The organism is Myroides sp. C15-4 (assembly GCF_050522745.1).
GTDB lineage: Bacteria > Bacteroidota > Bacteroidia > Flavobacteriales > Flavobacteriaceae > Flavobacterium.
Window position 1 is genome coordinate 57672 of record NZ_JBMVQX010000003.1, and the last position, 115343, is coordinate 173014.

A 115343-nucleotide genomic window follows, 5' to 3' on the forward strand; every position below is an offset into this window, starting at 1 on the left:
CCTGTAATGCAGCTCGAGCGATGATGATTGCCGTGGGATGTATTCAAGCGCTTTTGTGTAATACCAACCGATGCCCTACTGGAATTGCTACCCAAGACCCTAAGCTGACTATAGGCTTGGATGTTGCAGACAAGAAAATACGAATGGCAAATTATCACAAAGGAACAATCGAGAGCTTTGTAGAATTATTAGGCGCTTCAGGACTTGATGATATGAAAAACATTACACGAAACCATATTTATAGACGAGTGGCATTAAACGATATGTTGACCTATGAAGAGATTTTTCCTTCTGTAGAAGTTGGAGCTTTACTTTTAGGTAAAATTCCCGACAGATACAAACAAGATTTTGATCAGGCCAATATGAATCAATGGGGGATTTCACCTAAGGGATAAGTCCCTCAGTCCCCTATTTTTTTCGTTCTACTTGAACGCCAATCTTAAACAATTCTATCGTAACGTGAACCTAGATCAAGAAAATTGGTTGAAATATTTTTTTATATTTTTGACAATTAAATCTCTCATTTCACTCCTTTTTATTTATATTTGACGTATCAGATTTAAGAAAAAGCAACTTATTTCCGATTTTATTTACTACATCCTGTATTTTAGTGGTAACCCTTGTTTTTTGCCCTTAGACATAAAGCACAAAACAAGGCTATTTGCCCTAATTCGACTCCCAATACACGATTATGACCGTCTCCCTTTTGCAATTTTTCTACGCAAGAGAAGTGAATCCCCTTGGCTTTAAAAGCAGTTGTAATGGGTTCTTCTCCTACTAGAATTAGTGCGAAAAATACCCCTATACCTTTACCTCTTTTCTATTTCTGATTTCCTATTGGTATCAGATGGGCCTTGTTGTGCCTACAAAAACGAAGTATTGGTCGCTCGTATCTTTTTTTTAGTCTCCCCATTCTAAATTTAAAATACATTCACATGAAAAACAAAATTCAATTTTTCGCCTTTATCTTCTGGGGGTTTACGTCTTTTTTTGTTTGTAGTCCCCTTGCATATAGTCAAGAAAACTTAGTACTCAACCCCGGTTTTGAGGACGTGGTTCAAGACAGTTTGTCTTGTACATATTACGCCTCAAGCAGTCGTTTTAATGCAGCTATAGAACATTGGATAAATCCCACCAATGCAACCGCAGACCTTTATCACATGAGTTTGAGTGGACTCTGTACCATGAATCCTTTTGACGATTTCAATCAAGCGAATCTTCCACCGAGAACAGGGGATGCCATGGTAGGACTTGTTTTATATACCGAAGACGATGAAACGCCTAATGGTGAGGAACCTGTCGAATACAAAGAATATGTACAAGGCAAATTAAAGACCCCCTTAGTTCAAGGGTCAACTTATTTAATTCGTTTTTATACCATAATAGGAAATAGGAGCATATACGCCTTAAATAATATAGGATTTAAGTTTTTAGAAGCCCCCTACCATCAAGCCAATGAAAATACTATTCGGCTAACTCCTGATTTCAACTATACAGCTGTTCTAGATTACAATGAGCAGGAGGAATGGACGCTTATGGAATTTGAATATACGGCTCCAACTTCTGGTATCCAATACTTTCTCCTTGGCAATTTTTTTAGTACAGCAGAAACGATTATTCAGAGGCGAAATTTTCGTTCCCGTGATAGTGAAGCTTACTACCTCTTTGACGATTTTTCTATTACGGGTCTAACTTCTACTTTTGACCCCATAGGTCCTTATTGTGAGAATTCCCTATTCATACTACCTCAAACCTCTAGAGAAGGATATTCTGGTACTTGGTCACCTGCAATTAACAACCAAGAAACAACAACCTATACATTTACACCCGACGAACCACATATCCAACCAACCACCCTGACCATTGAAATTACACCACCCAACCTAGATCTTCTCTTTGACCTACCTACTGCCCTTTGCCAAGGGGCTGAGTTTACCCTACCTACACAATCCGAAAATGGAATACCTGGTAACTGGTCACCTGAGCTGAATACACAAAGAACAACAACCTATACATTTTATCCTACAAAAGAAAATTCCTGTTTTCTACCCTATCTTACAAAAATAGAAGTTCTCCCCCTACCAAACTTTACCTTGGAACACTACTGCAAGGACGGTGACTTACTAATCCAAGCTATTCTTCCCTTTAAAGAAAAAAGGACAAGTCTATCGTGGAGGATTAACGATCATCTTATTGAAGATACTTCAGCGACAATCAAGTTGTCCGACTATGCACCACTACTACATGCAGAAATCACAACGATTGAAGCTACCCTTGTGGATGAAAATAGTTGCACAAGTACAACTAGTCTTGAACTCGAAGACACTCAACAGTATTGCTTTATTCCCAAGGGGATTTCACCCAATGGGGATGGTCTGAATGATATTTTTGATCTTCATACGTTTGGAGGGGTTGCTATCCAAATTTTTAACCGCTATGGGGTAAAAGTATATGAGCAAACCCACTATACGAATCAATGGGAAGGCCAGTCAAACAAGGGGAATCCCCTACCCTCAGGTACGTATTTTTACCAATTTGTTACACCACAAGGGGAGTCTATCAGTGGATGGGTTGAAGTGATACGCTAGTTTCATCGACCCGCTGAAGAACAGGATTCACAAGCTAAAAGAACTATTTTTGGTTATTCCTCTATGCATAACAAGCTTTTATTTGTAGCATTTAACTACGGTAGCTTGTCTATCCCAATGGAGGAATAACCTTTACTAATTCCTATAATCAATTCAAAACAAATGAAGAGACTTTGCAAGGTCTACCCTTGTTTTAGTACTACTTTTGGTATTCTTTGTGCTACATCAACCTGTGATTCGAATAGCCTAGAAGCATAAACAGGAAAGGGTACAATGACCATTTAGCACTTAGTTTCTTTTTTTTTAAAGCACTACTCCTGTTCTATTTTAGCATACAACAGTAAAATAAAACTAAGTACTAAACTGATACCCAATGCTCCAAAAACCCAAGGAAATTCACTTCCCGTTCGCTCATTAAATGGCTCTGCATGAGCTTTTTAGGGAAGCCTACAATCTTCTCTGAGTTTTAACGAAGATAAGAACATCAGATGTACAAGTGAATACAAAAACAGAAAAACCAAGGCTATTCCTAATAAAGGAAGGAAAATCAACCGTATTTTAAGGAGTGTATCTTTCATGTAGTACATCGATAAGTAAAAGGAAAACGTTACTTTTAGTAAAGCTAAACGGTTTTAACAGAACAAAAAAGTAATTTCCCTGTGTTTCTTTCCTTTCTTTAAAATACCTAATATTAGCGATTGTATGATCTACTCCCTAGGGCTTATCTTTATTTCTAGAAGGAGACGATTAATAAGGTGGGAGTAACAGAGCGTTACTCGCCTTTCATGAATTAAAATCCTCTAGTACTATTTGTATGCAACTACCAAACCACTGGCACCAATTTATTGCGCTTTTTCATAAAAAATTTGATTCAGCACTCGTTTTTGATTCTATTCGCATTTTTGAAGATAGCCTAGCAGTTAACGAACGATATAACACCCATGAATTTGACATTTACCTCCCTCACTATCTTCCAATAGCCGATGATTCTGGAGGTCAGGTTGCTGTTATTTCCAAAGATGAAGCAGATACTAAAGTATATCTTACGTCTTATGGCACATTAGAGAAGGGTGACTTTCAAGTGCTCGATCGCGATTTGATCCATTGGATGCAACGAAAATTTCCCTTTGAGCAAGCGCACAAAATAAAACAGCTACAACAAACAGAAGAACAGCAGATTCACTATGATTTTGTTGCACAACAACTACATCAAAAAAGTAGTTTATATCCCTCGATCTTTCACTTTTGGGATGATACGTATTCCATTCCAACTATAGGATTACCAGAAAATTATCCCACTTTAGCTACCTTGCTTGCTTTTCAGGAAGGTTATGCCTTTAGTCGAAATCTAACGGAATCACTTTGTGGCACACAAGAAGGTGACTTTAACTCGAATTGGCTCGTTATTGCTACAAACTATTTTGCAGATCCTTTTTTTATTGATTGGAGGGAAGCTGAAGAAAATTTCCCTGTTTATTTTGCCTTTCACGGCGCAGGTACTTGGAGACCGATACGCATTGCGGCGAGTATCTCAGCTTTTAAACAGACTCTTCGCACCTTGTTTGATGCTCGTTTTGATCAACAAGAACTAGCACTTTTAGTGGAACAAAGGGAGCCGTCCACGAATGAGTTTTGGATGGAAGTGTACCAAAATGTAGTAAGCAATATTGAAAATGAAAAGAACCTAGAGTCTGAAATTTCTACTGATGATACGCATTGGCGTAAGGCTGCGCTATACATTACAGCTTTAGGCCCCAATAAAATGAAAGTCATTGCTCTGTTAAAAGAACACTATAACCTCTCTGGAGCAGCGGCCCTCCAACTGAGTAAAAGTGATCGCATACTGTATAAGGAGGGTTGGTTCAAATGGATTCAACAGGAGTATGATCATGTGGTGCAATTGGGTGCTACGGCGGAAATTGTACTGCGCTAAAGCAACACCTTTGCTCGATTTTTCCGAACGCTTTTTTTGTTTATTTTTCCCCCTCTCATCCCTCACCTTTATTTCCGTTTACAACAACAAAAAAAACTTTCCCATTCTTTTAAATTAACCGAAAAAAAAAGACTATTTTTTTATCTTAGTATAAAGAATTATTTTTCATTTTTATAACGACACAACAAACAGCCATGAGAAGCTTTACTATACTGCTACTACTCCTAACGAGTACTCCTTTTTTATACAGTCAAAAAAATACCTTTATCAGTTATGAAATTGGACTTAGCCATACCAAGTATTCTTTTCATGGAAATACAGATTTAACTTTATCAACACGAGTTGAGACTGCTATTCCCATGGGGCTTATTACCCAAGAGATCACCAAGAATTTTTACGTTGAAACAGGTTATACAACTGATTACACCGTTTTTAGTTTTGTTGATAAGACAGCAGACAAGGAGTATTGGTATTCGTTATTTTATCGAAATGGAAAGCAAATTCCACTCCGAGTTCAATTTAGATTGCCCTTATTTAATCATAAATTTAGTTTATATACCCTCTCGGGTGTTTCCTATTCATTTGGATTAAAAGAAAATAATTTAGGAATGAACAACAATGACTATTTTACCGTTACTGATTTCTATATGCAGCGCGATTTTTTCTTAGGTCAACTTGGTGTTGGTTTGGATTTCAATTGTGGCAAGAACATTTATATAGGGGTAAAGTTCCAACGTGATTTTGCCTTCCAAGACACCGTAGATATCAAAGGATATATTGAAAATCAAACCCCTTTTTCCATAAGACATCGAGCACATGCTAGTATGTTTAGCTTTCGCGTGGGGTATCGTATTAGTAGCCTCTGGAATACTAACTAGTTGTTGATCTCCTCTAGCTTATAATTTGTTTTGATCTTCGATAAATCTATGCTGCGATTTGCGATTTGATGTAAACCATAACCTAACATCGTTAACATATTGATAATATTAGAGTAACCTTTACGTTAAAGTAAACGATGTTTTTTGTGGTAATGAAACAGCTATACATTCATACACGAAAAAGTCTGCTTATCTTATCGGCTTTTCTCCTCCTATCCTGTGGAGATAAGAACCATTCCATCAAAATGAAGGGATCCGATACGGAGGTAAATCTTGCGGTAAACCTGGCAGAAAAATACACCAAAGTAGATGCTACCTTTAGTATTGCGATATCGGGTGGAGGATCTGGAATTGGGATTACTTCTTTACTAAATGGACAGGCGGACATTGCCAATTCTTCTCGTCCTCTCTCAGAAAAGGAGATTGAGCAATTCGAAACCAAGAATATCAAGGTTCGAACGGTGATCTTTGCTGAAGATGCTACGGCATTTGTTGTACATAAAGATCTTCCTATAGAGACGATTGATTTGGAAACGCTTGCTAAAATCATGAATGGAGAGATTACCAATTGGAATCAACTTACTGCTGTAGACCTCCCTATTAATATCTATGGGCGTCAGAGTAGTTCGGGGACTCATTCCTTCATCAAAAAGAAGCTCAAGATTGAGTTTTCAAATGCGGCAAAAGAAATGACGGGCAATGCCCAAATCTTAGAAGGGATTAAAACCGACAAATCTGGTATTGGTTATGTTGGTGCGGGATACATCTCGCATGAAACGGCAACTAATCCAACAGTAAAAATTCTAAGCATCAAAGAAACCCCTACCTCTCAAGCGTATTCTCCTATAGATGCATACGCCATCAACAACAGCTTATACTTCTTTCAACGACCGCTTTATCAGTTTATCCTAGAAGACTCTTGGGAGAAGGTCAAACCATTTATTGATTTTGAAAATAGCGAGGCGGGAAAACAGCTGATTAAAGAACATGGGTATTACATCATAGAACGACCATAAAATGAAATATAAAGTTAGAATTAGTTTAGATATTGCCTTCAAATATATCTTCAAAGCGACGGGACTTTTAGTGCTGTGCTTATTGGGTGGAATTTTAGCCTTGTTAATTTACAATTCATTTTCCTTTTTTATGGATGTGAAGCCCCTTGATTTCATCACAGGTATGGAGTGGAATCCAACGGCTAAGACTCCTTTATACGGGATGCTTCCTTTAATTTTAAGTACAACACTCGTTACCTTTGGCGCTATGTTACTTGCCATTCCCTTAGGGATTGGAACAGCCGCCTTTATTTCTGAATATGCTGGTACGCGATTAAAAAACATACTCAAACCTGCCATTGAAATGTTGGCTGCCGTTCCTTCGGTAGTGATTGGTTTCTTAGGTATTGTGGTTGTAAGTCCAGGATTAGCGGATATGGCTGGGTTACCCAATGGGTTAAATGCACTAAACGGCGCCATTCTACTCGCGGTAATGGCCTTACCAACCATTATTACCATTGCAGAAGATGCCATTCATGCCGTACCTAAAACTTACAAAGAAGCAAGTTATGGCGTAGGAGCTACCAAATGGCAAACCTTGCGTAAAGTGATCATTCCCGCTGCAGCACCGGGTATTATCTCTGCTATCATGTTGGGTGTAGGTCGAGCGATTGGAGAAACCATGACCGTATTAATGGCGACTGGAAATGCCGCCTTAATCCCCAAAGGGTTCTTCGATTCGGTCAAAACCATGACCGCAACCATTGCCATTGAAATGGGAGAAGTTCCCTACCAAACCACGCACTACTACGGATTATACGCACTAGCGACTGTTTTATTCTTTATGACGCTAATTGCCAACCTAGTAGGTGAATATTTTATCAACCGATTAAGAAAATACCATGCAGCTTAATAAATTGAAATTATCCTCTATTATTGAATGGGGTACTTTAGTAGGAACAACGCTTATCGTGTGCTTTTTCCTTGTTGTTATTATCCTAGAGATCATAACTAAAGGAGCAGGAAGTATTTCGTGGGAATTTATCTCGAGTGTTCCTAAAGAAGGGATGACCCAAGGCGGTATTCTCACTCCAATTATTGGAACGGTATTGATCACGCTGATTACAGCCCTATTCAGTATTCCTTTTGGTGTTTGTTGTGCGATTTACCTCAACGAATACGCAGAGAACAACTGGTTAACCCGAATAATCCGCGCGGCTATTCGAAATTTATCGGGAGTACCTTCTATTATCTATGGATTATTTGGTTTGGCTTTATTTGTTCAAACCCTTCAATTGGGCACGTCTTTATTGGCGGCTGGATTAACCCTTGGATTATTGTCTCTCCCTTATATTATTACAACCACAGAAGAAGCCTTAATGCAAATTCCCAATAGTACAAGAGAAGCAGCTTTAGCTGTTGGAGCAACAAAATTTGAAACCATCAAAGACGTTGTGATTCCTTCAGCTGTTCCAGGAATTCTTACTGGTGTGGTTCTAACCCTATCAAGAGCGGCTGGAGAAACCGCTCCTATCCTATTTACAGGGGCTGCCTTTTACATCAGTGATACCAATGGATACATTAACCAAGAGTTTATGGCACTTCCCTATCACTTGTACATGTTATCCACTCAACATCAATCCATTGATGAAGTAAGACCAATCGCCTATGGAACGGCATTAGTACTCATCTTGGTGGTGTTTTTATTAAACCTAAGCGCATTTTATATCCGTTATAAATTCAGAAAAAATGAAAACTAAATTAGCTGCTGACAACCTAAACATTAGCTTTGGAAGCAAACATGTTTTAAAGAATGTAAGTGTACAATTTGAAGAAAATAAAATTACGGCCTTGATTGGTCCTTCGGGTTGTGGAAAAAGTACATTGTTGCGAAGCTTTAACCGCATGCACGACTTAGTTCCTTATGCCAAAATTCAAGGTTCAATACGATTAGAAGATCAAGATATCTATGCCAAAAATATTCCCGTAACAGAAATTCGCAAGCGCATTGGAATGGTTTTTCAAAAGGCAAATCCCTTTCCTAAAAGCATTTATGACAATATCGCCTACGGACTAAAAATAAACAACTTACCCCATGATAAAAGCGTCATTGAAAAAGCATTGACAGAAGCTTTCTTGTGGGATGAAGTAAAGGATGATTTGAAAATGCCTGCTCACCGTTTATCAGGTGGACAACAACAACGCCTTTGTATTGCTAGAGCCGTTGCTTTACGTCCAGAAGTAATCCTAATGGATGAACCTTGCTCTGCTTTGGACCCTGTGAGTACGATCAAAATTGAAGAATTAATCCTACATCTAAAAGAAAAATACACCATTGCCATTGTGACACACAATATGCAACAAGCCCAACGTATTGCTGATCACACCTACTTTATGTACTTGGGAGAAGTAAAAGAAAGTGGCTTGACACAAGATATCTTTGAAAATCCCAAACACGAAATGACTAAAAATTACATCAACGGCGTGTTTGGATAACCAACATTGAAATAAAAACCAAAAAAGCAGGTGATTTAAAAATCACCTGCTTTTATATTTTATGGTTTATTTTAGATAAAAACATCCGCTATCTTTTTTAATGACATAAACCCCATCAATCCACTGATGCAACTCCTCTAATTTACAAACTTTTTAAAGTCTTCATTATATTTAACATACGAATTAAACAATGTTCTTCTTTTTACGGTTGAGATATTTGAAACAAATTCCTGTTCAAATTCTTGTATTGTTGAAACAATATCAATAATCCTGAAGAATTAAAAATTAACATAGGCGTACTAATTATATGATATCGTACAATTTAAAAAATATCCTGAGCGCTTTTTTCACAGCGCCCTCAAAATCATTTATTTCTTACTGCATTTCCTACTCAATATGTCAATAATTAAATCATTTTTACCACTCTTGTGCTTCTTTCTTCTGTTTTTTTCGTTTATTCCAATACAAACCTCCACCTAGGAACAAAAACAGTAGAACAAAACTAGCGATTGTAATCCTACTCCCTGTTTGAATCACTTGGGGTTCAAACTTAAATTCGACCCTGTGTTTCCCAGTTGGAATTGGCAATCCACGCAATAAATAATTTACTTCATAATGGGGAACGAGTTGATTATCAATATAAGCGTTCCACCCTTTCTCATAAAATACCTCTGAAAACACGGCAAATCCCGCTTGATTATTTTGTGTGGTATACTGTACGTGGTTGGGTTGATATTGATCTAGTACAATCGTTGCTGTAGAATCTACGGAAAAAGAAGATTTTACTGCTAATTCCGGAAATTTAACCGTGTTGACTACAGCTTCTTTTTTCGTTTGCAAAGAAGCCAACGCTTTCATCTCTTCATCTGGCGATTGCACCATTTGCAAGGACTGCACAAACCAAGCTGGTCCATTCGCACTAGCATTTAAAAGGGGAATATCCTGATTATCTTGGGTTTGAAGTAAAAGGTATTTGACGTTCAACATATCCAATACGGGCAGACTTTTTTCTAAGGTCATTGCTGTTTGGTTGATGTGATCGATTAATGTATTGAGCTGAGGTTCTACCTGATAAATAAAAACTTCATCTGCTTTTTGTGGTCGAACCGCACTGTATCCTCCCACTGACTTGTGAAAATAATTGGTTTTTCCCTGTAAACGCCCTTGTGGATTATACACGCGATAATGGGTCTTATCTTGTAGGATATACTCATCTGCAGGGATTTTTTGAAAGGGTACCTCCATGACGTAAGCGGGAACAAAACTATCGTTGTTGACGTACTTCTTGTCGATCAGTACTAAATCTGTAACCATAAGTCCACCAACGAATACCGTTGCCATAATCGTTGATACATATTTTTTGTGCGCTAAGAACAACGCGCCAATTACAAGTCCTACAAATAGAGATGAGCGTAGTAAATCTGCGGTATATACCTCTTGTCTTTGTTTAATCAACACGCTGAGAAAGACTCGTCCTTGGTCTGTTTGGGCGTAAAACTGATCGCGATAAGAAGTAAAACTAAAGGCGTCTTTTCCTAACCAAAGTAAACCAACCATACCAAAAAAGAAGAGGCTTGTTTGCAACAGGTATTTCTTTTGTTCTTTTTCTTCTAATTTAAAAAACGTTTGCAGTCCCATGATTGCCAAAATTGGCATACACAGCTCTACTATTACCTGTATAGAGGATACCGCTCTAAATTTATCGTATAAAGGGATGTAGTGAATAAAGAACGTCGTTAATCCCGCCAAATTTTTACCCCAAGACAAGAGTAGCGTCAAAACAATACCTGCTAAAAAGGCATATTTTATCTTACGGCGATCTGCAAAGAGGCAGAAAACGGCCAAGAAAAACACAATAGCCCCAAGGTAAGCTGGAGCTTCAACAATGGGTTGATCTCCCCAATACAACGGTACATTTGAGGCAAACTTTTCGGCTTCTGTCATAGAGGCCCCTTGGTTAATTACATATTGGTATACAGGAGAATCTATTCCTACATCCTCAGCCATTCCCCCACCAAACAAACGCGGAAAAATGAGGTTTAAACTTTCGGCAATTCCGTAGCTATATTCGGTAATATAATCGTAATCCATGGCCGAAGTTGTTTGCTTTGTTGCCCCATCTGGTTGCAAGGTCAACTCGCTTTTATGGCGAATACTAAAGGTTGAAAATTCTGCCGTTGCTAGTAGATTCGTTGCATTGACTCCCAGTGCTATTATGGCAGATCCCAAGAGAATTCCCCAAGACAAGAACAAGTGGTTGTACGTTTTTGCCCGTATTGCTTTTACCGTATAATAGATCCCTAAAAAAGCAAGCAAAAACAAGAGATAATACGTCATTTGAAAGTGATTGGCTTGTATTTCCAAAGCCACCGCTAATGTGGTTACTAGCGCCCCAATAACATAGCGCTTTCGAAACACTAAAAGCACACCAGCTACAACCAAAGGCATATAAGCAATCGCATGGGCTTTTGCATTGTGTCCTGCGCCAAAAATAATAATCAAATACGTGGAGAATCCAAAGGCCAAAGCGCCAAAAAAGGCTTTTAATGGAGGGATTCTCATCGTGATCAACAACACATAAAAAGAGAGAAAATACAAAAACAAATAATCCGCTGGTCGCGGTAAAAATCGAATCGCATGATCCAACTTTTTGATGTAATTATACGGATAATGCGCCCCTAACTGATAGGTTGGCATTCCCAAAAAAGCATGATCCGTCCAGTATAACTCCTCACCTGTTTCTGCTTTAAAATCCGTTTGAGCTTTTGCCATTCCCATATATTGAACAATGTCCGATTGATATAATTTCTTTCCTTGCAGAACAGGAGAAAAATACAGCAAGGCAATCAGGATAAAACCGAGAAACGCCAAAATATGAGGATAATACAGGGATGCTTTTTTCATCATTTTATATAAAATAAGCTTCAAATATAAAATAATCAAACCTATTCCCTTCCAATTCCATGGATTTATTATTATTTAATTCTCACTCCCATCAAACATTTCCCTATATTTATCCTGCTGCTTTTTTTGATCCAAACAAGAAAGCACATGGCCGAAACGAATAGTTGAATCGACAATGAATACAATCGCAGCACTTAATCGAAAGGAAAAAAGAATAAAAGCGGAACTAGCGAAACTACCTCAAAGAAAATGGGAAGTGTTATTCCTTATTCCCTTTTTTGCCCTTTGTTGTTTTTTAATACCCGGTATTCCTGGGAGAAGAAAAGGACCGTCTATGGCAGAGACCATGGGATATTGGGAGGCTTTTACTGCTATAGCTATTCTATTTAGTATCGTGCTTCCGTATATGATCTATTCTCATATTCAGAAAGTCAATGACGAAATATTCGACCTCGAACGACAACTTAGGCGAATCAAATACAAGCGGAAAGAAGCGGAAGAAATGCAAACTTCCTCTACTAAAAATACAGATCCAACTGGAGAAAGGGACGAAAACTAGCCTTAATTGAAAGATAAAAAATGAAAACAAAAAAGAACCTGCTCGTTTTTGATATTGACGGGACGTTGACTGATACGGTAGCCATCCATCAAAAGGCATTTATCCAAGCGCTACAAGCCTTAGGTATTCAATCTTTTAATGCTGCTTTTGGGACATATCAACATCATACCGATTCACATATAGCCAAAGTAATCTATGAGTCGGCCATGGGACAACCCTTTACCCCATCGCTCCTTGAAAGGTTTGAAGCCACCTTATATGAAGAAATCGAACAAGCAACGATAAAGGAAATTAAAGGTGGGAAGAAACTAGTAGAAAAACTAGAACAACACCCTGACTTTGGTATTTGCTTCGCTACGGGCTCGCTTTATAAACCGGCCTTACTCAAACTGGAACGCGTAGGAATTGCTTTTGATCCACTTCAACTTGTCGCATCCAATCAAATTGAAGAAAGAGAAAACATAGTAACCCAAGCGATCAACAACGCAAAAACGCATTATCAAACCTCGCACTTTGACCGCATTATTTCCATTGGTGATGGACTTTGGGATTTGATTACAGCCCAAAATTTAAACCTTGATTTCATCGGAATTGGCACAACCAACCAAGATGTGCTAATAGCCCATGGTATGCAACGTCATTTTATTGATTTAGCGCATTTTGAAATATAAAACTACTACACAAGTTAGTAAGTACAAAAAAAAACGATGTACCTCCTGTTGAATCAAGTACAAGAGAGGTAAATCGTTGGTATGTATCGAATTCCTTTAGTTCTAACCTAAATTAGGTCTTTCACGCAACTACCTAATATTTTATCTTTTCTTTCCCATCTGTTTCTCAACTATTTTATCAAAGCGACTATCCATACAGACGCTGATATCAGTTGTGATAAATTTTCCTTTATAATACAAGCTAAAGATCGTCGCAGGACAAGGTGCTTGTTGTGCTTGTTCACTACTTTCCAATTTAATTATTTCTAAAGGAATATTTCGCTTTCGAGCGGTTTCTATTAATGAATTTTGAACGTGAAATTCAGAAAAAGGGCATCGGTTGGAATAATACACCCTTAGTCCTGTTTCCTCCTTTTGGGAGGTTGCGTAAACACTAGCATGAAATGTTGGTAAAACCGCCTGATCTCCCCAGGTCAAGGCCAACAAACTAAATCCATCATGAGTCTGTGCTACGGTTGTAAATCCCTGTTTGAGCAACCAGTTGGTATCGCTCATAAAGTGAAGTTTCTGTGTGCCAACCACAGTAACCAATCCCTGTCGATGGTCCTTTTTTGCATCGTCAATTGCCATTTGAAGCAATTGTTTGCCATAGCCCTTTCCCTTGTATTGTCCAGCAACCCAAAAACAATTAATCAATAGATAATTGGGGGCAATAATCGGAGCCCAGCCATATTCAGCAGGTCCATATTCGATGAATACTTTTGCCCTAGCATCGATTCTGCGAAAAACATAGCCATGTTTCATTTCGCGCCTCAACCAATCCTTTTTTAACTGATAACCTTCCCTACATTTTTTATCAGAGATTGCACAACAAATATGTTCTTGATCCAAATTGGTTTGATCTAATACGATGAAATTTCCCATAATTATGAATTTGAATGAGGCACTATCTAACTACTTACTAGTCACTTAAAAGTACATCAATTTAGGCGTTATACCCAAGTTTTTAATCGCTGATTCAAAAAAAAAGCGCAGTGAATTTCACTGCGCTTTTAGCCTGATTTATATACTTAAATGCTCTTTACAATCTTTTTTGCAAAATCTTTTCCTGTTTTTGCAAATCCTTCAGCAATGCGAGATTCATTGTTAAAGTTTGATCCAAACTGATTACCTGGCATATTCTCAAACGAATGTTGTGCTAGTACCTCAGTTGGATTTTCTCTGCTTACTAATCGCAAAGTTGAAGTTACTTTAGCTGCTTGCTTTATAACTCCAGCATCCCATCCTGGGTAAATCCATAGTACTTCAACAAATAAAATGTATTTTGAGTTTGGTGCTTTCTCTGTAAACTTCACCTTTCTATCTGTGTACTTATTAGTCAGTTGTAAAAACTTAGGATTCCACAGCTCTTCTTTGCTGCGATTCCACGATTTCACCCACACCGTTGAAGACCCTTGATCTTTCTTCTCTAGATCTCTGATGTGATTGTTTATATACTGCTCTTCGGTCAGGTTTTCCTTCATCATGCGAAGATTCTCATAATTAAACACAACCTCTACTTCTGTTTCACCCTTTAGCAATTTAAAGTCATGGATTGTTTGTGCGAATGATTGTATACTCCCTACTAAGACAAGTAATACAAGATATACTCCTTTTTTCATTTTATTAAAATTTTATGCAAATTTAATATTCTATATTATCTAAGCAAATCTTTTTCACACCAACTTCTTACTAAAAAATTAAGTATTAACTAAACAGCTAATACCTAATCCATAACGTAAAAAAAATGAAGCTTTACTTTATTGGATAAAGTACTAAACAATAATCGCTTCAACAAAAAATTATTTTACTTCTAAAACAAATTTTATTCTTCCGCTAAGGTACATAACGCTTGTGTTGGAATCCTTGTACATTTGGCCAGTTTTCCCTCACATATCACAGTAAAAAAAGAGAGCACCTAGACAGATGCTCTCTATGTATTTTTGGATTGTCTCATCAACTATCAACCGATTAACTGTCTGGTTCACTTTGTTGATTAGGTTGTTTTATTTATTCTTTACAATATTATCATATTCTCAGTTAGCAAATCTAAAGGTTAACTATAATCCTATTTCGCTAAAAGCTGCTTTGGAATAAATGTCGTCTAATCCGTAGAAAAGATGCCCTTTCCAATTGAGCGTAGGCTGAATATAAATGGAATCCATCCCGTAGTTAATGCATTTTGCAACTAATTCAGAGCAATACAATTTATCGTCATCTGCTGCATTGAAATTTAAATCAAAAACAACCTTTACTTCAAAAAAAGCTTTTGCTTTGACAAGCATGGCCTGCTTCGCTACTGTATCCATTGCATTAGCGTAAAAAGCATGGTCCGTTGATTGCTGTAAAAAATGATTGACCTCTTCTCTTAACACAACCCCTTCTCCAGTAAACTCATCAGCTTCAATATGATAGACAAAAATAGAATCCCGTTCTTTACTGATAATTCCAATATGGGAAAACCTTTTGTCACGAGAAGCCATGCGTTTGAAGATATCTGAAAAATATCCTGTTCCCTTTCGAAGGATTAGATCTCCACTTTGTAATGCAACAGGTATTGACTGCTCTTGTGTTGATTGCTTCGGTATTTTCGTACAGGAAAGTAAAACAAAAAAACTCGTAACTAAACTTAGAGTTACTTTTTTGGTTCCATGTTTACCAACCATTTTCCATCTACTTTCACCAACGTTATTTCTTGTTCCTCCCCTTTCGGATTTTTGATGGTCACCCAAGCTTTTGTATCAACGATAGAATCTTTTACAAACTCTACCTTAGCCTCTGGATCTACTGGCATTCCACCAAAAGACATAGCCATATCCAACAATTTTCCTGTTGGTTCAGTAGCGTATTTTTTCGCTTCTTCAATTTTTCCTTTTGCTACATTTTCTGTAAACTTTACAGCTGCGTCTTTAGGCCCTTGTGAACAAGAAACCATCAACAATCCTAATGTAACTAACATTGCCATTTTCTTCATCATGATCTTTTTTTTTATATTCATCAAATTTAACATAATTTCAATTAAAAAAGATATTTATTTCACAAATGTTAATTCATTGACAATTTGCTAACTGTAAACAGTTTACTAATGTTGTTTGTGTTTCTTACGGTATTGAATAGGAGTCACTCCCACTTGCTTTTTGAAAAAACGTCCCAAGTAGGATTCTTCCGTAAAGTTTAGATCTCCTGCAATAATAGCAACGGTATTGTTGGTTTGAATTAAACGCGCTTTAATTTCGTCAATTAATTGTTTTTGAATAAAATAACTGGCGGGAAATCCTGTGATTTCTTTGACTACATCATTCAAATAATGGGGATGCACATGGAGTTCATTCGCATATTCATTTACCTGTTTCATTTGAATAATTTGCTGATTGACCAGCAATTGAAAACGCGCAACCAATTGTTCTTTTCGCGATAATACGAAAGGGGTTGCTGCCTTTTTATTGTTGTAGATGCGTTCTGCTTCCAATAGAATAATATTCAAGAACATACGCACGAGTAAATCATCATTAAAGGTTTCTTTTTGGCATCTTTCGCTATTTAACTTCCAAAATAAATGCTCCATCATAACAATTTCGCGTTCTTCTAATTGAATAAAAGGCGATTGTCCGATTTGAAAAAAGGGAAAACTGCTTAGCTTAATTTGATGTTTTAAACACAATAAGAAATAATCGGCATCAAACAAGCACATAAAACCTTTGACGTCTTCACTCCATTGTTGAATATGGTGCATTTGATTTTCAGCGATAAAAAACATATCACCTGCCTTAAAGGTGTAGGCTGTAGATCCAATCATTTCTTCCACTTGTCCTGCAGTGATCAAAACTAGGGTATAAAATTTTTTACGCGTTTGCTGGCCTTCAAGAGAGTTGGGAAGCTGAGCCAAATGCTCTAGGGTAAAAATCTCTAGAAAACCAATACCTGTATTATACGCAATGGTACAACATTCTTCGCATACAATTTTACCGTGTACATCAGTAAAATAGAGCGTTTTAAATTCCTCTACCGTACTAATTTCACGGATATTCCCTTCCTTTTTCATCCTTTGACTTATTTAGATTAAAGATAAAACAACTTTTGATATTCGATTACACCTTTCCTTACTTTCCGCATTAAAGGGCAAGTAAAACATGTAAAAGCCATCCTCCAATATACAAGCCGATGCCGTAAATTGTATGCGTCAATAAGCTTCTAGAACGCGCTGTGTTAGGTTGAGGTGTTTTAGCTGCTGCGATTCCAAATCCAAAAGCAGGTTGCATCATAAAAAAGGGAGCTACTGTAGTACCAATCCCTACGGCTAAAGCGGGTAGTAAAGTAGGCTGTTCTAGCCATTCTACGCCAGTAATCAGCAATAAAACAAAAGCAAAGGTAATCCCAATCAAATAGTGTGCACACCAACCTATTGTTTTTTCTCCTGCCATGGGCTGCGCTTGGATAATGGTCTTATGCGTAAAAACACCGTTTTTAAAATGTGCTATCCATCGTCCTAAAAAGGCGTAATTCAACGAAGGTATTTTAAATGCTTTTCGGACAAAAATAGCATATATATCCATAAAGATAGTTGCAGCTACCCCAATGAAAAGGGCATAACCTAGTAAAGTGAACAAATCATTCATAACAAACTCTTTTAAATTTGAAACAAAACTAGTACATCCCACAGCTTATCTTCTGATGCGAATTGGAGTAAAAACAGGACAAATCACATTAAAAAAGAGGACGGTCCAAGGTCCTCTTTTTGTCAACAAACTAGTGAATCTATACAAAAAAGCTGTATAGCAATTGGTAATTACGTACTAATATGATCAAGGTATTTGCGTTCAAACCTTTGATTTTTCCTATAAATCGAAGGAGAAATACCTACTATTTTTTTAAATTGTTTACTCATATGACTAACCTCTTTGTACTGTAATTGTGCTGCAATTTGTTCGAGGGATAATTCGCCATACGAAATCAGTTCTTTTACTCGTTCAATGCGATACAAGATGTAATACCTTTCAATGGTAAGTTGGGTATGCAGGGTAAACAATTTTGCCATACGCGCATAACTCAACGTAGAATCCGTAGCAAGGTAATCTGAAAGATTCATTGCCCTTGCACAATCAGCTTCTACACATTCAATAATTTTTCGCTTGATTTGCTCTACAACAATGGCAGGTGTATCGTCAAGTAGCTCAAATCCCAACTGTAAGAATCGCATCTTTATTTCTACCTTTTTTGCTTCTAGTAAAGGAGAAAACAGCCTGACTTTCCCCAGCTGAATTTCTTTAATTTCCACACCAAGCTCATGCAATTCTTTTTGAATCAAATGAATACAACGAGGGCAAACCATATTTTTTATATGCAATATATAGGATTGATCCATACCAAAGAATTAAAGGGAAGCAGCATACTACTTCCCTACTACTATTATTAATTTACTGGTGCTTCTGCTACAAATTGTCTATAATTTTCCTCATTTTTAAAATAAGCGACTTCTCCGTTATTTCCGATAATCACGATATACGCCTCTGCTTTATCTACAGTTTCTAACGTAAGCGGATCTAAAGCCACTCGAACGCTTTCATCTTCTGGTATACGCGATTGACACATGGCACAGCAACCATAATACATCTTTCCCTCATGCATCACTTCTAGTTGTTTTTTCCCCATATAGGCATCATTGACCATACAAACTAATTCCTTGGGTACAGCGTCGCCTTTTTTATGCTGGTCTGATGAAGCAGCAACAGGCATTTGCTGCATTTCATGTGCTGCGTTTGCTGTCGTTTCTTGCGTCTCTTGCGCTTGTGTAACTGCTGCTGTCTTTTTGTCTCCACAAGCTATTGCAACAACGCTTAAAGCAAGTACACCTACTGTTTTAATCCAATTTGTTTTCATTTTATTATTTGATTTTTTGTTCATGCATTATTTCTTCTGTAGCCATTTTCAAAAGGGTTGTTCCAGCAGTTAAATCACCAAAAACCTCAACCATCATAGGCATGACTCTACCTTTTGCCACCTTGATATGATAGGCGATCCCCCCTTTTATCTCGATGACATATACCCCTAAATTACTCTCTACTACAGCAGTTTTCGGAACAAAGAAACGAGGTTCTTCACTTTGTAAACTCAATGTCACATCGGCAATCATATGGGGTTTCAATCGCTGATTTTTATTGTCAATATCCGCCTGAATCTGTTCTGTACGCAGTTTTAGATCCAAACTACCTGATTGACGAGTAATCACACCTGAAAACACTTCTTGCGGTATGGTTTTCACCTTAAAGGTTACCGTATCCCCTAGGCGTACATAAGGGGTATTTGCTTCTGCAACAGCGATAGTTAACCTCAACTTTTGAACATCTTCCACCACCAATAAAGGGGCTTGATTCATCGGGCCAACATAGGCTCCTTTGTCTACTTGTCTATCCGTTACGACACCATCAAAAGGAGCTTTAATAACCAAGTATTGATCTATATTCTTCATTTCTTGATAAGCAGATAAGGCAGCGTTTACCTGCGCTTGGTCTGCCAGCATCTTCGCTGTTACTTGCTCTAGGTAATCTGGCGCTATTGCACCTGCTGTTTCATTTGCTTTTAACGTACGCTCATAGGTTGCCTTTGTGGCAACGTATATTGCCTCCTGCGCCTTCCACTTCGCTTGTGCATGGGCAACTTGTGCTTGAATTTCAGGTGCATCCAAGACCAATAACACTTGTCCCTTCTTGACAAAGTCGCCGATGTCTACACGCAAATCGGTGACATAGCTATTGACTTTCGCTACTAATTCCGTGCGCTGATCTGCTTTTAGTTCAGCAGGTAATTGAAGGGAAACGACGGGATTGGTCTTTTCCAGTACAAACGTTTCCATTGTATTCATCATCCCCGTCATGCCTTGTTTCTCTCCACCTGCTTTTTCAAGGGGTGATTCGGCTGTTTTTTTATCTGTACATGCGGTTAATACTACTAAACTAACCAGGGTTATAACTATTCTTTTCATCGTTCTTATTTATTTTCAGTCGGTATATAGTGAATGCTTGCTGTGTCTTCTGGATCTAAGGATGGGGATTGTCGGCTAACTTTATGCATAACCCAAGCAAAAACCATCGGTAAAATAACCAGTACGGCAACTGTTGAGGCTAATAAACCTCCAATAACAGCTCTTCCTAGTGGGGCTACTTGTTCACTGCCTTCTCCATGCCCAATGGCCATAGGAAGCATTCCCGCAATCATAGCTAAAGTTGTCATGGCAATAGGTCGAATGCGCAGCTTTGTTGCTTCAATCGCCGCAGCAGTAGCCGTCCATCCCATTTTACGCAGAGTTTCTGCGTTGTTGATTAAGAGTACGGCATTGGCTATCGACACCCCTACGGACATAATAATTCCCATATAGGATTGTAAATTAACCGTTGATCCTGTGATCTTTAGCAACAACAAGGCACCTAACATCACAAAGGGCACTGTCGTTAGAATAACAAAGGACACCTTAAACGACTGGAAGTTCGCCGTTAACATCAAGAAGATCACAACAATTGCCACTACTAATCCTCCAGCTAAGCTCTTCATGGTTTCCTCGAGTACGGGCGCCATTCCCTTTACTTCGATATTGACCCCTTTAGGCAATTCTCCTAAAGAAGCAATTGCTTTTTCTACATCGATTTTCGCTCGATTTAAATCCGTCTGATGCACATTGGCAACGACCGTAACATAGCCCATAGTTCCTTCGTTATAACTTTCTGCCAGCGCTTTTGATTCCATTACCGTAGCCACATCACTCAATACAGGGCGATCAGCCTCTCTGCTCAGCGGAATATTCTCTAACTCTTCTTTACTCGTCAATTGATTTTGAGGCATTTGTACCTGAACATCATAGGCGATTCCCATCATACCTCCAACCCACATATTGCGATTGGTATAACGCGAAGAGGCTGTTGTAGCTACGAGGGATTTTGCAATATCCATCGCATCTAATCCCAATTGAGCTGCACGCACACGGTCAATGTTAATTTCATACGCAGGATAGTTCATCGAAATTGGCATCTTTTGATCGCGCATATAGTCGATGTCTTTCAACTGAGCCAATAGCTTCGTAGCCGTCATCATATTCATTTTGCGCATCATCCCCGACACGCGAATTTCAATTGGCGTATTCGTTCCTTGACTCAATATTTTTTCCGTTAATTCAATCGGTTCAAACGTCAACTTTAATTCGGGTAATTTTTCTTGAATACGCTGGCGTATTTGGTCCTTTACTTCATCTGTATTGCCACTAAAATCGCGGAATGCTACCTGCATAGACGCTTCGTGAGGTCCTGCATTATACAAGTAAATTGGACTCACAGCAAAGGACGAAGGGTGTTGTCCTACAAAAGCAGAAGAAATGGCGATCTTATCTTTTCCAAAAAGGTCTTCTAACTCAACAAGAACTTGTTTTACCTTTCTTTCCGTGTGCTCAATACGCGTTCCTTCGGGCGCTGTAATACGCATTTGTACTTGACTAGAGTTTACTGTAGGCAATACGTCTTTTCCTATATTTTCATACATAAATGCCACCGCCAATATCGCCAAGGTGATAGAACCTACAACCAAAATTCGCTTGCGGGGCATGATCTTCTCAATTCCTACAACTAGGCGATTCTTGAACTTATCAAATCCTTTGGCTTTTTCAGGAACAAGGTGTTTTTCTGGATTGTATTTCATTAACCAGTTCGCCATAATCGGCACAAACGTCTGAGACAACAAAAACGAAACTGTCATCGCAAATCCAATAGCCATGGCCAAAGGCATAAATAAGGCGCCTGGAATTCCATTCATCATAAAAGCAGGTGCAAAAACTGCTAGGATGCTAAATAGGATTAATAATTTCGGAAACGCAATCTCTTTACAGGCATCCCAAATTGCTTGTACTTTACTCTTCCCAAGAGCAAAATGCTGGTGTATATTTTCGATGGTCACCGTACTCTCATCGACTAAAATTCCAATAGCCAAAGCCAATCCCGACAACGTCATAATATTAATCGTTTGACCGAATAGTTTAAGGAATAAAACGGCCGAAATAATAGCAATGGGAATGGTTGTGATAACAATTAAAGCCCCTCTTGGATCGCGCAAGAACAACAACACCATCAATCCAGTCAACAAAGCCCCTAGTACTCCCTCTAGCAATAAGCTCTTTACTGCATTAATCACATTGACCGATTGGTCAAATTCGTAGGATATTGTTACGTCATCTGGAAGGTTATTCTGAATGTGTGGGATTGATTTTTTCAGCTGTTGAACTACGTCGTAGGTCGAGGCTTTTCCCGACTTCGCAATATTGATATACACCGAGCGCTTTCCATCGACTAAGGCATAACCCGTTGTAATATCAGCACCGTCTTTTACTGTGGCTACATCGCGTAAATACACATTGTCAACCTGTCCTTTAAACAAGGGGATATCGCCAAATTCCTCTACGGTTTTCAGCGTATTATTGGTTGGTGTTAGATAGTTCTTATCTCCAACATAGACATTTCCTGAAGGCATTGTCACGTTTTGTCTGCTAATCACTTCCACAATTTGCTCGGGGCTCATGTGGTGGGTACGAAGCTTATCGGGATCAATATTGATTTCTATGGTACGAGGAGAACCTCCAAAAGGCGGTGCTGTTGTCATACCCGGTATTTTGATCAAAAATGGACGCGCGACAAAATTGGCAATATCTTGTAATTCGTTGTTTGTCTTTGTCTCCGAGCGGAACACCAATTGTCCAACGGGTTGAGAAGAAGCATCAAATCGAATAATAAATGGCGGCGGTGCACCAGGAGGTAAGAATATCACCGAACGATTCGACAAGGCGGAAATAGAAGCAATCGCCTCCCCCATATCTGTTCCTTCGTAAAATTCTACCTTCATCAAGGTTAATCCTTGGGTATTTTTGGTATCAATACTCTTAATGCCATTGGCAAAAAGCATCATATTGACATACATTTTCGTAAAATACCCTTCCATCTGTTGGGGTGTATAACCATTGAATGAATGGGCAATATACACAACGGGTAAATTCATCTCAGGTAAAATATCAACCTGAATTTCTTTGGATGCCTTCACACCAAAGAACAGCAATCCTATCACCAATACCATAATCGATATCGGCTTGCGCAAGGCAAAGCGAATTAAATTCATACTCTTTTATTTTTGGGGAATGGCGTTGATTAAAATTTGAATATCTCCTTGTGCAGCAGCTTGCATGAGCAGGGCTTGCCAAATGTTATTTTGAGCCACTTCAAATGAAATTTCTGCCCGTTGCAAGGTGTACAAGGCTTGAGTAAAAGCAACTAAATCGCTCAATCCATTTTCATACAAGGCTTTTTGTTGATCAAAAGCTACTGCTGCTGCCTGTACTTCAATGGCACTTTGATCCCAAATAGCTGTTGCATTGAGATACTGTGCTTGGGTCAATTCCACTTGGTTTGCCAATTCGCGATCCATGGTAGCATACTCTGCTTGTAAACTAAGCGAAAGTTGTTCTTGTTCTTTTACTTTGGATGCCGTTCGGAAAAAATGGGAAATATTCCACGTTAGTTGTAAACCAACTAAATAGTTCGTTCGATCGATTCCCACTCCATGACTGTAATTTCGACTAAAAGCGGAATTATCTTGTACGTAATTCCAATCAAAGCCTGATCCACGTCCTTGAATAATACCAAAGGCATTTAGTTGAGGCAAACGACCGCGTTGAACCACTTTTTCCATGGTTTCACTTTGTTCGATTTTATGGGCTTGTACTTGTAAAAAAGGATGTGTATCTCTTGAATATTCACGCTCAAAAAGCACAGGCTTTGCCGTTACAAACACGGGATCTAGCACATAAGCTTTCGAAGGCTGATCCAAGACATCGGAGAGCTGTTTTTCCCATTCCAAGACTTTATCTTGCGCTTTGATGTGGGTTGTTTGCGCAAAAGCGACCTCAGCCTGTGCTAAGCGTTCATCGACCTGAGCGATTAATCCGCTTTTTGCCTTTGCTGCTGTAAGGGTATAAAAGACCTGAGCGCGGTCAACATTGCGCTGTTGTACCTCAAGGATGCGCTGAGCAGCTAAAGCATTTAGGTAGATTGCACTTGCTTTCACTTGTTGTTTAAAAACCTCTTGTGCCACCTCCTGTTGCTTAACAGCTTGTTGTGCTTTTGCCATGGCAACACCTTGACGGGTTTTACCAAAGGAAAACACATTCCAATTGACATTGGCAAAATAGAGCGAACCAAAAGCTGCATTCCAGTTTTGTTCCGCTAAAGGCATAGAAGTAGAAGCCGATCCCAAGCCACCATAGGCATATAAGGGCCCGTTTTGTGCATTGATCGTCCCATAGCTCTGTTGAGCACCAAACGTTAAGTCTGGGAAATAATTTCCCTTTTGATTTTGGGTGTTATAAATAGAAGCTTGTAGTCTTGCTTCTTTGCTTTTAATAAGGGGATAGCGTTGAGTAACCTGTTCTACGGCCTGTGCTAAAGTAAGCGTTTGAGCAGATACAGCTGTGGCTGTACTCCATAGAACAACGAACGCTATTGCATTGAATTTCATTTCAAATCACGCGTTTAATTAGACAATAACTTTGCGGTATCCATCCCTAGGGAGGATACGTTCAACGTTGTGTACTAATCAAATTCGATATACGCAATGTTTGATGTACAAAGGGACTTCCTTTGTTTGATCAAGATAATATCGGTAGGGAATTAGAATCTCTTTTGGTGCAGCGACAAACTCGTATACTGCACCAAAATAACGGTGTAGAATCGCATCGACAAAAAACGATACCTTCAAAACCTTAAAACTCGTCTGCTGTACTTCGGACTTTACTTTTACAACTTCAACTTTGTCTTGACAGCAATTCTTTTTAGGTTCATCAACTGTTTTTCCTGCCTTACTGCAAAAAGCACAGCTTTCTTCCGTTGTTTGAGCAAAAGCCACACTCGTTTGCTGCACCATTCCTTTACAGAGGTGCTGGTATGTACTAAAGCCTGAGGCTAAAAAGAAGTACAAAAAGCTAAATAGTATGACTAATATTCTCTTCATATATAGGGCGAAGATATCAACTCTCCTACAAAAGAACCTTATATAATTTTTGGAATATGTTGTATAATTTTACCTTGGAGCACAATAAGGAGATTCTATTTAACTTCTGTGAATACCTCTCCTTCTTTTATCTCAGCTAAATCGCCAACTAAAACGCGAGTCCACGGTGTATTTCCTTTGTGTACATACACTTGTCCTGCTTCATTTTTCACGATAACAACTGGTGTAGCTACAACAATATTGGCTTCGTTTAACGTCCAAATATAAGCGGTAGTTCCACGCATAAAAATTGCTTTTTCATCGAATACTTTTACAGGAATATTCGGAATACTCAACCTTAGTTTACGGATGGCTTGTCTATTGGGAATCGAAGACGCATCTAAGGTCATCATAATCTTGCCTTCTTCGCTAATAGCCTTTTGATTCAAAGTAGCAAGAACTGCTGAAGGCAACTGATAAATAGACTCATCTTGAAAAACAAGGGCTCCCTTACTATGTTGCAGGTGATCGCGAACGAGTAAATAATCTTCACTCGTTACTTCTATTTGAATGGAGTGTGCTTGTCCGCTTTGGATGTTTAACAAGGGTTGATTATTTTCAATTTTTCTTCCTGCACCAACTAGGACTTGTCTGACAACCCCAGCTTCCTGTGCTTTGATTCCTATTTCAACATAAGTAATGTGAGCAGAAGATGTAAGTTTAGCAACCTGTTCTTCATCGTTGGCTAAGGTATGCTTTGCCTCATTGTACAAGGCATATTGTTTTTCGTAATTTTCTTTTGCTTCCATACCGTCTTCTCCTCGATCAATAGCCAATAAAAGGTCCAATTGCTCCTTGACGTGAATTTTAGCGTCTTTTACTTTGCGTATTGCTTTTCCTAAACCAAGGGTATCACCTTGTGCAACGCGTAAAACAGCAATTTCTTGTCCTACTTCAATGCGGGAGTTGACATCCACTTTCAATTGAACCAATTCGCCACTTTGACCTGATCGGATCACGCGTACGGGCGAAGCTGCACTTGTTGTAGCATAGGTTTGATTTACCTCGATGATTTTTTCTGAACTCTCCTGTATTTGGACTCCTTCAGCAGCAAAAGGCAACTGCTTCGTTGTTGTGTCTTTTTCTTTGGTATTTCCTTGACGCTCATGCATTCCTCGAAATCCAACCCATACCAAAAAACCAATACACCCAACCGTCATTATAATTTGTTGCGCTCTAACTTTTTTACTCTTCATAACCTAGTACTATTACGTACAAATATAAAGAACAATCAGGCGATTTTAAAGTTCTTTTGTCTAGGATTCAAATTTTATTTCAATTCTAGCTCTTAGGGTGTAAAAACAAAAAGCTGACGCCCTTAAACTAAGAGCATCAGCTTTTTTTATTTAGTACAACACATTTTTAATGTCCGCCTAAAGCGCGATACAAGTCAATTTTTGATGCCAAGTAATCTCGTTTTAACGTAGCATAATTCAGGTTACTTTGCAAGGCGAGTGATTGTGCATGAACCACTTCCAAATACGAGGCTTTATCCAAACCAAACATGACCTGGATACTTTCTAAAGAAGTATTTAAAACACTTACGCGTTGTTGCACCACTTTTTCTCGTTCTTGTGTTTTGTCAATCTTCACCAAGGCATCATGTACATCTGCATAGCCAACAATAACGGCATTTTTAAAGTTTATCGCTGCTTTTTCTCTTTCGATTACAGCGATATCATAAGCAGCTCTCAATCGTTTCTTTTGGAAGATTGGTTGCACCAATCCACCTACAACAGTGCCAAATAGCGAGGCAGGTGTGTGAAACCATTGTGAGGTTTCCATGGCATTCAATCCCCCTTGAGCTGAAATGGTCAAACTAGGGTAGAATTCGCCTTGGGCAGCCCCTACTTTGGCATTGGCTTTTCTCAGTTCCAATTCGGCAATTTGAATATCAGGGCGTTGACTTAAAAAATTTGCGGGAACCCCTACGTGTAAAGCCGTTGAAAATTGCAACGCATTAATTGTTGTTGTGCGTTGTATTTGTTGCGGAAAGTGATTCAACAACACCCCCATCGCGCTTTCTTGCAAGGCAATTTCCTGTTCAATTTGAGGTAGCAATTCTTGCGCTTCCAACCACTGTGCTTCCGCCTGTTGAACCGCTACAATGGATTCATTGCCTATTTCGTACATTTTTTGTGTCAAGGCAAATGTTTTCTCGCGTAAGAGTAATCCCTCCTCTGCAATGCGCAATTGCTCATCTAACATCAATAGATTGACATAAGCCGTAGCAACTTCCGCTACCAAGCGATTTTGAACCGCTCGTTTTACTTCTTGCGTTTGTAAATATGCCGCTAGTGTTGCTTCTTTTTCTCGTCTAATTTTACCCCAAACATCTAGCTCCCACGATAAATCCAAACGCGCTGTATAATCTTTACTTGTACGCGAAGCTCCACTACTTACTGCTTCACTGTTTTTAGATAATTCCGTGTGGGATCCTGCTACTTGTAATGTTAAGCTAGGTAACAGATCCATTTTCGATTGCTTGTACAACACATTGGCTTGATCGATATTCTTAATAGCCAGTTTCAAATCTGTATTCTGTTCCAATGCCAATTGAATATACTGTGCCAATTCACCCTGAGCAAAAAAATCTTGCCACGACACTTCAGCTAATGTATTCACGGTTGAGTCTACCTGCATACCCGAATAAAATTGGCTCGGGTTCTCTAATGCTGGACGCTCGTAATCTTTTCCAACTTTACAAGCGGTAAAAACGAGAGCAACCGGTAGTATATATAAATATCTTTTCATTTCTAATTTGTTTAAACTTCTGCAGTTGGTTCTTGCGCTTGAGGTGTTCCTGATACTTTTTCCTGTATGTATTGAAAAAACACATACAGCACTGGAATAACAAATACCCCTAAAACAACCCCAAAGAACATCCCTCCTGCGGTACCAATACTGATCGAATGGTTTCCTTGAGCGGAAGATCCTTGTACAAACATCAATGGAATTAATCCCGCAACGAAAGCAAAGGAAGTCATTAAGATTGGACGCAAACGCAAACGCGAGGCTTCTAAGGCTGCCTCAACAATTGACAATCCTGCATTTCTTCGCTGTACTGCAAATTCTACAATCAAAATGGCATTCTTTGCCAAGAGTCCGACGAGCATGATCAGCCCTACCTGTACGTAAATATTATTGGCAATTCCAACGGCACCAATGGCAATAAACACTCCTATAATTCCCACTGGTAAAGAGAACAACACCACTAAAGGCAAGATGTAACTTTCATATTGTGCAGCTAAAATGAAGTAAACAAACAAGATAGATAATCCAAAAATAAAAATCATTTGATTACCCGATTGTTTTTCTTCTTTGCTCAATCCCAACCATTCAATTCCATATCCTGTTGGCAATTTTTCTGTGGCAATTTGCTCTACTTTAGCCATTGCATCTCCGGTACTTACACCTGGACTAATAATTCCATTAACCGTAATAGCATTAAATAAATTATGTCTGCTGATCGCTTGTGGTCCGTATACTTTTTCCAGTTTTGCAAGAGAGCTAATTGGAATCATCTCTCCTTTTTGTGTGTGCACATATAGTGTTTTGAACGAATCTTCATTGGCTCTAAATGGCGCATCACCTTGAACAAAAACCTTAAATTGTTTTCCAAATCGATTGAAGTCATTTACCTGTGCACTTCCGTAGAATAGTTGAACAGCGGCCATCATCTCGCTCACTTCTACCCCATGCATTTTTGCTTTTACAGGGTCAACGACAATCTTATACATCGGAAAATCGGCTTTGAACATGGTAAACGCTTGTACTACCTCATCCGAGGCACTTAAATCTGCGTTGAATTGCGTAACTACATCTGCAAATTCATTAATTGTACCTCCTTTACGGTCTTGAACAACCAATTCCAATCCATCAAAATCACCAAATCCAGGTACGGTTGGATTGGCAAACACGAAGAAATCTCCTTCTTTAATTGTCGATAATTGGCCGTTGATATCGGCTAATATCGCGTTGATATCGGTTACTTCTCCACGATCATTTCGATCTTTAAAAGCGATGAATCCCATTCCATAAGCTGGACTGGCTGCATTTCCTAAAATATTAAATCCAGAAATCGTCGTTACCGATTTAATTGCTGGGTGGTTACGCATAATTTCATCCCCTTCTTTCAATACCTTCGTTGTTCGGTCAATAGACGAACCCGGAGGCAACGATAAGGCGAACATAGCAAAACCTTGATCTTCATTTGGAATGAATCCTTTAGGTGTTACATTCATCAAAAGCACCATGGCAACGATAGATGCCAAGATTAACGATGCACCGAGTACTTTGCGTTTCAGCAAGAAGCGAATTCCACCGACATAGCGATTGGTTAAGGCATTGAATCCACTGTTAAAGCTAGAGAAAAAGCGCCCTAAAAATCCTTTTTTACTTGTTTCTCCTTGTTCATCCGTATAGTGATTTTTCAGCAACAATGCGCACAATGCCGGACTTAAAGTCAGTGCATTTACAGCGGAAATCAAAATAGCAATGGCAAGCGTAAAGGCGAACTGTTGATAGAACACCCCTACAGGTCCCGTCATAAAGCCTACAGGTAAAAATACCGCAGACATCACCAAGGTAATGGAGATAATTGCACCAGTAATTTCGCTCATCGCTTTAGCGGTAGCATCTTTGGCGTTTAATCCGTCAATCATCATGGTAGCATGGACGGCTTCCACCACTACAATGGCATCGTCCACCACAATTCCAATGGCGAGTACCAAGGCAAAGAGTGTCAACATATTAATGGAGAACCCTAGCATATTGAGGAAAAAGAAAGTTCCAATAAGCGAAACGGGAACCGCAATTGCGGGAATCAAGGTTGATCTAAAATCCTGTAAGAACAAATACACGATCAAAAACACCAACAAGAACGCTTCGATTAAGGTTGTTTTTACCTGATTAATCGACTCATCCAATTGAGTTTTACTCGCAAAAGTCACGTTGTAATTCAATCCTTTAGGCAACTGAGGTTTCAACTCCTCTAATACGCCGTAAATTTGGGTTTGAATTTCGTTGGCATTGGATCCATTCGTTTGAAAAACAGCCATAGAAACGGCCTCTTTTCCATTTACTTTATTTTCTTCATCATAGGCAACTGCTCCAAATTCAATACGCGCGATGTCCTTTAAATAAAGAACATTTCCATTACTATCTGCCTGAACGACAATTTGTTCAAATTGCTCTGGTGTATTGTATTTTCCGGGATAAGTCAGTGTATATTGTACGGCACCTCCAGCATTTTGCCCTAAATTACCCGCAGCTACTTCCAAACTTTGATTTTGGATCACGCGTTCAACATCCGAAGGGGTTAACCCGCGATTGGCTAATTTGTGTGGATCTAACCACACGCGCATCGCGTAATCTTTTTCTCCAAAAAGCTGAACATTTCCAACACCTTTGATTCGCTTTAAGGCACGTACTACATTGATTCTCGCGTAGTTCTGAACAAAGGTTTCATCGTATAAGGTCGCATCGTCACTGATTACATCAATAACCATAATCATTCCGCGTTGTTCTTTTTGGGTTGTAATCCCAGCGCGAATTACTTCTTCTGGCAAAATACCTTGTACTTGAGCCACCCTATTTTGTACGTTTACCGCAGCTTGATCAGGATCAGTCCCCAATTCAAAAAAGATGGTAATAGTAGCAGTACCGTCATTACTTGCGGTAGATTCGATATGCGTCATGCGCTCTACCCCATTGATCACTTCCTCTAAAGGCGTCACTACTGATTTTAATACCGTTTCGGCATTTCCTCCTGGGTAAGAAGCATGCACTGCAACACTAGGCGGTGCAATATCGGGAAACTGCTGAATGGGTAATTCTTTGAGTCCTACAAACCCGAGAATTACCAATATAACAGAAATCACGGTAGCCAAAACTGGCCTGTGAATTATTTTTTGTAGCATGAATTTAGCTTATTAAATTGAATCGTTTGTTGTCGAATTTATTTTATAGAACAGCTGCTTCTCGCTTGGTTTCCTGTTCTTTTTCAGCGGCAGTAAGTTGGGTGTTTTTCGCCATTTGAATTGGCTCAACCACATCGCCATCTGCAATTTTATCCAAGCCTGTAGTAACAATTGTCTCTCCGTTTTCAATTCCACTTTGAACGAAATACGTCTGTAAGTTTTTCCCTACAATTTTCAATTGTCTTTGTTCGACTTGATTGTCTTTTCCTACTACATAGGCAAACACTTTATCCTGTAAATCCAGAGTTGCGGCAATAGGCACTTGTAGTACATCTTCTTTCTTGCCGATTAAGCTCACAATCCCCGTTCCTCCATTTCGCAACAATTTCTCCGGATTATCAAACACTGCACGTACACTCAAGGCATTTGTAGCTTTGTCAAACTCCCCATTAATCATATCCACTTTTCCTTTGAGTGGATACACATCCCCATTGCTCAACTGTAGTTCAATGTCCATGGGCAATACATCTGTTTGTCCATTATTTCCTTTAACAAGATCAAAATAATCGGCTTCAGTCACTGAGAAATAGGCATAGATTTGAGTAATATCCGACATAGTTGTTAGTGGTTCCACTTCACCTGCAGTTACCAAATTTCCTACTAGTTTGGGGATCCTTCCTAAAAATCCATCCACTGGTGCTGTAACTGTACAGTAGTTTAAGTTTAACTGAGCTTCTGCCACTGCTGCTTTCGCTTGAGCTACCATTCCTTTAGCACTATCTAGTGCTGCGTTTGCTGTTTGCAATTGGATAGGCGATACAAACTTATTCTCAACCAGTGATTTTACCTTGTCGAGCTCTACTTGTGCATCTACTAAGGCTGCTGATGCAGCTTTTAACGTAGCTTCTGCATGTTGCAATTTAATCTGATAGGGTTGACGATCGATCAGGAAAAGTGCCTGTCCTTTTTTGACATAACTTCCTTCTTTTACCAGTATTTTTTCGATATATCCTGTAGCTTGTGCTCTAACTTCAACGTTAACCTTACCTTGTAAGGACGCAGTATACTGACGGGTAATCTCAGCATCCCCACGCGCTACACGTTCTGTTTTCACTTCTACATGTCCTCCCATTTGTGCGGTATCATTGGTGTTTTGTTTGCATCCTACTGCAAGTAATAGGATCAAAACTGCTCCTCCAACATAAGCTAATACGCTTAGGTTTCTATAAACTCTACTCATAAAATTTTATATTACGCAACAAAAATGAAAAAAAGGAATTCTCCTAGTATTTTTATTGTTTTGAAGCGTAAAAAAAGAAGCCTGAAGCGTAAAATACGCGGACTAATCTGTAGGTAATAAACAGAAAAAGCTACCGAAGTAGCTAGAGCGAACTTTAGGAGTTCAGCCAATTTTTAAACAAAGGAGCCTTATCTCTACTGATGATAATTTCGCGTTGGGGATCGCGAATCAAAGTTACTTTGAGTTTGCCGTTATAGTAGTTCTGAATGTTATGAATACTGTCTATCTCAAGAATATGTTGCCTATTTGCTCTGAAAAAAGAGGACGGATTCAACTCCTCTTCTACCTCTTCCATCGTTTGGTTGATAATCATTTCACTTTTGTCTTTCAATACCAAGTGCGTGATTTTTAATTCGGAATAGAGATAGTCTATTTCCTCAACTTTGACCGTTCGATATCCATCCTTGTAAGGAATGAGAAAACGCGAACGATAGACGATTTCCCTTTTACTTAAACTACCTAAAATATGTTGTATAGAATCCGTTAATTCCGCAGGAGTAGTTAATCCCTTGTACTTGGTTAAGGCTTGTATTAAATCCTCTTCCTGTACAGGTTTCATCAAGTAATCAATACTATTTACTTTAAATGCTTTTAGCGCATATTCATCATAAGACGTCGTAAAAATTACGGGAATTGTAATCTGAATTTGCTCAAATATTTCAAAACACAGCCCATCTTCTAGCCGAATATCCATCAGGATCAAATCAGGTGAGGCATTGGTTTGTAGCCAATGTACACAGGATTGCACACTTTCTACTACAGCCTGAATCTGAATATTGGGTTCTATCTGATGCAAAAGGCGTATCAGTCTATTTGCATTTCTTTCCTCATCTTCAACAATCAATACCTTCATACGATGTGTTTATTTAATTGGTAAAACTTTTTTCTCTAACCGTTAACAGTGGTAATTTCACTAAAAACTCCGCTTCATTACGCACAATTTGAACCTCTACCTTACTCAATAAGCGATAGCGATCTACAATGTTTTTTAATCCTACTTTAGATGAAGGCAGTTCAACGACCAGCTTTTGTAGGTTATTGCGTACAACAACATACTGATCCACAACCTCTAGGTGAATAATCAACGGGTGCTCTTTGGAAGCTGTATTGTGTTTAACTGCATTTTCAACTAATAACTGCAAGGCAATTGGCGCCACAGCATAGGTAGTTTGAATGGCCTCGTCAATGGCAATCTCAAGTTCAACTTTGCGTCCCATGCGTTCTTTAATCAAGTAAAAATACGATTCCACAAAGCTTATTTCTTCTTTTAAGCTAATGGTATTTTTTCTAACATTGGATAGCATATAACGGTAAACCAGGGCCAAATGATCTATAAACTTAACTGCGACTTGTTGATTTTCAATCACCAATTCGGATAAGGTACTAAAGTTATTAAACAAAAAGTGGGGATCCAATTGCATTTTCAGCGTTTCTAATTCCGCCTGACTCGCAATACGCTCCAACTGTTCTGCTTTTAATTTTAATTCTGCTGCATCCATCATTGAGTTTCTCCAATTTTTAATTAAAAAGTATCCGGTGTGAATGACGCTAATAAAAATCCCTGTATTAATGCTGATTAACAGCGATTGCCACACATCTATTTTTGCTTCTAAGTCAAAGATTTCTCCAGGCTCAAAAGGGATCCAAACCAAATAGGCGATATTGAGTAAACAATAAACGGTAAAGATGCAGAAAATCAAGAGTAACAATTGCACGATTACGCGCCAAGCAGCGTATTTGGTCCAGGGTAATACCTTATTCAAGGCATGACTCAATTGCAAACTAATTTCACCAATCAGCGTACAATATACCAAAATCATGATACCCGATTGCCAAAGCCCATCCTCATCAATGGTGGTGTACCATTCGGGATCATAGGGATTCAACAAAAAATGCGAAAAGAGATACAAGACAAAAACAGCTGGAATAACAACTAGCCGATAATGTTTTGTAAAAAGCGATTGTTCCTCTTTGTTTTTTTTCACCTTTCTTTCCATTATGTTAACAAAAGTAAGCAGCTTTTCGCTGAACAGTTAAGATTCCTAACCCAATAGGAATAATTATATCTTGAATCGTACAAATGTACTACCGTATCTTGAATAACACATCGAATGAATCGTTCAGATCAAAAAAAGCATAAAAAAAAGCCAGCTTTAACAGCTGGCCTTTGTTGTGTTATAACCTAAAAACCATAGTTCTTACGTCCTATTTCTTTTACTACCAATGTTTTAGCTACACTATCGTGTAAGGTTTGGTTTTTATTGCTTCCAAAGAATAAAAAGTATCCAATCAAAAAGATTAAACTAGATACGATGGACATAAAGAATCGCCCAGTTGCCTGTCCAAAATCAATTGGATTACCTTCTTCGCTAATACACTTAATGTTCATGGCACGTTGTCCTACTGTTGCTTGACCTTCGCTAGAATGCATGATTGCATAGTACAACCACGGTCCTACAATCGGAAGAAAACTCACAAACAAACAGATAAGTCGATCCAACAATAAGCCTACAAATCGATCTCCGAATTCCGCGTATTTATAATAGATTTCTCCCTGAGGGGTAAATAAAGTTACATGCGCATTATCTGCATGATACACTACATTTCCCACACGTTGTTCATACGTATTTAACTGATATCCACCTTGTGGATTGGGAGAATTATATTGAAATACTTCGCGTAATTCCTCTATTTGTTGTGCTTCTACCCAATTTTCAAGTCCATCAAACCAAACAAGCGTACTAGCTGAAATTCTCATTTGCACCAATTCTTCTTTTGAATAAGGCCCCTGCTTTTGGCTGTCTTTCACAATAAAATACTTTTTTTCCATGCTACTTTATTTTTATTGTAAACATACAAAAGCATTCGTTATCTCCCTACTTTTTTTATACTGTTAGGGAGTAAAAGTTACTAATTCAATTGCTGTAATATCGTCATGTCCAATAACATCAACAACTAAGGAATTGTTTTTTAACTCTTTAATTTTAAACGTAAACGATTGCCCAAATTCTTCACTAAAAACAGTGATCACATCACCTTCGAGTACCCAAGTACCTCGATCCTCTTTCAAACTGTACTTGTCGACAGCTTTGAACTTCTTGTCTTTTAAGGAAATGTGCACAGCTGAAACCTGATAAGCAAATCGCGCTGCTCCTTTACAAGATTCAGAAAATTCAAAGTGTGCCGCAATCCAATCTTTTTCCAAATTGTTTTCTTTTACGGATTTAATCGATTTTTGCTCGATATCATTTCCGCCTTCATCATTACTACAACTCACCACTGATAATCCAAGACTGACTGATACTATAGCAGCCAATGTCCATTTTAAAACTTTTTTCATAACATAGTCTATTAAGGGGTTAAACAATAGTTACTTTTAATTTTATGTTTTAAACTACTTTTCTTGCTTACTAATTTACTAAAAAATACTTAACAAATAATTAATTTACTAATTTTTGTAATATAAATCATATTTTAACCTAAATAGGTAAAAATTAAAAAAATCAACAGTTAAAACAATAAACTAAATTTTAAAAAGACGTCTTTATCACTTATTATCTTGGCACAAAAGTATTTTAATTATAATCGCTCAAAAATGACAAATATCATCAGTATTTACGATACTTTGACGATGTTTAGTGTGTAATTTATTTCCCTAAACCCAGCATACTTAAAATCAAACCCTTACCGACTAATTATCTAAAATCCATCCAAATATTAACTAGATATTAACAAATTATATCTTTTTCAGCTCTTTTATTTTAAACAAACATTAGCTTAAAGATTTAATTACACAAAGGCTTTGGCAGTACAATAACTGTATAAATTCAAACTCCTTATTTATTTATTTTTAATAAAATTTCACAAATTACGAATACGCAAAAAAAAAGACAATGCGAAAAACACATTGTCTTTTTTTTATACATTTTGATTTATACTCTTTTCTACTACTTTTTTTTAGTAGAAATCATAGGCGTAAGCCCTAATTTTTGAAATAACAGCTGATCTTGATCTAAAGCGGGGTTTGGCGTGACGAGTAATGTTTGCTCTTCACCTGAAAAAATAGAGTTTGCACCAGCAAAAAAACACCATCCCTGTTCTGCTTCGCTCATTTCTAAGCGACCTGCGCTCAATCTCACCATCGTTTTAGGCATGATAATTCGCGCTGTAGCAATCATGCGAACCATTTCCCAACTATCCGTTTTAGGCAGATCTTCTAAAGGCGTGCCCTTCACACGTGCCAACGCATTAATGGGCACCGATTCTGGATGTTGTTCCATGGTGCTTAACGTACACAGCATTGCAATGCGATCCTGATCCGTTTCTCCTAATCCAATAATTCCTCCTGAACAAACAGTAATTCCAGCTTTTCGAACGGATTGAATGGTATTTAAACGCTGGTCATACGTTCGCGTTGATATAATATCTTTATAATGAGATTCAGAAGTATCTAAGTTGTGGTTATAGGCATATAATCCTGCTTCTTGTAAGCGTTTTGCCTGAGACTCTGTCAACATTCCCAAGGTACAGCAAACCTCCATATCAAGTGCATTGACACCTTTTACCATCTCAATAACCTGATCAAAATCGCGATTATCGCGTACTTCCCGCCAAGCAGCAGCCATACAAAATCGAGAAGATCCATTGGCTTTGGCTTTTTTCGCATGTCCTACAACCGTTTCTACAGCTAATAAACGCTGTACTTTAATATCTGTATGGTAACGTGCAGCTTGTCCACAATACGAACAGTCTTCGGGACACCCTCCTGTTTTTATAGACAATAAGGTACTCACCTGAACTTCATTGGGGTTGTGATACTGTCGGTGTACACTTGCTGCTCGATAGACCAGTTCCATGATTGGTAAATCGTAAATAGCCTGAATTTCTTCCTTTGTCCAATTGTTTCGAATCGCTGCTCTACTTGTCATTATCTCTCTTGTTTTATTAGTTAAGCGCCAAAAATATTGGGGATAATAGAGGGATAAGGCATCCGGTTTAAAAAAAAGAGCTAGACCGGTGGGAGTGGACGGTTTACAACTTACGGTTTAGTGGACAAAAAAAAAGAAGCCCCATAAGGACTTCTTTTCTTAATCTAACCACACTCTTTTTATTTTCAAACGATTGTTTGAAAACCAACACAAAGTTATAGGTATACGAGGTATACCCCAACACGATATTTTTATACGTTAAAAACAGAAGTTTTTTTATCACTTACACACATTTCTTCTGTTTTTATCTAACTTGTATTTTTGTTATCTTGTTTTTGCGTTCCATTTGTTTAAATCTATCTTAACGCAACACAACGCTAAGATTTAATTCTTTACATTTGAACAAAGCAAAATTCCATATTAATTTCAACCTTTACTAGGACATTTGTCCTCCTAATGATAAATATATGTTAAGAACAAATCTTGATTTTTTATCTTATATCGAATCCATCGCCCACAAAGATATCATTGCAGATAAAATTCAGTTGATTCAATATAAACCCAAAGATATCTTATTGACTCAAGGGGAACAAATAACTAAAATTATTGTTATCCGAGAGGGGATAACCAAGTGTTTCATTACGGAAGAAAATGGCAAGGAGTATATTCCTGAATTTTTGAGTCGTGGTGAAATTATGGGCGAAATCGAATACCTTGGCAAAATGCCCTGCTTGTGTTCGGTAGAGGCGCTCTCTTATGTCGATGCCTATGTCATTCCGTTGTCTATTTTTGATCACTTACTCAAAACAGATCTTACGTTCAACAATGTATTGCTCTCTGTCGAAGCCTTACGCGTTTATCACACCAGTGAGCGCGCTTCTTTTCAGCAGTTGTACACCGTTGAGCATGCCTTAGAGAAACTATTAACCCTTCAGGAGAAAAACCAAGTGGACATCTCTAAGGAGGATATGGCTTCGTATTTGGGTATTACTACGCGAACACTGAATCGCGCGTTGAAAAAAATACAAGAAGAAGAATAAAAAATAGGAGGTTCATCCCTGTTTTGCGCATTTAAAAATTAAATCCAACGGATAGTTGAATGTAATTTGCTCGTTCAAAATAATGCTTATACGCTTTAGCGGTTTGAACCTTGTATTTATTCCAATGGTAGTGCAATCCTACTACAGCACGAAATCTTTTAGCTATATTGTATTGATAATCCGTTCCAAATAAAAGTCCTGTTCCTGACATGGATTCAATCTCGACATAATACCCATTAGAAGTAAAGGATATATCATAGATTCCTATCTCAGGTTTAAATGTACTTTTAGGAGTTAGATCCAACTGATAAAAAATAGTCCCCCCTACTTTGGTCTGTTGGGATTTTGTCACCAATCCAATCATCTGAACATCATTTACTTTTAACTTCGTAAATCCAGCGAATAGAGCTAAACCTATCTTGTTATAGCGTACAATACCCAGTTTCACATCTCCTCCCATATTGTGGGTCCGATGGGAGTCTGCCATCATATTATCGCCAAAATAAAAGGAATTCGTAAAGTAGAAACTCGTGTTGCGCAGCCAGATGACTTTGTCACTAGAATCTTTTTCTTGTGCTTGCATTTGCATTGAACTAAGTCCCATACACAAAACCAATCCAAAAAGCTGTATTGTTTTCTTTATTCTCATCTTACTCCTTTTTAGCGATATCTATGGTACCTAAATCAATCAAAAAAGTTGGATCTCCATATTTTCCATTCACGAGGAATTTACTGTAGTTTTCTAGCTTTAATACATAGGTGTAGTTTCCTCCAGGAAAACTAATTGTAAACGCTCCTTGCTTATCGGTATACGTTGCATTCACAACACTATGAGGAGGAGAAGGACTATTGATATCTATTGCGGATAAACGTTGATTTACGCTAGTATCCTCATTAATAGCATGGGTGTCAATTAGCACCAATTCATGCTGCAGAGGTTCTCCATTCTTGACAAAAACTCCCTGAACGACATAACGTTCAGATCCGTCATAGGAACGGTCTAAACAAGAAAAAAATCCCAATACACAAAAGAGAAGCAGTATTTTTCCTTTCATTGCTATTTAACTTAAAATTAAGCTAATATACCACTTGCAGAACATAAAAAAAAGCGAATTATTTTAATAATTCGCTTTTTTAATCCGTATGAATTTCAATTAAGACATGAACTTACTCACATCTACTTGCAATCCTTTTGCAATGCGCATACCTAAATCCGCATCGGCTCTAAACCAATGACACAATTGACGCATAATAATTTCCTCTCGTTTTGGTCCGTCGATTCCCGACATCGCTCCAACAATATTGTTTACCGTATTGGTTTTTGCTTCATCTGTCATGATACGGTACAGATTTCCTGGTTGTGTAAAGTGATCGTCCTCGCCTATTCCATTTCGATCATAGTGATCTGCTACGACGTGCTCACCCAAATCTAATGCAGGTTCTTTGTAACTTTCATCAATAACCATAGAATCAAAGCTATTTGGGTAATAGTTTGGTTCACTTCCTCCATTGCCATCGATACGCATAGCACCATCTCTGTGGTAGTTATTGGTAGCGAAAGGACAACGGTTCACCGGAATTTGTTCGTGATTGGCTCCTAAACGGTAGCGTTGTGCATCTGGATAAGACAAAATACGACCTTGCAACATACGGTCTGGAGAGAATCCTATTCCATCAACAATATGTGTTGGCGCAAAAGCTGCTTGTTCAACATCTTGAAAATAGTTGCGTGGATTTTCATTTAATTCTAATACCCCCACATCAATCAACGGATAATCTTTATGTGGCCATACTTTGGTTACATCAAATGGATTTACTTTGGCCACGCGACTTTCTGCTTCTGTCATCACTTGAATCTTTAGGTTCCATTTTGGAAAGTCGCCTTTTTCAATGTGGGTAAACAAATCGCGTTGTGCATAATCCATATCCGTTGTACGCATAGCATCTGCCTCAGGACCTGTTAAGTTTTTAATACCTTGAGCCGTTTTGAAGTGAAACTTCACATAAACGCGTTCATTTTCGGCATTAACCATAGAAAACGTATGACTTCCATAGCCATTCATATGACGGTATCCAAACGGTGTACCTCGATCTGACATTAGAATCAACACTTGGTGTAAACTCTCTGGATTCAATGACCAGAAGTCCCACATCATAGTTGCTGATTTTAGATTCGTTTGCGGATGACGTTTTTGAGTATGGATAAAGTCGCTGAACTTTTTCGCATCCTTAATAAAGAATACAGGGGTATTGTTTCCTACTAAATCCCAATTTCCGTCTTCCGTGTAGAATTTTACTGCAAACCCACGTGGATCACGTTCTGAATCTGCTGATCCTTTCTCCCCACCTACGGTTGAGAAACGCAAAAACACCTTGGTTTGTTTTCCTACTTCACTAAATAATTTTGCTTTGGTGTATTGGGTAATGTCATGGGTTACGGTAAATGTTCCAAATGCTCCAGAACCCTTCGCATGAACCACACGCTCTGGAATACGCTCTCTGTTGAAATGTGCCATTTTCTCATGCAAGATATAATCTTGCAATAATACTGGCCCACGCTCTCCGGCTGTCATTGAATTTTCATGCTCTACATAAGGTCTCCCTACTGCTGTTGTTAGTTTTTTGTTTTCCATAGTGCTATACTTTATTTCGTTATTTTCTAATTCAAATATACTAATTATCAATCCGTTGTCCGTAATTTTATTATACCAATAGGTTATAATAGAATAAATAAAATCTATTACATCGAAAATAACGATAAATAAAAGTGATGAGTGGTGAGTGGTGAGTGGTGAGTGGTGAGTGGTGAGTGGTGAGTAGTGACCCCCCATTTCCCTTCTCCCTTCTCCCTTCTCCCTTCTCCCTTCTCCCTTCTCCCTTCTCCCTTCTCCCATAACCAAAAAAAACACCTTTAACTAGTAAAGGTGCTTTCTATATCCATTGAAGTGATTTAGTTATTTGGGAAAATTTTCAACACTTTTGAGCAATTATCTCTTACTTCATCTACCAATTCTGGGTGTTCGTTTAATTTCAGTCCATAAGAAGGGATCATCTCTTTGAACTTCGCTTGCCATGCGGCTGACTTAAATTCTGTAGGGAAACAGTTTGCTAATAATTTCAACATAATAGCTGTTGCAGTTGACGCTCCGGGAGACGCTCCTAATAAAGCTGCAATTGATCCATCAGCTGAGTTGACAACTTCTGTTCCAAACTGTAAAATACCTTTCCCGTCTTTGTCTCTTTTAATTACTTGTACACGTTGTCCCGCATGTTCTACTTTCCAATCCTCATCTTTTGCATTAGGGAAATACTCTTTCAGTGATTCGTATCTCGATTTATCAGATTGTAAAACTTGTCCGATTAAGTACTTCGTAAGGTCTAAGTTACGCATTCCTGCACCCAACATCGGTCCGATATTATTTAATTCCAATGACTTAAACAAGTCCATATTTGATCCGCGTTTCAAGAATTTAGTAGAAAATCCTGCATAAGGTCCGAATAATAGGGAGTGTTTTCCATCAATAAAACGCGTATCCAAGTGTGGCACGGACATTGGAGGTGCACCTACTGATGCTTTTCCGTATACTTTGGCCATGTGTTTTTGAACGATTTCAGGGTTATTACACACCAACCATTCTCCTCCAACTGGGAATCCACCATATCCTTTACTCTCAGGAATATCCGCTTTTTGCAACAACAAGATTGCTCCACCACCTGCACCAACAAACACAAACTTCGCTTTCACTTTTTTGTGTTCTCCAGTTACTTCATCTTTTGCAGAAACGCTCCACTTATCGCCTTTGCGTTTAATATCCGTTACTTGGTTATTAAAGTGTACATTTACGCCATCTTCTTGGGTTAAATGAGCAAAGATTTCTCTCGTTAATTCTCCGAAGTTCACGTCTGTACCAATTGGCATATAGGTAGCGGCATATACGTCGTCTAGCTTTCTTTCTTCCATTAAAAGCGGTGCCCAAGCTTTAATTTGGTCTACCTCTTTCGAGAACTTCATTCCGTGGAATAACGGATATTTTTGAAGTTCATTGTATCGTTTTTCCAAGAAATTCACATTGTCTTTTCCCCATACAAAACTCATATGTGGTACAGAATTAATAAATTTTCTAGGGTCTTTTAAAACATTTTTATTTACCAAGTATGACCAGAACTGCCTTGAAAGTTCGAATTGCTCCACAATACTAATCGCTTTTGTTGCGTCAATACTGCCATCGGCTTTTTCTGGTGTATAGTTTAATTCACAAAATGCAGAGTGTCCTGTACCCGCATTATTCATTGCGTCTGAACTCTCAGCTGCAGCGCGATCTAAACGCTCTAAGATTTCTATTTTTAGGTTCGGATTCAATTCTTTTAGTAAGATTCCAAGAGTAGCACTCATGATTCCAGCTCCTACCAAAACAACATCAACCTCAGATTTTTGTATACTTGACATTATATCGAATATTTATTTATGTGCAAAATTAATTTTTATCTACAGGAAAAACAGTTTTTTAATGCTAAAATTTTAAAAAAGAACTAATTAAATCGCATTGCGCCCCATATAATCTTGTAAGATTATTGTGGCAGCGATTTCGTCTATTAATGCTTTATTCTGTCTTTGTTTTTTCTTTAAACCACTATCTATCATGGTTTGAAAAGCCATTTTAGAGGTAAAACGCTCATCTATCCGCTCTACAGGCATCGTAGGAAACGCTTTTTCAAATGCAGCAATAAACTCATTTAAAATAGGCGTTATCTCCGAAGGTTCATTATTTAAACGCTTGGGTTCTCCGATGATTACTCTTTCTACTTTTTCTTGCTGAAAATACTCTTTTAAAAAAGACATCAGTTCGCTTGTATTGACCGTAGTTAATCCCGATGCGATAATTTGAAACTCATCGGTTACTGCAATACCCGTTCTTTTTTGACCAAAATCAATAGCTAATAAACGTCCCATTCTAGTATGTAAATGTCCCGTATGTTGATTGAATCGTTAATTTTTTATCTGCCGCATCTTCTACACGTCCTACGATTTGCGCTCTTACGTTGAAGCTTTTAGCGATAGCAATAATATCTTCCGCAATAGCAGGATTTACGTATAATTCCATGCGGTGTCCACAGTTGAATACCTGATACATTTCTCTCCAATCGGTTTTCGATTGTTCTTGTATCAACTGAAACAAAGGAGGAACCTCAAATAAATTGTCTTTGATAATATGAAGATTATCTACGAAATGTAAGATTTTTGTTTGTGCCCCACCACTACAGTGAATCATTCCATGTACGTCATCTGATTTGTATTGATCTAAAATCGCTTTGATGATTGGTGCATAGGTTCTCGTTGGTGAAAGCACTAATTTTCCAGCATCGATTGGCGCATTGGCCACAGCATCTGTTAAGTGTACCTTTCCAGAATACACTAATTCTTCTGGAACTGATGCATCATAACTCTCTGGATATTTTGCAGCTAACGAATGATCAAATACATCATGACGAGCTGAAGTAAGTCCGTTACTTCCCATTCCGCCATTGTATTCTTTTTCGTACGTTGCTTGTCCGAAAGACTCCAATCCTACAATTACATCTCCTGCTTTAATATTGGCATTGTCAATTACATCACTGCGTTTCATGCGTGCTGTAACTGTTGAATCTACGATAATTGTGCGAACTAAATCGCCCACATCTGCTGTTTCTCCACCTGTTGAGTGAATGGTTACGCCAAATGTTTTTAATTCTTGAATTAACTCTTCAGTTCCATTGATAATCGCAGAGATTACCTCACCTGGAACTAAGTTTTTATTTCGTCCAATTGTGCTTGACAACAAAATATTATCTGTTGCACCGACACATAATAAATCGTCAATATTCATGATTAAGGCATCTTGAGCAATACCTTTCCAAACAGAACTATCGCCTGTTTCTTTCCAATACATATAAGCTAATGACGATTTTGTTCCTGCTCCATCTGCATGCATAATCAAACAATATTCTTCATCTCCTGTTAGGTGATCGGGAATAATTTTACAGAATGCTTTAGGAAACAATCCTTTATCTATGTTCTTTATTGCATTGTGAACATCTTCTTTCTCAGCAGAAACTCCGCGAAGCGCGTATCTATTACTTGAACTCATAAATAGTGTGTTGTTTGTGCAAATTTAATGCGAATGTTATTGTAAAACAAAGCTTTTTACATTAACATTTTTTTACCTCTTTTTTGTTTATTTTTTGACTAATTGAAAAACAAAAAAATCTACTAATTCAAATTAGTAGATTTTTTTTCTTAAATTTCTTGAAGAAGTTCAATCAAACGATCGATATCTTCTTTTGTATTTTCATGACTAAAAGACAATCTTAAGCTCGGCTTCTTCAAATCTTCTTCATCTAGGAACTGTGCTAAAACATGCGAGGGCTTTTGGCTTCCTGATTGGCAAGCACTTCCTCTTGACACAGCGATTCCCTTCATATCTAATTGAAATAACATCATAGCTGCCTTTTCTTGCGTTAAGGGCAATAAAATGTTTAAAATATTATAAAATCCAGTTTGATTTCCGTTGAATTTCACCTCTGGGTATACTTCTAGTAAACGCTGTTGACAGTACGATTTGATATCGCCTATATACGCACTTTCTTCTTCTAGTAAGTCATACGCCATTTCCAAGGCCTTCGCCATTCCTACTACTTGGTGTACTCCTTCTGTTCCTGCGCGTAATCCCTTTTCTTGTTCTCCTCCGTAAATAACGGGTTTCAACACATTTTTCTTGCGGATAAAAGCAAATCCAATTCCTTTTGGTCCGTGGAATTTATGGGCGCTTGCCACAATAAAATCAATCGGCAAGGCACTCAAATCAATTCTTTTCTTTCCTACGGACTGTACGGTATCACAATGAAATAAAGCGTCGTGTTCTACACATACATGCGCTACTTTTTCTAAATCTAATTCCGTTCCCACCTCGTTGTTCACGTGCATTAAACTCACTAAAGTCTTTTTGTCTTCCTGTAGCAAACGCTCTAGTTGCGCATAGTCGATTTCACTAGTGGGTTTAATATCCAAGAATACAACTTCAATACCATAGGTATGTTCTAAATGCTTTACGGTATTTAAAACCGCATGGTGTTCTAATTTGGTTGTAATAATTCTTTTCACCCCTAGATCGCGTACGGCAGAAAGCAAAATCCAGTTGTTTCCTTCTGTACCACATGAAGTAAAAATAATCTCTGAAGAATTGACATTAAATTGCTTGGCAATTGTTTTTCTTGCCCCTTCAATTAACGCCTTCGCATGCCGTCCGATTGAATAGGTTGATGAGGGGTTACCAAAATCATTTCGCAATACTTTCACCATCTCTTCAATTACTTCTGGGCGAACAGAAGTAGTAGCAGCATTATCCAGATATATTTGTTTCATTACTTAATTAGTTATAGTAAAACAAGTTCCCTCATTTTCACAAGGCAACTCCTTTCATTGGTCATTTTTTTATTCGAATACAAATGTAATAAAAACAAAAAAGATATTGCTGAAATCAAATCTATATTATCACCTACTGCACAACAACTTTTCATTTTTTCTTAAATTAAACAGTCATTCATCGACGTTGCATAAAGGATATACGCTCTTATTGACCATCTAGTACACTTCTCATAAATAAAAGAAATCGTTGATGTTCTTCCAACAATAACGCCCTCCTAAATATTGACTTGCATCAATTTTTACGTTGAATATTAGGATGAATTTTGTCAAAAATAAAAACATGGATGCAAACACACTGCTTTCAAACTTATTAGTACTCACACACCAAATCAAAAAAGAGGCAGAAGAACTTCAAGTACTTACTGATTTTGTTCTACAGCTAAGACCTCGTTCAGCAAGTTGGAGTATTCTAGAATGTATTGAGCATCTCAACCGCTATGGGCATTTCTATCTTCCAGAGCTTGCTATTAAAATGAGTATAACAAAACACCACCTCCCCTCTTCCACATTCAAAAGCGGCTATTTAGGCAACTACTTAGCCAAAAGAATGTTACCCAAATCCAAGCTCAATAAGAGGAAAGCAATCAAAGCAATGAATCCCAGCGATAGCAAGTTAGATCGCGAGGTTTTGACCGTTTTCATTCAGCAACAAAACAGCCTTATTACGCTTTTAGAACAGGCTAAAACTGTCAATTTAAATCGAATTAAAACAGCTACAACTATACATAAATGGATTAGTCTACGCTTGGGAGACACCTTAAAACTTGTTGTTTTTCACAATTTAAGGCATATGGTTCAAGTACAAAACATTTTGATGCATCAAAAACTTGAACGACAAAACTATTTATCGTAAACGAGTCTCAGAAATAAGCGGTCAATCGAATTCCTAGAGTCATATAGTTAAACGGACTTCGATCTGTAAATACTTCGGGATCTTCTGGATCTAAGAAATTGGGATTGACGATGTAGTTGTATTTCATTTGACTGTGATTGAAGTCAGCATAGAACGCAGCGCCTAAATTAGATGCAAAGTTATAGGTTAAAGCGGTTCCTACGGTAAATTGAAAGGCATTCTTTGGTTTATAGGAAGCCAGTATAATTTCCTCTTTTTCTTTTGGATTAACGTGATCCACAGGGCCTTCAACATTTAATTTTATATGCCCATGCGCTGCTACACTATACCCTAACAATCCTTTGAACATTAGGTTCCATCGATCCGAAAAATGAATTGCATAGTAGGGTCCTACACCTACATTCAAATAGCCTAAAGATTCCGTTACAATAGCCGCATTGCTACTATATTCCGGTGTATCGGGATTCGTAGGAATAGAAACGTTGCTCTTATTAAAAGGAAAACCTGCAACGGTAAATTGCCCTCCTACTCCCCAATTTCTAGTAAAAAAATAGGCCCCTTCTAATCCAGCTTCCCAACCCAATCGCGCTAAGGTTTCCTCATCTTCATCCTCAATAATACTTTCAAAAGCAGCGGCAGATCCCAATTTCATGGCTAAAAACGAAGGATTTTCATTGCCTTCAAACTGCGATAACAAGCTTACATTATCGCCTTTATTTCCATAGATTTTATCCACAAAAAAATAGGCCAATTGAGAGGACAAGATTCCAATTCCTGCACCTGCGAATACATCAGAAACCCAATGCCTATTATTCAACCCACGCCCAACAGCTGTCATGGTAGCCATACTATATCCTCCAATAGAATAAGCAGGATTCACCAATCCGTATTCTTTATCCAAAAAAGATGCATTGGTAAAAGCCATAGCACTGTGTCCAGAAGGAAAAGAGTTTTTAGATGAACCATCAGGTCGTTCTACTTTGGCGGTATATTTAATTCCATTGACTAGAATCGCCATAATAGCAATACTCGTTGCATAGGTCAAGGTCGAACGCTTAAACTCATTGCGCCCTTTTACTCCTGCTGCTTTTAACCCAAAAGTTACTGCTGCGGGAGCATATTGTACATAGTCATCAAAATGATACTTGAAAGTTGGAATGTATCGATTTCGCGTCTCTCTTATATCTTGCCTACTGTTCCATGTTGCCGCAGATGCTCCAAATAACAAGGTGGGTACAAAACCTATTTTTACTGCTTCTTTATCCCAAAAGCTTTTTTGGGACTTAACAACCTGTTTTGAAAGTAAGGAATCACTGGATATAGACGGAATGAAATAGGGTTGTGCTTGTTGACTGTATCCCCATACGGAACTCCAAATCAACAGTCCTCCTATAAGCTGTTTTATTTTCATCTTTCTTATATGCTTGAATGAAAGTATATTTTTTCAAGCGTCGAAAATACTAGTTCTATTTCAACCTATATCAATATTTTATACAAAATCCTTTTCCATTATATCAATATCATTTTTACATTTTTAAATGAATTAGGCGTGTTGTGCGTTGTTCGTTGCTCGTTGTGCGTTGCTCGTTGCTCGTTGTGCGTCGTGCGTCGTGCGTCGTGCGTCGTGCGTCGTGCGTCGTGCGTCGTGCGTTGTTCGTTGTGCGTCGTGCGTCGTGCGTCGTGCGTAGTACCGATTTATATGATTTCCCCTTGAAAAAAACTTCTTTTTTTTACTCAATCTCATCAATAGCTATCCCTTGTTTTTGCAATACTCTTTTAGCTAGTATTCCAAATAGCAACAAGTAGCCAAAACACACTGCATTAACGATGTATGACTCATGGATTCCGATCATATCGGCTATTTTTCCCTTGAAAAAAAATTCTTTTTTTTTTGCGCGGTTTGCGCGGTTTGTTTTTTGCACGGTTTGTAATTTGTGAGGATTTACCTTTGAAAAAACTTCTTTTTTTTCTTTTTTGCACGGTTTGCGCGGTTTGTTTTTTGCGCGGTTTGTAATTTGTTAGGATTTACCTTTGAAAAAAACTTCTTTTTTTTACTCAATCTCATCAATAGCTATCCCTTGTTTTTGCAATACTCTTTTAGCTAGTATTCCAAATAGCAACAAGTAGCCAAAACACACCGCATTAACGATGTATGACTCATGGATTCCGATCATATCGGCTATTTTACCTTGAATGGGAGGCAGAATTCCTCCACCGAGGATCATCATAATTAAGAAGGACGACCCTTGAGCGGTATATTTTCCCAAGCCCATAATGGCTATATTAAAAATGGCAGGCCACAATACGCTACACGCTAATCCACCTGCTAAAAAGGCGTAGATCGCTAGCATTCCCGTAGAAAACAGACCAACGATCATGGCCATTAAGCCAAATAAGCTAAACAACACCATGGTACGGGCAGACTTATTTTTACTCCAAAAAGAAAAAGCGATCTGAATCAACACACACAAGCTATAGTAGTATAGATGTTCAATTTCATTACCGGCAAAGTAGTTGGCGAATAAAATCACCAAGTAAGCGGCGAATGGCACTAAAATCAAGGCTAGTAATTCTTTAGTTCTACTCAATTGAAATACACTAACGGCTCCTGCCCATCTTCCAATCATCAAACTTCCCCAATACATGGAAACATAGGGGGCGATTTCTGCAGATTGTAAAGCTCCGAACTCTTCTAATTTCAATAGCTCACCCAAATTACTTCCAATCCCTACTTCTACTCCTACATAGGCAAAGATGGCTAACATGCCCAGTAAAAGTTGAGGATACTGCATAGCGCCCCAACCTGCCTTGTTTTTCTTGCTGTTGAAATAGGCAAAGCAAATACTTCCTACAATAACAACTAAAGCCCCACCTAGCAAGTAAATACGCTTATTTTCTAAAGGAGTAAGTGTTTCTTTTATTTCAGTCTGTACCTTTTGGAGTTCAATTTCAGTACTTGCTTTATCTTGTTGTGTGATTTCATTGTTCAGCGTAAGGGTCAACGCTTCTTGTTGTTTTTGAAGCGTTGTAACACGTAAGTATGCATCACTTTTATAGGTTCCAAATACAGGTACAAAAACGGCAACTAATAGTATTGTCATACCAACTAATAATCCAATGGCTTTTTTTGCAGGCTTTATTTCAGCTTGACTCCTACCTTCCGGTATTTTTTTAGAAAAGAAAAAAAGCAAGGCAGCAAGTAAGAATAATCCACCAACTGCCCCGTATAAAACTGTCATTTTATCCAAACTCAAATGCTGAATTTGATCATCAGTTAATGTTTTAGCACTTCCATAAAGCGCATACGCCATCAATAAAGGACCTATGGTTGTTCCCAATGAGTTAATTCCCCCACCCAAGCTCACACGACTCGTTCCCGTTTTGGGATCGCCCAAGGAAATAGCAAAGGGATTAGCGGCAATCTGTTGAAGTGAAAATCCAAGCGCTACAATAAACAAACCTACCAATAAAGCTGCATACACACTGATTTGTACGGCCCAGATCATCGCAACTGCTCCACCTGTTGAAAACAATAACCCATAGACAATGGAACGTTTATACCCCCAATTACTTACGATATCGCGCTTTTTCCAAGCACTAAGTATAAAAAGCAACAAAGCTCCAAAGTAATACGCTGTATAAAAAGAAAAATCAATCAACTGGGATTGAAACTGATCCAAATCAAAAAACGCTTTACAAAAAGGAATAAAAATACTATTCCCTGCAGCAAAGAATCCCCAAAAAAAGAAAACAGTTACTAAGGTATATAAAGCAGGATAATTTGTTTTGGTAGGCATTGCATTCATAGCGAGTAGCTTGTATTTTAAGTTATCTTTAACGTAACCAAAGATAATTAAATAACCTATATCTGCCCTTAAATGTCCCTACTTAAGATAAAAAAAGTATTTTTGTACTCTCGATAATGATATATTTACTTTATGAAAAAGGTTTATACGCTAGCTGCTGCTATTTGCTTATTCGGATTAAGTTCTTGCGACGATGGCAAGCTTACCTACAACGATATTGATTTTTCTTCTGTAACAACGGTAAACCGCTGTTCAGACCAAGGTGATGGAGCTAAAGTTTTTTACAAATTAAAAGAAACTGATGCTTTTATTCTAATTGCCGATATGGACAATATCATGCGAGATGAAAGTATTCAGGCTATTGATGTTGAGATTGATGGTACCAATACCAGCTTGGCTTATAGAAAATACAATGGCAGAGTAGAAAACGCTTCTATCTGTACGTTTCCGTCGCCAAGTTCTCCTGCTGTAGTGGAAGAAATTCTAGCTTCTCCAGGTGCTATCTTGCGTACACAACGCATGGTTTCTATTCGAAACAATGACCTTCCTGAGTTGACAGGTGATCATTCAGTAGGGCTTACCTACCAATACAATTTCACCATTTTGAATGTAAACTTCCAAGATGGAGAAACAAGTATCAAATACGATCGCATGCCTTTTGGAACCAACAACTACCGTTCTAACAGCCTTGGTTTTAAATTCTTAAATAGCGACAATACACCTAAAACAATCAATCCATGTCAAACACAATGGATTTCCCTATCGGATAAAGAAGCAATGCTGCTTGATTTAACCCAAGAAGATTTCCCTACAGAAGAAGGGGAAAAAGTAATTCCATTATCTGATTTACGTGCGTTGGTTTACAAACAATATGCCCGTGCGGGGATTAACTTAACTGAGGTTTGTGAGAATGATGGAGATATCCCTGGAAATACTCCAGCTAATATCAACCGCTTAGTTGAAAATTGGAGAGCTACTACAGGAGAGATTGTCATCAATACGAGATGGACACAACCTGCAGGAGATGAAGAACCTAAGTTAAAACACGACATTACGTTGAGAAAAGTGGTTTTCATGAAACCTTTATACAACAACCTAACGTTCCACAAGACCATCTTGCCGTTTGGAACATTCACACAAGAATAATGTACTAGTACCTCATATAAAAGTCCCCAATACTGGGGATTTTTTTTTGCATTCTCACGAAGCATTTTCATTTTAGCTATCTTTAGGTTTTAAAACAATCCCCATGTCCATCTTAGTCCAACAAGATCTAGTTGTTCCCTATCTAAAAAAGACACCCCTTACTATCGTGTTTCCTTATGATATTGTAGACATTCACAATAGTTTTGATTATCTAGAAGAGCTATGGGAATCCATCGTTTACACCCTATCTTCTGCCCTTACCGAGCAAGGCCTTTCGATTGTTGAAGGCAAAACTGATATCAATGAAAATTACACTACGATTGCGTATGTGTTAGTGCTCTTAGTTCCGCCACCAAGCGTAAACTTTTCCTTTCTCTATGAAAAACTAGTGCAAAAGGAACTACCGCATCAACTGACAATTACAACACCAAATCCTTACAACAAACAGGAGTTGGACATTTTATTACAGACCCAATAAACTTTTATTTATGCTATACAATACAGTGAATCACGCTCATCTACCCAAACCAAAAGAAATGCAAAAATGCTGCAAGTCTCTGGCAGTATTGGACGCTATTTTAAGCCCAGAATGGGAATATCGCTATTATTCCTATAATGCTCATTGGAATACAGCGGAAGCGGTTTTTCAAATGCAGGATGGTTCAGGGGATGCCTTTTTTATTCTTTTTCAACCAGATGGGGCTGTTATCAATGGTTTTGCCCATGAATTATATGATTTTGAAGAAAATCTCCCCAATAAAAACAAGCTAACCCAAGGTCTACCTGAGCGTTACTCCGCGTTTATTTTTGGCGAACCCGTTTCGTCTACTGGAACAACCTATTGCCTATGGACCAATAAACAACAAGCCTGGACCCTAGGTGAAGTAGAATATGATACGGATGGTTCAGCAGATCAATTGTTTATTTTAGACGGCAATCCACAAACGTATCTGGAATGGGCTCTTGATTACCATTGGGACGGAGAAGAGGAAGAAATCACACCCGCCAAAATACACGCCATTCAGGCTATTTATAAGGGGGAGACTTTAACTAAAGACTTGGTTCTTGCTTTAAACAGTGAATTTGAGGATTGGCAACAGCTACAACTAGATCTACAGCAGATCCAGTACCCCAATGCGCTCAGTTAAAATAAATAAACCCAAAAACGCCCAGCTAGCTGGGCGTTTTTGGGTTTATTTATTTTACATTTTGCTTGATATAAATCTGCATAGCGCCAACGCCGTATTTTTGATAATTGGCATCTTCTGCTACAACCTCAGGGTATCGACTAAACAGAAACTCCAGTTCTGCTTTTAAAACCCCTTCTCCAACTCCATGAATAAATACGATACGCGGAATGCGATTGCGTATAGCAAACTCGAGTTGCCCTCTTGCCGCATCCAATTGAAGCGTCAACATATCGTGTTTTTCCATGCGTTTATAGTCTTTCGTTAACTTTTCAATATGCAAGTCAACTTCCAAGATGAACTCTTCTTTGCGCGATTTCTTCTCTTTGACGAAAGAGCGCTTTTTGGGTTCTACTTTGCTTGCTAACGCTTCTTGAATTGAACCTTTTGAACTAGCAGATTTAAAATCTACCTCATCATCTTTAGCTATTTTCAATAGTTCTGAAGGTTTATAATTCAATACAAAACCATCTTTTGTTTCGATGGTTACTTGATCTCCGATTAGGTTAATGACAATTCCCTCCTCGTCTTCATCCAATACTTGTACGTAATCTCCTTTACTTAACATTTTACTTGGGGTTCTTTTTATTAACTTCCGTTATGGAATACGTTTGTTCCACTTCTTCAACATCCTCTTCTTGCTTTGGTTGACGATCTGTTCGAACAACTAAAGGCTGTTTCGGTGCATTGCTCGGTGTTTTTTGCATCAGACGTGCCATAGCTAAAAAGAATAAGGCCACGCCGATTACTTGCACCCACAATTTAGGTTGTTCTGATGCTTGTTCCATCAAGGCCCAGATCATAAAGGCAACGACTAGAAGTGGGAGTACTATTTTTTGTAATTTCATGTGTTTTCTATCTAAGGGGCTAGGCGTTCAATCTTCCAATCCAACTGATCTTCGGTAAGAGTATAGCGAATGCGATCGTGTAAGCGATTTGGTCTTCCCTGCCAAAATTCAATACTCACGGGTTCAACACAAAATCCACCCCAGTGTTTTGGGCGTTTTACTTCTCCTTCAACAGCGGTATCTTCCAGTGTTTTTAATGCTTGTACGAGTTCTTCATACGAAGAAATCACTTGGCTTTGATTGGATACCATAGCACCTAAACGGCTACCCAACGGACGACTATCAAAATAATTATCAGATTGTTGATCTGATACTTTTTTAGCAATTCCTTTGATGATTACTTGACGCTCCATTGAAGGCCAAAAAAAAGACAAACACAGCTGTGGATTTGCTAAGATCGCTTTTCCTTTTTCCGAATTGTAATTGGTAAAGAAGACGAATCCATTCTCATCATAGGATTTCAATAAAACGACTCTTGCTTTTGGAAAACCATCCAATCCAATAGATGAAACGGTCATGGCATTAACTTCCTCAATGCCACCGAAGTCTTCCACTTCACAAAACCAATGACGAAATTGCATCATGGGATTTTGGTCCACTTCAGTCTCAATCAATACTTGTTTTTCGTATGATTTTCTATAGTTACTTAAATCACTCATGGTCTAGAATTATGAATTAAAGGTCAAAGATAACACCATCATCGGCATTTAGTATCGTTCCATCAAAAACTTCTTCTGCTTCTGTTTTAAAAGCAGTAATATCCGTATAACGCGTGGAATAATGCCCTAAAATAAGCACCTCAGCCTCAGCAAGTTTAGCAATAGCAGCAGCTTGTTTAGCTGTACAGTGTTTGGTGCGCTCCGTATAATGGGCTTCTGACTCTAAGAATGTACTTTCGTGATATAAGGCGTGAACTCCTTTAATAATGGGTACTATCGCTTCTGAATAGTAAGTATCCGAACAAAAAGCATAGCTTTCTGTTGGCGCAGGATCATAGGTAATATCTTTATTTTGCACCACGGTACCATCATCTAAGGTAATATTACCTCCTTGTTTAATTTTTTGATAATAGCAGCGATCAATACCCAAATCTTCAATGGCTCCTATTCTCAACTTTCGATCACCTGGTTTCGATTCAAACAAATACCCATTGGTATACACGCGATGGTCTAAGGGAATCGTGCGTACAATGACGCGTTCATCTTCAAACACAACCTCACTTTCTTTGCTTTCTAACTCGTGAAAATACAGCCCATACCCTGTATACGAATTGCTCAATCGCAATTGTAACAGTATAATTTCTTTAATCCCTTTAGGACCATATACATGTAAATCACTTTGTCTGTTTAATAGGGAAAAGGTTGAAATCAATCCGATTAACCCAAAGAAATGGTCTCCGTGTAAATGAGAGATAAAGACGTGGTTAATTCGCTGAAACTTAATCTTATTCTTTCGCAATTGAATTTGAGTTCCCTCACCTGCATCAATCAAAAACATATGGCCATTTAATTCTAAAACCTGAGCGGTTGGATTGGTCATCGATCTTGGTGTTGCGGCATAACAACCTAATATAGTAAGTTTCAATGGATCAAAATTTTATAATTTGTGCTTGTAAGTTACAAAAAAGCCCCTAGCATACAAAAGAAAAAGGCTTAATTACGTAAGCCTTTTCTATTTTCTTATACTTCTAAATCGCGTTGTATTTCGTCCATTTCGATCAAATCGAAAGCTTCTTGTTTTGTTGGAACCACAATGAGATCGCCATCAAAATCATTAAAGTTCACAGCCTCCGTTACAATGACAAATGATTTATTTGCCTCTTCCATATGCTCAACAGCCAAGGCTTCCATTTCTGTTAATTTGTCCTCGGTCACCTCTTCTTGTGAGTCAGCTAGGTCAATTACGAGGTTAAAAGCCATAAACTGCGCTTGATACTGCTCTGTTATTTTTTGCAATACTGCTGTAACAGTATCCGTTCCGATTTGGATTACTTTGGTATGTCCTTTTTCTGTAACTTTCATTATATACTAATTTGATCGCACTAAAATAGTTATTTAATCTTTGATGCCAAAAGATAAATCACCGCCATGCGGATGGCTACTCCATTTTCTACCTGATCCAAAATCACAGATTGTTGTGAGTCAGCTACATCTGAAGTAATCTCTACCCCTCTATTGATTGGCCCTGGGTGCATTACCACAATTTCTTTATCCAAGGAATCCAAAATCTCTTTTGTCAATCCGAATTGTTGTGCATATTCTCGCGTATTGGGAAAGTAACTAAAATCCAAGCGTTCATTTTGCACGCGTAACATATTGGCTACGTCACACCACGCTAGTGCTTTTCTCAAGTTGGATTCCACCTTTACCCCTAGGCTTTCAATGTGTTTTGGAATCAATGTTTTGGGGCCACAAACACGCACTTCTGCTCCTTGCATTTGCAAGGCAAAGATATTTGATAGCGCCACGCGTGAGTGTAAGATATCCCCGACAATCACTACTTTTTTACCCGCTACATCCCCTAATCGCTCGCGAATAGAATAGCTATCAAGTAGCGCTTGTGTAGGATGTTCGTGTGCACCATCTCCTGCATTAACAATACTTGCTTTTACGTTTTTAGACAAAAAATAAGCGGCTCCTGGATTGCTATGACGCATAACTACCATGTCCACTTTCATTGCTAAAATATTATTAACTGTATCGATTAACGTTTCTCCCTTTTTAACGGAAGACTGTGCAGAAGAAAAACTAATCACATCTGCTGAGAGGCGTTTCTGTGCTAATTCAAAAGACAATTTCGTTCGTGTACTGTTTTCAAAAAAGATATTCGCTATCGTGATATCTCTTAATGAAGGTACTTTTTTGATGGGTCTATTGATTACTTCTTTAAAGTGATCGGCCGTTTCAAAAATTAAATCAATATCGTCTTTGTTTATATATTTTATTCCTAATAGGTGATTTACACTTAATTCTTTCATTACTTCAAGTCCGTTTTCCGATTAATTATGATCAAATTCTTCCAGATAAATACAGTCGCTTGTCCCGTCTTCCGACCAATGTACGCGTACTGACTCACGATCAAAAGCATCTACTTGCCTTCCTCTATAATCGGGTTGAATAGGCAAATGACGGCTAAATCTTCGATCGATCAACACCAATAATTCTATTTCTGCTGGTCGTCCAAATGACTGAATAGCCGTTAAGGCAGCACGGATGCTACGACCTGTATACAAAACATCATCAATAAAAACGACTTTCTTATCTTCAACAAGAAAATCAATTTCAGTTCGATTAGCTTCAAGTGGCTTTTGATTTCTCCTAAAATCATCGCGGAAAAAGGTGATATCTAAATATCCCAGGGGAACATCTACAATACCGTACTCTTTCTCTAAAATGGCTTGAATTCGCTTGGCAAGGTATTTACCACGGGGTTGAATACCAATAAGTAAGGTGTCAGAAAAATCAAGGTGATTTTCTACCAACTGACAGGCCAAACGATGAAGAATAATATCAATCTCTTTTGAAGTAAGTAATACTTTTGGATTCATATAAAAAAGAGTTGTGTTTGGGAGGTAAAATTACAATTAATTATGCTACCCTCACAATATATCCTCAATAATTTAAAAAGATAAAATCACGCTCCTTTTGGTTTGTCTTGTGACCTTTGATTTTCGTTTTTAAATGTTAGGATGCTGTTAACTATTCGAAAAAACGCAATTTCAAAAGTTAATTTACTATCTTTAAGAGCCTAAAAAAACTGCTCAAACCATGAATAAATACTACTTTTTTCTGTTCTTTTTGTCCATTTTTAGCAGTGTGAGCCTAGCTCAAATACCGCAAGATTCGATTTTAAACACGACCTGGATCTTAACGAAAACTAGCCATACATTGCCCATTCAAAGGCAAACCACCCTGCAAATTAACACCCTGAAGTATGAAATTAAAGGTTTTGGAGGGTGTAATACCTATATTTTACCGATCAGACAAATAAAAGAACGCAAACACTATACGCAACTACGCACGGATAAAATCATCGTCAATGACAACCTGTGTACCCAAAATGTAACAGTCTTTGAAAAGGCGTTCTTAGCTGCCTTGAGCGATCAAAAACTGCGCATTACTACTGATCAAGGGGTACTGTCATTGGTCAATGAACAGAAGCAAACCTTTGTCTTTTCGATGCAACCACAGAATCCGCTGCTCAACTACATCGAGCGTTTTGCGTGGAAATTGATTCAGTTTAAGGGAAATAGCGATCGCGTATACCATCCATACCTTACCTTTAATTTTAAAGACAATACGGTTTCTGGTTATACTGGATGTAGCTATTTTACAGGAAAAATAGCCATCAATAAGTCTTTTAACAAGATACAGTTTATCGATTTGGAACTCCAGAAAAAAGATTGCGCATCTGCGAGTCGAAAACAAGTAGAAAAAGATTTTATCAACCTCATAGACGGGGAGACTTTTTCCTTTGATGTAGCCGAACAAACCCTGAATTTATACCAAGACAACAACCTACTCTTGATGTTTGGTTTCATTCCCAAGCAATTCGTATCCGAATAACACAAGGTGATTTTAGTGCGGTAAAAGAGTCGCATCACAAATATTTATCGTAAATTTAGGCCGTAAAAAAACAAGAAATAGTTTTATGAAAGCTTTAATTTTTAATGGTTCTTTGGACGAAGAATCTTTTAGAACGTCACGACGTATTGCACAATTCTATGCGGACGAATTCATAAAGGCTAATCTAGAGGTAGAACAAGTACACTTATCTGACTATCAGATCCCTATATTCCAAGCAAAACACATGGAAACCCCTCCTCAAGATGTTACTCGCTTTATCGAGGCTTTCCGCGCTGCGGATGTCATGATTTGGTTAACACCTTTATATCACGGAGGAATGACTGGTGTAATGAAAAATGCCTTGGATTGGCTAGAATTAACCGCACGTGATACACCAGCGTATTTAACCAATAAAATTGTTGGTTTTACCTGTTGGTCTGCAGGCAATCAAGCCATGCAAGGGATCCAAGCCTTAGACAATGTTGCTAAAGCATTAAGAGCCTGGTCTTTACCTTATAGCATCCCTATTAGTAATATGGATTTGTATATAAATAATGAATTATCTGACGTATATCGAAAAAAAATGAGTATGTTAGCGCAACTTTTGATCGAAAGCAATAATCGATAAAAAAGAACAAGGTCGGGGATGTAGCTCAGTTGGCTAGAGTGCTTGACTGGCAGTCAAGAGGTCGTGGGTTCGAGCCCCATCTTCTCCACTTTTATACAAAAAGCTACCTGTATGGTGGCTTTTTTTGTTTTTATCCCTCAGTTATTCAGCAGATTACCTCAACATCTAATTTTGTATACTACATACTATACTGATTTAAAGGTTGCATGTTTTGAGTGGAGGTTGCAACTATTTATCTCCAAATAAGTTTTTCTTACATGCAAATAGCATTTTACCATCCAGTACACTACTAAAATCATTACCAAGCACCATTTTATAGGACATAAATGAACATTCCCTCTTTATCCATTAAGATAAAATAACACTAAAAACCCCTAATAACCTCTTATCAAAAATAATAATATACTAAAAAAAATACCATACTGTAACAAATACAAAAAACAAACTACCTATAGTATAACCATTAAATAATAAATTATGAAAAAAGCACTTTACTTCTTAGCAGGAATCATTTTTACTATAGCTGTAGCTGGGGGAATCATATACTATTGGTTTTCTACTAATGTAACAGTAGCAGGTGGGACTGCTGAATCTTCGCTTATTTCTGAAGAAACAGTTGAAGAGGCACTTGCAACGAAAACAATAGACCGTATTTCTATTGCTCAATATGATGCTATAACACAAGCTACCACTACCAAAACAATGGTGAACTTTTGGGCAAGCTGGTGTGAGTCTTGTTTAAAAGAGATACCAACATTAAAAAAATATGCAGCTAGCCGAAACATTAATCTCATTTTTGTAAACTTTGACAAAGTAACAATAGCTCAAAACAAAATAGTCTTAGACAAAATGAAAAAACTAAATATAGATAAAACCTATCAACTTATGGGGGATGATAAATTAATAGATCCTTTCAATCATAGAATGCTTGGCAGCTTTCTTAAAGATCGAAATATTAAAGCAGATACACTTGGTTTACCTATCAATTTAATCTACGAAAATGGAGTAAACACGCATTTTTTTGGTCCAACACAAATGGAAAACCTTCTATTTCAAGGGCTAGATAGCTATGTAAAAGAACATTAATACCTAAAAACTACCTCATCAGGTAGTTTTTTTATACCCTAAATCCAACAAACGATGGAACTACATAAATTAAACCTACTGTTTATTATTTCTAGGAGTAGAACCAATAAGCAAGGCTTAGCCCCCTATTACTTGTAGGTTAACCTATAAAGAACAAAGAAAACAATTTGCCACAGGTTTATTCCTTAAACCAGAACATTGGCAAAATACCAAACAAAGAGCCCATCCTCCCAATGAGGAAAACAATTTTATAAAAACTAACCCTAATAAAAATGGTAATGCCAATATTGTTGAATATAGGATATTCAATATGTTTATCGTTCAACAAGAATAAAAAATACATCAACTGTCCACACCCGATCGCGCGGACTTGCCTCTTAAATCCGCGCCATCGGAGTTTTGTTTTTACATGAAGTTAGAAGAAAAAGAAGTGGTTAATTTCTTGCAGTAAAACGGAAATGGATTGGGTTTTGTTCGGGTTTTCTTTGGGTTTTGTTCGGTAAATGAAGGGTAATCCCCCGTAAATACGCATGTTTACCGAAGAAACCCCAAACAAAACTAAAATAAAACAAAACAAACAACTGAATAACAATTGTTTACGCTTTTCATATAGAGCCAAATAAAGCCATTTGAGCTTTCTTTTTCCATATAAGGAAAGGGGGTATTGCAGGTTAATTTCGACTGATGTAGGTTTGTAGTTTATTCATGTAGCTTGTGATTAGCAAAGAACGATGGTAAAACATAGTAAACAGTAAACAAAGTAAAGTATGGCAGAAATTAAAAGAGGAATTTTAGATGATCCCGATCGCACGGCAATCCGCACGTTAGATTTGCAATCCGCGCCATCGGAGTTAAATGGAAACCAGTAAATATAAACCGATTACTTTATGCAATCCACATAAAAAAACGCAAGCGCTACTTCGTAGTCTTGCGTTTTTTCTTTTGTATGTGGTGGTAAAATCCAAAAGACTTTACCACGCCGTGCTAATTTTCTCCTCGGCTCGTTGATTTACCCTACTTAAAGGTAACAAGATAAAATTGGTGCTATTTACAGTAAAACTACACTTCTTGTTAAAATCATTGCTAGCAAAAAACACCTCACTTTAAAACTGAAACAAAAAACACCTAAGACATACGAATAAAAGCAGTAAAACGGAAATAAAACAAATAAAAAGCAACAAGAACTAACAAATAATCAGAAATAAACAAAACAGATTGTATTTACTAAAAAATAGTACGGAATAATTTGTATTAATTAACAAAAAAACTATGTTTACTGTATTATTCATTCCCTTGTTACGTATAAAAAATAAAAAACGTTATTCATTCTATTCTAGCTATTTACAACAACAACTTCATCTCATTTATACAACAGCAAAAAATAAATTGTCCAACAAGCAAGAGGAAATACAATCCTTTTTCTCCTTACTACAAATGAAACTTTTTTAACCAACCACTTATTACCTATGAAATTAAAATTACACCTTACCTTACTTTTCTTTTTTGCTATTATTTCAACTGCTCAGGCTCAATATGGATTTGGTAGTCACTATGGCACTGGCTTTTTATGCTTTGACTGTGATTACAGTATTGAAGGGGGACCCTTAGTTTCCAACATCAATGGAGTCAAAGCGAACGAACGCGTGGGATTCTATTTAGCTCTTTATCAATACAAAGAAATCAATGATCAATGGGCTCTTCGATTTGGACTAGGCTATGCCAATATGGGGGCTAATCTAAAAGAAAACAGCGAAAATTTTGTTCTTCACTCGATGTTAATTGAACCGATCAGTGTACATTATACTTTTAAGAAAAAGTTTAAAACCTTTCTTGGCGGAACCTTAGGTGCTATAATGTATGGAAACAATCCCTTTAACGAAAAAGAGACAGGAACTACTTTCTTTCCAGAGGGAATTAAATACCTCGACTTCAGTCTTTTTGCTGGCGTTGGTTATCGATTTACAGATAACATCGACCTCAACCTCAAGTATAGCCTTGGTCTTAGCAACCTCAATGACATGGAAGATTCCGATATAAAGTGGAAAATGAATTCCCTTAGTTTAGGTGTAGCTTATACCTTCAGATAAATCACAGCAAAAGCAGGTAGATTTAGCCCCACTGCTGGTCGTAAGATTAATCTTCCTACCAGGAGTGGGGCTAAACCCTCTTTTCCTTTTACTCTAAATGGAAAAAATCAATTAATTTGATATATTTGAAAAACACCATCAATACCTCATCATGAAATCTAACTTGTTGCTCCTTTTTGTTTGTTCGCTGTTTACTACGGTTTCCGTAGCCCAAAAATTCAATACGCAAAAAGCAGACGAATACATTCAGCGCATCAATTCTTTTCAAAGGGGGATTGGTTCTGTTGCGATTTACAAAAACAACAAAGTCTTATATCGCAATGATTTTGGACATCAATTGGTGGGGGAAGATCAACAAGATCCGCATTTGTATCACATTGGTTCAATTACCAAGATGTTTACTGCGGTTTTGGTCTACCAATTGATTGATGAAGGAAAACTCAAGCTAGACGATCGCGTAGCTTCTTATTTTCCGTCGATCAATATTCCCAATCTCTTTATGGTAAAAATCAGCGATTTACTCAGTCACACCAGTGGCTTAGACGATTATACCTGCTATGAGGACGACTTTTACTGGCTCAAAGAAGCCCAAACAGAACAGGCGATTCACGACAATATCACCCAACAGGGAACACCGCATTTTGGTCTAAAAAAGAAAAACTTTTTCTTTTCTAATACGGGGTATTACCTCTTAGCGCGAATAGTCGAACAACAACGCCAGATGAGCTATGACGAAGCTGTAAAAAAATACATCATCAAAAAGATCAAGTTACAAAACACCTATACGGCTAGTGATGTGTTGCCTTATCCCGTACAGTCCTATCAATTATTTGATCAATGGGAAGTGATGGATGAGATTAGCTTTGAAAACACCAATGGAGTCAATGATCTTATTTCATCTGTCGATGATTTGGCTCAATTCAATCAAGCGTTATTTTCAAACAAACTGATTTCTAAGCGTAGTTTAGCAAGTATGAAACCTGTTCCATTCAAAGAGAAATACGGTCGTGGTATGATGTATTACCTATACAAAAAGAAAAATTTTGTTGGACATACGGGGGGGACCTTCGGCTCTTTTTCTTTGCTTTACTATAATGAAGCGGAAAAACTAACCGTTGTTTACGCAATTAATGGCGCTGCTTTTTCTCATTACCAGCTCTTTGATGCCTTGCTTGCGATTCTCTACGCCAAAAAATATACGTTGCCTCAATTTGAAACTATTCCTGTAACCCCTGAGCAATTACAACAGTATGTAGGATCCTATCACAATGCTCAATTGGATCTTACGATCGAATTTGTCATTGAAAAGAACAAGCTCTTTTTAAAACCTTCAGGTTGTAATCGCTATGCTTTATTGGATGCTGTAGGCGAAAACACGTTCCGCTCGCCGGAGGGAACGGTTACTTATAGCTTCCTCCCCCAAAGCAACCAAGTGTCAGTGCAACAGCTAAAAGCCAACTTTACCTTGAATAAAATAGAAACGAAAAAATAGAATTTCCTTTCTTTAGGGTTGGAGAATGATAAATTCAGAACGTCTATTTTGTTGGTCTTCGAACTCTGTACAGGTACTACAATCTACTTTAGGTTCGCTACTCCCTACGCCTTTCGCTTCTACGCGATCCTGAGCAATTCCATGATCAAACAAGTACTGGGCTGTGGCCTTTGCTCTAGCTTGAGCTAGTTTTTTATTGTATTTTTCTTTTCCCACTCGATCAGTATGGGCCACAATTAAAATGCGCATGGTTTTATTTTCTACCATCAGCGCAACAAGTCGATCCAATTCTCGCGCTCCTTCAGTGGTGATAGTCGCTTGATCAAAGGCAAAGGGGATATCGTTGACAAGGATCTTATTGTCTTGGATATGGAGTTTTTCCTGTTTTTTCAAGGAAATATTTAGGACAGCTTCAGCCTCTTTAGGTGTTCTATGTTCTTCTTCTTTATCGTAATAGCCTTCTTTTACTACTTGGATCTGATAGGTTTTGTCACAAGGCAAAACAGCTGTAAATTGCCCTTCCCGATCGGTTTGAAGACGGGTTAACACTTGGCGAGAGGCATCAATGAGTACTACTGTTACCTCCGTTAACTTCGCTTGTGTCTCTGCATCCCTAACTACTCCTTTAACTTCTGCATCACATTTGGGTTTTACGCGGTAAATATCTTGTCTTCCAATGCGATTGGTCGACAAAAAACCATAATCAAGCGTGCTGTTATACACAAAATTAAAATCGTCTTTGGGTGTATTAATCCCTTCACCAAGGTTCTTGGGTTGTGCGGTATCATCTTTCAAATCTAAGGCATAAATATCCAGACCACCATAGCCTCCCCAGCGATCAGAGGTAAAATACAAGATGCGATCCGCACTGATAAAAGGGTAACGTTCATTAAATCCTGTATTGATGTGTGCACCTAAATTTTCAGGTGTTCCAAAAGTCTTTCCGTCTTCTAGAATAGCCACGCGCCACAGGTCTAATTCGCCTACAGTTCCCGCTTGATCAGACGCAAAATACAGGTAATCTCCTTGAGGAGTTACAAAAGGATCCACATAGGTATATTCCGCTTGTACAAAAGGCAATACCTTTATTTTTTTCCACTTTTTCCCCTTGCGTTCTGCCCAAAATAACCCCATCCGTCCTTGGCGTTTTTTCACCGCTTTATTCTTTCTAAACTTGCGATTGCGGTAACTTTCCGAGGTAAAATAGATCAAATTCCCCCCCAGTATGCATAGTGGCTTGTCCTTCTGTAAAACGCCGATTAATTGGCCCTCTCAGTATATGGTGCTCACGCAACGGTTCATCTTTCGCTAGTAACCGTGTTTCGTAAAGGGCGGTATTAGGCATTTGAGTTCCTTTTTCACGTGCTTCAAAAAGGCGGCGTAACCACTTTTGGCTGTATTTGGTTCGATTAGAAACGAAGAGCAAGGTATCGGTTGTAGACCAGGACAGGCTGTGATCTCCATAAAACAAATCGTTGATTCCCGCTTCTTCCACATAGTAATTGGAAGGAGTACTCCCCTGTGTTGGATAGGCTTTAGCCTGCTGCAAAAAGTAATGCGCTCTAGGGTCTTCCGTTGCCCTATTGGCAAAGGTGCTCATCGCAGCTTCTGCTGCCTCATATCGACCATTTTTATTGAGATTATAAGCCAAACGGTAGTACCATTCCACTGGTAAATTGGGATCTTGTTCTATCGATTTTGCATAAAACTGCGCAGCTTGAACAGCAAGCCCCAAGTGATCATAACACAAAGCTACTTGTTGATTGATGTACTTCGGTGTATGTCTCCCCCTCAACAGACGTGTATATTCTTCCTTGGCTTGGAAGTATGCTGTCTTAGCAAAATACCGATCTGCCTTCTTTACACTGGGTTTTCGTCTTCCTTGTGCTGTTAGGGTTAGCACAAGAAAGAATAGTACTGCGATTCTTCTCATTCGTCTAGTTGTTCACTTTTCTTGTAAACTAACGCAACTCAAGAGGGATACATTGTCATTATCCTGTGGATTTAATAACGAATTAACACGGCTAACTTCTGTTTTTAAACAATAATCAACAACAGTCACCTTTTGTTATGATTCTTCTAATTTTAATATATTTTAGTCTTAATCTCCAAAAAAGAGGGTTGTTCTTTTTTATTTTACTGTTATTTTCTCCATATGCACCGTACGAATCAACTATTTACAAGTCTTTTGTACGAAATAGGAAGGATACGCTAGCTCTATTTTTTTAAACGTTAAATCCTTAGTAATTAAGAAATCAATTCGTAATTTTAATACATCAAAAAAACATGATTTACCTCCGAGTAAATCCTTCAAGCAAATCATCGAATGAAAAATTATGTCTTGGCATTTGCTTTATTAGCACTCAGCCCATCCATTGTAAAAGCGAACGAATACGTAAAACAAACAGCAACCATGAAAGAAACTTCAAAAAACACACAAACCATATACCAGTTTAAGGTAAAGGATTTGTATGGAACTGATTTTGACTTTGCCTCCTTAAAAGGAAAAAAAATAATGATTGTCAATACGGCATCAGAATGTGGGTTAACACCTCAATATGAACAATTACAAAAGTTATACGAAGAATTTGGAGGAGATGATTTTGTAATCATCGGTTTTCCTGCGAATAATTTTGGGAATCAAGAACCGGGCTCCAATGCTGAAATTGCTACTTTTTGCAAAGCCAACTTTGGTGTTACCTTCCCGATGATGGAAAAGATATCTGTAAAAGGAGAAGATATGGCTCCTATTTATCAATTCTTAACGCAAAAGAGCCTGAATGGTTTTGCAGACAGTACGGTAGAGTGGAATTTTCAGAAATATTTGATCGATGAAAAAGGACATATTGTCCAAGTAATCAATCCTAGAATACTTCCAAACGATACAGAAATCAAGGATTGGATTAAAAAGAAATAAGCTAGAAGACGGATGCCATAGTAATTTTATTCGTAATTTTAGCTTTTTGAAATTACTATGGTTTATCCTTCAATACAGTTAGCTCAAAGCATTATTTCGCTTTGTAAAGCAAAAAATCTAACTCAGGTTGTTATATCACCAGGATCACGTAATGCTCCTTTGACCATTGGCTTTACCAACGATCCTTTTTTTACTTGTTACAGCATTGCTGATGAACGATGTGCTGCCTTTTTTGGCATGGGTCTTGCACAACAAACACATCGTCCTACTATTCTTGTTTGTACGTCAGGATCAGCACTTTTAAACTATTACCCTGCTGTTGCTGAAGCTTTTTACAGCCAAATTCCTTTGATTGTGTTATCCGCAGATCGACCACTCCACAAAATTGACATTGGAGATGGACAGACCATCAGACAACAAAACGTGTATCAAAATCATATTCTATACAGTGCTAATCTAACAGAAGAAGCGAGTACTGCCAATGATCAATTGATCCAAGCGGCTATTCACACCGCAATTGCCCAAAAAGGCCCTGTACATATTAATGCGCCTTTTGAAGAACCGTTGTATCAAACGACAACACAACAAACTGTTCATCCAACAGTAGTAGAACCTGTTGTCCCTACTGCGGCGGCTGTTGAGTACACAAACTATACGCAAAGTTGGGAAAAAGCAACAAAAAAGCTTATTCTCGTAGGTGCTTGTGCACCAAATACTCTTACAGCTGAAATCATCACTCGATTAGCTGCCGATGAATCTGTTTTATTTTTAGCGGAAACACTGAGTAATATTAACGACCCCAGCGTAATTAACGCCATTGATCGCTTGGTTATTCCAATGAATGAAACGGAATTACAAGCGCTACAACCCGATATTTTACTGACATTTGGCGGTATGGTTGTAAGCAAAAAAATCAAGCAATTCTTGCGTCAATATCGTCCAAAACAACATTGGCATGTAGATCCCCTACGCCATTACGATACTTATGATTGTTTAACGGATCGAATTTACACAGATCCTCAGTCGTTTTTTACCCAGCTAACAGCGACTGTACAACCAGTATCGTCTACATACCGTGACAAGGCACATGAACTAATGCACGCCCGAGATACGAAACACAATCAATTGATTAACGAAGCTATTTTTTCGGATTTTACAGCCATTGATTACTTGGTTAGACAGTTGCCGACAGCTAGTCAATTGCAAGTAAGCAACAGTGCAGTTATTCGCTATGTACAGCTCGTTCCTGTGGATCCGAGTATTGAAGTATTTTGCAACCGAGGTACAAGTGGCATAGATGGCTGTACTTCCACTGCCCTTGGAGCTGCCCTTGCTTCGGGAAAACCAACCGTACTCATGACGGGTGATATCAGCTTCTTTTATGATAGCAATGCCCTATGGAATTCCTATATCCCAAAAAACTTTAAAATCATCCTGATTAATAACGGTGGTGGTGGTATTTTCAGAACCCTACCTGGTCATCAAGAAAATGAGGTGTTCAATACCTATTTTGAAACCAATCATCAATATAATGCAACCCATTTAGCGGCCATGTATGGATTTGATTACTTTCAAGCCACGGATAAAGAAACCTTGAAAACCGCAGCAACTGCCTTTTTTCAAACTACTGATCGTCCTGCTATTTTAGAGGTACAAACCCCTACTTTTTTAAATGACGAAGTATTTAAAAATTATTATCGCAATTTGTGATTTTTTCGATCACTATCTCTTTTATTTTTAGTAACTTGTAGCAACAAATAAATAAAATTATGAGTAAAAGAGCTGAATTAATTGAAAAGTACGCGGCAGATTTAAAGGATAAGTGCGGCGTGAAACCCAACATGGAACTATTGGAGAAAGTGACCATTGGTTGTGGACCATCCATCTACAATCAAGATTCTTCTACTGTAGCAAGCTCATCGGAATCGGAATTGGCAACGGTGCGCAAAAATTTTTTAATTAAAAAATTAGGATTAAAAGATGATGCTAAATTAGATGAAGGATTGAAAAAAGTAATCGAACAGTATGGTGTTTCGAATAAGCACAAATACAGAGCAGTTTTGTACTACCTTTTAACGGTTCACTTCAAAAAAGAATCTGTGTATTTAAAATAAAAAGACTTCCGTCAAAAAATAGAAAAAGAGCAAGTATCGACTTGCTCTTTTTTGTTTGTTGCTCCTATAACACTAGCTTGCGCTATTTATTTAGTTGCGATACACTAATTTACCGCGATTAAATACTGCTTCTCGTTGTGGCGTACGCGCCACTGCTTCTGCAGAGCAAGAAGCATCTACCAAAATAAAACTCGCTTCATCTCCCACTAAAGGCCATACTTGTTGCCCTTGATCATTCAGCGGTAATTTTTGATCTTTTGTTGCAATTTGCAACGCTCTACTCAAATTAAATTCATTTCGCCAGCCATATAATTCAGCGGACAACTTTGCCTTTTCCAGCATATCACAGGATCCAAAGGGAGACCAATGGTCAATAATACTATCGGTTCCCGTCATCAAAGTGATCTTGTGTTCATAAAAACTTGGGATTGGCATATTCAGTTTTCCAATAGGTACTGTAGAAATAACACCTATATTCACCGCCGCTAGTTGTTCGCAAATAGCCTGCGTTTCCTTGGCATCCAATTGCCCTAAAGCAAATCCATGGCTAATATATGTTTTTCCTTGCAAAGCTGGATTCTCTTTCACTTTTTCGATCATATATTCAATAGCAGGCAATCCCGTTGCCCTTCCTTCGTGCAAGTGAATATCTATTCCTTTATTGTAATCCGAAGCGATTTGAAACAGGATATCCAAAGATTTTTTCATATCTCCATCCACAGTTGTTGGATCCAATCCCCCTATATAATCCACTCCCATCTGTGCTGCTTCGCGCAACAGTCCTTCGGAATCGGAATAGAGAATACCGTGTTGTGGAAATGCCACGATCTCCGTTTGTATATCCTCTTTCTTGTTGTTCAGCGCGATTTGCAGGTGCTCCAAGCTTTTCAACCCACTGGTTGGCTCTACATTAGTCTGACAACGTGCAAAATAGGTTCCTTTGCTATTCATTAGCGCCATCGCTTGTTCTGCTTTTTCTGTGGAGTGAAGCAGTAATTCAGGGAGTATTTTGCGTTCTAAATCGATCATATCTTTGACCGTTTTAGCACGAACAGGTTCTGCTTGCCAAGGTTCGCCATAATATGTTTTGTCAATGTGAATATGCATATCGCGCAATCCAGGTAGTAACAATTTGCCGTGGGCATCAAAAACAACACCGGTATAGGCAGTTCCTTGTGCAGCCTTAATCGCTTTTATTTGACCGCCTTGAATGTGCAAGTCATACAAACCCGTTTGGGTTGCTTTTACTTGCCCAAAATCGTTGTAAATAAATCCTTCTTCTAAACGTACATTACACAGCACAAAGGCGTCTGTATTCGCCGTATATTCCTTGTCTTTTTCACTCTCTTTTTCTTTTGCCCAACTTCCACCTGCAAAGAACAAGCCACCTGTGGCTGCCGTAGTTAAATTTAAAAACTCTTTTCTATTCATCATTTTTCTAGACTATATATGTGCTCCAGCTGCTTCTAACAAGGCAATTATTTGGGTAAACTTTCTCGATTTGGCGTGATACAATGGCGTTTTACCGTCGTGATCAGGGATGTTGACGTCTACTCCCCCTTCAATTAAGGCTTGAACAATAGCGGTATGTACGGCTCCCCCATTACTCAGCACAATTGCCTCCATTAACGCTGTCCATCCCAAGCGATTCACGTGATCAATCGGGTAGTTTGGCGTTTGAACCAATACTTCTACCACGTCTAAATGTCCTTTTTCTGCTGCGGGAATCAAAGCCGTTCCATTGTATCGATTAAAAACCGTAAAATCTGCCCCATGTTCCAATGCTTTTTTCACCAAGGCGAGATTTCCTTCTGCTCCAGCATATAAAAACGGACTATTGAGGTTATTATCTTGGGTATTTACATTGGCTCCTTGATCAATTAGATAAAAAGCAATAGCATTGTATTGGCGATAAGTAGCTAGCATCAACGGGGTTTCTCCTCTGCCGTTTTTCGCTTCGAGATTAACCTGAGAAGTCGCTACTATTTCTTTTACTCTTGCTAAATTATTGTTCTCAACAGCTTTAAATAAATCGGTCTCCATAGTAGTTGTCGTATTTTCTAACTTGTTATTGTCATTATTCGAACAGCTTGCTGTCAGATTTGTAGACAGTCCTACGGAAAATATCAACAACAAACTATAAGTTACTGGTCTGATCATAAACTACATAGATTAAAATTACATCCTACAAATATAGCGTTATTGATAAAACCTGTCGTTGTGTATTTACCATGCTTTATTGTAGATATTATAACTATCCCTAAACTGCCCTGGGGTTTTATTTCGCCATTTTTTAAAGTAATGGTTAAAATAGCCCGTATCGTGAAACCCCAGTTCAAAGGCGATTTCTTTAATTGATAAATCGGTTGTAATTAACAAGCGTTCAGCTTCGAGAATAATGCGTTGCTGAATCACGTGACTTGCCGAAATTCCCAATACCTTTTTGGTTCGTATATTGAGATAATTGGGCGTAATATGAAGCTTATCTGCATAAAAGGACACCTGATTTTGTGTCTTAAAATGGGTTTCCAGTAGGGATTTAAATTCTTGTACATTTCGATCAGGACCTTGTGCTTCTACCTCATGGGCTTTGAGGTAGTAACGCTGTATTTTTTTTAACAACAAAAAGAACTGCAACACGCTAATTTCCTGACCAATAGCATCCAAATGAGGCAATACTTGCTGTAGTTTTTTCAACTCTTGATGAATCTCTCCATATTCGTCAGGGGCTAAAGACAATACAGGTGGTACGTCAATTTGAAAAAAAGGAAGAGCACTCAGCTGATTAATCAGGTGTATCGCACTAGCAGAAAACATCAATTGATATCCTTTGGTCTCTTTAGAAAGCTTCCAATAATGAACCTGTTGAGGGCGGAGAAAGTGAATTTGATAGGGCTGAACGGTTAAAGAGGTAAAGTCAATTTCATGAATACCTTCTCCTTGTTCAACAAAAAGAATTAGGTAAAAATCGTGCTTATGCGGGACCTGTAGATCATTTAATCCCTTTTCGGTATGTTCAAATAACGTAATATCCCACGTTTCCTCTCCTATTATTTTTGCACGACTCCACGTTTCTATGCCTTTTGTTTGTTTCATCTGACGCTGCTTTGCTTTTTATTGCTGTTCATCCCAACAAGGTAATCAAAATAAAATTTGCTTCATCATTTCGTTGGTAGTAAAAGCTGTTTTTTTAAGCTCAACAATGTAGCATGCAGCCTCTATTTTAACGGTGTATACTAGAAATAGCAGCACATGTCCCCACGCTTACAAGTAAAACAAACAAGAATAGGATGCCATTTGTTTACACCCTTCTCCAAGTCTTTCTTTTTGACAACAAACGTATTGGGTATCGTGTAAAACTTTAGCTATAAGAATTTCAACCCTTGTATTTTCCCTCCTTATTTCCTTTTATTCTTTCTTTTATACCTTCTTCTTACTTTCATTTCAAAGGAAAAACAAGCATATTACATTTAGTTAAATTTCAATTATTTTAACTTCATTTATTGCTATTTAATAATTATTTTATGCAATTATTTAAGATACACCCTTTTTTTACTTGTTAATTACACGAAATAGCATTTTAACTTTAGTTTCGTTTTTTAAGTTTGTTTCCTAATTAATTTAAAATAAGCAATGAGATTAAAATTAAAATGGCCCCTAGTACTGTTGCTGTTGGTACAATTTTCACTTGCTCAGGAAAAAACGCTAAAGGGAGTAGTTTCTGAGGGAGGGACACCTTTACCTGGGGTGACGGTTGTTATAAAAGGTACAACAGAGGGTACACAAACTGATTTACATGGAAATTATACAGTGAGAGTGCAAGAAGGAGATGTAATTTCTTTCACCTTTATTGGATTAAGAGAAGTGGTATATAAAGTAGGGCGTACAACCACATACAATGTAACGATGGTCGCCTCGAAAGAGATGCTGGATGAAGTCGTTGTTCTAGCCTATGGGCAAGCGAAGGCAAAGAATCAAATAACGGGAAACGCAGTGGCAATTAAAGAAGAGGCCTTGGTGGCTACACCGATGGTTTCAGCAGATCAAGCCTTACAAGGGCGAGTGGCAGGTCTGCAAGTGTCTGCCTCATCTGGATCACCAGGCGCAAGACAAAACCTTCGCATTCGCGGACGCAATTCGATGACAGCAACGAATGAGCCCTTATACGTTATTGATGGCATACCGATGTACGATGTGGATTTCGCAGGAGGGAATCAAAGTGGTGTTGCTCCTTCCACCTCTTTGTCTTTATTAGCGACAATAAACCCTACCGATATCGAGTCCATGACCATATTAAAAGATGCAGGTGCAACAGCTGTATACGGGGCACGGGGTACGAATGGTGTAATCTTAATCACAACAAAACGCGGCAAAACAGGAGTTACAAAATTTAATATCAGCAGTCGTGTAGGCTTTCAAAGTAACGCAGTAAAAGGGACAGCTGTACTTACTTCAACTGAAAAAGAAGAAATATTTTTAGATGGCTTGTACAACACCTTTGGGGAGTCAGCTGGTTTCTCCCGTGATCAGGCAGCTGTTTATGCGGCTACAAATTTTTCTACATCAGGAAATTATGGCAATTGGATTGATGCAGGTCGTCCCAATAACAATTGGAGAAAAGAAATCGAATATGGTGACACCCCCTTAACAAGTCTTAGTTTCGCTGCTACAGGGGGAAGTGATCGCCATAACTTTTACGCCTCCTTATCCCATGACAAAATCCAAGGAACCGTAATTGGCGTAGATTTCAGACGCATTGGCGCTTCCTTGAGCTATAGGCAAAAAATCTCCAATACCCTTGAATTTAATACTAGCATCAAAGTGACGAATACCAAACAAAATGGGATTCTCGAAGGAGGCAATTATTTATCTAATCCCAATTACGTTAAGTTAGTAATGAATCCTTGGCAGCCTGTATACAATCTGGATGGTTCATTCTTCTTTCCCAGTACAGGATTTCCCAATGTAGTGTACACAACCAAAAACAACCAAACCTTAAATGATATCACGCGAGTAATCAACGCTAATACTATCAGTTACGCAATAACCGATGATTTAAAATTCACATCTTCCCTTGCGTTAGATTACACCTTAGCTGATTTTTCTCAATACAGAAATCCCATTCATGGAGATGGTAAGAATTATGGAGGAACTGCAGCTAAAGCAGTTAGAACAAACTTCAACTATGTGGTTCAAAATGGATTAGATTATAAATTTTACGTAGGCGATAACCATCAATTTAGCACAAAAGTAGTCCTAGAATATCAAAAATCTAAACGTCGTTTTTTAGTAAGCACAGGGCAAATTATATTAGCAGGATTTGAAACCTTAGAAGCAGCGGCAGCGAATAAGGATACGACATACGAATTTTTGGATGATTCGAACTTGGGGTATGTGGGAATGATTAATTACAACTATCAAAACAGATTTTTAGTAGACGTAAGTGGTAGACGTGAAGGATCATCTAAATTCACCAATCGCATTGGTTATTTTTATTCAGTTGGTGGAGCTTGGAACATGCACCTAGAAGATTGGATGACTCATCAACAAACCCTATCAACAATTCGTTTCAGAGGCTCCTATGGAACCAATGGCAACTCACAAATTGGTCCAAATCAATATGTGCGTCGTGCCAATATTGCTTCTTATGATGGTGAAGCGGCTTTAATTCCCACTCAAATTGGCGGACCTCTTAGTTGGGAAAAACAACAAAAGTTAGATTTCGGTTTTTTGTTGGGTCTCTTTCGGGATCGTCTCTTGTTAGGGGTAACGTATTTTGACAGTAAAACATCTAATTTATTGTACCAAAAAACTCTGTCTAAAATGACTGGATTTGAGTCACAACTGATGAATATGGGAGCCATGAACAATCGTGGTTTCGAAGTTGAATTAAATGCAGCAATCATTCAATCTAAAGACTTAAACTTAGCATTAGGCATTAACCTAGGTACCGTACGCAATAGAATCACGGCTATGCCCCTACTTGATGGGGTAGAAATAGCAGAGTATAAAACGTATACTGCCGATGTTAAAGGGCATACTGCATCCGAATGGTATATGCCAACTTGGGCAGGTGTTGATACTCAAACAGGACAACCTTTATGGTATGACGCAAATAATCAAAAAACATCAGATTACGCCAAGGCTGAATCAAGATTTCAAGGAGCAAGTGCACTGCCTAAATTGACTGCTGGAGCGACCATACACCTCGACTACAAAGGTTTCTATTTAGACGGTTTATTTACTTTTACGGGTGGACATAAAATATACGATCAGCAGGTTGCTAGAACACTAAAAACTACAGGTACGATAATTTCTTCCAATTCTACTGCGGAAGTATTAGATCGATGGCAAAAACCAGGCGATATTACTAATGTTCCTCTTATCGAATATACAGCAACAGGAGGTAATAGAAATTTTACCAGCCCTTCCACCCGATTCTTATATGATGGTGATTACATCCGATTGCGAAATATCACCTTAGGATATACTTTTAATTCCAAAGCGACCAAGAGACTAGGTCTTGATGACGTTACCTTAGCACTCATTGGCACCAACTTGTGGACTTGGGTAAAGGACAAAGGACTAACCTACGATCCGGAAGTTAGTGCAACAGGATTTATCACCCTTACTACGCCACCTATAAAATCAATTGTTTTTTCAGTTAATGTTAAGTTTTAAAAAATGAGTAAAAAAAACACACCCGCTATTTTATCTATAGTTTTCCTATTCTGGGGACTAATTAGCTGTTCGGATGATCGCTTAGATGCCACCTTGGAAGGAGGGCGCGATATTGAAGCAAAACCCATTGAAACACTGACGGATTTACGTGCAACAGTATCGGGTGCCTATTACAGGATGACACATGCGACTTACTACGGGCGCGATATTATTATATACAGTGAAGCTCGAGGTGATAATGCCTATGCAGCAGCTGGATTTTCAAACCGCTTTCAACATGTCACCTCCTTTAATTTAACCCCTACACTTCCCAATCCTCGGGATACATGGAGGAAAATTTACGAGGTAATTAGTTCTGCTAATTTAGCAATAGGATCGACTATTAAAACTGGGGATCAAAAGTCCATACAACAGGGCAAAGCCGAAGCCTACGCCATTCGCGCCTTAGCGCATTTCGACTTGTTGCGCCTCTATGGTCAACACTATGTAGACAACAGCGGATTAGCAGGGTTAGGTATTCCTTATATCACGCGTTTTGGCGAATTAGATAGCAAAAATTACAAACGTCTAACTGTCAGAGAAGTAAGAGATCACATTTATAACGACTTAGATACGGCCTTACAAGCAGCAGATAAGGATGCTCCAAATAAAAAACGGTTTACCGCCCAATCCATATATGGTATAAAGTCAAGAGTTGCCTTATTCTTTGGTGCTTTTGATGCTCGTGATTACACAATTGCCTTAGAAAGTGCAAAGGCTGCTATGGCTTTAGGCGGGGAAATTATACCGAGAAGTGCTTATGTTTCTTCGTTTAGAGCGGAAGATCCTCAAAGTAATTCGGTTTTTGAATTGGCACAAGACAAGGTCAAGAATCCAGAGAATAATTCACTACACAGCATTTATTCTTACCAAGGCTATGGCGATATCGTGGGACTCGGAAATAATTTACAAGATTTGTTTGAAGATCAAACTGATATTCGTTCCTCTTCAGCCATGCAAGGGTATAACAACTTAACTCAAAATGCCAAGGGCAATTACAAAAAAACAGGTCCCAACAAGTATATCAAACTAACAGCTAGCGAGCTGGAAGGAAAAGATCCTGTTGATCCAGCCATTCGCTATAATGTTGAGCATTATCGCAATTTTGGTAAGTATACTGTGAATAGTGCTAACATCAGAATCATGCGCTATGAAGAGCTCGTTTTCAATTTTATTGAAGCAGCTGTCCGTTCTCAAACAGAAGAAAGTACAGCCTTAGTGCTTTTGAACAAAATTACGGCTGAGCGTTATCAAGGAAATCCAGCAAAGAAATACAATACACTTACTTTGGCTGATGTCTTAACTGAAAGACGTAAAGAATTTGTTTTTGAAGGTTTTCGATTCGAAGATCAAATGCGCAACAGAGAAAACCTAGCCAGCACACCACAACTTCGAGATGGAATACCTTATGGATCAGTAAAATTAGCTTTTCCTATTCCACTTGATGAGATCAATACTAGTAAAATTGACCAAAACAAAGGGTACTAATATTTTTTGATGGGTATTTTAACGATCAAATATGTTTACTACACTAGCGTTTTTCCTTGCAAAATAGCCCAGTTAATTCACAACCTAAAAGCCCCAATAAGTCGAATCCTTATTGGGGCTTTTATATGCGTTTTTATACTTTAAAATTTAATTTCTATTTCTTTTTTAACGCCACTGCTTTTTCGTACAATTCTTCATAGATTGGCAATATTTCGCTAATTTGAAAGCGTTTAGCTGTTTTACGAGCGCCTTCTTTGAAGCGACAAAGTGTGTCTTCATCTTGTAAGATGGCTAAGGCATTTTTAACCATGTCATCGACATCTTTTACATCACTTAGGTAACCTGAAACACCGTGGTCATTCACTTCAGGCAAACCTCCTGTATTACTTGAAATAACTGGTACGCCAACTGCCATTGCTTCTAAAGCTGCTAACCCAAAACTCTCAGTTTCAGAAGGCAATAGGAATAAATCGGAGTATCCTAAAATTTGATTGACTTCATTGCTATTTCCAAAGAAGATAATTTTATCGTAGATTCCCAATTCCATCGCCAAGCGCTCTGCCTTTTCTTTCTCTGGTCCATCACCTACGAGCATCAATTTTGCAGGTACGGCTTTTTGTATGCCATAGAATATTTTTACCACATCGCCAATGCGCTTCACCTTTCTAAAATTACTGATATGCGTAATAATAAACTCCCCTTTTTCAGCCATAGCACTTCGTTTACACGGCGTTTCGGAGCAGTCTACCTCTTTTACTTCAATAAAGTTCGGAATTACACAAATCTCCTTTTTACTCTGAAACAGCTCATACGTTGATTGCTTTAGCGATTCAGATACAGAAGTAACAAAATCGGAATGGTTTATGCTAAACGTAACTGCTGTTTTATAATTGGGATGATTACCTACTAAGGTAATATCCGTTCCGTGTAAGGTTGTGATCATCGGTAAATCAATTCCCTCTTCTTTCAGCATCTGTTTGGCCATATAACCAGCATATGCATGTGGGATGGCATAATGTACGTGTAAAACGTCAATATTAAATAGCTTAACGATATCGACTAGCTTACTTGACAAAGCCAATTCATACGGCTGATAGTGAAATAATGGATATTCGGGTACATTTACTTCGTGATAATAAATCTTAGGATTTAATAAAGCTAAACGAACGGGTTGACTATAGGTGATAAAATGTACTTCATGATCTCTTTTTGCTAGTTCCAAACCTAGCTCTGTAGCTACAACTCCACTTCCTCCAAAAGTTGGGTAGCATACGATTGCGATTTTCATATGTGAATTATTTGGTGCTTAAAGATACTTCGAATTATTTATACTCAATATAATCTTTCCCTTTTGATTTTATATAATTCAAATAATTTAACACCAGCATCACTTCCTATTAATCCCTAATCGACTCGTATATAACCTGTTGTATGTTTTCTCGAATATTTTCTTTTGACAAACGATTTACACTAGCATCGGGATAGGTGCGATTAGATAAAAACACATAGATCAACTCTTTTTCCGGATCTGCCCAAGTCATCGTTCCAGTGAACCCCGTATGTCCAAAACTCGTTACTGAGGCACACCCACAAGTAGGACCTGGTTTTCCTTCTTGTTGTGGTTTGTCAAATCCTAGTCCTCGTCTATTTCCATTCGAGCAATACACACAAGAATTAAAAACTTCAAACGTTGCTTTAGAAAAGAAATGGTCTTCTCCATATTCTCCTTCGTTCAAATACAACTGCATCATTTTAGCCACATCTAACGCCGTACCAAAAAGTCCCGCATGTCCCGAAACTCCGCCTTGCATAGCAGCTCCCATATCGTGTACATATCCTTGAATGGTTGTATAGCGATAATAGTTGTCTTCTTCGGTTGGTGGAATTTCCTTGGAATCGAATTTACGCAATGGCAAATATGTTAAACGAGTAGCGCCCATCGCATTATAAAACTTTTCTTGAACCACTTGGTCTAATGTACGGTGATACGTTTTCTCAATATATTCTTTGATGGAAATAAACCCCAAATCACTGTATTTATAGTCAGGTTTACTCGCTAATCGACTGTTGGCAATCTCTTCTAACATCACTTTGGTATAATCCTTTTTAAGGAATAAATTTTCACTTACTTGTGTCGGAAAATCAGTCGAATAGTGTGGACGATACAACTGACTAGCTGGATGTGAAGTACTATCTAGGGTGACCTTGTAAAAAGGAATCCAAGCCACTAAACCCGATTGATGAGTCAATACATCTTTTAAGGTGATATTCGCTTTATCTGTATGCTTAAATTCAGGTACTAAATCTCCTAATTTACTGTGCATATTGATTTTTTGTTCATTGTACAATTTCATCACCATAGGAAGCGTTGACAAGATTTTAGTCAACGAAGCCAAATCGTACAAATCTGTATTTTTCACAGGATCTTTTGCTTGATACGTATGATAGCCAAAGGATTTGTTATACACTACTTTACCGTGGCGGGCAACCAGAATTTGAGCTCCAGGCGTCAACTGATTCTCCACGGCGTATTGTGCAATACTGTCAATTTTTTTTAGCACAACAGGGTCTAAACCTTCATTTGCAGGGGTTGAAAATCCCAAGCGGTGGATCGGCTTCGTTTTTATTCCCGTTCCTACATCATATTTACTCGTAATACTAACAGGTAATTCACCTTTTGCTCCCAAAGCGCCAAACATAACTTGAGCTGCTGCTTGTTCTGCAAAAGTATTGTTTTGATACCCCACGATTACCCCTTCTAAATCTTTGATCTCTGCTTCCACTCCTGTTAAGGCATAAGGTTTAGCAAAAGAAACTAAAAGCGTGCGATTAGCTTTGGCTATGTCGCCCAGTATTCTTTTTTCATCCGCAGATAGATTTTGATTTCTCCAAGGATTATCCACTTTGTGATAGCCTACAACAACAAGGGTATACGCAGACAAACGCGTTAAATCTGTACTACTTACAACATCAACCTGAGCAAAATTTCGCATCATATCCAAAAATGGCGTTCCATCATCATCACCTAACTGTACATAGGCAATTTTTTCATGATCTAATTTGCGAATCGGTACTAGCTTATTGCTATTCTTTACTAAGGTAATTGCTTCATTGTACAATTTTGTGTTTAAGTCATCGTACTCCGCAGCATTCAAATCTTCAACAAGATTTGTTCGATCGATCTGTAAAGGCTTATTCAACCCTGCTTTATACTTATACTCCAATATTTTTTTTACCGAAAAAGCCAGTCGACTTTCCGTAATATCCCCTTTTTCATAGGTTTCTTTCAACTTTACTGCGGCCTTTGCTACATCCTCAGAAAACAACAGCAAATCATTTCCTGCTTGAAATGCAGCTAAATCAACTTCTCCAGGTGTTAAGTAAGATGACACGCCTTTCATATTGAGGGCATCAGTAAAAATCAAGCCCTCAAAGCCTAATTCTTCGCGCAACAATTTTGTTACCACATTGTACGACAACGAACTAGGAATAGCATTATTGGGTTCATAAGCAGGTAAATTCAAATGAGCAACCATCACACTAGACAGGCCTTCCTTGAACAATTTCTTATACGGATACAACTCTACGCGATGTAGGCGATCTTTATCTAAGTCAATCAATGGCAATTTGTGGTGTGAGTCTGTAGATGTATCTCCATGTCCTGGAAAGTGTTTCCCCGTTGCAAAGAGCCCTTCTCCCTGATAGCCACGTGTAAAAGCCAAGGCGCGATCTGTCACAATTTCACGTGTTTCCCCATAAGCGCGAACGCCAATAATAGGATTTTCAGGATTAATATTCACATCGACAACAGGACCAAAATTAAATTGAATCCCCAAGCGTTTCGATTGCTTTGCCATGGCTTTTCCAACTTCTTCGATCAACGCTAGGTTTTGAATCGCTCCTAGTGTCATGTTATACGGAAAGCGATAAGTAGAATCCAATCGCATACGCAAGCCCCATTCGCCGTCAATTCCTACTAGTAGAGGTAATTTACTTTGTTTTTGCAGGCGATTCGCAATAGCAGCTTGTCGCTGCGGTCCTCCTTGAAAAAAGATCAGCCCTCCAACCTCATTGGTGTTGACTAAACGTTCAAGTTCTTGAATGTGCTTTTCATCTTTATTCGAATAAGCAGCCACCATGAATAATTGACCAATTCGCTGGTCTAACGACATCGAATTGTAGACACTATCCACCCATTGGCGTTGTTGAATTTCAGGAGAATATAGTTTGTTTTTTATCTGTCCTAAGGACAATAAAGGCAATAACAATACTGTTAGAAGTACTTTTTTCATAGATTTTTTTAGCTTTTTTAAATATAGGAATCCTTTGCAGAAATACCAAGGCGATTTTGTACCTCTTGCAAACTTAACAAATCTACTTTATTTAAAAAAGAAGCCTAGTTAAGTTTACGTTGTAATATCGCTATGATTTTACAAAAAAAATACATTAATTCAGTAAAAAAAACAATAATATCATGAATATTTTCACATAAACAATACCTACAAAAACACAACTTCTTTAGTATCAGTCGTTTTTTGTTATTTTGTGACTATCCACTAGGTTTTACGTCAAGGCACTTGGTCTTTGCTTGAATAGAAGCAAAAAAAAATCATCGTCTGTATTTGACGATGATTCTTTTGTTGTAATCCTGTGGATCACTATACTATCTAAAAAAGCGACTGTGCCAACTTTCTTCAGCTGGTACTTCCCAGTATTCTCTATATTCGCCTAAATCATTTACTAGATTATTAAACACAATAGTTTGAGCAGAAACTGCTTTTGTTTTTACCATTTGTTTAAATTCCACCACGGTTTTAAAAGCGATAAACTCACCAGTTTTATACGTCACATTCATTTTATCCAACAAATCTACACCGTATTTTTGTTCGATATCTTGAATAACGCGTACTGATGCATCGATAGAACATCCAGAAGCAGGATGGATATCTTGATCCACTGCTAGGATAATAAATCGATTGTATTTAATTTCGTATGAAGCGGTTAAGGGAGTTGCATGTGCCACCCATTCTGCTGTAAAACGACTGAGTACTTCGTCTATTTCTTGCACCTCTTCATCGGAAAACTTTCTATTTGACTGATAAATCCAAACTCTTGAATGATCAGGCATTTCTTCAAATGGCTTAAACATAGTTATAAATCTTCTGCATTTGCGATTAATTCGGCCACGTCAAGTACTTTAACTTCGCCTTCTTTTTCTTTAAATTTCACACCATCTGTAAGCATCGTATTACAAAATGGGCATCCTGCAGCGATAATTTCAGCGTTGGTTCCAAGGGCTTCTTCAGTTCGTTCTACGTGAACTTCTTTGGTTCCGTTTTCTGGTTCTTTGAACAATTGTGCTCCACCAGCTCCACAACAGAAGCCGTTAAGCTTAGAACGCTTCATTTCAACTAACTCTGCATCTAATTTCTCGATTAATTGGCGTGGAGCTTCAAACACGTTATTCGCACGTCCTAAATAACAAGGATCGTGAAACGTAATGCGTTTTCCTTTAAAACTTCCTCCTTCAATCGTTAATCGTCCGTCGTCTAAAAGGGATTTTAAAAATTGCGTATGATGCACAACTTCGTATTTTCCTCCTAAACCAGGGTATTCATTTTTCAACGTATTAAAACAATGTGGACAAGCGGTTACAATTTTCTTTACCTCATATCCGTCTAATACTTGAATATTCATCATGGCTTGCATTTGGAAAGCGAATTCATTCCCTGCGCGTTTTGCTGGATCTCCAGTACATCCTTCTTCTGTACCGAGTACTGCAAAAGGCACATTGGCTTTATTCAGCAATTTTACAAATGCCTTCGTTATTTTTTTTGCTCTATCGTCAAAACTACCTGAACAACCAACCCAAAATAAAACCTCCGGTTGTTCTCCTTTTGCCATCATTTCGGCCATTGTAGGCACTACTAAATTTTCTGACATAATTTATTGGTGTCTATTTAAAATCAACAGCTGTTGTCAATTTATTTTGTTAGTTACTTAGTTTTCGTCCTTCCAGTTTAAGCGATCCATTTGGTTATACTGCCAAGGTGCACCGTTGTTTTCGATATTCTGCATCATATTGTTTAATTCAGTCGGTGCAGCACTTTGTTCCATTACAAGGAATCTTCTCATATCCATAATAATAGACAAAGGACTGATATCGATTGGACATTCTTCCACACATGCATTACACGTATTACATGCCCATAATTCTTCAGGCGTAATATAATCGTTCAACAGTGTTTTACCATCATCTACAAACGTACCGTTGTTTGCATCCAATATTTTACTTACGTCTTCCAAACGATCACGTGTTGACATCATGATCTTACGTGGAGATAATTTTTTTCCTGTTGTATTTTGCGGACAAGAAGAGGTACAACGACCACATTCTGTACAAGAATACGCATTCAACAATTGAACCCAGCTCAAATCCATTACATCTTGCGCTCCGAATTTCTCCGGTTCTCCTACTGGTTCAGCGGGTGCTGCAAAAGGATCTGCATTAGGATCCATCATCAAGGCTACTTCTTTTCTTACTGACTCTAAGTTATCAAACTCACCTTGCGGTTCTAAATTCGCATAGTACGTATTAGGGAAAGCTAAGAAAATATGCAAGTGTTTTGAATAGTATAGGTAGTTCATAAACAACATAACCCCTACAATATGTGCCCACCAGCAAAAGCGCTCAATAAAAGCGACCGTTGCAAAATCCATTCCGTTAAAAACAGGAGCGATTAAACTTGATATTGGAAACGATCCAACCGAAACATAATGCGAATAATTATTAAGTTGCAAATAGTAATCGGCCGCATTCATGATCAAAAAGAACAACATCAAAATAGTTTCGATGTAGATAATATTATTAGCATCTCGTTTTGCCCACCCCTCTAATTCAGGTTGGTTTAAACGCTTTAATTTAATGATATTTCTTCTAATCCAAAAAACAACAACGCCAAAAATAACAAGGAATGCCAAGACTTCAAAACTTCCAATGAGTACATCATAGGCAGCACCTAAGAAGCTAAACGCACGGTGGGTACCAAATAATCCATCCACAATAATCTCTAACATTTCCATGTTAATGATTACGAATCCTACATACACAAAAATGTGTAAAATTGCAGGAATTGGACGTTTTACCATTTTGGATTGCCCCAATGCAACGCGAATCATATTGCGCCATCTTTCTTTAGGTCTATCGGTGCGGTCAAGATCTCGACCTAACTTAATGTTGCGAATTAATTTCTTTACATTTCGAATAAAGAAGCCAAATCCCGCGATAAGTAATACTAAAAATAATGCTTGGCCTAAATACTGCATAGTTGTAATAAATTGTTTCTGTAAAGTTGTTAGTTTTTTTGGTTAGATTGGTTCTAAATTTCGATTAATTATTTGTTTTCCTCTTTTTCTTGGTAAGGTGTCGCCTTTTTACCAAATAATGAAAAGTGAACATAACGTTTTGGATTTTCTTTTAAATCACGCATTAGCTCTTCTAATTCTTTTGAAGCTCCCGTTAGGTTTTTATATAATTCTTCGTCTTTTAATAGCTTTCCAACAGAACCATTTCCGTTCTCTATATCAGCTAATAGTTTATCTATATTAGCTGAAGCACTTTGTAAGTTAGCAAATGTTCCGTTAATATCCAATTCGCTTAACTCTTGTGAAAGCCCCACAAAATTCTTACTCATGACATTTAGGTTTGTCATGGTACCATTTAATTGAGGCTCAATGCCGCGCATCAACTTATTTGCACCGGCTAAAGTACCGTTTAATTCAGAAACGCTTGCTTTTAGATCTGCTTGCATTTGCTCATCTAGGATTCCATTCACCGCTACTAACATGGCATTTGCATTAGACAATACTTCGTCCACTTTTGCTTTTAACGGTTCTAACTCTCCTACTAATTTTTCTGTAATATCAAACTGTACAGCTCCTTCCAAGTATTGTCCTGATTCTGCATAGTCGGTGTCACCAAATTTTGGATCAATTGATATTCCCTTTCCACCTAGTAAGCCTGGTGAATAGATTGTAGCCACACTTGACTTGGCAATCTCAATGGGATGTGACATCATTAATTCCACTACAAGTTTCCCTGTTTGGGCATTAATATTGATACGAGAGACCTTCCCTACTACTAAACCGTTGATCGTTACGTTTGAAGAAGTAGTAAGCCCTTCAACATTATCATATTCAACATAATACTTAGTACTATTATCAAAAATATTTCTTCCATCTAAAAAAGAATATCCCCAAATAAATAAAGCAATTGCTCCTAATACTAAAATAGCTGTTTTAATTTCTCTAGATATTTTCAAAACTCTATATTTTTATATAACACGCAAAAATAAACTTTTATTTTTTAAAAAACAGTGTTTATTTCAATGCCTCTTCTACACTGATACTCTTACCATCTTTATAAGCAACAATAAACGAAGAACTATGTCCTTTTGCCTTAGCTTCTTCTAAGCGTTTTTTTGCTTGATTGTAATCCGATGTTTGGGAGTAAAAATACTTATTTACTGAAGTCCCCTTTTCCATCGTCACGTCTGAAAGACCCTTGAAGTTTTTAGGTTTCAATTCTAAAACACGTGAACTCGCTGCAATTTGAACTTTGAAAATCACGCCTTTTGCAGTAGTGGGCGTTGAAGTCGTTTCTGTTTTTGTTTTAGCTTTAGTTTTTGTCGATGTAGACGTAGATGATGTTTTGGTCGATGTTTCAACCAACGTTGTTGAAGCATCTCCACCGTAATAGGCATTTTTATATTCAATAATTCCCTTGGCAATGGATTCCGCCAGCTCTTTTTGTCCTTGTTTAGAAGATAAGTACGCTCCTTCATCTTTATTAGACACAAAACCCAATTCGATTAAAATACTTGGCATAAAAGCACCGTGTAGTACCCAAAAAGGTCCTTGTTTTACTCCTCTATTTTTTCGCTTTAACTCATAGGTAAAGCCATCTTGCACACGACTCGCTAAATCAATACTTTGATGAATGTAATCTTCCTGCATTAATGTAAGTCCAATAATGGATTCTGGGGCACTGGGGTCAAACCCGGCATATTTTGTTTTATAATCGTCCTCCATCATAATTACGGAGTTCTCCTTTTTTGCAACATCAAGATTAGATTTGTTCTTACTCAAACCCATAACATAAGTTTCAGTACCATAAGCTGCATTCCCATCCACTCCATTACAGTGGATCGAAACAAATACGTTTCCTCCTTTGTCGTTTGCAATAACAGATCGTTGTTTTACTTCCACAAAAACATCTTTATCGCGGGTATAGATTACCTCTATATCTTTGTGTTTCTCGAGAATTTTTCCCGTTTCTAAAGCAACAGCTAATACAATGTCTTTCTCCACATTCTTAGAATGATTCGTTCCAGAATCTTTTCCTCCATGGCCAGGATCCAATACCACTTTAAATTTTTTACTTTGCCCTAAGGTAGTAACCGTAAAGCATAGGAAAGAAAAAACTAACAGCAATTGAGCAACTCTATTGTTCATAAAAAAGTCGTTTAGAATTCGTTTAATATAAATTAAATTACATTTTTCAGAAAAAATATATGTAAGTTTGACACGTTAAAAACAACGGGTTTGATTTTACAAAAATAGCACATATTCATAGATTTGCGTACTAATATTTTCAATATCGTCATAGTTTTGTTTATTTTAGGGATGTTTTCATTCCCTAGAGTGAAAGCTCAAGAGTTCAACAAAACAACTACTTCACTGAAAGCCAATAACAAAGACTCCAAACTTTTTGATAGTTTGGCTAAAGATACTATGGTATCCATCCAAGATTCTACGCCTCAAGCGAAACCCTTACAAGACAGTATTCCACCTCCTGTAAAGGGCTATTTAGAAGATATTGTCTTCCGTAAAGCGAAGGACTATAACAAGCTCGATCAGAAGAAAAAGCAAATTACACTATATAACGAAGCGGAATTAAAGTATCAAGATTTTGAATTGACTGCGGGAATTATCGTATTTAACTATGAGCAAAATCAGATTTATGCTGGTCGTATCAAAGACAGCTTAGGCAACCTAAGTCAAGCACCTGTATTCAAACAAGGAGGACAAGTAGTTGAGCCTGACTCTATTGTTTACAACACGAAGTCACAACGCGCCTTAGTATGGCAATCCCGTACCTCACAAGGAGAGTTCAATATTAAATCAGGAATGACCAAAAAGGAAAATGACTCGGTCTATTTCATGGAGGATGTAATCTTTACTACAGCAAAAGATTTAGATGATCCTGAATACTACTTCAAAACGAAAAAGGTAAAATTAGTTCCCAATAAAAAAGTAGTAGTAGGCCCTACAAATATGGTTATTGCTGATGTTCCTACTCCACTAGGTCTTCCTTTCGCCTTCTTCCCTATGTCAGAGAAAGCGGAATCTGGATTTATTATCCCTAGCGTTGGGGAAACCAACCAGCAGGGATATTATTTACAAAACGGGGGATATTACTTTGCCATGGGTGAGAAAGCAGATTTAACCTTACAGGGGGATTACTACACCAATGGTAGCTGGGCGTTGCGCACCAGCAGTAGCTATGCCAAGCGCTACAAATACAATGGTCGCGTATTGATTCGCTACGAAAACAACGTATTTAGCGAACGCGGATTACCTGATTATCAAAAGAATACTATTTATAACATTCAGTGGAACCACGCCCAAGATGCCAAGGCGAATCCAGGTTCGCGTTTCTCTGCATCCGTAAACATGGGTAGTGGTAAGTACTTTAGACAGTCGAATAACTCCTATAACGTTGGTGCCTCGTTAAACAATACGATGAACTCCTCCATCAGTTATTCCAAAACCTTTGAAAGTACACCACAAGTCAATATGTCCCTGTCGGCAACGCATTCTCAATCAACCAACACGGGGCGCGTAAACATGAGTTTACCAACACTACAAGTGAGTGTGGATCGCATGTTCCCTTTTGCACCAAAGGTTGGTTCGAAAAAAGGACTGATCAAAAACTTAAACTTATCCTATAGTGTAAGAGGTGATAACCGTGTGAATATACACGAAGACAACTTCTTCAAACAAGCGATGTTTGATAGTTTAAATACTGGTTTTCAACACTCTATACCTATTACAACTAACTTTAAGTTGTTTAAACACTTCTCCGTTACCGCAGGCGGTAGCTACAATGAAGTTTGGGTATTTAACACCATGAAAAAGCAATACAATCCGGAAACAAACCGCGTAGATGATATCCGCGTGAATGGATTCGATCGCTTCAGTACGTATAATCTTACTACAAATATAGGAACGACCATTTATGGTACGTTTGACTTTGGCAAAGACAGTAAGATTCAAGCCATTCGCCACGTGATGCGTCCAAACGTTGGATACTCCTACACGCCTAGTTTTGAAAAGTACTACGACACCTATGCTATTGATGCAACAGGACAGACTATGCAGGACTATACGCGTTTTCAAGGTGGATTGTTTGGAGCGCCAGGCAAAATGAATTCCAACATGCTTACCATGCAGGTGAACAATACTTTTGAGGCCAAAGTACGAGATGAAGAAGAAAATGAAGGTTTTAGAAAAGTAATGTTATTGAATAACTTAAACTTGTCGACCAGTTATAATATGTCGGCAGACTCGTTAAAATGGGCCCCTATGCGCCTTACAACAGGGACCAACATCCTCAAAGATAAAATGCAAATTAATATAGGGGCTACCTTAGATCCCTATGCCTTAAATAACAACAACCAGCGTATTGATATGTTCAATATCAATAATGGCGGTAGTTTATTCCGTTTAACCAGTGCTAACGTAACGATCAACTGGTCCATGTCAAGCAACGACCCTTTATTTGGAAATACTGAAAAACCAAACCAAAACTCGGTAGATAACGGAGGACGTGGTGATGATTTATTCGGACAAGCAGGAAACTTAGGCGACAATAGGCAAAGTATGTTTGACGACAAGAAAGACCGTCCTTTTGAAGGTTTTTACAATGCTAAATTACCTTGGGATTTAACCTTCGCTTACTCCTTGACCTATAATAACTCCTCGAGGCAAAATGAAATTGCGAGTAACTCGGTCATGATGTCTGGAAATATCGAACTTACCCCTCGCTGGAAAGTTGGATTCTCATCTGGTTATGACTTTGCACAAAAAGGAGTTACGTTTACCCAACTCCGCTTTGAACGAGATCTATTGAGTTGGCGCATGGACTTCACTTGGGTACCTATTGGTACGTATACTAGCTGGGGCTTCTTTATTGGAATCAAGTCATCCATGCTAAGTGATATCAAGTGGGAAAAACGAAAAGCACCAGATAAACGCTATTTTTAATTCTATATCAACATGAAAAAAACAATCATCAATTCCAATCAAGCACCTAAACCCATTGGTCCTTATAATCATTCCGTACTAGTCGGTGATTTGCTTTTTATATCGGGTCAAATCCCCTTTAACCAAGCAACCGAAACGTTAGTTACTACAGGTATTGAAGATGAAGCAAACCAAGTGATGGCGAATTTAAAAGCTATCTTAACAGAGGCGGGAATGACGTTTGAAAATGTGGTTAAATCAACTATATTTTTAACTGATATGAATGATTTCGCCACAGTTAATGAGGTTTATGGAAGCTTTTTCCAAGCAGAAACAGCACCAGCAAGAGAATGCATTCAGGTCGTTAAATTACCGCGCAACGTCAATGTTGAAATTTCCATGATTGCTACAAGATTTTAAATAAAAAACAAGGGGAACCAAAATGGTTCCCCTTGTTTTTTATTTCGTTTACAGTTGACAGTTAATCGGTTGACAGTTTCCTATACCCCATCACTTATAACCCAATAGCGTTTAATAACAATTGTGCACTTGCTTCATTTGTTGCCAAAGGAACATTGTGTACATCACATACGCGGAGTAACATATTGATATCCGGTTCATGCGCGTGTTTTCCCAGGGGATCTTTAAAAAACAAAACCATTTTTGTTTTTCCCTCTGCTACACGAGCCGCAATCTGTGCATCCCCACCAAGTGGTCCTGAAAGCATGCGCTTTACCTCAAACCCCTCTTTCTGTGCCAGTCCACCTGTCGTACCTGTTGCGATCAATTCCACACCTTCTTTAGATAAAATCGCTCTATTCTTTTGAATAAAGATCAGCATTTCATCTTTTTTACCATCATGGGCAATTATTGCTATTTCCATTTTTTTTATTTATGATAGTCTATTAATCCATCCAAAGGTTTTTGAATGATCTTCCCTACTGTTATTCCTTTTTCTTGTAGCACAGCACTAAACTCATCTTGTAAGAAGTAAGCTACAGAACCAACAAAATGTACTGGAACCACACTTGCTTCCGCATGACTTTTAATATAATGCTCCACGAAAAAGACGACCTGTTCTCGAATCATTGCCTGAAAGAAAGGATGGTCTTTATGTTCAATCAAGAACGGTAAAAAGGAAGCCAAATACGCATTGGGATTTTCCTTTTTATAAAAATTGTACTTTACAACATCAGCATCTAAATCATACTTCTGCTTAAACTTTTTTGCCAATTCCACTGGCATATAATTCAAGAATAAAGCCTTAATCATCAAACGACCTAAAGCACTTCCACTGCAATCATCCATTGCCATATAGCCCAAAGACTGTACCTTTTGATGGATCAACTCTCCGTCGTAATACGACACATTAGATCCCGTTCCATTGATACAAACAATTCCTTTTTCACTTTGACCTACCGTAGCATAGACTGCTGCATAGGTATCTTCTTGTATGTGTATCGCTTGACAATTGACGAAATAAGACGTAAAAAAATCGCGTACGGTTGTTTTACTTCGATTTGATCCACAGCCCGATCCATAAAAATACAATTGCTTGATTTTATCCTTGTTTTTAACAATGTCAGGCACTGTATTGACACGGGTGTGAAACTCCTCTAATGTAATAACTTCGGGATTAAGTCCAAGACTTGTCACCGAAGTTACCACTTTATTATCTTGATCAAAAAAGATCCAATCTGCTTTTGTAGAACCGCTATCAACGATTATTTTCATTTTTTTCTTGCTATTACTTTACTGTAGTTAACAATACAGCCATATCTACCATTTTAGCAGCATAACCATATTCATTATCATACCAAGCCACGAATTTATAAAAAGTTTCGTTTAAAGCAATACCTGCTTTTGCATCCACAATACACGTATGAGGATCCGAAGCAAAATCTTGTGATACCACATCGTCTTCGACAAAAGCCATAATTCCTTTTAATTCATTTTCACTCGCTTTTTTGAACACAGCCATTACATCTTCATAAGTTGTTGGTTTGGCAAGTTTTACTGTTAAGTCCACTACAGATACATCTACTGTAGGAACACGCATAGACATTCCTGTAATTTTTCCTTTCAACGCTGGAATTACTTTTCCTACTGCTTTAGCTGCTCCTGTTGAAGCTGGAATAATATTAACCAAAGCCGAACGTCCACCTCTAAAATCTTTTTTAGAAGGCCCGTCAACCGTATATTGTGTTGCTGTAGCTGCGTGAATCGTTGTCATTAACCCCTCAACAATACCAAAGTGATCATTTAATACTTTAGCCAAAGGAGCCAAACAATTCGTTGTACACGAAGCATTAGAAATAATGGTATCCGTTGCTTTTAATTCTTTTTCATTCACTCCCATTACAAACATAGGAGCATCAGGTGATGGAGAAGAAATCAACACTTTTTTCGCTCCTGCGTCCAAGTGTTTTTGGCAACCTGCTAAGTCTTTAAATACCCCTGTACAGTCTGCTACCACATCTACATTCACCTCATCCCATTTCAACAACAAAGGATCGCGTTCTGCCGTTACTCGAATTTCTTTTCCGTTGACAATTAAATGGCCATCCACTACCTCAACTGTACCTTCAAAACGACCGTGAACAGAATCGTACTTAATTAAATACGCCAATTGATCCACTGCCATCAAATCGTTTACTGCAACGATTTCTATATCATTTCTCTTTACTGCTTCTCTTAACATTAGACGTCCAATACGTCCAAATCCATTAATACCAACTCTTGTTTTCATATTTTGCTTTTTTATTTAATTCTTTACTTTAGATTGTAATAATATCAGACACACGCAATAATTCTGCATCGACAGCGGTATGTCCTTTCACAATATTTTCTAGTGGAGTCAAGGCTACTTGATCATTGATCAATCCCACCATGAAGTTTTTCCCTCCTTCTAATAAGGTTTCGACAGCTTTTACACTCAATCGACTGGCTAAAACGCGGTCAAAACACGAGGGAGCACCTCCGCGTTGCATGTGACCTAAAACCGATACACGCACTTCGTATTCTGGTAGATGTTCTTCGACATATTCACCTAATTCAAAAACGTTTTTGCCTAATTTCTCTCCTTCTGCTACAATGACGATACTCGACGATTTTCCAGAGAGTTTGCTCTTTTTCAGCGATTCAAGCAAGCGTTCCAATCCCATATTTTCTTCGGGAATAATGATTTCCTCAGCTCCTGCTCCAATACCTGCATTTAAGGCAATATGACCCGCATCGCGTCCCATTACTTCAACAAAAAACAAACGCTTATGTGAACTTGCGGTATCTCTAATTTTATCCACTGCATCGACAACAGTGTTCAGTGCTGTATCAAATCCAATCGTGTGGCTCGTACCATTAATATCGTTATCGATGGTACCTGGAATTCCCATCACGGGAATATCAAATTCTTTACTCAACATCATGGCTCCAGTAAAACTACCATCTCCACCAATGACAATCAAAGCGTCGATCTGCGCTTGCTTAAGGTTTTCATAGGCTGTTTTACGGCCCTCAGCCGTTCGGAAAGCAGCACTACGCGCTGTTTTTAAAATGGTTCCTCCTTTGTTAATAATATAATTAACATCACGAGGCCCTAACACTTCAAAATCCCCTTCAACCAAACCTTGAAATCCTCTAAACACGCCTACACACATAATATTGTGGTAAGAACAAGTACGCACAATAGCTCTGATTGCAGCATTCATCCCCGGTGCATCACCACCAGAGGTTAAAACCCCTATCTTTCTTATAAGGTTACTCATAATCACTTTTCTTTTTAGTAAATTTAAGGAATACCCTAGACTAAATCAATCGATAAATGCGATTTGTTTACCAAAATGGTATTATATTTTTGTTAAAAATCAATTATTTTTTACTCAAACATCATTTAATCAAACTAACAGATACTAAAAATGTTAATTGATTTCAAAACAAGTAGACTAAAAAACTCTCAAAATAACTGATATACAATATGTTAACATTTTTTAAACGAGCTAACATGCAAAAGAATCAGTTGTGTTCCTATCACAGGTACTGCTGTGGAAGTTACTCCTCTTTCCTTCCATAATATAGACTCAATATAAATTAGACTCAAAATCAAATTAAAAAACAGTAAAACAATAATAATCAATCAATTAAAATAAAAAATCACCTTCTTACACAAATGCGAAAAAAAATTCTACAAATGAAAATTAAAGCTATTTTTGTGGCATGAAAAGAAAGAGAACAGAAAGAATCGTATTCGAAAACGTAGAAGTCCTTGATGCAGGTGCAAAAGGCGTTTCGGTAGCTAAGGCTCCTGATGGGAAAGTTGTTTTTATTCCCCATGTTGTTCCGGGAGATATCGTTGATATTCAAACCGTTAAAAAGAGAAAAGCATATTACGAAGGGATAGCGATAAAAATTCATCATTTTTCTGAGCATCGCATTGAACCTGTGTGCCAACATTTTGGTGCTTGTGGTGGTTGTAAGTGGCAAAATATGTCATATGAGCAACAGTTATTTTACAAAAACCAAGAGGTTCAAAATAACTTAAAGCGAATTGGAAAAATAGAATTACCTGATTTTGAGCCTATTTTAGGTTCTGAAAAAACGCTATTTTACAGAAATAAAATGGAGTTTTCATTCTCCAATGCCCGTTGGTTAACTCCAGAGGAGATTGCTAGTGGAGATGAAATAGGAAAAGAAAATGCGCTAGGGTTTCACATACCAAAAATGTGGGACAAGATCTTAGATATTCAAAAATGTCATTTGCAACAAGATCCATCCAATGCTATCCGCAATGAGATTCGCGAATTTGCCAATGCCAACCAACTATCGTTCTTCAATCCAAGAGAGCAAGAAGGACTATTGCGTACCTTAATGATCCGCACGAGTTCTATTGGAGAAATCATGGTGATGATTCAATTTTTCTATGACAACAAACAAGAAAGAGAATTGCTTCTCGATCATCTAGCGGCAAAATTCCCTGCAATTACTTCACTTCAATATGTAGTGAATGCCAAGGCGAATGACACCATTTACGACCAAGATGTTGTTTTATATAAAGGACGCGACTATATCTTAGAAGAGATGGAAGGGTTGAAATTTAGCATCAATGCCAAATCGTTCTACCAAACCAACTCCGATCAAGCGTACGAGTTGTACAAGATCACGCGTGATTACGCTGAGTTAACGGGGAATGAATTGGTTTTTGACTTGTACACGGGTACGGGAACTATTGCTCAATTCGTTTCTAAAAAGGCGAAAAAAGTAGTAGGTGTTGAAGCAGTTCCAGAGGCGATTGCCGATGCAAAAATCAACGCAGAACGCAATGACATCACCAATTGTGATTTCTTTGTTGGAGACATGAAAAACGTATTCAACGATGAGTTTATTGCCACTCACGGTCATCCAGATGTAATTATCACCGACCCGCCGCGTGATGGTATGCACAAAGACGTGGTTGATATGTTGTTAAAAGTAGCGCCTAAACGCATTGTGTATGTAAGTTGTAACTCTGCTACACAAGCAAGAGATTTAGCTTTACTAGACGCAAAATACAAGGTAACTAAAGTTCGTCCAGTTGATATGTTCCCACAAACCCATCACGTGGAAAATGTGGTTCAATTGGAATTAAAATAATACAAAAAAAACACCAAAAAAAGGAGTATCTCTTGTTGAGATACTCCTTTTTTTTACCCAAGATGGTTCATTCTGCTACATTAATTCCTAAAAAAGAAGGTATTTACAGGATCATTTTCTCGCTATAGCCCACCAAATACATCAACAAAAGAAGTATTTCTTCGCGATGAAGGATATTTTTGAAAGAAGTGCAAAAAACAGGACTATTTTTTGAATGACAAGTTGTACATAATAACTTAAATTTTTAAAAAATGAAAAGACTAGTACTCGGATTTGGGCTTATTGCCTTACTCCTATCCAGCTGTAGCAAAGAAGAACAAGAAGTTGCACCCCAAAACCTTCAACATCCCTATCAATTAACAGAAGATTCCTATCAAGCGAAAATTGTTCAAATGGAAACCCTTTTTCATCAACATGGTTTTGTTAATGATTTAGAAGATCCCTATGATTACAATGACCCCAAAAACAGAAAAGCCATTGAGGAGCTTGATTTAAAGGAACTGAAACTCTTCCTCGAAGAATTTAGTTCAGAAGAAGGACTGAAAAATTTAGATGAAGCAGGAAGTATAGAAAAATCTGAACAATATGCGAGAGAACACAATGCTACAAATACAAAAGGGACTATCGTCTTGTGATAGTCCCTTTTGTATTTAACCTATGCGGTAGCTACTTAAAAATTCGGTTTCAATGTATATTTCTTGTAGAAAGCATCAATGCGTTCCACCACTTCATCTGCCGAATCAACCAATTGGATTAAATCCATATCTTCTGGTGAAATATTGCTGTATTTATCGAGCAATACCTTTTTAATCCACTCCAACATGCCACCCCAGAAATCAGTTCCCACTAAAATAATTGGGAATCTAGCGATTTTCTTTGTTTGGATTAAGGTAATTGCTTCGAATAATTCATCTAGGGTTCCGAAACCACCTGGCATAACAACAAATCCTTGTGAATATTTGACAAACATTACTTTACGCACGAAAAAGTAGTCGAACTGAATGTTTTTATCACTGTCAATATACGGATTAAAGTGCTGCTCAAAAGGCAATTCGATATTCAATCCTACCGACACTCCTTGTCCTAGATGTGCTCCTTTATTACCAGCTTCCATAATTCCAGGTCCTCCCCCAGTAATTACGCCATATCCTGCTTTACTTACTTTAAAAGCAATTTCTTCAGCTAAGGTATAGTATGGATCCTCTTTTTTAGTTCTTGCTGATCCGAAGATAGAAATACAAGGACCAATACGGCCCATTTTTTCATATCCATTAACGAATTCAGACATGATTTTAAAGATTCCCCATGAATCATTTGTCTTTATCTCTGTCCAAGATTTTTGCTTGAATTTTTCTTGGATCTTCTCCTCTTCATTTCCTAAAATTTCTTTCATAATTCAATTATTTTTTAAGCTCTTTTTTCAAAAAGTGAGCCGTATAACTCTTCTTCACTTTACTTATTTCTTCTGGTGTTCCCTTTGCTAGTACTTCACCTCCATTTGCTCCTCCTTCATAACCGATATCAATGATATAATCTGCGAGTTTAATCACATCGAGGTTGTGTTCAATAATCAGCACTGTATTGCCTTTCTCTACCAAAGTATTGATTACCTCCATCAAGACGCGAATATCTTCAAAGTGCAATCCTGTCGTTGGTTCATCCAAGATATAGAACGTATTTCCCGTATCTTTTTTCGATAACTCCGTTGCCAATTTAATGCGTTGTGCTTCTCCTCCTGATAGGGTTGTACTTTGCTGACCTAAGGTAATATACCCCAATCCGACATCGTTAATCGTCTTTAGCTTGCGGTATATTTTCGGTATATTTTCAAAGAATTCTGTTGCATCCGCAACAGTCATTTCCAATACATCCGAAATAGATTTCCCCTTATATCTGATTTCGAGCGTTTCGCGATTGAATCGTTTGCCTTGACAGGTTTCGCACTCAACGTATACATCAGGTAAAAAACCCATCTCGATGGTGCGTACTCCAGAACCTTCACAGGTATCACATCGTCCTCCACTGACATTAAAACTAAAGCGTCCCGGTTTATATCCACGAATAGATGCTTCGGTAGTTTGCGCAAATAGATTTCGAATATCCGAAAATACATCGGTATACGTTGCTGGATTGGACCTTGGCGTACGTCCAATTGGACTTTGATCGATGCCGATTACTTTGTCAATGTGTTCTAATCCACTAATCTTCTTATAGGGTTGTGGTTTTGCCACAGCATGGAAGAAGTGGGTATTCAAGATTGGATAAAGCGTCCCATTGATTAAAGTTGATTTTCCCGATCCTGACACTCCTGTCACACAGGTTAAGGTACCCAAGGGAATTTCGATGGTTACATTCTTTAAATTATTTCCTGTCGCTCCCTCTAATTTGATCTTCTTTCCATTTCCTTTTCTTCGCTCTTTGGGAACGGCAATCTCTAGCTCACCATTCAAATATTGAGCCGTTAAAGTATGTTCTTTCAACAATTCTTTTGGCGTTCCTGTGCTGATGATTTTTCCTCCGCGTTTTCCCGCATAAGGTCCAATATCAATCACAAAATCAGCGCGTTCAATCATATCTTTATCGTGTTCTACAACGAGAACGGAATTCCCAAGATCTCGTAACGACTCCAAAGACTTAATTAAGCGCTCATTATCTCGTTGGTGCAACCCAATACTCGGTTCATCTAAAATATACAATACACCCACCAATTGAGAGCCAATTTGCGTAGCCAAACGAATGCGTTGTGCTTCTCCTCCTGATAGGGTTCTTGAACTTCGGTTTAACGATAAATACGTCAAGCCTACATCTTTCAAAAACGACAATCGCGTATTGATTTCCTTTGTAATTTCTTCCGCAATACTCTTTTGCTTTTCTGAAAGTTTGCTATTGATATCAGCAAACCAAGCAATCAAATGTTCAATATCCATTTGAATGAGTTCTCCAATATTTTTATCTGCAATTCTAAAATACAACGCTTCCTTTCTCAAGCGTGTACCTTGACAAGAAGGACAGTCAATTTCGTCCATGTATTCTTTTGCCCAACGCTTAATTGATGCCGTTTCACTTTCTTCAAACTGATTTTTGATAAAGTTGTTGATTCCCTCAAAATCAATTTTATAGTTCTTTGAGATTCCAGCAACTTTGTGTTCTACGGTAAAACTATCTTGTCCCCCTTGAAGAATCACCTCCATGGCTTCTTTGGGAATATCTTGAATAGCATCTGCTAATTTAAAATTATAGCGTTGTGCAATAATCTCCAATTGCTTGAATATCCAGGTACTTTTTTCAGGACCTAGAGGAGCTAAACCTCCTTTTTTAATGGATACTGTCGCATCGGGAATTACTTTTTTAGGGTTTATTTCATGTATCGTCCCTAGTCCATTACACACTTCACAAGCTCCTTTTGGGGAGTTGAAAGAAAAGTTATTCGGTTCGGGTTTCGCATAGGAAATACCTGAGGTTGGACACATGAGATGACGGCTAAAGAAACGTACGTCTTGTGACTCTTGATCTAAAATAACAATGGTATCATCCCCGTGATACATGGCGGTTTGAATGCTTTCTGCTAAACGCTGAACGGTTTGTTCTTTCGAATCAACAACCAAGCGATCAATCACAATTTCGATATCGTGTGTTTTATATCGATCGGCCTTCATGCCATACTCTAAATCCTTAATTTCGCCATCTAAGCGCACTTTCAAAAACCCTTGTTTGGCAATTTGTTCAAACAACTCGCGGTAGTGTCCTTTTCTAGAACGAACAACAGGAGCCAAAATACTTATTTTTTTTCCGTCAAAATCGTTGAGAATCAATTCTTGAATTTGACTATCGGTATAGCTCACCATTTTTTCTCCGGTATTATAGCTATACGCTTCTCCTGCTCTTGCATAGAGCAAGCGCAAGAAGTCATAAATTTCTGTAATGGTTCCCACAGTAGATCTTGGGCTGCGATTCGTCGTTTTTTGTTCGATTGCAATTACAGGAGATAATCCATCAATTTTATCAACATCTGGGCGTTCTAGACCGCCTAAAAATTGTCTTGCATAGGCAGAAAACGTCTCAATATAACGGCGTTGTCCCTCTGCATATATTGTATCGAAGGCTAAAGACGATTTACCAGAACCCGACAATCCCGTGATTACAACGAGTTTTTCTCGTGGTATACGGATATCAATATTTTTTAGATTGTGAACGCGAGCTCCTAAAACTTCAATATAATCTTCTACTTTAGACATAATTTTGTGCAAAAGAACAAAGATACATATTAATCTCGTTTTATGTAATCTGCAGTTCTAATGTTTTGATTTGATTTAGCATTATTTAACAGCTTTATTCGCTTGATTTTTAATTACACAAAGGCATTCGTTCTACTTTTAAAAATCGTATTTTTATCTCGAAAAAAAAGAATACAATGAGAGGAGCCCTATTATATGAGTTAGGTCAAGTTCCAAAATTTGGCACAATAGACGAACCGACAGTACAAAAAGAAGGACAACATGCTATTCGCGTAACTGCTGCTGCGGTAAAAAACTTAGATAAAGCTCGAACCAGTGGTAAACACTATGCGAGTTATACCGATTTACCGACTGTTGTTGGCAATGATGGCGTTGGTTATTTGGAAGATGGAACCCGAGTATACGGACAAGGAATTACGGGTATGATAGCGGAACACGCAATTATCTCGAGTAACTACACCCCTATCCCCAAGAATTTAGACGATGTCACTGCCGCTGCTTTACCCAATGCTATTTTAGGATCTGCTATGCCTTTGATCATTCGTGCGCGCTTGGAAGCAGGACAAAATGTTTTATTCAATGGAGCAACAGGTGTCACAGGGCAAGTGGGAGTACAAATTGCCAAACACTATGGCGCAAAAGAAATCATTGTAACAGGAAGAAATAAAGCAATACTCGAACAGTTAAAGGCTTTGGGGGCTACCCAGACTCTCGTCCTCACGGAAGACAACGACGCCTTAGAAGAGCAAATCAAAGCCATTCACCAAGCCACTCCCATCGATGTGGTGATTGATTATTTATGGGGTAAACCCTTTCAATCCATCCTCAATGCATTCAAAGGCAACGATATAAACCACCTTACCTCCACCGTAAAAATTGTTACTGCAGGCGACATGGCTGGTAAAGAAATTCAACTGACTTCTGCTATTCTGAGAAGTACGGATATTCAGTTGATGGGTTCTGGATTTGGCAGTTTAACAAAAGAAGAACTCATCGTATTTAACAAAGTTATTTTACCCGAAATGTTTTTACTCGCTGCTCGAGGTAAATTGCATATTCAAACAGAAGCACATCCTTTAGAAGTAATTGAACAGGTGTGGAATAAAACCTTAGATCCTGGCACGCGTTTAGTCATTACCCTATAAGTTTGCAGGATAACCAACTTGCTGTACTAGCATGTAGTAAAAACGCACTACTTTTGTCTGCTCATTTTTTTTGACTGCTAATCCAATAACACAATGAAAATCTTTTTAGAGAATTACTTTCAATTAAGTAAAAACAAAACGACCATTCGAAAGGAAATGATGGCTGGGGTGATCACATTCTTAACGATGTCTTATATTTTAGTGGTCAATCCCAATATTCTAGCCGATGCAGGAATGGACAAACAAGCCGTTTTTATGGCTACGGCCCTGGCAACAGTTTGCGCTACTCTATTGATGGGATTTATGGCAAAATTGCCCATTGCTCAAGCACCAGGCATGGGATTAAATAGCTTTTTCGCCTATACTGTTGTATTGACGATGGGCTATAGTTGGGAATTTGCTTTGACAGGTGTATTTTTAGCGGGTTTAATTTTTCTTGTTTTGACCCTATTTAACATTAGAGAACTAATTGTCAACAACATACCCAAAGTATTAAAAGAAGCGATTCCCGTAGGTATTGGCTTATTCATTACCTTGATCGGATTAAAAAGTGCAGGCCTTGTCGTTAGTAATCCCAATACGCTAGTCACCCTAGGTGATTTTAGTCAGCACAGCGTGTGGATTGCACTTGCGGGGCTGTTGGTAACAGGAATCCTATTGATTAAGAATATCAATGGCGCTATTTTAATTGGAATTATTGTGGCCACAGTATTTGGTTTTATCTTGGGAGACGTACAACTTCCTTCGCATTTAATTACCGCCCCACCTTCTATGGCACCGACATTTGGCAAAGCCTTGTCTTTCCTATTTTCACCAGAAACAGCAAGCAGCGTTTTTTCTATTGACATGGTTATTGTTGTATTTACCTTTCTCTTTGTCAATTTATTTGATACCATTGGCACCTTGATTGGCGTAGTTTCTAAAACGGGAATTGCAGATAAGCAGGGGAATTTTCCTCAGATGAAGAAAGCGCTCTTAACGGATGCTTTGGGTACAACTTTTGGTGCTATACTGGGAACAAGTTCAGTAACCTCTTATGTAGAAAGTGCTTCTGGAGTAGCTTCTGGTGGACGTACGGGATTAACTGCGGTAAGTGTCGCTTGTATGTTTGCCTTATCCATTTTTTTAGCTCCTTTATTCTTAGTAATTCCTGCTGCTGCTACCGCCCCTGCCTTAGTAATCGTGGGATTATTTATGATCAGTTCTGTCGTGAACATTGACTTTACTGATTTTTCAGAAGCCTTACCGGCTTTTATTACCATTGTCTTTATGCCGTTTACCTACAGTATTGCAGAAGGCATCGTATTTGGTATGCTTAGTTTTACTCTTTTTAAAGTTGGAACACAAAAATACAAAGATGTTAGTCCAACGCTATATATTTTATCCTTGCTATTTCTAATCAAAATTGTCTTGGATGCCCTATAAAAAATAGCCCTAAACATCTTGCGGTTTAGGGCTATTTTTTACTTCTTTATTTTCTCAGCTACAAGCTGGGCTAAATTTGATTTTTTATCTGTTTCGGAAAGACTTTCATATACTGCAGTTAGTTGCGTTACATCATCTCCACTGGTATAATACAAATAGTAGAGCGATGTTAATGCCGTTTTGTGTTGTGCTAGAAAATTATCGATAAAGATAGCTTGATCTTCTTGAAGCTTTTTATACGTACTCAATATTTGATTAATCTTTTCTTCATCCTTGTTTTGCAAGGCTTCCATATACGTACTTTGTTGTTGTCCTTGATAGCTTAACAAATTGTACTTATATAGACTTAAATTGCGCTCAAATTCACTTAACTCCTCATTGTTTTGTGTTCCTTTTAAAGCAAAGGAGGTGAAGTTTTCCTGGTTGATGTTTACTTCTATTTTTCCACTTTCAATAAACAAGGGAATTCTTCCTTTTTGATTTTGAAAGGATAAGTACCCTAAAGTAGGTTGATCAATTTTGCCTTCAAATCGGAATACATTGTCTTTTACGAGCATAGAATCTAGCTTTATCCCTTCTACCTCTTGCGTAACGCCTACTTGATTCAAATACACCCACGTTTCGTCGGGCACATTGGCCAAAGCTCCTTCAATTTCAAAAGCCGTATTGGTATGGCAAGCGGTGAACATCAGGGCTATTCCAAACAACAACCCATATTGATATCTTTTCATTGTATTTTTTTTAATGTATTAAATTTACCTTATTTCGCGGGTACTACAAGGATAAAAACGAAACAAATAGCATGATCCATCCTGCAACCAAGGATAAACCACCAATTGGCGTAATAGGACCTAATATTTTTATTTTCTTGCCAAACGTAGCACTTAACACAAGTCCATAGATACTAAAAGAAAATAGAATGACACCGATTATAATTAGATTAGCTGCGTAATACGTGTGATCTGTTTGTGGTAAAATGCCGATGAGGATCAATAGAATTGCGTGATACATTTGGTATTTTACTCCTGTTTCAAAACTTTCTAATCGCTCTGTATCCATGTGTTTTTTTAGTGCATGCGCACCGAAAGCACCGAAGATAATGGCTAGTGCTCCAAAAACACTTCCAGCGAGTAAGGGCGTTGTATTGATCATATTTATTGTATTTAGTTATTCTTTTTAATTCAGGGTTAATTGGCCTAAAATTTCTTCTGACATAAAAGGACCACCAGGATAACGAGCCGTATAATCGAGATTGAGCCATATTTGTCCGCGCTCATCCACGTGATAATGTACTTCTTTCCCCTTACTTTCTTCTTTAAACAATACCTCTTTAATCAGAAAGATCACTTTCTCTAGGTGAGCTGTATTTTCGATTAACATCTCAGGATACATATGTTCTTTAGTGTGGATTAAGCGGGGTGTTCCACCAATAGAGCGAATCAAAGCCGCCATTAAGATCGAATAGTCATCACAATCACCAGAAAAATGCATCAACGACTCAGAAGCTGTGGCGATATACTCCCTGCCTTTGGGGTCATTGACGTAGTTCCAACGCGTTCGCACTTCTTTAAAAATTGCTAAACACTGTATAATTTGTCGATATTCACCATACCCTTGTACTTTGGAGAAATTTTTAGTTGTCGCTAACAAGGCAAAATTCCTCACCTTTGGATTATCATATTCAATTGCTTTAATAACTTTTGATTTATTGGGGAAGGGCAATAATTTTGAAATAATTAAATCTTGTGGATTTTGTGTACTTGCCATCGCATAAATCATCACGCGATAGTCTTCAAAAATAGATTCTAAATCGTAATCTTCATGTGAAGTTCCAATAAAAAAGATGGCTAAATACGCAATAATACAAATAAAAAGTATCGTTTTCAGCTTGGTTAAAATAAACTGAAATAGAGCCAAAATAATCAATCCCAACAAAATACGATCCAGCTGATAAGGCCATTCGGGATCAATAATATTTTGATGGACAATAATAAATACGGGAATGGTAAGTAGTACGTTTAATATAAAAATAATGATATTGTCCCATGGAGAAGGAATTCTCAGGTACTCATACCATTTTTTCTTCTTTTTTACAATTTGTACTTCTTGGTTATTCATCTAGTTTTCAGCAAAAAAAATTACAGCTTGACTTCTTCGTATTTTTTTGGATTATCAATTAACTGGAGGTCCATTAATTGTTGTTGTATTTTATTGTAATTAGCGGCAGCTAGTTGTTTCTGCGACCAACGCGTCAAGGTTAACCAACGCTGAATATCTTCAATTTTCTGATCATAGCGTTCAGCTAGTGTACGATCAATACTAGGAATCCATTTAAATTCTTCTGTTGTTGCGTTGATGATCTCGAGGATATGCTCAACAACGGTCCTGTTTTTTGCGACAAAATCCTGATTACCTACTAGTAAAAATGAGGGCCAAGGCGTTGGACATTCTCCGATTCTTCTAAAAATATGTTGATCGACCAAGGGCTGTGTCATAAAGCGTTCCCACATAAAGTAATCCGCTTCTTTATTTTGTAAGGCTAAAACCGCCTTGTCTAGAGTATCTACAACAACAAACTCCAACTCCTCAATATTCCAATTCATTTGCTTGGCGTGTACAATAGCCATCAGATGAGAACCCGACCCCAATCGACTGATTGCAATGCGTTTATGAGCTAAATCATCCACCGTTTGAAAAGGTGCATCTGCTGCTACGTGAATGCCCCACAACAAAGGAGAGGCCACATATTCTTGTATGATAGTAGTAGGATTACCAGCTGTAATATCTTTGATAATTCCCTCTGATAAAATGATCGCTAGGTCTGTTTCATTCTGGCGTAACATCTGACACATTTTACCTGTTCCTTCGGGGACATCTTCCCATTGCAAATCGATTCCAGCTTCATCAAATTCTCCATTTTCAATGCACAAATGCCAAGGTAAATTAAAGTGTTCGGGTACTCCTACAATTCTAACTGCTTTCATTTTTATAAGTTCTATTCATTTTACTGCTAAGATAATAAAAAGTATGTTCAATGATTCGTAAAATGGTATTAACAAAAAAAAATCTCTACAAGTTTTGTAGAGATTTTAAGGGTTATGGTTTCATAGAACCCGTTTGTTTTAGACGTGTATGAAATTTAAACGCTTCTTCCAAAATATGAGGGGTATGTCCGCCTATTTCTTTGGCTCGTTCAAAGTAATCTTTCAACTCTTCTTTATACTCAGGATGCACACAATTTTCGATAATTACCTCTGCGCGTTCGCGTGGAGATAGTCCGCGTAAATCGGCTAATCCTTGATCCGTCACGAGGATATCTACATCGTGTTCCGTGTGATCCACATGAGATACCATCGGTAAGACATGTGAAATTTTATTTTCTTTAGAAGCGGCTTGGGTCACGAAGATACTCAGGTATGCATTTCGTGCAAAATCTCCAGATCCTCCGATACCGTTCATCATTTTGTTTCCTCCGATATGCGTAGAATTGACATTTCCATAAATATCAAATTCAATCGCTGTATTAATAGCAATAATACCCAATCGACGAATCACCTCGGGTGCGTTACTGATATTTTGTGGACGCAAAACCAGCTTGTCTTTATACTGATCAAAATTATTGATTATTTTCTCATAACACGCTTCTGTTACCGTAATGGATGATCCTGAAGCAAAAGTCATTTTGCCTGAGTCGATCAAATCAAAGGTACTATCCTGAAGCACTTCCGAATACATGGTTAAGTCTTTGAAAGGTCCATCAATAAACCCAGTCAATACAGCGTTTGCTACTTTTCCGATTCCCGCTTGCAAAGGCAAGAGTGCTTCCGTTAGATTACCCTTTTTCACCTCTGCTTCGAAGAAATTCAATAAGTGTGTGGATATTGCTGTTGTTTTTACATCTGGTTCAGGTAAAATGGCTGGTGTATCTTCGATACTAGAGAACACCACCCCGACCACGCGATCTGGATCTAAGCGAATAAACGACTCTCCAATACGGTCTTTGACGGTGTGAATAGGGATAATCTCTCTTCGCGGTTGCTTGATTGGAATACAGTTATCGTGAATTCCCTCTACGCTCAAAGGAATAGCCGTATTTATCTCAATGATAATCTTTTTGGCTACACTGGCAAAATACGCAGAGTTACCAATCGAAGTTGTTGGAATAATAAACCCCTCCTCCGTAATATAGGTAGCCTCAATAATCGCTACTTCGACTTGTGGAATATGTTTTTCTTGTAATTGTTCGATTGTTTCACTCAAGTGTTGGTCAATATATTTGACTTGTCCACTGTTAATCGCATGTCTTAGGTCCGAATCCGCTTGGAAGGGCATTCTGCGGATCAACGCATTATTTTTTGCCAAATCGGCATCTGTTGTTTGTCCTAAAGAAGCTCCTGTAATTAGGGTAATCGCTACTTTTTCATTGGCTGCTCGTTGAGCAAAAGCAGGTAAAACGGATTTACTATCTCCTGCTTTGGTAAATCCACTAGCTCCTACAATGGCTTTATCGTGAATTAGTAAGGCTGCTTCTTCTGCAGATAGAATTCGATCTCTATAAGGAGCGAATTTGATTCTGTCCAAATTAGAATCTTCTGTTGTCATTTCTCATTTGTTTAATTAGCTGCTTAAAAATAGGACTTTTTTATTAATATTTGATATGTATAGAATCACATCTCCGTATTTATACGATAATCCATTATAATTATCATAAAATATTTGATTCAACCCCGTTATTTTAAGACTATAAAATGAAAAACACATTTTAACCTTAGTATTCTTCCTAAAAACTAAAAGTCTGACTTTACTATTTTTTAGGATTGCTATTTTTTGTCTGTTTTTCCTCCTCAATCTATCTAAAAACAGAAAAAAACACCAACTGATATTCTTTTTTTTAACATTTTTTCTTCTCCTCAAACCAGTTCATCTAGGCGGTGTATTTCGTCAACGAATTCCCTATCCAGTTATCCACTCATTAAGGGCAAAAAAAAACAGCAGTAGGGCTCTACTGCTGTTTTTAGTATCAGATAAAAATGACTCGTATAATACGTTCATTTTTTATTTCAATAATTCTTCTACTTTTTGGTACAATTCTTCTCCGTATAAATTAACTGCTAAGATTTGTCCTTTTTCGTCGATTAGGTAATTTGCAGGAATTGCTCGTACGCCATATTCAGCAGCAATTTCATCATTCCAGAACTGTAGGTTTGAAACTTGTCCCCAAACTAATCCGTCTTTCTCGATCGCTTGTACCCATTTTTCTTTTTCTTTATCTAAAGAAACACCAATAATATCCAATCCTTTGTCTTTGAATCCGTTGTATAATTTTACAACATTTGGATTTTCTACGCGACAAGGTCCACACCAAGAAGCCCAGAAATCAATTAAAACTAATTTTTTTCCTTTTTTAAACTCCTCCAAAGACAATTCTTTATCGTCTGGTGTTTTACTTGTGAAGTTTGGAGCGATGTCCCCTACTTTCAATGCTGCAGCTTCTTCTGATAAGCCCATCATTTTAAGTATTGAATCTACTTTTTTCCCTACTTTTGACTCTTTCAATTCAGCAGAATACTTGTCAAATTCCTTCGCGAAATCTATCTCGTCATCTTGTGAAGACATCATTTGTTGAGAAAGCAATAACAATCCGAAAGCTGTATTGGTATGATCTGTCAAATATTTTTTGTACACGTCATTGATGCTCTCCACATACCCCATGTATTCTTTTTGCAAAGCTTCCATTGCAGCGCGGTCTGCCTCTTCTGTTGATTGACTTAATTGCATCAATTTCATTTGATTCTCATCAATAAACGATCTAAGTTTGATCACTGTTGGTTTCACCTCTTGTTGTAGTTTTTGTAGCTTCACGTTATTCTCGCTTCCGCCTAAAACTGTTTCTGTAGGTTCGTCTTTTGTATATGAAATGGTAATATGTCCAGGCTCTCCAATGAAAAACACATTCGTCTGCATATCACCTCCTAATACCATATAGGCCTCTTCTAACTCAGTAAAAGGGTTTTCAACAACTAATTTATTTCCTTTTACAGTTCCCGTATAAACAACAGTTGGAGATGGATTACCCAATTCTGAAGTCATGATTTCTACTTTTGTATCGTCAGCGACATCTTTGGTAGTAATCTCAATTGTATTATTTTGCTTACAAGAAAACATGGTTAATGCAAGCAAAACAACTGCTAATTTCTTCATAGTAATGATTTATAATTTTACGTTCTCGTAAAAGTATTAATAAAATCATTATATCAAAAAGAAGTGGCGTTAATAAATTCGTTAATATTCCGTCTGAATCAGGATTAGTTGACTATTCGATCTTTATTTCGATAAAATAGTGAATCTGTTAACTAAGCCAAAGCTTAAAGTCATTCACTTTTTCTCTACTTACGATTAATTCTTCCTCAAAATCGACTTGTAAGCTCAATTTTAATCGCGAATTAGTATACGCGATAATTTCTTTAATAGCGTCTACGGCAACGATGTGTTTTCGGCTAATACGGAAGAACTGTTCGGCTTCAATTGTCTTTTCCACCTCATCCAGTGAATTATCTAAGATATATTCTCGGCCTTCTTTGGTTTTGAGGTAGGTTAATTTATTTGCACTAAAGAAACAAGCAACTTCGCCCACGGGAATAATCTTCAATTGGGTGCCTATTTTAATTAAAAATCGCTCTTTATTTTCCTTAGGTGTAGTGGACAAAAAGGATTTAAACAAGTTCAGCTGTTCTGTAAAAGCAAAAAACGAAGCGCGTTGTTCATTGAATTTGTCGATGGCACCTTTTAAGTCTGCATCGCCAATAGGCTTGAGTAGGTAATCAATACTATTGAGTTTAAATGCTCGTAAGGCGTAGGCGTCGTAAGCGGTTGTAAAAATAATTGCGCTTTTTACTTCCACCTGATCAAATATTTCGAAAGACAATCCATCGGAAAGTTGAATATCTAAAAAGATTAAATCGGGTTCTTCATTATGTTGAAACCAATGAACAGCATCCTCCACACTGGTTAGCATTTCTAAGACATCATATCCTAATTTCTCAATTTTTCGTTCCAACAAACGAGCGGCTGGTTTTTCATCCTCAACAATGACTATTCGAAGTGGTTTCATCTTTTAATTTCAATTGATATTCATACGTTTTTTTCAAGCGTTCAAACTCCTTACGCTCTAAATAATCTTGCCATTTGGACAAAAAGGGTAAAGATTCTGCATAATACACACTAAGCTGTAGTAAAAGGAGAAACAACCAGAACAAAGATAATTCATAAAACATTCGGATCGAACTATTATATCCGTCAATTTCGACCCCAATACGCACGCCTTGTAAGCCGCCAAATTGCTTATAGATCAATGAACTAGTAAAGATTCCCCACAAAACCCCTTGTGCAATTAATCCACGTAAGGTACTGATTCGATTCTTCTTATAGGCTATATACTTTCTTTCTACTTCTTTGGTATAAAACTTCATAGCCCTTATTTCCAGTTACTACTTCGCTTGTTCTGTTGGTCCATGTATTCGCGAATCTTGCGATCTTCCCAATCTTTGCCTAAGAAAAAGTGGTAGTTATAGGTCTTCATCCAATCAGCCACCAATCCAATTCCCCAAGAAAATACGACGATCAAACTCCACATAAATCTAGCGTCTGTCATCATATTTAAAACAATCAAAAAAGTATTCACCATAATATACAGGGTTAGGTGGGCGTAGAATTTTTTTATTTTCTCCACGTTTTTTTTCGCTTCAATTAGAATCTCTTGCTCATTTTCTTGTACATCAATAATTCTCATAGGTTCAAAAATTTTAGTTAATATCGGTATATGTACGATAAAGGTTGTTTCAGTTTGGTTTACTCTTATAGGCTTGGCAGTTAATAAGGCATAGCGATCAGCAATATTAGTCAGTCCAATTCCCTTTCGATCTTCGTTTACTTGGCGTAAGTTTAGATTATTCTCTACCACCAAGTAGCCATTTTCTTGCCTGATTACGATATGCAGGGGTTTATTCGCTGTTGCCTTATTGTGTTTGATGACGTTTTCCAACAACAGTTGCAAAGACAAGGGAACAACTTTTGCTCCTTCCTGTTTAATATCATGATCGATATCAAAGGTCAAACTATCCTCAAAGCGCATCTGAAGTAATTCGATATACGTTCTAGCAAAATCTAGTTCTTCTTCTAAAGGGACTAGCTCTTTATTCTTTTGATCTAAGATATAGCGATAGGTTTTGGATAATCCACTAGTGAACTCTTGTGCTTTATCCGGATTTTCTTCGATTAAGGCATTGAGTACATTTAAACTATTAAACAAAAAATGGGGATCTAATTGATTTTTCAAACTTTCGAACTGCGCTGATACACTTCCTGTGATCACCTTTTGTTCGTCAATACTCATTTTTTTATCTAAAGAAGTAAAATAGGTATAGTAGTAGATATACACTAAGATACTAAAAAAAAAAGCTGTACTAAAAACCGAGCTAAAACTACTGGAGTCCATAAAGTAATAGAAGGTTTTATTTCCGATGATGTGTACGTCAAAAATCTTCAACCCCAAACTAACAAACCAAATAAAGCCAAAGTTAATAGCTGTGACAATAGCCGTAACTTTGTGTACACTATTTTCTTTTCCATCGAGTGTTTGGGCTAATTTCTTCCAATAGTTTTCCTTCCAATATTGGTTCACTAGCACAATGATCCCAACGAAGGAAACCAAATAGCCTAGAAATAGTGATAAATCCATAAAACGCAGCTTTAACACATTTGTAAATAGGATAAATACAATAAAGGCTAGAAGTACTAATTTGAAGTAATTATTTCTCATGTTGTTTTGTAAATGATTTTACCTCTGGGGTTGTATTGCTCTTTTCTTGTTTTTCTTGCGGGGTCCATGTTGTTGTTTCTTCCTTACTATACGAAGTATTTGCCGCTGAGACAGGAATCAATTGCAGGACCAATTGCATAAGCGTTATAATGATCAAAAATATAAATTTCATATCTACTTCCTTTGATTTACATGACAAATATGATAGGATAAATTAACGTAAAAAAATAATAGTCGATGAACTGTCATTTTAGTGCGATGAATTGTAAAAGGAGGTAATCTTTTGATTTCCAACCTTGAAAAATTAGAACCTTCACTCCAAAATAAAAAGACCTCATTTATAAGAAAAGAGTTAATAATAATTTTAAATTTGCAATTCTAATCGGTTTAAAAAATTATGGTTTATAAATTCAGAGTTATCCTTGATACTGAGGAAGATATTTTTCGCGACATTGCTATATTAGAAGACGATACCTTAGAAGATTTACACAATGCTATTGTTAATGCCTTTGGTTTTGACGGTATGGAAGCGGCTTCATTTTACGCTTGCGACGATAGTTGGGCACAACAAGAGGAAGAGATCTCTCTTTTTGACATGAGTGATGATCCAGCAGGTGGAAGAACAATGGGATCAACTACCATTGGTTCGGTATTAGACGAAGATCAAACGAAAATTATTTACGTGTATGACTTTCTTAATATGTGGACATTCTTTGTTGAATTAGCTGCTATTGAAGAGGAAGAACCAGGAACAGCATACCCTGAGTTGCTGTTTTCTCATGGGATTTTACCTGATCATATACCAACCAAGTCTTTTACTTCTGATCCAGTATCTAACGACGATATTTACGGCGATTTTGACGATGATTATGATGAGGAAGATTATGATATGTTTGAAGGCGATGATAGCTTTACAGACTATGGCGAGGATAATTACTAGACTTTTTAATTATAAAAATAACAGATCTATAAACGGTCTACTACATACTTAAATAAATTATGATCAACCTTTTTAATGCACACGTAGAAACTTTATCGATTCATAGAGTTGGAAATAAAAGTAGAAATGAGGCTATCTTTTTATCGGAAGAACCCTACACGTTAAACGATGAAATAGCTCCTTTATTAAAAGAATATTTCTTCAAGCCTTTCCGTGAGAAAGAAGAAAATTACTTTCAATTCGTACACGATGTTGATTTGGAGTTCAACGATATGTTTAATTATGCAGCAGAGTTGTTTAATGCGCCTTCTTCTGATAAAGCTCATGAGATCTCACAAAAAATAACCAAACACCTATTTGAGCAATCAAACCATCCACACATTAAAAATGGAGAAGTATATGTTACTTACCTAACCAATACGTCTATCGACAACAATGTAGTAGATGCGATTGGAATTTTCAAAAGTGAGATTAAATCTGACTTCTTGCAATTTCAAGAAAACGGATCGAATTTAGAAATGATCTTACAGCAAGGGATTAACTTAAACAAGTTAGACAAAGGGTGTATTATCTTCAACTACAAAAAAGAAGAAGGGTATAAAATTCTTACAATTGACAGCAACCGCTATGATGCTCGTTATTGGTTAGAGCACTTCTTATGTGTAGATATCTTCCAAGATGAGGCCTTCATGACCAAAAAATATTTAAAGTTCTGCCAAGACTTTGCAAAGGATGTAGTTTTACCTGCGGAGGATAAAAAAGAAGAGGTTATGTTTATGAATCGCTCTGTCAACTACTTTGCTAAAAACGACGAATTTGAAGAGAGCAATTTCTTAAACGAAGTCATTGACAATCCTGATTTAATTTCGGAGTTCAAAAACTACAAGGTAGACAAAGGAGAGAAATACAGCATTGAAGATACGACGTCTTTCCCTATTGCAAATAATGCCGTTTCTGATGCGCGTAAAAAAATTAAGAACGTGATTAATTTAGATACGAATATTCAGATTAAGCTTGACTTCATCAATCCAGAAAGCGCAGATAAATTTGTAGAAAAAGGATGGGATGAAGAAAAACAAATGTACTACTACTTAGTGTACTTTAACAAAGAACAAAAATCCTAAAAACATAAGCATAAAAAAAACCGAGAATTAAATTCTCGGTTTTTTTTATGCTTTATTTTACGATGATCTTCTCTGAAATTTTTCTTTCCTTACTCTCGTATCTCACGATGTAATTTCCTGTTTTCAATTGAGGAACATAAACTTTATTTTCTCCTTTTTCAACTGGAAAATCTGGCGTTACTTTTTGTCCTGCCATATTGTAAAAAGCAACAGCACCGTTCTCATCTTTAATTAAGATCGTTAATTCTCCATTCGATATAGGGTTAGGATACATACTAAACACCTCGTTCGTTAGTTCGAAATCTTCCAATCCCATATTTTCTCTTGGTGTTTCAATCAGTCCTACCCCATACCAAGCATCGTATACCGTAAAATACTCCTCTGAGTTTTCACCGAATAAATCTTCTGCTGCACTTAACGTTCCTTCTACGGCGTCTACATATTGCGAATTACTTCCCAATTGTGTCATTAAGGTATGATACGCTATTTTTTCTGCTCTTTGCATGCCAATTCCCGATACAATATACTCTTTTGCGGGAGTTACTTCTTCGTTGTCTCTATTAAAAATAGGATCTGTCATTCCACTTCCTCCTTCACTTACGAGGTAAAACCAATAGTTGAGTACGCCACTATTTGTGTGTACGCCTCCATTATCCTGGTGTAAGTTTGTTGTATTCGCCCAGTATTCTCCTCGATATGTATTGGGTTGTCTATAATAGGTACGTCCTTCTTTTGGATTTTTCATACTCCTCATGAAAGGGTTGGCTGGATCTTTCAGTATTCCCATTCCCATATACCAATCAGCATCATCTACCGTATAGTGTTCAATCGCAGTACCAAAAATATCGGCAAAACCTTCATTCAAAGCACCTGATTCTCCTGCATAGCGCAAGCCACCTCTTCCATTATTATCTATTACTAAGTGTGTAAACTCGTGTCCAGTAACATCTAAAGCTGTCAGCGGATTATAGGCATTTGATCCTCTACCAAAAACAAGCGTATTAAATGGAGGTCCCATCGCTACCGCATTATTTGGAAATCCAGATTCATCCCCATCCATTGCAACTGGATTATAAAAAGCTCTGATTACACCTTTTAACGTATCATCCCCCGTATAATTATCATAGCTCGTTCTATTGTGTACTTCTTTATAGTAATCATAGGTTCTTGCTAATCCCCAATGTACATCATTGGATGGATGATCGTTAACGTTTGGCGAATCATATGTATATACCGTTCCGCCTCTTCTATCATATACTTCCCATGCGTTTTGTAGGGCAGTTCCGTCAAAAGTCTTTAGCTTTCGTTCCTGATCAACTAATTGATATTTCCCGCCACGCTCTGTCATACCCAAAGGTAAATTATCGCGATAGAATCCATTTCCCGTTCCTGTAACATTGACATGCGAGATTAAAGATACTTCTGAAATAACTTCCCCTTTTTCGACATCAATAAAAACATTTTTACTCAGCATTCTAGCATTGGAATAATCATCCACGCGTACTTTATGTGCCAAAACAAATAATCCATCTTTATCTGAACGGGCAAATACCGTTTCCACAGGAAAATCTGCTACCTTATTTGCCACCAACACCTTACTCGCCTTGAAAGCAATACTAACTGCTTTTTCTTGCGAAATAACGGGTTTTTTGTTTACATTATTGCGTAGACTATATGGGCTTTTTTTATTTTCAATGTTGATGATTGTCCCGTTAACTGATGTTACTCTACCTTTTTTATCCGCGTGAACAATAAACATTTGCCCTTCTACAAGATACTGTCCTACAAAGTGTTGATAGGTATTGTGTGTTTTTCCAAAACTATCCACATAACTATCAATCAGTTGAAAGCGATTCGTTTCATTAAAACCAAAGAATGTATTCGCTTTTGCTAAAAATTCTTGTTCTGTTATAGCGGTTTTCTTATCCATTCGGATAACAAATGAACCGTAATCATTCAGTGGTTTATAGGTTGGCAACTGCGCAGTATACACTTCTAAAGTAGTTGCAACACGAGTATCAACAGCTGCAACAGTGCTATGTCCTACAAGTAGAAACGAAGCTAATGCTACATAAAATGTAGGGACATATACGTATTTTTGTTTCATGGGCGTTTTTTGTCTATTAAATTAATATTATCAATTTCGAAATATAGCAAAATTTATCCGATAAATATTTAACAAAACATTTAATACCAATATTTAACAATCTTTTACAATAACTAATCCCAATACCCCTACTAACACTTATTTAATTCAATCTTACATTTCAAAAACCTAGAAAACAAAAATAGAACAGTGACCGCCTTAACGTTTCCTTTCGTTATTTCACCAAAATTTTAGCAGAAATCTTTCTTTCTTTGCTTTCATACCTCACCATATAAGTACCTGCACCTAGGTGAGGAATAGCTACTTTGTTCTCCCCTCTTTCCACGGTGAAGTTCGGCGTTACCTGTTGTCCAGCCATATTGTAAAAAACTACCGTTCCTTTGTCGTCTTTGATCAAAACCGTTAATTCACCATTGGATACTGGGTTGGGATACATACGAAAGACATCTTCAGTTAGCTCAAAATCTTCGATTCCCATATTTTCTCTTGGCGTTTCAAGTAGACCGACGGCATACCACGCATCGTAAACGGAAAAGTATTCTTCTGATTCTTCCCCGTACAATTCTGCTGCGGCTGTTAATGAACCATGCACAGCATCTACATATTGCGAATTACTTCCCAATTGTGTCATTAAGGTATGATAGGCAATTTTTTCTGCCTTTTGGATGCCAATTCCAGAAACGATATATTCTTTTGCTGGTGTTATCTCTATGTTTTGTTGATTTCTTATGGGATCTGTCATTCCACTACCTCCTTCACTAACCAAATAGTACCAATAATTCATTACCCCGCTATTTACGTGAACTCCTCCGTTGTCCCAAGCTCCAAGTTGAGTATTGGCCCAATTTTGTCCTTTATAGGTATTTGGTTGTTTACTAGCAGGGTGATTGTTTTTCGG

The 115343-nt window shown here is 37.8% G+C and carries 103 protein-coding genes and 1 tRNA gene (2 of these 104 cut by a window edge); 35 read left to right on the forward strand and 69 right to left on the reverse strand.

What is annotated here, in order from left to right:
- The 8 genes from ACPDHL_RS02160 to pstB all read left to right on the forward strand — a co-directional run.
- Positions 1-395, forward strand: the final stretch of a protein-coding gene (locus ACPDHL_RS02160; protein ID WP_430531157.1) for an FMN-binding glutamate synthase family protein. The gene continues 1207 nt to the left of window position 1, outside the view; 395 of the gene's 1602 nt are visible here — the last part of the coding sequence; the start codon falls outside the window, past its left edge; it ends in the stop codon at positions 393-395.
- 540 nt (positions 396-935) lie between these two features.
- The gene (locus ACPDHL_RS02165) at positions 936-2588 is read left to right on the forward strand and encodes a gliding motility-associated C-terminal domain-containing protein (protein WP_430531158.1); all 1653 of its coding nucleotides are present in this window, start codon (positions 936-938) and stop codon (positions 2586-2588) included.
- Between the two features lie 814 nt (positions 2589-3402).
- A complete protein-coding gene (locus ACPDHL_RS02170; RefSeq protein ID WP_430531159.1) occupies positions 3403-4521 on the forward strand; it encodes an SMI1/KNR4 family protein in 1119 nt (372 codons plus the stop codon).
- Positions 4522-4715: 194 nt separating this feature from the next.
- A complete protein-coding gene (locus tag ACPDHL_RS02175) occupies positions 4716-5399 on the forward strand; it encodes a hypothetical protein (protein WP_430531160.1) in 684 nt (227 codons plus the stop codon).
- A gap of 152 nt (positions 5400-5551) precedes the next feature.
- Positions 5552-6415 carry a substrate-binding domain-containing protein gene (locus tag ACPDHL_RS02180; RefSeq protein ID WP_430531161.1) on the forward strand — a complete coding sequence of 288 codons (864 nt, stop codon included), beginning with the start codon at positions 5552-5554 and terminating at the stop codon, positions 6413-6415.
- 1 nt (position 6416) lies between these two features.
- The gene (gene pstC, locus ACPDHL_RS02185; RefSeq protein ID WP_430531162.1) at positions 6417-7307 is read left to right on the forward strand and encodes a phosphate ABC transporter permease subunit PstC; all 891 of its coding nucleotides are present in this window, start codon (positions 6417-6419) and stop codon (positions 7305-7307) included.
- On the forward strand, positions 7297-8154 hold the full coding sequence (gene pstA, locus ACPDHL_RS02190) for a phosphate ABC transporter permease PstA (RefSeq protein ID WP_430531163.1): 858 nt from the start codon (positions 7297-7299) through the stop codon (positions 8152-8154). The genes pstC and pstA overlap by 11 nt, the downstream gene beginning before the upstream one ends.
- The gene (gene pstB / locus ACPDHL_RS02195) at positions 8144-8890 is read left to right on the forward strand and encodes a phosphate ABC transporter ATP-binding protein PstB (protein WP_430531164.1); all 747 of its coding nucleotides are present in this window, start codon (positions 8144-8146) and stop codon (positions 8888-8890) included. Before pstA ends, pstB begins: the two co-directional genes overlap by 11 nt.
- A gap of 417 nt (positions 8891-9307) precedes the next feature.
- Here the strand turns inward: pstB and ACPDHL_RS02200 are convergent, their stop codons facing one another.
- On the reverse strand, positions 9308-11794 hold the full coding sequence (locus ACPDHL_RS02200) for a YfhO family protein (RefSeq protein ID WP_430531165.1): 2487 nt from the start codon (positions 11792-11794) through the stop codon (positions 9308-9310).
- Between the two features lie 175 nt (positions 11795-11969).
- On the opposite strand from ACPDHL_RS02200, the gene ACPDHL_RS02205 reads away from it, so the two are divergent.
- Positions 11970-12353, forward strand: a complete 384-nt coding sequence (locus tag ACPDHL_RS02205; protein WP_430531166.1) for a cuticular collagen family protein — start codon at positions 11970-11972, stop codon at positions 12351-12353.
- Between the two features lie 20 nt (positions 12354-12373).
- Positions 12374-13024, forward strand: a complete 651-nt coding sequence (locus ACPDHL_RS02210) for an HAD family hydrolase (RefSeq protein WP_430531167.1) — start codon at positions 12374-12376, stop codon at positions 13022-13024.
- Between the two features lie 141 nt (positions 13025-13165).
- Here the strand turns inward: ACPDHL_RS02210 and ACPDHL_RS02215 are convergent, their stop codons facing one another.
- The 21 genes from ACPDHL_RS02215 to bioB form a co-directional block, all read right to left on the reverse strand.
- Positions 13166-13948 carry a GNAT family N-acetyltransferase gene (locus ACPDHL_RS02215; protein WP_430531168.1) on the reverse strand — a complete coding sequence of 261 codons (783 nt, stop codon included), beginning with the start codon at positions 13946-13948 and terminating at the stop codon, positions 13166-13168.
- Between the two features lie 146 nt (positions 13949-14094).
- Positions 14095-14685: a hypothetical protein gene (locus ACPDHL_RS02220; RefSeq protein ID WP_430531169.1), complete on the reverse strand. Its 591-nt coding sequence runs from the start codon at positions 14683-14685 to the stop codon at positions 14095-14097.
- 438 nt (positions 14686-15123) lie between these two features.
- Entirely contained in the window at positions 15124-15729 is a 606-nt protein-coding gene (locus ACPDHL_RS02225; RefSeq protein ID WP_430531170.1) for a YiiX/YebB-like N1pC/P60 family cysteine hydrolase, read from the reverse strand.
- Complete coding sequence (locus tag ACPDHL_RS02230; RefSeq protein WP_430531171.1) at positions 15699-16040, reverse strand: DUF4878 domain-containing protein; 342 nt, start codon at positions 16038-16040, stop codon at positions 15699-15701. Before ACPDHL_RS02230 ends, ACPDHL_RS02225 begins: the two co-directional genes overlap by 31 nt.
- Positions 16041-16145: 105 nt before the next feature.
- Positions 16146-17105 (reverse strand): helix-turn-helix domain-containing protein, encoded by a 960-nt coding sequence (locus tag ACPDHL_RS02235; RefSeq protein ID WP_430531172.1) that lies wholly within the window; start codon positions 17103-17105, stop codon positions 16146-16148.
- A gap of 70 nt (positions 17106-17175) precedes the next feature.
- Complete coding sequence (locus ACPDHL_RS02240; protein ID WP_430531173.1) at positions 17176-17679, reverse strand: DUF2938 domain-containing protein; 504 nt, start codon at positions 17677-17679, stop codon at positions 17176-17178.
- Between the two features lie 170 nt (positions 17680-17849).
- A complete protein-coding gene (locus ACPDHL_RS02245) occupies positions 17850-18425 on the reverse strand; it encodes a helix-turn-helix domain-containing protein (RefSeq protein WP_430531174.1) in 576 nt (191 codons plus the stop codon).
- A gap of 47 nt (positions 18426-18472) precedes the next feature.
- Positions 18473-18940: a hypothetical protein gene (locus ACPDHL_RS02250; protein WP_430531175.1), complete on the reverse strand. Its 468-nt coding sequence runs from the start codon at positions 18938-18940 to the stop codon at positions 18473-18475.
- Positions 18941-18944: 4 nt separating this feature from the next.
- Positions 18945-20042 carry an efflux RND transporter periplasmic adaptor subunit gene (locus tag ACPDHL_RS02255; protein ID WP_430531176.1) on the reverse strand — a complete coding sequence of 366 codons (1098 nt, stop codon included), beginning with the start codon at positions 20040-20042 and terminating at the stop codon, positions 18945-18947.
- Positions 20043-20047: 5 nt separating this feature from the next.
- The gene (locus ACPDHL_RS02260; protein WP_430531177.1) at positions 20048-23206 is read right to left on the reverse strand and encodes an efflux RND transporter permease subunit; all 3159 of its coding nucleotides are present in this window, start codon (positions 23204-23206) and stop codon (positions 20048-20050) included.
- Positions 23207-23212: 6 nt separating this feature from the next.
- The gene (locus tag ACPDHL_RS02265; RefSeq protein WP_430531178.1) at positions 23213-24601 is read right to left on the reverse strand and encodes a TolC family protein; all 1389 of its coding nucleotides are present in this window, start codon (positions 24599-24601) and stop codon (positions 23213-23215) included.
- Between the two features lie 78 nt (positions 24602-24679).
- Positions 24680-25093: an HYC_CC_PP family protein gene (locus ACPDHL_RS02270; protein ID WP_430531179.1), complete on the reverse strand. Its 414-nt coding sequence runs from the start codon at positions 25091-25093 to the stop codon at positions 24680-24682.
- A 95-nt stretch (positions 25094-25188) separates the two neighbouring features.
- Positions 25189-26328 (reverse strand): biotin attachment protein, encoded by a 1140-nt coding sequence (locus ACPDHL_RS02275; protein WP_430531180.1) that lies wholly within the window; start codon positions 26326-26328, stop codon positions 25189-25191.
- 166 nt (positions 26329-26494) lie between these two features.
- On the reverse strand, positions 26495-27886 hold the full coding sequence (locus ACPDHL_RS02280; RefSeq protein ID WP_430531181.1) for an efflux transporter outer membrane subunit: 1392 nt from the start codon (positions 27884-27886) through the stop codon (positions 26495-26497).
- Positions 27887-27897: 11 nt separating this feature from the next.
- Positions 27898-31053, reverse strand: coding sequence for an efflux RND transporter permease subunit (locus tag ACPDHL_RS02285; protein WP_430531182.1), 3156 nt, complete (start codon positions 31051-31053; stop codon positions 27898-27900).
- A 43-nt stretch (positions 31054-31096) separates the two neighbouring features.
- Complete coding sequence (locus ACPDHL_RS02290; protein WP_430531183.1) at positions 31097-32293, reverse strand: efflux RND transporter periplasmic adaptor subunit; 1197 nt, start codon at positions 32291-32293, stop codon at positions 31097-31099.
- Positions 32294-32447: 154 nt separating this feature from the next.
- The gene (locus ACPDHL_RS02295; RefSeq protein WP_430531184.1) at positions 32448-33206 is read right to left on the reverse strand and encodes a LytR/AlgR family response regulator transcription factor; all 759 of its coding nucleotides are present in this window, start codon (positions 33204-33206) and stop codon (positions 32448-32450) included.
- Positions 33207-33219: 13 nt separating this feature from the next.
- The gene (locus ACPDHL_RS02300; RefSeq protein ID WP_430531185.1) at positions 33220-34350 is read right to left on the reverse strand and encodes a sensor histidine kinase; all 1131 of its coding nucleotides are present in this window, start codon (positions 34348-34350) and stop codon (positions 33220-33222) included.
- 185 nt (positions 34351-34535) lie between these two features.
- Positions 34536-35183, reverse strand: coding sequence for an RDD family protein (locus tag ACPDHL_RS02305; RefSeq protein WP_430531186.1), 648 nt, complete (start codon positions 35181-35183; stop codon positions 34536-34538).
- 63 nt (positions 35184-35246) lie between these two features.
- Positions 35247-35693, reverse strand: coding sequence for a hypothetical protein (locus tag ACPDHL_RS02310; RefSeq protein WP_430531187.1), 447 nt, complete (start codon positions 35691-35693; stop codon positions 35247-35249).
- 607 nt (positions 35694-36300) lie between these two features.
- A complete protein-coding gene (bioB, locus tag ACPDHL_RS02315) occupies positions 36301-37281 on the reverse strand; it encodes a biotin synthase BioB (RefSeq protein WP_430531188.1) in 981 nt (326 codons plus the stop codon).
- Positions 37282-37748: 467 nt separating this feature from the next.
- On the opposite strand from bioB, the gene ACPDHL_RS02320 reads away from it, so the two are divergent.
- On the forward strand, positions 37749-38321 hold the full coding sequence (locus ACPDHL_RS02320) for a Crp/Fnr family transcriptional regulator (RefSeq protein WP_430531189.1): 573 nt from the start codon (positions 37749-37751) through the stop codon (positions 38319-38321).
- Between the two features lie 31 nt (positions 38322-38352).
- On the opposite strand, the gene ACPDHL_RS02325 is transcribed toward ACPDHL_RS02320, so the two are convergent.
- The 7 genes from ACPDHL_RS02325 to ACPDHL_RS02355 all read right to left on the reverse strand — a co-directional run bounded on the left by ACPDHL_RS02325 (position 38353) and on the right by ACPDHL_RS02355 (position 45720).
- Entirely contained in the window at positions 38353-38970 is a 618-nt protein-coding gene (locus ACPDHL_RS02325; RefSeq protein ID WP_430531190.1) for a hypothetical protein, read from the reverse strand.
- A 1-nt stretch (position 38971) separates the two neighbouring features.
- Positions 38972-39376 (reverse strand): hypothetical protein, encoded by a 405-nt coding sequence (locus ACPDHL_RS02330; protein ID WP_430531191.1) that lies wholly within the window; start codon positions 39374-39376, stop codon positions 38972-38974.
- A gap of 99 nt (positions 39377-39475) precedes the next feature.
- On the reverse strand, positions 39476-40954 hold the full coding sequence (locus tag ACPDHL_RS02335; RefSeq protein ID WP_430531192.1) for a catalase: 1479 nt from the start codon (positions 40952-40954) through the stop codon (positions 39476-39478).
- A gap of 317 nt (positions 40955-41271) precedes the next feature.
- On the reverse strand, positions 41272-42768 hold the full coding sequence (locus tag ACPDHL_RS02340; protein ID WP_430531193.1) for a malate:quinone oxidoreductase: 1497 nt from the start codon (positions 42766-42768) through the stop codon (positions 41272-41274).
- Between the two features lie 87 nt (positions 42769-42855).
- On the reverse strand, positions 42856-43272 hold the full coding sequence (gene ruvX, locus ACPDHL_RS02345) for a Holliday junction resolvase RuvX (protein ID WP_430531194.1): 417 nt from the start codon (positions 43270-43272) through the stop codon (positions 42856-42858).
- A gap of 1 nt (position 43273) precedes the next feature.
- Positions 43274-44446 carry an AIR synthase related protein gene (locus ACPDHL_RS02350; RefSeq protein ID WP_430531195.1) on the reverse strand — a complete coding sequence of 391 codons (1173 nt, stop codon included), beginning with the start codon at positions 44444-44446 and terminating at the stop codon, positions 43274-43276.
- A 149-nt stretch (positions 44447-44595) separates the two neighbouring features.
- Complete coding sequence (locus tag ACPDHL_RS02355) at positions 44596-45720, reverse strand: cysteine desulfurase family protein (RefSeq protein ID WP_430531196.1); 1125 nt, start codon at positions 45718-45720, stop codon at positions 44596-44598.
- Between the two features lie 343 nt (positions 45721-46063).
- Here ACPDHL_RS02355 and ACPDHL_RS02360 point away from each other — a divergent pair, with 343 nt between their 5' ends.
- Positions 46064-46636 carry a DinB family protein gene (locus ACPDHL_RS02360; protein ID WP_430531197.1) on the forward strand — a complete coding sequence of 191 codons (573 nt, stop codon included), beginning with the start codon at positions 46064-46066 and terminating at the stop codon, positions 46634-46636.
- Between the two features lie 7 nt (positions 46637-46643).
- Here the strand turns inward: ACPDHL_RS02360 and ACPDHL_RS02365 are convergent, their stop codons facing one another.
- The 3 genes from ACPDHL_RS02365 to ACPDHL_RS02375 all read right to left on the reverse strand — a co-directional run bounded on the left by ACPDHL_RS02365 (position 46644) and on the right by ACPDHL_RS02375 (position 50442).
- Positions 46644-48047, reverse strand: coding sequence for a phosphatase PAP2 family protein (locus ACPDHL_RS02365; protein ID WP_430531198.1), 1404 nt, complete (start codon positions 48045-48047; stop codon positions 46644-46646).
- 319 nt (positions 48048-48366) lie between these two features.
- A complete protein-coding gene (locus tag ACPDHL_RS02370; RefSeq protein WP_430531199.1) occupies positions 48367-48558 on the reverse strand; it encodes a hypothetical protein in 192 nt (63 codons plus the stop codon).
- A gap of 129 nt (positions 48559-48687) precedes the next feature.
- The gene (locus ACPDHL_RS02375; RefSeq protein WP_430531200.1) at positions 48688-50442 is read right to left on the reverse strand and encodes an MFS transporter; all 1755 of its coding nucleotides are present in this window, start codon (positions 50440-50442) and stop codon (positions 48688-48690) included.
- Between the two features lie 132 nt (positions 50443-50574).
- Here ACPDHL_RS02375 and ACPDHL_RS02380 point away from each other — a divergent pair, with 132 nt between their 5' ends.
- The 3 genes from ACPDHL_RS02380 to ACPDHL_RS02390 all read left to right on the forward strand — a co-directional run bounded on the left by ACPDHL_RS02380 (position 50575) and on the right by ACPDHL_RS02390 (position 52736).
- Positions 50575-51588 (forward strand): hypothetical protein, encoded by a 1014-nt coding sequence (locus ACPDHL_RS02380; protein WP_430531201.1) that lies wholly within the window; start codon positions 50575-50577, stop codon positions 51586-51588.
- Between the two features lie 103 nt (positions 51589-51691).
- Positions 51692-52066: a hypothetical protein gene (locus tag ACPDHL_RS02385; RefSeq protein WP_430531202.1), complete on the forward strand. Its 375-nt coding sequence runs from the start codon at positions 51692-51694 to the stop codon at positions 52064-52066.
- 10 nt (positions 52067-52076) lie between these two features.
- Positions 52077-52736, forward strand: coding sequence for a hypothetical protein (locus ACPDHL_RS02390; protein WP_430531203.1), 660 nt, complete (start codon positions 52077-52079; stop codon positions 52734-52736).
- Between the two features lie 49 nt (positions 52737-52785).
- Here the strand turns inward: ACPDHL_RS02390 and ACPDHL_RS02395 are convergent, their stop codons facing one another.
- From ACPDHL_RS02395 to pyrR, 7 genes are all read right to left on the reverse strand, one after another.
- Positions 52786-53343 (reverse strand): DNA mismatch repair protein MutS, encoded by a 558-nt coding sequence (locus tag ACPDHL_RS02395; protein ID WP_430531204.1) that lies wholly within the window; start codon positions 53341-53343, stop codon positions 52786-52788.
- Between the two features lies 1 nt (position 53344).
- Complete coding sequence (locus ACPDHL_RS02400; RefSeq protein ID WP_430531205.1) at positions 53345-53623, reverse strand: hypothetical protein; 279 nt, start codon at positions 53621-53623, stop codon at positions 53345-53347.
- Positions 53624-53634: 11 nt separating this feature from the next.
- Complete coding sequence (pdxH, locus tag ACPDHL_RS02405) at positions 53635-54282, reverse strand: pyridoxamine 5'-phosphate oxidase (RefSeq protein WP_430531206.1); 648 nt, start codon at positions 54280-54282, stop codon at positions 53635-53637.
- 16 nt (positions 54283-54298) lie between these two features.
- Entirely contained in the window at positions 54299-55207 is a 909-nt protein-coding gene (locus ACPDHL_RS02410) for a ribonuclease Z (protein WP_430531207.1), read from the reverse strand.
- A 95-nt stretch (positions 55208-55302) separates the two neighbouring features.
- Positions 55303-55644 carry a ribonuclease Z gene (locus ACPDHL_RS02415; protein ID WP_430531208.1) on the reverse strand — a complete coding sequence of 114 codons (342 nt, stop codon included), beginning with the start codon at positions 55642-55644 and terminating at the stop codon, positions 55303-55305.
- 29 nt (positions 55645-55673) lie between these two features.
- Positions 55674-56600: an aspartate carbamoyltransferase catalytic subunit gene (locus ACPDHL_RS02420; protein WP_430531209.1), complete on the reverse strand. Its 927-nt coding sequence runs from the start codon at positions 56598-56600 to the stop codon at positions 55674-55676.
- 21 nt (positions 56601-56621) lie between these two features.
- Entirely contained in the window at positions 56622-57170 is a 549-nt protein-coding gene (gene pyrR, locus ACPDHL_RS02425) for a bifunctional pyr operon transcriptional regulator/uracil phosphoribosyltransferase PyrR (protein ID WP_430531210.1), read from the reverse strand.
- Positions 57171-57390: 220 nt separating this feature from the next.
- On the opposite strand from pyrR, the gene ACPDHL_RS02430 reads away from it, so the two are divergent.
- From ACPDHL_RS02430 to ACPDHL_RS02460, 7 genes are all read left to right on the forward strand, one after another.
- On the forward strand, positions 57391-58188 hold the full coding sequence (locus ACPDHL_RS02430; protein WP_430531211.1) for an META domain-containing protein: 798 nt from the start codon (positions 57391-57393) through the stop codon (positions 58186-58188).
- Between the two features lie 85 nt (positions 58189-58273).
- Positions 58274-58816: an NADPH-dependent FMN reductase gene (locus ACPDHL_RS02435; protein WP_430531212.1), complete on the forward strand. Its 543-nt coding sequence runs from the start codon at positions 58274-58276 to the stop codon at positions 58814-58816.
- A gap of 14 nt (positions 58817-58830) precedes the next feature.
- Positions 58831-58904: transfer RNA gene (locus ACPDHL_RS02440), tRNA-Ala, on the forward strand.
- Positions 58905-59293: 389 nt separating this feature from the next.
- On the forward strand, positions 59294-59902 hold the full coding sequence (locus ACPDHL_RS02445) for a thioredoxin domain-containing protein (protein ID WP_430531213.1): 609 nt from the start codon (positions 59294-59296) through the stop codon (positions 59900-59902).
- Positions 59903-60029: 127 nt separating this feature from the next.
- Positions 60030-60236 carry a hypothetical protein gene (locus ACPDHL_RS02450; protein ID WP_430531260.1) on the forward strand — a complete coding sequence of 69 codons (207 nt, stop codon included), beginning with the start codon at positions 60030-60032 and terminating at the stop codon, positions 60234-60236.
- Positions 60237-61368: 1132 nt separating this feature from the next.
- Positions 61369-61989, forward strand: coding sequence for an outer membrane protein (locus ACPDHL_RS02455; RefSeq protein ID WP_430531214.1), 621 nt, complete (start codon positions 61369-61371; stop codon positions 61987-61989).
- Positions 61990-62140: 151 nt separating this feature from the next.
- Positions 62141-63481, forward strand: coding sequence for a serine hydrolase domain-containing protein (locus tag ACPDHL_RS02460; protein ID WP_430531215.1), 1341 nt, complete (start codon positions 62141-62143; stop codon positions 63479-63481).
- Between the two features lie 12 nt (positions 63482-63493).
- Here the strand turns inward: ACPDHL_RS02460 and ACPDHL_RS02465 are convergent, their stop codons facing one another.
- Complete coding sequence (locus ACPDHL_RS02465) at positions 63494-64615, reverse strand: OmpA family protein (protein WP_430531216.1); 1122 nt, start codon at positions 64613-64615, stop codon at positions 63494-63496.
- Positions 64616-64649: 34 nt separating this feature from the next.
- Entirely contained in the window at positions 64650-65414 is a 765-nt protein-coding gene (locus ACPDHL_RS02470) for a tetratricopeptide repeat protein (RefSeq protein ID WP_430531217.1), read from the reverse strand.
- 393 nt (positions 65415-65807) lie between these two features.
- On the opposite strand from ACPDHL_RS02470, the gene ACPDHL_RS02475 reads away from it, so the two are divergent.
- Genes ACPDHL_RS02475 through ACPDHL_RS02485 form a run of 3 tightly spaced genes read left to right on the forward strand, consistent with a single transcriptional unit; the run spans position 65808 to position 68512 of the window.
- Positions 65808-66398 (forward strand): glutathione peroxidase, encoded by a 591-nt coding sequence (locus ACPDHL_RS02475; RefSeq protein ID WP_430531218.1) that lies wholly within the window; start codon positions 65808-65810, stop codon positions 66396-66398.
- A gap of 57 nt (positions 66399-66455) precedes the next feature.
- Entirely contained in the window at positions 66456-68108 is a 1653-nt protein-coding gene (menD, locus tag ACPDHL_RS02480; protein WP_430531219.1) for a 2-succinyl-5-enolpyruvyl-6-hydroxy-3-cyclohexene-1-carboxylic-acid synthase, read from the forward strand.
- Positions 68109-68167: 59 nt separating this feature from the next.
- Positions 68168-68512 (forward strand): DUF2853 family protein, encoded by a 345-nt coding sequence (locus ACPDHL_RS02485; RefSeq protein ID WP_430531220.1) that lies wholly within the window; start codon positions 68168-68170, stop codon positions 68510-68512.
- A gap of 90 nt (positions 68513-68602) precedes the next feature.
- Here the strand turns inward: ACPDHL_RS02485 and ACPDHL_RS02490 are convergent, their stop codons facing one another.
- The 3 genes from ACPDHL_RS02490 to ACPDHL_RS02500 form a co-directional block, all read right to left on the reverse strand.
- Positions 68603-69943, reverse strand: a complete 1341-nt coding sequence (locus ACPDHL_RS02490) for an amidohydrolase (protein WP_430531261.1) — start codon at positions 69941-69943, stop codon at positions 68603-68605.
- A gap of 12 nt (positions 69944-69955) precedes the next feature.
- A complete protein-coding gene (locus ACPDHL_RS02495; protein WP_430531221.1) occupies positions 69956-70672 on the reverse strand; it encodes an ankyrin repeat domain-containing protein in 717 nt (238 codons plus the stop codon).
- A 66-nt stretch (positions 70673-70738) separates the two neighbouring features.
- Positions 70739-71608 carry a helix-turn-helix domain-containing protein gene (locus tag ACPDHL_RS02500; protein WP_430531222.1) on the reverse strand — a complete coding sequence of 290 codons (870 nt, stop codon included), beginning with the start codon at positions 71606-71608 and terminating at the stop codon, positions 70739-70741.
- A gap of 537 nt (positions 71609-72145) precedes the next feature.
- Here ACPDHL_RS02500 and ACPDHL_RS02505 point away from each other — a divergent pair.
- Together ACPDHL_RS02505 and ACPDHL_RS02510 are read left to right on the forward strand one after the other, a co-directional pair.
- Complete coding sequence (locus ACPDHL_RS02505; RefSeq protein WP_430531223.1) at positions 72146-75193, forward strand: SusC/RagA family TonB-linked outer membrane protein; 3048 nt, start codon at positions 72146-72148, stop codon at positions 75191-75193.
- Between the two features lie 3 nt (positions 75194-75196).
- Positions 75197-76720, forward strand: a complete 1524-nt coding sequence (locus ACPDHL_RS02510; protein WP_430531224.1) for a RagB/SusD family nutrient uptake outer membrane protein — start codon at positions 75197-75199, stop codon at positions 76718-76720.
- 154 nt (positions 76721-76874) lie between these two features.
- On the opposite strand, the gene bshA is transcribed toward ACPDHL_RS02510, so the two are convergent.
- The 7 genes from bshA to ACPDHL_RS02545 all read right to left on the reverse strand — a co-directional run bounded on the left by bshA (position 76875) and on the right by ACPDHL_RS02545 (position 86233).
- The gene (gene bshA / locus ACPDHL_RS02515) at positions 76875-78008 is read right to left on the reverse strand and encodes an N-acetyl-alpha-D-glucosaminyl L-malate synthase BshA (protein ID WP_430531225.1); all 1134 of its coding nucleotides are present in this window, start codon (positions 78006-78008) and stop codon (positions 76875-76877) included.
- Between the two features lie 109 nt (positions 78009-78117).
- Positions 78118-81012: a glycoside hydrolase family 3 N-terminal domain-containing protein gene (locus ACPDHL_RS02520; RefSeq protein ID WP_430531226.1), complete on the reverse strand. Its 2895-nt coding sequence runs from the start codon at positions 81010-81012 to the stop codon at positions 78118-78120.
- Between the two features lie 371 nt (positions 81013-81383).
- Positions 81384-81869 (reverse strand): ABC transporter ATPase, encoded by a 486-nt coding sequence (locus ACPDHL_RS02525; RefSeq protein WP_430531227.1) that lies wholly within the window; start codon positions 81867-81869, stop codon positions 81384-81386.
- Positions 81870-81871: 2 nt separating this feature from the next.
- Positions 81872-82663 carry a (Fe-S)-binding protein gene (locus ACPDHL_RS02530; RefSeq protein WP_430531228.1) on the reverse strand — a complete coding sequence of 264 codons (792 nt, stop codon included), beginning with the start codon at positions 82661-82663 and terminating at the stop codon, positions 81872-81874.
- A 57-nt stretch (positions 82664-82720) separates the two neighbouring features.
- Complete coding sequence (locus ACPDHL_RS02535; protein ID WP_430531229.1) at positions 82721-84046, reverse strand: 4Fe-4S dicluster domain-containing protein; 1326 nt, start codon at positions 84044-84046, stop codon at positions 82721-82723.
- 68 nt (positions 84047-84114) lie between these two features.
- Positions 84115-85041 carry an MlaD family protein gene (locus ACPDHL_RS02540; protein WP_430531230.1) on the reverse strand — a complete coding sequence of 309 codons (927 nt, stop codon included), beginning with the start codon at positions 85039-85041 and terminating at the stop codon, positions 84115-84117.
- A gap of 58 nt (positions 85042-85099) precedes the next feature.
- Entirely contained in the window at positions 85100-86233 is a 1134-nt protein-coding gene (locus ACPDHL_RS02545; RefSeq protein ID WP_430531231.1) for an N-acetylmuramoyl-L-alanine amidase family protein, read from the reverse strand.
- Between the two features lie 279 nt (positions 86234-86512).
- On the opposite strand from ACPDHL_RS02545, the gene ACPDHL_RS02550 reads away from it, so the two are divergent.
- Both ACPDHL_RS02550 and ACPDHL_RS02555 read left to right on the forward strand, forming a co-directional pair.
- The gene (locus ACPDHL_RS02550; RefSeq protein WP_430531262.1) at positions 86513-89047 is read left to right on the forward strand and encodes a putative LPS assembly protein LptD; all 2535 of its coding nucleotides are present in this window, start codon (positions 86513-86515) and stop codon (positions 89045-89047) included.
- A 12-nt stretch (positions 89048-89059) separates the two neighbouring features.
- Complete coding sequence (locus ACPDHL_RS02555; RefSeq protein WP_430531232.1) at positions 89060-89446, forward strand: RidA family protein; 387 nt, start codon at positions 89060-89062, stop codon at positions 89444-89446.
- 94 nt (positions 89447-89540) lie between these two features.
- On the opposite strand, the gene ACPDHL_RS02560 is transcribed toward ACPDHL_RS02555, so the two are convergent.
- The 4 genes from ACPDHL_RS02560 to pfkA are packed head-to-tail and all read right to left on the reverse strand — an operon-like array spanning position 89541 to position 92790.
- Entirely contained in the window at positions 89541-89909 is a 369-nt protein-coding gene (locus ACPDHL_RS02560; protein WP_430531233.1) for a methylglyoxal synthase, read from the reverse strand.
- Positions 89910-89914: 5 nt separating this feature from the next.
- Entirely contained in the window at positions 89915-90760 is an 846-nt protein-coding gene (locus ACPDHL_RS02565; RefSeq protein WP_430531234.1) for a BadF/BadG/BcrA/BcrD ATPase family protein, read from the reverse strand.
- A gap of 13 nt (positions 90761-90773) precedes the next feature.
- Entirely contained in the window at positions 90774-91775 is a 1002-nt protein-coding gene (gene gap / locus ACPDHL_RS02570; protein ID WP_430531235.1) for a type I glyceraldehyde-3-phosphate dehydrogenase, read from the reverse strand.
- Positions 91776-91803: 28 nt separating this feature from the next.
- Positions 91804-92790: a 6-phosphofructokinase gene (gene pfkA, locus ACPDHL_RS02575; RefSeq protein ID WP_430531236.1), complete on the reverse strand. Its 987-nt coding sequence runs from the start codon at positions 92788-92790 to the stop codon at positions 91804-91806.
- Between the two features lie 448 nt (positions 92791-93238).
- On the opposite strand from pfkA, the gene rlmD reads away from it, so the two are divergent.
- Positions 93239-94651, forward strand: coding sequence for a 23S rRNA (uracil(1939)-C(5))-methyltransferase RlmD (gene rlmD / locus ACPDHL_RS02580; protein WP_430531237.1), 1413 nt, complete (start codon positions 93239-93241; stop codon positions 94649-94651).
- Between the two features lie 251 nt (positions 94652-94902).
- Complete coding sequence (locus tag ACPDHL_RS02585) at positions 94903-95286, forward strand: hypothetical protein (protein ID WP_430531238.1); 384 nt, start codon at positions 94903-94905, stop codon at positions 95284-95286.
- A 35-nt stretch (positions 95287-95321) separates the two neighbouring features.
- Here the strand turns inward: ACPDHL_RS02585 and ACPDHL_RS02590 are convergent, their stop codons facing one another.
- Complete coding sequence (locus ACPDHL_RS02590; protein ID WP_430531239.1) at positions 95322-96044, reverse strand: TIGR00730 family Rossman fold protein; 723 nt, start codon at positions 96042-96044, stop codon at positions 95322-95324.
- A gap of 7 nt (positions 96045-96051) precedes the next feature.
- Positions 96052-98886, reverse strand: coding sequence for an excinuclease ABC subunit UvrA (uvrA, locus tag ACPDHL_RS02595; protein WP_430531240.1), 2835 nt, complete (start codon positions 98884-98886; stop codon positions 96052-96054).
- A gap of 176 nt (positions 98887-99062) precedes the next feature.
- Between uvrA and ACPDHL_RS02600 the strand changes: the two genes are divergently transcribed.
- Positions 99063-100031 carry a quinone oxidoreductase family protein gene (locus ACPDHL_RS02600; protein WP_430531241.1) on the forward strand — a complete coding sequence of 323 codons (969 nt, stop codon included), beginning with the start codon at positions 99063-99065 and terminating at the stop codon, positions 100029-100031.
- A 93-nt stretch (positions 100032-100124) separates the two neighbouring features.
- A complete protein-coding gene (locus ACPDHL_RS02605) occupies positions 100125-101456 on the forward strand; it encodes an NCS2 family permease (protein WP_430531242.1) in 1332 nt (443 codons plus the stop codon).
- Positions 101457-101494: 38 nt separating this feature from the next.
- Here the strand turns inward: ACPDHL_RS02605 and ACPDHL_RS02610 are convergent, their stop codons facing one another.
- From ACPDHL_RS02610 to ACPDHL_RS02655, 10 genes are all read right to left on the reverse strand, one after another.
- Positions 101495-102187, reverse strand: a complete 693-nt coding sequence (locus tag ACPDHL_RS02610) for a DUF4369 domain-containing protein (protein WP_430531243.1) — start codon at positions 102185-102187, stop codon at positions 101495-101497.
- Between the two features lie 43 nt (positions 102188-102230).
- Entirely contained in the window at positions 102231-102614 is a 384-nt protein-coding gene (locus ACPDHL_RS02615) for a DUF423 domain-containing protein (protein ID WP_430531263.1), read from the reverse strand.
- A gap of 18 nt (positions 102615-102632) precedes the next feature.
- On the reverse strand, positions 102633-103574 hold the full coding sequence (locus tag ACPDHL_RS02620) for a transglutaminase domain-containing protein (protein WP_430531244.1): 942 nt from the start codon (positions 103572-103574) through the stop codon (positions 102633-102635).
- 20 nt (positions 103575-103594) lie between these two features.
- Entirely contained in the window at positions 103595-104440 is an 846-nt protein-coding gene (locus ACPDHL_RS02625; protein ID WP_430531245.1) for a substrate-binding domain-containing protein, read from the reverse strand.
- Positions 104441-104552: 112 nt separating this feature from the next.
- Positions 104553-106058 carry a succinate CoA transferase gene (locus ACPDHL_RS02630; RefSeq protein WP_430531246.1) on the reverse strand — a complete coding sequence of 502 codons (1506 nt, stop codon included), beginning with the start codon at positions 106056-106058 and terminating at the stop codon, positions 104553-104555.
- Positions 106059-106511: 453 nt separating this feature from the next.
- Complete coding sequence (locus ACPDHL_RS02635) at positions 106512-107657, reverse strand: peroxiredoxin family protein (protein ID WP_430531247.1); 1146 nt, start codon at positions 107655-107657, stop codon at positions 106512-106514.
- 148 nt (positions 107658-107805) lie between these two features.
- Entirely contained in the window at positions 107806-108567 is a 762-nt protein-coding gene (locus ACPDHL_RS02640) for a LytR/AlgR family response regulator transcription factor (protein ID WP_430531248.1), read from the reverse strand.
- On the reverse strand, positions 108539-108925 hold the full coding sequence (locus ACPDHL_RS02645; RefSeq protein WP_430531249.1) for a hypothetical protein: 387 nt from the start codon (positions 108923-108925) through the stop codon (positions 108539-108541). The genes ACPDHL_RS02640 and ACPDHL_RS02645 overlap by 29 nt, the downstream gene beginning before the upstream one ends.
- A 5-nt stretch (positions 108926-108930) precedes the next feature.
- Positions 108931-110193, reverse strand: coding sequence for a histidine kinase (locus tag ACPDHL_RS02650; RefSeq protein ID WP_430531250.1), 1263 nt, complete (start codon positions 110191-110193; stop codon positions 108931-108933).
- A 70-nt stretch (positions 110194-110263) separates the two neighbouring features.
- The gene (locus tag ACPDHL_RS02655; protein WP_430531251.1) at positions 110264-110446 is read right to left on the reverse strand and encodes a hypothetical protein; all 183 of its coding nucleotides are present in this window, start codon (positions 110444-110446) and stop codon (positions 110264-110266) included.
- A 225-nt stretch (positions 110447-110671) separates the two neighbouring features.
- Here ACPDHL_RS02655 and ACPDHL_RS02660 point away from each other — a divergent pair, with 225 nt between their 5' ends.
- Both ACPDHL_RS02660 and ACPDHL_RS02665 read left to right on the forward strand, forming a co-directional pair.
- A complete protein-coding gene (locus tag ACPDHL_RS02660) occupies positions 110672-111214 on the forward strand; it encodes an IS1096 element passenger TnpR family protein (RefSeq protein WP_430531252.1) in 543 nt (180 codons plus the stop codon).
- A gap of 59 nt (positions 111215-111273) precedes the next feature.
- Positions 111274-112338 (forward strand): nucleoid-associated protein, encoded by a 1065-nt coding sequence (locus ACPDHL_RS02665; protein WP_430531253.1) that lies wholly within the window; start codon positions 111274-111276, stop codon positions 112336-112338.
- Positions 112339-112390: 52 nt separating this feature from the next.
- Here the strand turns inward: ACPDHL_RS02665 and ACPDHL_RS02670 are convergent, their stop codons facing one another.
- Positions 112391-114445 (reverse strand): M4 family metallopeptidase, encoded by a 2055-nt coding sequence (locus ACPDHL_RS02670; protein WP_430531254.1) that lies wholly within the window; start codon positions 114443-114445, stop codon positions 112391-112393.
- A 214-nt stretch (positions 114446-114659) separates the two neighbouring features.
- Positions 114660-115343, reverse strand: the end of a protein-coding gene (locus ACPDHL_RS02675; protein WP_430531255.1) for a M4 family metallopeptidase. Its footprint extends 1356 nt past the window's final position; the window shows 684 of its 2040 coding nt (coding positions 1357-2040); the start codon falls outside the window, past its right edge; it ends in the stop codon at positions 114660-114662.

Coding starts and splice junctions, on each gene's coding strand:
- ACPDHL_RS02620 (WP_430531244.1), bottom strand. CDS start 103,574: ATGAATAACCAAGAAGTACAAATTGTAAAAAAGAAGAAAAAATGGTAT.
- ACPDHL_RS02610 (WP_430531243.1), bottom strand. CDS start 102,187: ATGAAAAGATATCAATATGGGTTGTTGTTTGGAATAGCCCTGATGTTC.
- ACPDHL_RS02385 (WP_430531202.1), top strand. CDS start 51,692: ATGTCCATCTTAGTCCAACAAGATCTAGTTGTTCCCTATCTAAAAAAG.
- ACPDHL_RS02270 (WP_430531179.1), bottom strand. CDS start 25,093: ATGAAGAGAATATTAGTCATACTATTTAGCTTTTTGTACTTCTTTTTA.
- ACPDHL_RS02180 (WP_430531161.1), top strand. CDS start 5,552: ATGAAACAGCTATACATTCATACACGAAAAAGTCTGCTTATCTTATCG.
- ACPDHL_RS02220 (WP_430531169.1), bottom strand. CDS start 14,685: ATGAAAAAAGGAGTATATCTTGTATTACTTGTCTTAGTAGGGAGTATA.
- ACPDHL_RS02525 (WP_430531227.1), bottom strand. CDS start 81,869: ATGTTTAAGCCATTTGAAGAAATGCCTGATCATTCAAGAGTTTGGATT.
- ACPDHL_RS02250 (WP_430531175.1), bottom strand. CDS start 18,940: ATGAAAACAAATTGGATTAAAACAGTAGGTGTACTTGCTTTAAGCGTT.
- ACPDHL_RS02415 (WP_430531208.1), bottom strand. CDS start 55,644: ATGAAAGTTACAGAAAAAGGACATACCAAAGTAATCCAAATCGGAACG.
- ACPDHL_RS02290 (WP_430531183.1), bottom strand. CDS start 32,293: ATGAGTAGAGTTTATAGAAACCTAAGCGTATTAGCTTATGTTGGAGGA.
- ACPDHL_RS02455 (WP_430531214.1), top strand. CDS start 61,369: ATGAAATTAAAATTACACCTTACCTTACTTTTCTTTTTTGCTATTATT.
- ACPDHL_RS02485 (WP_430531220.1), top strand. CDS start 68,168: ATGAGTAAAAGAGCTGAATTAATTGAAAAGTACGCGGCAGATTTAAAG.
- ACPDHL_RS02230 (WP_430531171.1), bottom strand. CDS start 16,040: ATGATGAAGAAAATGGCAATGTTAGTTACATTAGGATTGTTGATGGTT.
- ACPDHL_RS02465 (WP_430531216.1), bottom strand. CDS start 64,615: ATGGGGTTATTTTGGGCAGAACGCAAGGGGAAAAAGTGGAAAAAAATA.
- ACPDHL_RS02505 (WP_430531223.1), top strand. CDS start 72,146: ATGAGATTAAAATTAAAATGGCCCCTAGTACTGTTGCTGTTGGTACAA.
- ACPDHL_RS02475 (WP_430531218.1), top strand. CDS start 65,808: ATGAAAAATTATGTCTTGGCATTTGCTTTATTAGCACTCAGCCCATCC.
- ACPDHL_RS02640 (WP_430531248.1), bottom strand. CDS start 108,567: ATGAAACCACTTCGAATAGTCATTGTTGAGGATGAAAAACCAGCCGCT.
- ruvX (WP_430531194.1), bottom strand. CDS start 43,272: ATGGGACGTTTATTAGCTATTGATTTTGGTCAAAAAAGAACGGGTATT.
- ACPDHL_RS02265 (WP_430531178.1), bottom strand. CDS start 24,601: ATGAAATTCAATGCAATAGCGTTCGTTGTTCTATGGAGTACAGCCACA.
- ACPDHL_RS02470 (WP_430531217.1), bottom strand. CDS start 65,414: ATGAGAAGAATCGCAGTACTATTCTTTCTTGTGCTAACCCTAACAGCA.
- ACPDHL_RS02380 (WP_430531201.1), top strand. CDS start 50,575: ATGAAAAAGGTTTATACGCTAGCTGCTGCTATTTGCTTATTCGGATTA.
- ACPDHL_RS02635 (WP_430531247.1), bottom strand. CDS start 107,657: ATGAAGAAATTAGCAGTTGTTTTGCTTGCATTAACCATGTTTTCTTGT.
- ACPDHL_RS02630 (WP_430531246.1), bottom strand. CDS start 106,058: ATGACAACAGAAGATTCTAATTTGGACAGAATCAAATTCGCTCCTTAT.
- ACPDHL_RS02170 (WP_430531159.1), top strand. CDS start 3,403: ATGCAACTACCAAACCACTGGCACCAATTTATTGCGCTTTTTCATAAA.
- ACPDHL_RS02560 (WP_430531233.1), bottom strand. CDS start 89,909: ATGGAAATAGCAATAATTGCCCATGATGGTAAAAAAGATGAAATGCTG.
- ACPDHL_RS02240 (WP_430531173.1), bottom strand. CDS start 17,679: ATGAATGATTTGTTCACTTTACTAGGTTATGCCCTTTTCATTGGGGTA.
- ACPDHL_RS02445 (WP_430531213.1), top strand. CDS start 59,294: ATGAAAAAAGCACTTTACTTCTTAGCAGGAATCATTTTTACTATAGCT.
- bshA (WP_430531225.1), bottom strand. CDS start 78,008: ATGAAAATCGCAATCGTATGCTACCCAACTTTTGGAGGAAGTGGAGTT.
- ACPDHL_RS02340 (WP_430531193.1), bottom strand. CDS start 42,768: ATGTCAAGTATACAAAAATCTGAGGTTGATGTTGTTTTGGTAGGAGCT.
- uvrA (WP_430531240.1), bottom strand. CDS start 98,886: ATGTCTAAAGTAGAAGATTATATTGAAGTTTTAGGAGCTCGCGTTCAC.
- ACPDHL_RS02645 (WP_430531249.1), bottom strand. CDS start 108,925: ATGAAGTTTTATACCAAAGAAGTAGAAAGAAAGTATATAGCCTATAAG.
- ACPDHL_RS02495 (WP_430531221.1), bottom strand. CDS start 70,672: ATGATCAGACCAGTAACTTATAGTTTGTTGTTGATATTTTCCGTAGGA.
- ACPDHL_RS02535 (WP_430531229.1), bottom strand. CDS start 84,046: ATGCAGTATTTAGGCCAAGCATTATTTTTAGTATTACTTATCGCGGGA.
- ACPDHL_RS02670 (WP_430531254.1), bottom strand. CDS start 114,445: ATGAAACAAAAATACGTATATGTCCCTACATTTTATGTAGCATTAGCT.
- ACPDHL_RS02325 (WP_430531190.1), bottom strand. CDS start 38,970: ATGAGAATAAAGAAAACAATACAGCTTTTTGGATTGGTTTTGTGTATG.
- ACPDHL_RS02245 (WP_430531174.1), bottom strand. CDS start 18,425: ATGGATCAATCCTATATATTGCATATAAAAAATATGGTTTGCCCTCGT.
- ACPDHL_RS02590 (WP_430531239.1), bottom strand. CDS start 96,044: ATGAAAGAAATTTTAGGAAATGAAGAGGAGAAGATCCAAGAAAAATTC.
- ACPDHL_RS02235 (WP_430531172.1), bottom strand. CDS start 17,105: ATGAAAAAGGAAGGGAATATCCGTGAAATTAGTACGGTAGAGGAATTT.
- ACPDHL_RS02490 (WP_430531261.1), bottom strand. CDS start 69,943: ATGAATAGAAAAGAGTTTTTAAATTTAACTACGGCAGCCACAGGTGGC.
- ACPDHL_RS02460 (WP_430531215.1), top strand. CDS start 62,141: ATGAAATCTAACTTGTTGCTCCTTTTTGTTTGTTCGCTGTTTACTACG.
- ACPDHL_RS02335 (WP_430531192.1), bottom strand. CDS start 40,954: ATGGAAAACAAAAAACTAACAACAGCAGTAGGGAGACCTTATGTAGAG.
- ACPDHL_RS02165 (WP_430531158.1), top strand. CDS start 936: ATGAAAAACAAAATTCAATTTTTCGCCTTTATCTTCTGGGGGTTTACG.
- pstA (WP_430531163.1), top strand. CDS start 7,297: ATGCAGCTTAATAAATTGAAATTATCCTCTATTATTGAATGGGGTACT.
- ACPDHL_RS02365 (WP_430531198.1), bottom strand. CDS start 48,047: ATGAAAATAAAACAGCTTATAGGAGGACTGTTGATTTGGAGTTCCGTA.
- ACPDHL_RS02435 (WP_430531212.1), top strand. CDS start 58,274: ATGAAAGCTTTAATTTTTAATGGTTCTTTGGACGAAGAATCTTTTAGA.
- pfkA (WP_430531236.1), bottom strand. CDS start 92,790: ATGAGTAACCTTATAAGAAAGATAGGGGTTTTAACCTCTGGTGGTGAT.
- ACPDHL_RS02650 (WP_430531250.1), bottom strand. CDS start 110,193: ATGGATTTATCACTATTTCTAGGCTATTTGGTTTCCTTCGTTGGGATC.
- ACPDHL_RS02355 (WP_430531196.1), bottom strand. CDS start 45,720: ATGAAACAAATATATCTGGATAATGCTGCTACTACTTCTGTTCGCCCA.
- ACPDHL_RS02280 (WP_430531181.1), bottom strand. CDS start 27,886: ATGAAAAGATATTTATATATACTACCGGTTGCTCTCGTTTTTACCGCT.
- ACPDHL_RS02215 (WP_430531168.1), bottom strand. CDS start 13,948: ATGGGAAATTTCATCGTATTAGATCAAACCAATTTGGATCAAGAACAT.
- ACPDHL_RS02360 (WP_430531197.1), top strand. CDS start 46,064: ATGGATGCAAACACACTGCTTTCAAACTTATTAGTACTCACACACCAA.
- ACPDHL_RS02400 (WP_430531205.1), bottom strand. CDS start 53,623: ATGAAATTACAAAAAATAGTACTCCCACTTCTAGTCGTTGCCTTTATG.
- ACPDHL_RS02225 (WP_430531170.1), bottom strand. CDS start 15,729: ATGGTTGGTAAACATGGAACCAAAAAAGTAACTCTAAGTTTAGTTACG.
- bioB (WP_430531188.1), bottom strand. CDS start 37,281: ATGACAAGTAGAGCAGCGATTCGAAACAATTGGACAAAGGAAGAAATT.
- ACPDHL_RS02600 (WP_430531241.1), top strand. CDS start 99,063: ATGAGAGGAGCCCTATTATATGAGTTAGGTCAAGTTCCAAAATTTGGC.
- ACPDHL_RS02545 (WP_430531231.1), bottom strand. CDS start 86,233: ATGAACAATAGAGTTGCTCAATTGCTGTTAGTTTTTTCTTTCCTATGC.
- ACPDHL_RS02395 (WP_430531204.1), bottom strand. CDS start 53,343: ATGTTAAGTAAAGGAGATTACGTACAAGTATTGGATGAAGACGAGGAG.
- gap (WP_430531235.1), bottom strand. CDS start 91,775: ATGAAAACAAGAGTTGGTATTAATGGATTTGGACGTATTGGACGTCTA.
- ACPDHL_RS02500 (WP_430531222.1), bottom strand. CDS start 71,608: ATGAAACAAACAAAAGGCATAGAAACGTGGAGTCGTGCAAAAATAATA.
- ACPDHL_RS02175 (WP_430531160.1), top strand. CDS start 4,716: ATGAGAAGCTTTACTATACTGCTACTACTCCTAACGAGTACTCCTTTT.
- pyrR (WP_430531210.1), bottom strand. CDS start 57,170: ATGAATCCAAAAGTATTACTTACTTCAAAAGAGATTGATATTATTCTT.
- pstB (WP_430531164.1), top strand. CDS start 8,144: ATGAAAACTAAATTAGCTGCTGACAACCTAAACATTAGCTTTGGAAGC.
- ACPDHL_RS02555 (WP_430531232.1), top strand. CDS start 89,060: ATGAAAAAAACAATCATCAATTCCAATCAAGCACCTAAACCCATTGGT.
- ACPDHL_RS02550 (WP_430531262.1), top strand. CDS start 86,513: ATGGTATCCATCCAAGATTCTACGCCTCAAGCGAAACCCTTACAAGAC.
- ACPDHL_RS02390 (WP_430531203.1), top strand. CDS start 52,077: ATGCTATACAATACAGTGAATCACGCTCATCTACCCAAACCAAAAGAA.
- ACPDHL_RS02205 (WP_430531166.1), top strand. CDS start 11,970: ATGAATACAATCGCAGCACTTAATCGAAAGGAAAAAAGAATAAAAGCG.
- ACPDHL_RS02295 (WP_430531184.1), bottom strand. CDS start 33,206: ATGAAGGTATTGATTGTTGAAGATGAGGAAAGAAATGCAAATAGACTG.
- ACPDHL_RS02510 (WP_430531224.1), top strand. CDS start 75,197: ATGAGTAAAAAAAACACACCCGCTATTTTATCTATAGTTTTCCTATTC.
- rlmD (WP_430531237.1), top strand. CDS start 93,239: ATGAAAAGAAAGAGAACAGAAAGAATCGTATTCGAAAACGTAGAAGTC.
- ACPDHL_RS02530 (WP_430531228.1), bottom strand. CDS start 82,663: ATGTCAGAAAATTTAGTAGTGCCTACAATGGCCGAAATGATGGCAAAA.
- ACPDHL_RS02305 (WP_430531186.1), bottom strand. CDS start 35,183: ATGGAAAAAAAGTATTTTATTGTGAAAGACAGCCAAAAGCAGGGGCCT.
- ACPDHL_RS02210 (WP_430531167.1), top strand. CDS start 12,374: ATGAAAACAAAAAAGAACCTGCTCGTTTTTGATATTGACGGGACGTTG.
- ACPDHL_RS02665 (WP_430531253.1), top strand. CDS start 111,274: ATGATCAACCTTTTTAATGCACACGTAGAAACTTTATCGATTCATAGA.
- ACPDHL_RS02330 (WP_430531191.1), bottom strand. CDS start 39,376: ATGAAAGGAAAAATACTGCTTCTCTTTTGTGTATTGGGATTTTTTTCT.
- ACPDHL_RS02430 (WP_430531211.1), top strand. CDS start 57,391: ATGAATAAATACTACTTTTTTCTGTTCTTTTTGTCCATTTTTAGCAGT.
- menD (WP_430531219.1), top strand. CDS start 66,456: ATGGTTTATCCTTCAATACAGTTAGCTCAAAGCATTATTTCGCTTTGT.
- ACPDHL_RS02565 (WP_430531234.1), bottom strand. CDS start 90,760: ATGAAAATAATCGTTGATAGCGGTTCTACAAAAGCAGATTGGATCTTT.
- ACPDHL_RS02200 (WP_430531165.1), bottom strand. CDS start 11,794: ATGAAAAAAGCATCCCTGTATTATCCTCATATTTTGGCGTTTCTCGGT.
- ACPDHL_RS02300 (WP_430531185.1), bottom strand. CDS start 34,350: ATGGAAAGAAAGGTGAAAAAAAACAAAGAGGAACAATCGCTTTTTACA.
- pstC (WP_430531162.1), top strand. CDS start 6,417: ATGAAATATAAAGTTAGAATTAGTTTAGATATTGCCTTCAAATATATC.
- ACPDHL_RS02310 (WP_430531187.1), bottom strand. CDS start 35,693: ATGAAAAAAGTTTTAAAATGGACATTGGCTGCTATAGTATCAGTCAGT.
- ACPDHL_RS02320 (WP_430531189.1), top strand. CDS start 37,749: ATGTTAAGAACAAATCTTGATTTTTTATCTTATATCGAATCCATCGCC.
- ACPDHL_RS02260 (WP_430531177.1), bottom strand. CDS start 23,206: ATGAATTTAATTCGCTTTGCCTTGCGCAAGCCGATATCGATTATGGTA.
- pdxH (WP_430531206.1), bottom strand. CDS start 54,282: ATGAGTGATTTAAGTAACTATAGAAAATCATACGAAAAACAAGTATTG.
- ACPDHL_RS02255 (WP_430531176.1), bottom strand. CDS start 20,042: ATGAAAAGAATAGTTATAACCCTGGTTAGTTTAGTAGTATTAACCGCA.
- ACPDHL_RS02660 (WP_430531252.1), top strand. CDS start 110,672: ATGGTTTATAAATTCAGAGTTATCCTTGATACTGAGGAAGATATTTTT.
- ACPDHL_RS02585 (WP_430531238.1), top strand. CDS start 94,903: ATGAAAAGACTAGTACTCGGATTTGGGCTTATTGCCTTACTCCTATCC.
- ACPDHL_RS02655 (WP_430531251.1), bottom strand. CDS start 110,446: ATGAAATTTATATTTTTGATCATTATAACGCTTATGCAATTGGTCCTG.
- ACPDHL_RS02520 (WP_430531226.1), bottom strand. CDS start 81,012: ATGAAAAAAGTACTTCTAACAGTATTGTTATTGCCTTTATTGTCCTTA.
- ACPDHL_RS02285 (WP_430531182.1), bottom strand. CDS start 31,053: ATGCTACAAAAAATAATTCACAGGCCAGTTTTGGCTACCGTGATTTCT.
- ACPDHL_RS02350 (WP_430531195.1), bottom strand. CDS start 44,446: ATGAGTTCAAGTAATAGATACGCGCTTCGCGGAGTTTCTGCTGAGAAA.
- ACPDHL_RS02625 (WP_430531245.1), bottom strand. CDS start 104,440: ATGAAAGCAGTTAGAATTGTAGGAGTACCCGAACACTTTAATTTACCT.
- ACPDHL_RS02605 (WP_430531242.1), top strand. CDS start 100,125: ATGAAAATCTTTTTAGAGAATTACTTTCAATTAAGTAAAAACAAAACG.
- ACPDHL_RS02375 (WP_430531200.1), bottom strand. CDS start 50,442: ATGAATGCAATGCCTACCAAAACAAATTATCCTGCTTTATATACCTTA.
- ACPDHL_RS02420 (WP_430531209.1), bottom strand. CDS start 56,600: ATGAAAGAATTAAGTGTAAATCACCTATTAGGAATAAAATATATAAAC.
- ACPDHL_RS02275 (WP_430531180.1), bottom strand. CDS start 26,328: ATGAAGAGTAAAAAAGTTAGAGCGCAACAAATTATAATGACGGTTGGG.